110 protein-coding genes, 2 tRNA genes, 3 pseudogenes and 1 riboswitch (2 of these 116 only partly in view) are annotated in these 115,343 nt (G+C 38.0%); of the genes and pseudogenes, 65 read left to right on the top strand and 50 right to left on the bottom strand.

Features of this window, described 5'->3' with window-relative positions; all coding sequences use genetic code 11:
- Both adhP and NSQ71_RS14850 read right to left on the bottom strand, forming a co-directional pair.
- A protein-coding gene (adhP, locus tag NSQ71_RS14855; RefSeq protein WP_063387231.1) for an alcohol dehydrogenase AdhP crosses the window boundary here: on the bottom strand, positions 1-583 show its 5' portion. It extends 437 nt beyond the left edge of the window; the window shows 583 of its 1,020 coding nt (coding positions 1-583); the start codon lies at positions 581-583; the stop codon falls past the left edge of the window.
- Positions 584-879: 296 nt separating this feature from the next.
- The gene (locus tag NSQ71_RS14850; protein WP_339197223.1) at positions 880-2,529 is read right to left on the bottom strand and encodes a ribulokinase; all 1,650 of its coding nucleotides are present in this window, start codon (positions 2,527-2,529) and stop codon (positions 880-882) included.
- A 207-nt stretch (positions 2,530-2,736) separates the two neighbouring features.
- On the opposite strand from NSQ71_RS14850, the gene NSQ71_RS14845 reads away from it, so the two are divergent.
- The 3 genes from NSQ71_RS14845 to NSQ71_RS14835 all read left to right on the top strand — a co-directional run bounded on the left by NSQ71_RS14845 (position 2,737) and on the right by NSQ71_RS14835 (position 5,938).
- Entirely contained in the window at positions 2,737-3,825 is a 1,089-nt protein-coding gene (locus NSQ71_RS14845; protein ID WP_339197220.1) for an alcohol dehydrogenase catalytic domain-containing protein, read from the top strand.
- Positions 3,826-3,844: 19 nt separating this feature from the next.
- The gene (locus NSQ71_RS14840) at positions 3,845-5,083 is read left to right on the top strand and encodes an MFS transporter (RefSeq protein WP_339197217.1); all 1,239 of its coding nucleotides are present in this window, start codon (positions 3,845-3,847) and stop codon (positions 5,081-5,083) included.
- Between the two features lie 90 nt (positions 5,084-5,173).
- A complete protein-coding gene (locus tag NSQ71_RS14835) occupies positions 5,174-5,938 on the top strand; it encodes a DeoR/GlpR family DNA-binding transcription regulator (protein ID WP_066250948.1) in 765 nt (254 codons plus the stop codon).
- A gap of 163 nt (positions 5,939-6,101) precedes the next feature.
- On the opposite strand, the gene ssuE (NSQ71_RS14830) is transcribed toward NSQ71_RS14835, so the two are convergent.
- The 3 genes from ssuE (NSQ71_RS14830) to NSQ71_RS14820 form a co-directional block, all read right to left on the bottom strand.
- Positions 6,102-6,641, bottom strand: a complete 540-nt coding sequence (gene ssuE / locus NSQ71_RS14830; RefSeq protein ID WP_066250945.1) for an NADPH-dependent FMN reductase — start codon at positions 6,639-6,641, stop codon at positions 6,102-6,104.
- A gap of 279 nt (positions 6,642-6,920) precedes the next feature.
- A complete protein-coding gene (locus tag NSQ71_RS14825) occupies positions 6,921-7,682 on the bottom strand; it encodes a class I SAM-dependent methyltransferase (RefSeq protein WP_066250941.1) in 762 nt (253 codons plus the stop codon).
- A gap of 76 nt (positions 7,683-7,758) precedes the next feature.
- Complete coding sequence (locus tag NSQ71_RS14820; RefSeq protein ID WP_066250938.1) at positions 7,759-8,067, bottom strand: hypothetical protein; 309 nt, start codon at positions 8,065-8,067, stop codon at positions 7,759-7,761.
- A gap of 509 nt (positions 8,068-8,576) precedes the next feature.
- Here NSQ71_RS14820 and NSQ71_RS14815 point away from each other — a divergent pair.
- The 7 genes and pseudogenes from NSQ71_RS14815 to NSQ71_RS14785 all read left to right on the top strand — a co-directional run bounded on the left by NSQ71_RS14815 (position 8,577) and on the right by NSQ71_RS14785 (position 14,873).
- Positions 8,577-9,208 (top strand): annotated as a pseudogene (locus NSQ71_RS14815) (LysE family translocator).
- A gap of 202 nt (positions 9,209-9,410) precedes the next feature.
- A complete protein-coding gene (locus tag NSQ71_RS14810; protein WP_340734161.1) occupies positions 9,411-9,821 on the top strand; it encodes a Na-translocating system protein MpsC family protein in 411 nt (136 codons plus the stop codon).
- Positions 9,822-9,964: 143 nt separating this feature from the next.
- On the top strand, positions 9,965-10,741 hold the full coding sequence (locus NSQ71_RS14805) for an ABC transporter ATP-binding protein (RefSeq protein WP_340734436.1): 777 nt from the start codon (positions 9,965-9,967) through the stop codon (positions 10,739-10,741).
- 12 nt (positions 10,742-10,753) lie between these two features.
- Positions 10,754-11,638 (top strand): ABC transporter permease, encoded by an 885-nt coding sequence (locus NSQ71_RS14800; RefSeq protein ID WP_445684695.1) that lies wholly within the window; start codon positions 10,754-10,756, stop codon positions 11,636-11,638.
- Positions 11,639-11,707: 69 nt separating this feature from the next.
- Positions 11,708-12,688 carry an ABC transporter substrate-binding protein gene (locus tag NSQ71_RS14795; RefSeq protein WP_327863916.1) on the top strand — a complete coding sequence of 327 codons (981 nt, stop codon included), beginning with the start codon at positions 11,708-11,710 and terminating at the stop codon, positions 12,686-12,688.
- Between the two features lie 55 nt (positions 12,689-12,743).
- On the top strand, positions 12,744-13,367 hold the full coding sequence (locus NSQ71_RS14790; protein ID WP_327863914.1) for a cysteine hydrolase family protein: 624 nt from the start codon (positions 12,744-12,746) through the stop codon (positions 13,365-13,367).
- Between the two features lie 3 nt (positions 13,368-13,370).
- Positions 13,371-14,873 (top strand): MFS transporter, encoded by a 1,503-nt coding sequence (locus tag NSQ71_RS14785; protein WP_340734160.1) that lies wholly within the window; start codon positions 13,371-13,373, stop codon positions 14,871-14,873.
- 466 nt (positions 14,874-15,339) lie between these two features.
- On the opposite strand, the pseudogene ssuE (NSQ71_RS14780) reads toward NSQ71_RS14785, so the two are convergent.
- Positions 15,340-15,872, bottom strand: a pseudogene (ssuE, locus tag NSQ71_RS14780) (NADPH-dependent FMN reductase).
- Between the two features lie 419 nt (positions 15,873-16,291).
- On the opposite strand from ssuE (NSQ71_RS14780), the gene NSQ71_RS14775 reads away from it, so the two are divergent.
- Positions 16,292-17,407: an IS4 family transposase gene (locus NSQ71_RS14775; protein WP_339196354.1), complete on the top strand. Its 1,116-nt coding sequence runs from the start codon at positions 16,292-16,294 to the stop codon at positions 17,405-17,407.
- 266 nt (positions 17,408-17,673) lie between these two features.
- Here the strand turns inward: NSQ71_RS14775 and NSQ71_RS14770 are convergent, their stop codons facing one another.
- Together NSQ71_RS14770 and NSQ71_RS14765 are read right to left on the bottom strand one after the other, a co-directional pair.
- Positions 17,674-18,225 (bottom strand): class I SAM-dependent methyltransferase, encoded by a 552-nt coding sequence (locus NSQ71_RS14770; RefSeq protein WP_340734159.1) that lies wholly within the window; start codon positions 18,223-18,225, stop codon positions 17,674-17,676.
- 76 nt (positions 18,226-18,301) lie between these two features.
- On the bottom strand, positions 18,302-18,610 hold the full coding sequence (locus NSQ71_RS14765; protein WP_063387238.1) for a hypothetical protein: 309 nt from the start codon (positions 18,608-18,610) through the stop codon (positions 18,302-18,304).
- Positions 18,611-18,972: 362 nt separating this feature from the next.
- Between NSQ71_RS14765 and NSQ71_RS14760 the strand changes: the two genes are divergently transcribed.
- From NSQ71_RS14760 to NSQ71_RS14750, 3 genes are all read left to right on the top strand, one after another.
- Positions 18,973-19,365, top strand: coding sequence for a VOC family protein (locus NSQ71_RS14760; RefSeq protein WP_063387239.1), 393 nt, complete (start codon positions 18,973-18,975; stop codon positions 19,363-19,365).
- Positions 19,366-19,449: 84 nt separating this feature from the next.
- Positions 19,450-20,613 carry a tryptophan synthase subunit beta gene (gene trpB / locus NSQ71_RS14755; RefSeq protein ID WP_340734158.1) on the top strand — a complete coding sequence of 388 codons (1,164 nt, stop codon included), beginning with the start codon at positions 19,450-19,452 and terminating at the stop codon, positions 20,611-20,613.
- A 1,899-nt stretch (positions 20,614-22,512) separates the two neighbouring features.
- Positions 22,513-22,586 (top strand) — tRNA-Gly (locus NSQ71_RS14750).
- 119 nt (positions 22,587-22,705) lie between these two features.
- Here the strand turns inward: NSQ71_RS14750 and NSQ71_RS14745 are convergent.
- Complete coding sequence (locus NSQ71_RS14745; protein WP_063387241.1) at positions 22,706-23,371, bottom strand: B3/B4 domain-containing protein; 666 nt, start codon at positions 23,369-23,371, stop codon at positions 22,706-22,708.
- Positions 23,372-23,453: 82 nt separating this feature from the next.
- On the opposite strand from NSQ71_RS14745, the gene queG reads away from it, so the two are divergent.
- From queG to trmL, 3 genes are read left to right on the top strand one after another with little or no spacing between them, the layout of a single operon-like run.
- On the top strand, positions 23,454-24,587 hold the full coding sequence (queG, locus tag NSQ71_RS14740) for a tRNA epoxyqueuosine(34) reductase QueG (protein WP_063387242.1): 1,134 nt from the start codon (positions 23,454-23,456) through the stop codon (positions 24,585-24,587).
- Positions 24,588-24,627: 40 nt separating this feature from the next.
- Positions 24,628-25,548 (top strand): amidase domain-containing protein, encoded by a 921-nt coding sequence (locus tag NSQ71_RS14735; protein ID WP_340734157.1) that lies wholly within the window; start codon positions 24,628-24,630, stop codon positions 25,546-25,548.
- Positions 25,549-25,580: 32 nt separating this feature from the next.
- On the top strand, positions 25,581-26,054 hold the full coding sequence (gene trmL / locus NSQ71_RS14730; protein ID WP_094244585.1) for a tRNA (uridine(34)/cytosine(34)/5-carboxymethylaminomethyluridine(34)-2'-O)-methyltransferase TrmL: 474 nt from the start codon (positions 25,581-25,583) through the stop codon (positions 26,052-26,054).
- A 200-nt stretch (positions 26,055-26,254) separates the two neighbouring features.
- Here the strand turns inward: trmL and NSQ71_RS14725 are convergent, their stop codons facing one another.
- Positions 26,255-27,367: a glycerol dehydrogenase gene (locus NSQ71_RS14725; RefSeq protein WP_327863191.1), complete on the bottom strand. Its 1,113-nt coding sequence runs from the start codon at positions 27,365-27,367 to the stop codon at positions 26,255-26,257.
- A 450-nt stretch (positions 27,368-27,817) separates the two neighbouring features.
- Here NSQ71_RS14725 and NSQ71_RS14720 point away from each other — a divergent pair, with 450 nt between their 5' ends.
- Together NSQ71_RS14720 and yhbH are read left to right on the top strand one after the other, a co-directional pair.
- Complete coding sequence (locus tag NSQ71_RS14720; RefSeq protein WP_063387245.1) at positions 27,818-29,713, top strand: PrkA family serine protein kinase; 1,896 nt, start codon at positions 27,818-27,820, stop codon at positions 29,711-29,713.
- 199 nt (positions 29,714-29,912) lie between these two features.
- On the top strand, positions 29,913-31,079 hold the full coding sequence (gene yhbH / locus NSQ71_RS14715) for a sporulation protein YhbH (RefSeq protein ID WP_130156502.1): 1,167 nt from the start codon (positions 29,913-29,915) through the stop codon (positions 31,077-31,079).
- 269 nt (positions 31,080-31,348) lie between these two features.
- Here yhbH and yidC read toward each other — a convergent pair whose 3' ends face one another.
- Complete coding sequence (gene yidC / locus NSQ71_RS14710) at positions 31,349-32,125, bottom strand: membrane protein insertase YidC (RefSeq protein WP_066250911.1); 777 nt, start codon at positions 32,123-32,125, stop codon at positions 31,349-31,351.
- A 480-nt stretch (positions 32,126-32,605) separates the two neighbouring features.
- Between yidC and NSQ71_RS14705 the strand changes: the two genes are divergently transcribed.
- Genes NSQ71_RS14705 through NSQ71_RS14695 form a run of 3 tightly spaced genes read left to right on the top strand, consistent with a single transcriptional unit; the run spans position 32,606 to position 35,804 of the window.
- Entirely contained in the window at positions 32,606-33,166 is a 561-nt protein-coding gene (locus NSQ71_RS14705) for a biotin transporter BioY (RefSeq protein WP_063387249.1), read from the top strand.
- Positions 33,167-33,177: 11 nt separating this feature from the next.
- Complete coding sequence (locus NSQ71_RS14700; protein ID WP_340734156.1) at positions 33,178-34,659, top strand: AMP-binding protein; 1,482 nt, start codon at positions 33,178-33,180, stop codon at positions 34,657-34,659.
- Positions 34,656-35,804 carry a thiolase family protein gene (locus tag NSQ71_RS14695; RefSeq protein ID WP_130156496.1) on the top strand — a complete coding sequence of 383 codons (1,149 nt, stop codon included), beginning with the start codon at positions 34,656-34,658 and terminating at the stop codon, positions 35,802-35,804. Before NSQ71_RS14700 ends, NSQ71_RS14695 begins: the two co-directional genes overlap by 4 nt.
- 201 nt (positions 35,805-36,005) lie before the next feature.
- Here NSQ71_RS14695 and NSQ71_RS14690 read toward each other — a convergent pair whose 3' ends face one another.
- Together NSQ71_RS14690 and NSQ71_RS14685 are read right to left on the bottom strand one after the other, a co-directional pair.
- The gene (locus tag NSQ71_RS14690; protein ID WP_117016936.1) at positions 36,006-36,623 is read right to left on the bottom strand and encodes a DedA family protein; all 618 of its coding nucleotides are present in this window, start codon (positions 36,621-36,623) and stop codon (positions 36,006-36,008) included.
- A gap of 101 nt (positions 36,624-36,724) precedes the next feature.
- A complete protein-coding gene (locus NSQ71_RS14685) occupies positions 36,725-36,964 on the bottom strand; it encodes a hypothetical protein (protein ID WP_339210283.1) in 240 nt (79 codons plus the stop codon).
- A 198-nt stretch (positions 36,965-37,162) separates the two neighbouring features.
- Here NSQ71_RS14685 and NSQ71_RS14680 point away from each other — a divergent pair, with 198 nt between their 5' ends.
- Together NSQ71_RS14680 and NSQ71_RS14675 are read left to right on the top strand one after the other, a co-directional pair.
- Positions 37,163-37,738: an NAD(P)H-dependent oxidoreductase gene (locus tag NSQ71_RS14680; protein ID WP_327848599.1), complete on the top strand. Its 576-nt coding sequence runs from the start codon at positions 37,163-37,165 to the stop codon at positions 37,736-37,738.
- An 81-nt stretch (positions 37,739-37,819) separates the two neighbouring features.
- Positions 37,820-38,644, top strand: a complete 825-nt coding sequence (locus NSQ71_RS14675) for an aldo/keto reductase (protein ID WP_094244595.1) — start codon at positions 37,820-37,822, stop codon at positions 38,642-38,644.
- Positions 38,645-39,085: 441 nt separating this feature from the next.
- On the opposite strand, the gene NSQ71_RS14670 is transcribed toward NSQ71_RS14675, so the two are convergent.
- Together NSQ71_RS14670 and NSQ71_RS14665 are read right to left on the bottom strand one after the other, a co-directional pair.
- Entirely contained in the window at positions 39,086-39,559 is a 474-nt protein-coding gene (locus tag NSQ71_RS14670; protein ID WP_339210281.1) for a thioredoxin family protein, read from the bottom strand.
- A 299-nt stretch (positions 39,560-39,858) separates the two neighbouring features.
- On the bottom strand, positions 39,859-40,278 hold the full coding sequence (locus tag NSQ71_RS14665; RefSeq protein WP_063387257.1) for a disulfide oxidoreductase: 420 nt from the start codon (positions 40,276-40,278) through the stop codon (positions 39,859-39,861).
- Between the two features lie 158 nt (positions 40,279-40,436).
- On the opposite strand from NSQ71_RS14665, the gene NSQ71_RS14660 reads away from it, so the two are divergent.
- Complete coding sequence (locus tag NSQ71_RS14660) at positions 40,437-40,859, top strand: CBS domain-containing protein (protein WP_063387258.1); 423 nt, start codon at positions 40,437-40,439, stop codon at positions 40,857-40,859.
- Between the two features lie 297 nt (positions 40,860-41,156).
- Positions 41,157-42,905: a phospho-sugar mutase gene (locus NSQ71_RS14655; protein ID WP_063387260.1), complete on the top strand. Its 1,749-nt coding sequence runs from the start codon at positions 41,157-41,159 to the stop codon at positions 42,903-42,905.
- A 342-nt stretch (positions 42,906-43,247) separates the two neighbouring features.
- Here NSQ71_RS14655 and NSQ71_RS14650 read toward each other — a convergent pair whose 3' ends face one another.
- Positions 43,248-43,493, bottom strand: coding sequence for a YhdB family protein (locus NSQ71_RS14650; protein ID WP_063387261.1), 246 nt, complete (start codon positions 43,491-43,493; stop codon positions 43,248-43,250).
- 155 nt (positions 43,494-43,648) lie between these two features.
- On the bottom strand, positions 43,649-44,086 hold the full coding sequence (locus NSQ71_RS14645; RefSeq protein WP_063387262.1) for an Rrf2 family transcriptional regulator: 438 nt from the start codon (positions 44,084-44,086) through the stop codon (positions 43,649-43,651).
- Positions 44,087-44,263: 177 nt separating this feature from the next.
- Here NSQ71_RS14645 and hmpA point away from each other — a divergent pair, with 177 nt between their 5' ends.
- Positions 44,264-45,484 carry an NO-inducible flavohemoprotein gene (gene hmpA / locus NSQ71_RS14640; protein WP_340734155.1) on the top strand — a complete coding sequence of 407 codons (1,221 nt, stop codon included), beginning with the start codon at positions 44,264-44,266 and terminating at the stop codon, positions 45,482-45,484.
- An 873-nt stretch (positions 45,485-46,357) separates the two neighbouring features.
- Entirely contained in the window at positions 46,358-47,773 is a 1,416-nt protein-coding gene (locus NSQ71_RS14635; protein ID WP_063387264.1) for a SpoVR family protein, read from the top strand.
- Between the two features lie 173 nt (positions 47,774-47,946).
- On the opposite strand, the gene NSQ71_RS14630 is transcribed toward NSQ71_RS14635, so the two are convergent.
- The 4 genes from NSQ71_RS14630 to NSQ71_RS14615 are packed head-to-tail and all read right to left on the bottom strand — an operon-like array spanning position 47,947 to position 49,372.
- Complete coding sequence (locus tag NSQ71_RS14630) at positions 47,947-48,636, bottom strand: TerC family protein (protein ID WP_340734154.1); 690 nt, start codon at positions 48,634-48,636, stop codon at positions 47,947-47,949.
- 52 nt (positions 48,637-48,688) lie between these two features.
- Entirely contained in the window at positions 48,689-48,964 is a 276-nt protein-coding gene (locus NSQ71_RS14625; RefSeq protein ID WP_066250884.1) for a YkvA family protein, read from the bottom strand.
- On the bottom strand, positions 48,927-49,211 hold the full coding sequence (locus NSQ71_RS14620) for a sporulation protein (protein ID WP_340734153.1): 285 nt from the start codon (positions 49,209-49,211) through the stop codon (positions 48,927-48,929). Before NSQ71_RS14620 ends, NSQ71_RS14625 begins: the two co-directional genes overlap by 38 nt.
- Before the next feature lie 32 nt (positions 49,212-49,243).
- A complete protein-coding gene (locus NSQ71_RS14615) occupies positions 49,244-49,372 on the bottom strand; it encodes a sporulation protein (RefSeq protein WP_340734152.1) in 129 nt (42 codons plus the stop codon).
- A 379-nt stretch (positions 49,373-49,751) separates the two neighbouring features.
- Between NSQ71_RS14615 and ytvI the strand changes: the two genes are divergently transcribed.
- Together ytvI and NSQ71_RS14605 are read left to right on the top strand one after the other, a co-directional pair.
- The gene (gene ytvI / locus NSQ71_RS14610) at positions 49,752-50,780 is read left to right on the top strand and encodes a sporulation integral membrane protein YtvI (RefSeq protein WP_063387477.1); all 1,029 of its coding nucleotides are present in this window, start codon (positions 49,752-49,754) and stop codon (positions 50,778-50,780) included.
- A 141-nt stretch (positions 50,781-50,921) separates the two neighbouring features.
- Entirely contained in the window at positions 50,922-52,013 is a 1,092-nt protein-coding gene (locus NSQ71_RS14605; RefSeq protein WP_066250881.1) for an AI-2E family transporter, read from the top strand.
- Positions 52,014-52,088: 75 nt separating this feature from the next.
- Here the strand turns inward: NSQ71_RS14605 and NSQ71_RS14600 are convergent.
- From NSQ71_RS14600 to NSQ71_RS14565, 8 genes and pseudogenes are all read right to left on the bottom strand, one after another.
- A tRNA-Pro gene (locus NSQ71_RS14600) sits at positions 52,089-52,162 on the bottom strand.
- A 60-nt stretch (positions 52,163-52,222) separates the two neighbouring features.
- Entirely contained in the window at positions 52,223-52,585 is a 363-nt protein-coding gene (crcB, locus tag NSQ71_RS14595) for a fluoride efflux transporter CrcB (RefSeq protein WP_063387269.1), read from the bottom strand.
- Positions 52,586-52,597: 12 nt separating this feature from the next.
- A complete protein-coding gene (gene crcB, locus NSQ71_RS14590; RefSeq protein ID WP_340734151.1) occupies positions 52,598-53,005 on the bottom strand; it encodes a fluoride efflux transporter CrcB in 408 nt (135 codons plus the stop codon).
- Positions 53,006-53,078: 73 nt separating this feature from the next.
- The gene (locus tag NSQ71_RS14585) at positions 53,079-53,369 is read right to left on the bottom strand and encodes a hypothetical protein (RefSeq protein ID WP_340734150.1); all 291 of its coding nucleotides are present in this window, start codon (positions 53,367-53,369) and stop codon (positions 53,079-53,081) included.
- 187 nt (positions 53,370-53,556) lie between these two features.
- Complete coding sequence (locus NSQ71_RS14580; RefSeq protein WP_063387272.1) at positions 53,557-54,600, bottom strand: ribonucleotide-diphosphate reductase subunit beta; 1,044 nt, start codon at positions 54,598-54,600, stop codon at positions 53,557-53,559.
- A gap of 12 nt (positions 54,601-54,612) precedes the next feature.
- Positions 54,613-56,877 (bottom strand): ribonucleoside-diphosphate reductase subunit alpha, encoded by a 2,265-nt coding sequence (locus tag NSQ71_RS14575; RefSeq protein WP_066250873.1) that lies wholly within the window; start codon positions 56,875-56,877, stop codon positions 54,613-54,615.
- Positions 56,878-57,013: 136 nt separating this feature from the next.
- Positions 57,014-57,192: riboswitch (cobalamin riboswitch) on the bottom strand.
- A 133-nt stretch (positions 57,193-57,325) separates the two neighbouring features.
- On the bottom strand, positions 57,326-57,766 hold the full coding sequence (locus NSQ71_RS14570; RefSeq protein ID WP_327848593.1) for an Hsp20/alpha crystallin family protein: 441 nt from the start codon (positions 57,764-57,766) through the stop codon (positions 57,326-57,328).
- A gap of 659 nt (positions 57,767-58,425) precedes the next feature.
- Positions 58,426-59,556: pseudogene (locus NSQ71_RS14565) on the bottom strand (IS256 family transposase).
- Between the two features lie 32 nt (positions 59,557-59,588).
- Here NSQ71_RS14565 and NSQ71_RS14560 point away from each other — a divergent pair.
- The 3 genes from NSQ71_RS14560 to NSQ71_RS14550 are packed head-to-tail and all read left to right on the top strand — an operon-like array spanning position 59,589 to position 61,265.
- Complete coding sequence (locus tag NSQ71_RS14560; RefSeq protein WP_082829493.1) at positions 59,589-60,302, top strand: TnpV protein; 714 nt, start codon at positions 59,589-59,591, stop codon at positions 60,300-60,302.
- 20 nt (positions 60,303-60,322) lie between these two features.
- Positions 60,323-60,925: an SAM-dependent methyltransferase gene (locus NSQ71_RS14555; protein ID WP_066248976.1), complete on the top strand. Its 603-nt coding sequence runs from the start codon at positions 60,323-60,325 to the stop codon at positions 60,923-60,925.
- Entirely contained in the window at positions 60,873-61,265 is a 393-nt protein-coding gene (locus tag NSQ71_RS14550) for an N-6 DNA methylase (RefSeq protein WP_340734149.1), read from the top strand. The genes NSQ71_RS14555 and NSQ71_RS14550 overlap by 53 nt, the downstream gene beginning before the upstream one ends.
- Positions 61,266-61,523: 258 nt before the next feature.
- On the opposite strand, the gene NSQ71_RS14545 is transcribed toward NSQ71_RS14550, so the two are convergent.
- Complete coding sequence (locus NSQ71_RS14545) at positions 61,524-62,813, bottom strand: globin-coupled sensor protein (protein ID WP_130158449.1); 1,290 nt, start codon at positions 62,811-62,813, stop codon at positions 61,524-61,526.
- Between the two features lie 257 nt (positions 62,814-63,070).
- Between NSQ71_RS14545 and NSQ71_RS14540 the strand changes: the two genes are divergently transcribed.
- Entirely contained in the window at positions 63,071-64,432 is a 1,362-nt protein-coding gene (locus NSQ71_RS14540; protein ID WP_094245809.1) for an IS4 family transposase, read from the top strand.
- Between the two features lie 628 nt (positions 64,433-65,060).
- Here NSQ71_RS14540 and NSQ71_RS14535 read toward each other — a convergent pair.
- Positions 65,061-65,267, bottom strand: a complete 207-nt coding sequence (locus tag NSQ71_RS14535) for a DUF1657 domain-containing protein (protein ID WP_063387284.1) — start codon at positions 65,265-65,267, stop codon at positions 65,061-65,063.
- A gap of 75 nt (positions 65,268-65,342) precedes the next feature.
- The gene (locus NSQ71_RS14530) at positions 65,343-65,558 is read right to left on the bottom strand and encodes an alpha/beta-type small acid-soluble spore protein (protein ID WP_063387285.1); all 216 of its coding nucleotides are present in this window, start codon (positions 65,556-65,558) and stop codon (positions 65,343-65,345) included.
- A gap of 249 nt (positions 65,559-65,807) precedes the next feature.
- Here NSQ71_RS14530 and NSQ71_RS14525 point away from each other — a divergent pair, with 249 nt between their 5' ends.
- The gene (locus NSQ71_RS14525; RefSeq protein WP_144597080.1) at positions 65,808-66,053 is read left to right on the top strand and encodes a hypothetical protein; all 246 of its coding nucleotides are present in this window, start codon (positions 65,808-65,810) and stop codon (positions 66,051-66,053) included.
- Positions 66,054-66,137: 84 nt separating this feature from the next.
- Here NSQ71_RS14525 and NSQ71_RS14520 read toward each other — a convergent pair whose 3' ends face one another.
- The 5 genes from NSQ71_RS14520 to NSQ71_RS14500 all read right to left on the bottom strand — a co-directional run bounded on the left by NSQ71_RS14520 (position 66,138) and on the right by NSQ71_RS14500 (position 71,352).
- Positions 66,138-66,335 (bottom strand): hypothetical protein, encoded by a 198-nt coding sequence (locus NSQ71_RS14520; protein ID WP_144597082.1) that lies wholly within the window; start codon positions 66,333-66,335, stop codon positions 66,138-66,140.
- Between the two features lie 126 nt (positions 66,336-66,461).
- Entirely contained in the window at positions 66,462-67,502 is a 1,041-nt protein-coding gene (locus NSQ71_RS14515; protein ID WP_311066427.1) for a YheC/YheD family endospore coat-associated protein, read from the bottom strand.
- A complete protein-coding gene (locus tag NSQ71_RS14510; RefSeq protein WP_339193250.1) occupies positions 67,492-68,844 on the bottom strand; it encodes a YheC/YheD family endospore coat-associated protein in 1,353 nt (450 codons plus the stop codon). Before NSQ71_RS14510 ends, NSQ71_RS14515 begins: the two co-directional genes overlap by 11 nt.
- The gene (locus NSQ71_RS14505; protein WP_094244613.1) at positions 68,828-69,937 is read right to left on the bottom strand and encodes a YheC/YheD family endospore coat-associated protein; all 1,110 of its coding nucleotides are present in this window, start codon (positions 69,935-69,937) and stop codon (positions 68,828-68,830) included. The genes NSQ71_RS14510 and NSQ71_RS14505 overlap by 17 nt, the downstream gene beginning before the upstream one ends.
- Before the next feature lie 53 nt (positions 69,938-69,990).
- Positions 69,991-71,352 carry a YheC/YheD family endospore coat-associated protein gene (locus NSQ71_RS14500; RefSeq protein ID WP_340734148.1) on the bottom strand — a complete coding sequence of 454 codons (1,362 nt, stop codon included), beginning with the start codon at positions 71,350-71,352 and terminating at the stop codon, positions 69,991-69,993.
- A gap of 120 nt (positions 71,353-71,472) precedes the next feature.
- Between NSQ71_RS14500 and NSQ71_RS14495 the strand changes: the two genes are divergently transcribed.
- The 10 genes from NSQ71_RS14495 to NSQ71_RS14450 all read left to right on the top strand — a co-directional run bounded on the left by NSQ71_RS14495 (position 71,473) and on the right by NSQ71_RS14450 (position 81,934).
- Positions 71,473-72,600, top strand: coding sequence for a DUF445 domain-containing protein (locus NSQ71_RS14495; RefSeq protein ID WP_340734147.1), 1,128 nt, complete (start codon positions 71,473-71,475; stop codon positions 72,598-72,600).
- 107 nt (positions 72,601-72,707) lie between these two features.
- Positions 72,708-74,333 carry a spore germination protein gene (locus NSQ71_RS14490; RefSeq protein WP_130158436.1) on the top strand — a complete coding sequence of 542 codons (1,626 nt, stop codon included), beginning with the start codon at positions 72,708-72,710 and terminating at the stop codon, positions 74,331-74,333.
- Positions 74,334-74,357: 24 nt separating this feature from the next.
- Entirely contained in the window at positions 74,358-74,591 is a 234-nt protein-coding gene (locus NSQ71_RS14485) for a hypothetical protein (RefSeq protein ID WP_066248956.1), read from the top strand.
- 15 nt (positions 74,592-74,606) lie between these two features.
- Positions 74,607-75,716, top strand: coding sequence for a GerAB/ArcD/ProY family transporter (locus NSQ71_RS14480; RefSeq protein ID WP_340734146.1), 1,110 nt, complete (start codon positions 74,607-74,609; stop codon positions 75,714-75,716).
- Positions 75,713-76,915: a Ger(x)C family spore germination protein gene (locus NSQ71_RS14475; protein ID WP_311066422.1), complete on the top strand. Its 1,203-nt coding sequence runs from the start codon at positions 75,713-75,715 to the stop codon at positions 76,913-76,915. The genes NSQ71_RS14480 and NSQ71_RS14475 overlap by 4 nt, the downstream gene beginning before the upstream one ends.
- 119 nt (positions 76,916-77,034) lie before the next feature.
- Complete coding sequence (locus NSQ71_RS14470) at positions 77,035-77,385, top strand: YlbF family regulator (protein ID WP_340734145.1); 351 nt, start codon at positions 77,035-77,037, stop codon at positions 77,383-77,385.
- 179 nt (positions 77,386-77,564) lie between these two features.
- Positions 77,565-77,981 (top strand): GreA/GreB family elongation factor, encoded by a 417-nt coding sequence (locus NSQ71_RS14465; RefSeq protein ID WP_063387297.1) that lies wholly within the window; start codon positions 77,565-77,567, stop codon positions 77,979-77,981.
- Between the two features lie 173 nt (positions 77,982-78,154).
- Positions 78,155-79,384, top strand: coding sequence for an ROK family transcriptional regulator (locus tag NSQ71_RS14460; protein WP_130158842.1), 1,230 nt, complete (start codon positions 78,155-78,157; stop codon positions 79,382-79,384).
- A gap of 95 nt (positions 79,385-79,479) precedes the next feature.
- A complete protein-coding gene (locus tag NSQ71_RS14455) occupies positions 79,480-80,343 on the top strand; it encodes a Cof-type HAD-IIB family hydrolase (RefSeq protein ID WP_094244621.1) in 864 nt (287 codons plus the stop codon).
- A gap of 97 nt (positions 80,344-80,440) precedes the next feature.
- The gene (locus tag NSQ71_RS14450) at positions 80,441-81,934 is read left to right on the top strand and encodes a coproporphyrinogen III oxidase (protein WP_130158840.1); all 1,494 of its coding nucleotides are present in this window, start codon (positions 80,441-80,443) and stop codon (positions 81,932-81,934) included.
- A gap of 767 nt (positions 81,935-82,701) precedes the next feature.
- On the opposite strand, the gene NSQ71_RS14445 is transcribed toward NSQ71_RS14450, so the two are convergent.
- Positions 82,702-82,887 carry a YhzD family protein gene (locus NSQ71_RS14445; RefSeq protein ID WP_066248936.1) on the bottom strand — a complete coding sequence of 62 codons (186 nt, stop codon included), beginning with the start codon at positions 82,885-82,887 and terminating at the stop codon, positions 82,702-82,704.
- A 526-nt stretch (positions 82,888-83,413) separates the two neighbouring features.
- Between NSQ71_RS14445 and NSQ71_RS14440 the strand changes: the two genes are divergently transcribed.
- The 4 genes from NSQ71_RS14440 (at position 83,414) to NSQ71_RS14425 (ending at position 88,933) form a co-directional block, all read left to right on the top strand.
- Positions 83,414-84,652 carry a metallophosphoesterase family protein gene (locus tag NSQ71_RS14440; protein WP_165381992.1) on the top strand — a complete coding sequence of 413 codons (1,239 nt, stop codon included), beginning with the start codon at positions 83,414-83,416 and terminating at the stop codon, positions 84,650-84,652.
- Between the two features lie 13 nt (positions 84,653-84,665).
- Positions 84,666-87,644, top strand: coding sequence for an ATP-binding protein (locus NSQ71_RS14435; protein ID WP_340734143.1), 2,979 nt, complete (start codon positions 84,666-84,668; stop codon positions 87,642-87,644).
- A gap of 80 nt (positions 87,645-87,724) precedes the next feature.
- Positions 87,725-88,669, top strand: a complete 945-nt coding sequence (yhaM, locus tag NSQ71_RS14430) for a 3'-5' exoribonuclease YhaM (protein ID WP_066248928.1) — start codon at positions 87,725-87,727, stop codon at positions 88,667-88,669.
- A 69-nt stretch (positions 88,670-88,738) separates the two neighbouring features.
- Positions 88,739-88,933, top strand: a complete 195-nt coding sequence (locus tag NSQ71_RS14425; protein WP_063387307.1) for a sporulation YhaL family protein — start codon at positions 88,739-88,741, stop codon at positions 88,931-88,933.
- 272 nt (positions 88,934-89,205) lie between these two features.
- Here NSQ71_RS14425 and NSQ71_RS14420 read toward each other — a convergent pair whose 3' ends face one another.
- Positions 89,206-90,042 carry a peptidylprolyl isomerase gene (locus NSQ71_RS14420; protein WP_066248925.1) on the bottom strand — a complete coding sequence of 279 codons (837 nt, stop codon included), beginning with the start codon at positions 90,040-90,042 and terminating at the stop codon, positions 89,206-89,208.
- 209 nt (positions 90,043-90,251) lie between these two features.
- On the opposite strand from NSQ71_RS14420, the gene NSQ71_RS14415 reads away from it, so the two are divergent.
- Entirely contained in the window at positions 90,252-90,338 is an 87-nt protein-coding gene (locus tag NSQ71_RS14415) for a YjcZ family sporulation protein (RefSeq protein WP_063387309.1), read from the top strand.
- 63 nt (positions 90,339-90,401) lie between these two features.
- Here NSQ71_RS14415 and NSQ71_RS14410 read toward each other — a convergent pair whose 3' ends face one another.
- Complete coding sequence (locus NSQ71_RS14410; RefSeq protein ID WP_066248923.1) at positions 90,402-90,581, bottom strand: hypothetical protein; 180 nt, start codon at positions 90,579-90,581, stop codon at positions 90,402-90,404.
- A 123-nt stretch (positions 90,582-90,704) separates the two neighbouring features.
- Here NSQ71_RS14410 and NSQ71_RS14405 point away from each other — a divergent pair, with 123 nt between their 5' ends.
- Positions 90,705-91,043 (top strand): DUF1878 family protein, encoded by a 339-nt coding sequence (locus tag NSQ71_RS14405; RefSeq protein ID WP_063387310.1) that lies wholly within the window; start codon positions 90,705-90,707, stop codon positions 91,041-91,043.
- Here NSQ71_RS14405 and NSQ71_RS14400 read toward each other — a convergent pair.
- The 9 genes from NSQ71_RS14400 to NSQ71_RS14360 form a co-directional block, all read right to left on the bottom strand.
- Complete coding sequence (locus tag NSQ71_RS14400) at positions 91,027-91,629, bottom strand: HTH-type transcriptional regulator Hpr (RefSeq protein ID WP_066248920.1); 603 nt, start codon at positions 91,627-91,629, stop codon at positions 91,027-91,029. The two genes, NSQ71_RS14405 and NSQ71_RS14400, sit on opposite strands and share 17 nt — an antisense overlap.
- Before the next feature lie 295 nt (positions 91,630-91,924).
- Positions 91,925-92,290, bottom strand: coding sequence for a hypothetical protein (locus NSQ71_RS14395; protein ID WP_063387312.1), 366 nt, complete (start codon positions 92,288-92,290; stop codon positions 91,925-91,927).
- A gap of 319 nt (positions 92,291-92,609) precedes the next feature.
- Positions 92,610-93,137 (bottom strand): tryptophan transporter, encoded by a 528-nt coding sequence (locus NSQ71_RS14390; protein WP_094244629.1) that lies wholly within the window; start codon positions 93,135-93,137, stop codon positions 92,610-92,612.
- An 82-nt stretch (positions 93,138-93,219) separates the two neighbouring features.
- Positions 93,220-94,299, bottom strand: coding sequence for a 3-phosphoserine/phosphohydroxythreonine transaminase (gene serC / locus NSQ71_RS14385; protein WP_340734142.1), 1,080 nt, complete (start codon positions 94,297-94,299; stop codon positions 93,220-93,222).
- A 130-nt stretch (positions 94,300-94,429) separates the two neighbouring features.
- Entirely contained in the window at positions 94,430-94,852 is a 423-nt protein-coding gene (locus tag NSQ71_RS14380; protein WP_063387316.1) for an HIT family protein, read from the bottom strand.
- Between the two features lie 452 nt (positions 94,853-95,304).
- The gene (locus NSQ71_RS14375; RefSeq protein WP_339194386.1) at positions 95,305-96,420 is read right to left on the bottom strand and encodes an IS4 family transposase; all 1,116 of its coding nucleotides are present in this window, start codon (positions 96,418-96,420) and stop codon (positions 95,305-95,307) included.
- A gap of 529 nt (positions 96,421-96,949) precedes the next feature.
- Positions 96,950-98,161: an ABC transporter permease gene (locus tag NSQ71_RS14370; protein WP_340734141.1), complete on the bottom strand. Its 1,212-nt coding sequence runs from the start codon at positions 98,159-98,161 to the stop codon at positions 96,950-96,952.
- A complete protein-coding gene (locus tag NSQ71_RS14365; RefSeq protein ID WP_063387318.1) occupies positions 98,145-98,894 on the bottom strand; it encodes an ABC transporter ATP-binding protein in 750 nt (249 codons plus the stop codon). Before NSQ71_RS14365 ends, NSQ71_RS14370 begins: the two co-directional genes overlap by 17 nt.
- A gap of 110 nt (positions 98,895-99,004) precedes the next feature.
- Positions 99,005-99,511 (bottom strand): antibiotic biosynthesis monooxygenase family protein, encoded by a 507-nt coding sequence (locus NSQ71_RS14360; RefSeq protein WP_339210265.1) that lies wholly within the window; start codon positions 99,509-99,511, stop codon positions 99,005-99,007.
- A 133-nt stretch (positions 99,512-99,644) separates the two neighbouring features.
- On the opposite strand from NSQ71_RS14360, the gene NSQ71_RS14355 reads away from it, so the two are divergent.
- The 5 genes from NSQ71_RS14355 (at position 99,645) to NSQ71_RS14335 (ending at position 106,626) form a co-directional block, all read left to right on the top strand.
- On the top strand, positions 99,645-101,756 hold the full coding sequence (locus tag NSQ71_RS14355; RefSeq protein WP_339211643.1) for a transglycosylase domain-containing protein: 2,112 nt from the start codon (positions 99,645-99,647) through the stop codon (positions 101,754-101,756).
- Positions 101,757-101,883: 127 nt separating this feature from the next.
- Entirely contained in the window at positions 101,884-102,924 is a 1,041-nt protein-coding gene (gene hemE / locus NSQ71_RS14350) for a uroporphyrinogen decarboxylase (protein ID WP_339210263.1), read from the top strand.
- 41 nt (positions 102,925-102,965) lie between these two features.
- The gene (hemH, locus tag NSQ71_RS14345) at positions 102,966-103,904 is read left to right on the top strand and encodes a ferrochelatase (protein WP_063387321.1); all 939 of its coding nucleotides are present in this window, start codon (positions 102,966-102,968) and stop codon (positions 103,902-103,904) included.
- Positions 103,905-103,916: 12 nt separating this feature from the next.
- The gene (gene hemY, locus NSQ71_RS14340; protein WP_094244633.1) at positions 103,917-105,335 is read left to right on the top strand and encodes a protoporphyrinogen oxidase; all 1,419 of its coding nucleotides are present in this window, start codon (positions 103,917-103,919) and stop codon (positions 105,333-105,335) included.
- Between the two features lie 277 nt (positions 105,336-105,612).
- On the top strand, positions 105,613-106,626 hold the full coding sequence (locus tag NSQ71_RS14335) for a LacI family DNA-binding transcriptional regulator (RefSeq protein ID WP_339197135.1): 1,014 nt from the start codon (positions 105,613-105,615) through the stop codon (positions 106,624-106,626).
- A gap of 61 nt (positions 106,627-106,687) precedes the next feature.
- On the opposite strand, the gene yhfH is transcribed toward NSQ71_RS14335, so the two are convergent.
- Positions 106,688-106,819: a protein YhfH gene (gene yhfH, locus NSQ71_RS14330; protein WP_065095529.1), complete on the bottom strand. Its 132-nt coding sequence runs from the start codon at positions 106,817-106,819 to the stop codon at positions 106,688-106,690.
- Positions 106,820-106,922: 103 nt separating this feature from the next.
- Between yhfH and NSQ71_RS14325 the strand changes: the two genes are divergently transcribed.
- The 9 genes from NSQ71_RS14325 to NSQ71_RS14285 all read left to right on the top strand — a co-directional run.
- Positions 106,923-107,660: an MBL fold metallo-hydrolase gene (locus NSQ71_RS14325; protein ID WP_066248904.1), complete on the top strand. Its 738-nt coding sequence runs from the start codon at positions 106,923-106,925 to the stop codon at positions 107,658-107,660.
- A 263-nt stretch (positions 107,661-107,923) separates the two neighbouring features.
- Positions 107,924-108,886, top strand: coding sequence for an ABC transporter substrate-binding protein (locus NSQ71_RS14320; RefSeq protein ID WP_063387481.1), 963 nt, complete (start codon positions 107,924-107,926; stop codon positions 108,884-108,886).
- A gap of 17 nt (positions 108,887-108,903) precedes the next feature.
- The gene (locus NSQ71_RS14315; RefSeq protein ID WP_339210262.1) at positions 108,904-109,872 is read left to right on the top strand and encodes an ABC transporter permease; all 969 of its coding nucleotides are present in this window, start codon (positions 108,904-108,906) and stop codon (positions 109,870-109,872) included.
- Positions 109,847-110,635, top strand: coding sequence for an ABC transporter ATP-binding protein (locus NSQ71_RS14310; RefSeq protein ID WP_063387326.1), 789 nt, complete (start codon positions 109,847-109,849; stop codon positions 110,633-110,635). The genes NSQ71_RS14315 and NSQ71_RS14310 overlap by 26 nt, the downstream gene beginning before the upstream one ends.
- A gap of 105 nt (positions 110,636-110,740) precedes the next feature.
- Positions 110,741-111,298 (top strand): helix-turn-helix domain-containing protein, encoded by a 558-nt coding sequence (locus tag NSQ71_RS14305; RefSeq protein ID WP_339193237.1) that lies wholly within the window; start codon positions 110,741-110,743, stop codon positions 111,296-111,298.
- Between the two features lie 18 nt (positions 111,299-111,316).
- Positions 111,317-112,036 carry an AzlC family ABC transporter permease gene (locus NSQ71_RS14300; protein ID WP_094244637.1) on the top strand — a complete coding sequence of 240 codons (720 nt, stop codon included), beginning with the start codon at positions 111,317-111,319 and terminating at the stop codon, positions 112,034-112,036.
- Positions 112,029-112,334, top strand: a complete 306-nt coding sequence (locus NSQ71_RS14295; RefSeq protein ID WP_094244638.1) for an AzlD domain-containing protein — start codon at positions 112,029-112,031, stop codon at positions 112,332-112,334. Before NSQ71_RS14300 ends, NSQ71_RS14295 begins: the two co-directional genes overlap by 8 nt.
- Positions 112,335-112,417: 83 nt before the next feature.
- Positions 112,418-113,677 carry a M48 family metallopeptidase gene (locus NSQ71_RS14290; protein WP_063387330.1) on the top strand — a complete coding sequence of 420 codons (1,260 nt, stop codon included), beginning with the start codon at positions 112,418-112,420 and terminating at the stop codon, positions 113,675-113,677.
- A gap of 153 nt (positions 113,678-113,830) precedes the next feature.
- Positions 113,831-115,343: the 5' portion of a DNA translocase FtsK gene (locus tag NSQ71_RS14285; RefSeq protein WP_340734140.1), read on the top strand. 1,067 nt of this gene lie beyond the right edge of the window; the window shows 1,513 of its 2,580 coding nt (coding positions 1-1,513); it begins with the start codon at positions 113,831-113,833; its stop codon lies beyond the right edge, outside the window.

Raw genomic sequence — 115,343 nt, 5'->3', positions numbered from 1 at the left:
CAACAGCTACCACATTAAGTCCCATCGCTTTGGCGTATTGTAATGCAATATGACCAAGTCCTCCAATACCGTAAATGGCCACCCATTCACCTGGCCGAGCACCTGATACTTTCAACGCTTTATATGTCGTTACGCCTGCACATAAAATTGGAGCTACTTCAACTGGATCTAAGTTATCAGGAATTTTCGCCACATAATCTGCGGGAGCTTTACAGTATTCCGCATATCCGCCATCAACGGAATATCCGCCATTCAATTGATGCGGGCAAAGTGTTTCTTGACCAGTTAAACAATATTCACATTCACCACATGCAGAATATAACCATGGGATGCCGACGCGATCTCCCACTTTTATTGATTTAACTCCCTTTGCGACTTCTACAACAATTCCGACTCCTTCATGCCCCGGAATTAACGGCAATTTCGGTTTAACCGGCCAGTCACCATGGGCTGCATGTAAATCCGTATGGCACACACCGCATGCTTCGATCTTAACTAAAACTTCACCTTCCTCTAGTTTGGGTCTTTCCACCTCTTTAATTTCAAGTGCTTTTTTAAATTCGTTAACTACTGCTGCTTTCACTCAAATCAACCCCTTTCATTTTTTTCGACTTTATATCATGCAAGAACCGTACCAAAATTGAAAGCGCTTAATTTGCGGAATATTAGAAAAATACAAAATAGATTTTTGCCGAATTTTTGGCAGACTTGAACAAAATATTGGCAGAATTGTTGCGTGAAAAGAAAAAGCAGGTTGTTCCAATGAGAAACCTGCTAAAAATATAGTGTTCAGTTTTTGCTCAAGCATGAATGATCATATTGCTTTCGGCACTGACGATATGCTTCCATGCAGATATTTTTTGGGGCGACATGTTCGGATTAAAGAGATTTTAAATCCTTCATCCAACTTTTTTTCGTAATTCCGAAATAATTGTGTAATTGCTGATATATTTGAAATAATTTTTTATATTTTTCTACATGGCTGAGAATTGGTTTGTAAGTTTTCAAAATTGGCTGTTTCATCTTTTCAACAGCCTCTTCTACGCTATCATATCCTCCATTTTCCTTGCCAGCTGCAACAGAGCCAAGAATGGCAGCGCCAACTGCAGGGGTATAATCGCTGGCTGAAACAATAATCTCTTTATTTAAAACGTCTGCATATATTTGCATGAGTAAATCATTTTTTTGGGGCAAACCACCGCAAGCAAATATTTCATTAATTTTTAATCCTGCTTGTTCATAATTTGAAATAATCATTTTTGCGCCAAATGCTGTAGCTTCCATATATGCTCTATAGATATCCTCAGGTTTGGAAGCTAGGGTCAGTCCTACAATCATTCCTGAAAGATCTGCATCTGAAAGTATAGATCGGTTTCCATTATGCCAATCTAATGCAATGAGACCAGATTGACCAGGCTCTAGGTGAGATGCCTTTTTTTCCAGTAAATCAAATACTGAAATTCCTTGTTCTTTCGCTTCTTTCATCAATGATTCCGGAACTTGTTTTGCAAACCAGCCAAATAAATCGCCTACAGCGGATTGTCCGGCTTCGTATGCATATAATCTTGGGATAATAGAATTTTTTACTACTCCCGAAATACCCGGTATATGAATTTCTTTTTTGCTCAGCATAATATGGCAAGTGGACGTCCCCATTACCATTGTCAATTGATGCGGTTTGGATGAACCGACTCCTAATACTGCGGAATGAGCATCGATAATGGCAACGGCGACAGGCAGATTTTTCGGCAATCCTAAAAGACTTGACATTTCATCAGTGAGGACCCCAGCTTTTTCACCAATATATCCAATTTTACCTTTTAACTTTGAAGAAACAATGTTTTTAAATTCAGGATGGAGCTTTTCGAAAAATTGCACGGGAAAACCGCTGTTTTCATTCCAAAAAGCTTTGAAGCCTAACGAGCAATTGCTTCTGACAACTTTCCCTGTTAACTGTGAAACAATCCAATCTCCTGCTTCCAAAAATAAGCTAGCTTTTTCATACACTTCACGATCTTTGCAAAAAACTTCATAGCATTTTGGGATAAACCATTCTGTTGAAATGTTGTAGCCGTAATTTTTTAGCCAGCTTTCTTTATGTGAAGAAGCTAATTTGAACATTTCTTCTGTTTCTTTTTTCGGCCCATGATGCTTCCATAATTTTACCCACGCATGGGGATTGTTTTGAAATTCCTTGTGAAAACATAATGGTTTTCCTTTTTCATCTACTGCGACCATAGTAGATGAGGTGAAATCAATGCCAATACCAATAATTTGTGAAGAGCTGATATTTGCATCTTTTATAGCATGAGGAATTCCTTTCATAATGACTTCTAAATAGTCGCCCGGATGCTGAAGAGCATAATCTCTGGGTAATCTCGTCCCATCGTTCGTCGGAAGCATCTCTGTAATCACTCCATGCGCATATGGAATGACACATTGTCCTTTAATAGATCCATCGTCAATGTTTACTATTAAAACTCTCCCAGATTCAGTACCGAAATCAATTCCAATAGTATATTTTTCCATACCAACCACTCCATGAAAATGCTTTCATTGTACTGATTATATTAAACTAATAAAATAAAATTTACAAGCATAAAATTAATATAATCGAGCAAAAATAAACATATTTTTGTTCATTTATATTGACAATTTAAACAGTATCGGATTATATTCATTATAAACAATCAAAAATAAGCAAGAAAGAACATAAATGAACATGGAGGATTAAGGATGACAGATGTGATTTATTCAAAGGCTTATAGGTTAATAGAGCCTGGAAAATTTAAAGAAACAGTTATTGAACATAAAGTAAAGGAAGGTGAAGTTGTCGTCCAGCCTATTTTAGCCAGTATTTGTCATGCAGACTTAAGATACTATACCGGCAAAAGAAGAAAAGAAGCTCTTAACCAAAAGCTTCCGATGGCATTATTTCATGAAGGGATTGGAGAAGTAGTCATTTCAAAAGATGAGTTTATACAAGTTGGACAAAAGGTTGCAATTGTGCCAAGCATCCCTGGTTACAGACTAGAGCAAAAGAAAAAAGAAGATTGTTGTGAATCCTGCAGGAGAAATGTCGCAGATAACTATTGTAAAACTGGAGTGTTTTTAGGAAGCGGATATGACGGCATTGGTCAGGAGTTTTTAGTATTGCCAAGCGAAAATGTTGTACCAATTCCAGAAAAGCTGAAAGATGAGATTGCTGTATTAGCAGAGTTATGCTCAGTTTCACTGCATGCACTGAATCATTTGAAAGAAGAAGATTTTCATAAAGGGAAAATTGCTGTGTTCGGCGATGGACCAGTAGGATATTTAACAGCCGCAATGCTATATCATTATTTTCATATTCCTAAAAGCCAGCTATTAGTGTTTGGAGCAGTGGAAGAAAAACTGAATCAGTTTGATTTTGCCACTGTACACTTAGTTAACGATTTTCCTTTTTTAGAAGCTAAAGGGGTGACAGTTGCAATTGAATGCACAGGTGGCAAGTTTAGCGAAAGCGCTATCAACCAAGCGATTGATTTATTGGAGCCTGAAGGCAAATTGATTTTAATGGGGGTGACAGAGCAGCGTGTACCAATTAATACAAGAGATGTATTAGAAAAAGGGTTGCAGCTTTACGGAAGTTCCAGAAGTTCAAGTGAAGATTTTAAAACTTTGATGCAAGCATTTCTAAATGAAGATTATCAGAAAACTCTCTCTAAGTTGATACCGGAAAAAAGCATAGCAATCCGAAACGCAGAAGATTTAAAAAAGGCAATGGATGAAGCTGCTGAACATAAAGGGTGGAAAAAAACATATTTATCTTTTTCATGGAACTAAAAAAAAGGGGTGTAAAATAATGACACAAGTAACTGGAGTGAAATGGACTGAAAAATTAGGTATACCTTCTTCGATTGCATGGGGTTATTTAGGGATTTTAATTTTCATGATGGGAGATGGACTGGAAATTGGCTGGCTAAGTCCTTGGTTAATTGATCAAGGATTTACAGTTCAGCAAACTAGCCTATTGTTTTCGGCTTATGGGGTGACAGTCGCTGTTTCTTCGTGGCTGTCCGGAGTATTAGTTGAAGCGCTTGGTACAAAAAGAACGATGTGGCTAGGGGTGTTATTTTATATACTGGGAACAATTGGATTTTTAAGTTTTGGGCTGCCGAATTTTAATATTTGGTGGATGGTTCCGTTTTATGCATTAAGGGGCTTGGGATACCCGCTGTTTGCATACTCTTTCCTAGTATGGATTGCTTACCGTGCCGATCAGGAGCGTCTCGGAACAGCAGTCGGCTGGTTTTGGTTTGTATTTACAGGAGGTTTAAATGTTTTAGGGGCTTATTATTCCGTAGTTGCAATCAAATTATTTGGGCACTATACTACGTTGTGGTCATCAATCTTTTGGGTCGTATTAGGGGCGATAATCGCATTAATAATTAATAAAGACAAATTAGAACCAAAACAAGGAAGTTCTGCAAAAGAAAAATTATATGAGCTAATAAAAGGTGTCACAATTGTCAAGGAAGAGCCGAAAGTATTATTAGGCGGCATTGTTCGTGTCATTAATACTACTGCGCAGTTTGCATTTCCTGTTTTTTTGCCTACTTATCTTGCTGGACACGGAATTCCAACATCTACATGGTTGGCTATTTGGGGGACAATTTTTACAAGCAATATTTTATTTAATCTATTTTTTGGATATATAGGGGATAAAATTGGCTGGCGCAATACCATCATGTATTTTGGCGGTATTGGCTGCGGAGTTACTACTTTAGCTATATATTATTTTCCAGAGTGGTTTAATGGTAATATTTGGATTGTTGGCTTAGTAGCCATTTTATGGGGCGGATTGTTAGCGGGATATGTTCCGTTGTCTGCTTTAGTACCTTCGTTGGTGAAAGAGGACAAAGGAGCTGCAATGTCTGTTCTAAATTTAGGCGCTGGCTTGCCTGTTTTTGTTGGTCCTGCTATCGTTGGCCTGTTAATTGGTTCAATAGGAAATGCAGGAGTTATTTGGGTGCTGGCAATACTTTATTTTGTAAGCGCTCTATTAACCAAATTTATTACATTGCCTGAAGAAACGAAATAACAAGAGCTGAAAAAACATAGTCGATTGAATTCCTAATGAAAAGAGAATAATATAAGAATAGGAAAATTTAAATTGTTAGGAAGTTCGACTATGTTAGCTCTTGAAAGGCAAAAAAAAATAGTAGAATACGTAAAGGAAAAGAAATTTGCTACTGTGGCTGAATTGGCTGTATATTTTCATGTCCATGAGGCAACGATTCGAAGAGATTTGTCGCTATTAGAATCAGAGGGAAAATTGAGAAGGACCCATGGCGGCGTTGTCATTGAGGAAGATAAAGTAAAATCGGAGCCGTCTTTTCAGGATCGGGAAACCGTTCAGTTCGAGGAAAAACGAAGAATTGGCATGCGTGCTGCACAGTTTATACAAGATGGCGAAAATATTATACTAGACTCAGGAACAACGACCGTTCATATTGCTGAAGCGATATTAGATAGAAAAAACATAACAGTGATTACAAACGATATAAATGTTGCGGCAAAGTTGCGTTTTTCAAATGGGATTAAAGTTATTGTAACAGGTGGTACGCTATATCCGGAAAGCTATATGTTAAATGGACTCATTGCTGATGAAGTGTTAGGCAATCTCCATGTGGACAAAGCATTCATCGGAACGCCAGCCCTTCATCACAAATTTGGCCTTACTCATTTTGATGAACAGATTGCTGCAACGAAGCGTTCTATGATAAAAGCTGCGAAGAGCGTCTATGTTGTAACGGATCATACGAAAGTAGGAAGGATTGCTTTGCATACTGTTGCCAGTCCAAATCAAATTGATGCGGTAATTATAGGCTCTGAATTAAGTGAGATTGAAATCAAAAAATGGGAAAATAGTGGCGTTAATCTTCATCTTGTATAAAGGAAAATTCAATATTTTACCCAAAATGCTTTCATTTTTCATTAACAATAATAATGAAAAAAGCAGATTGCACCGTACGGGCAGTCTGCTTTTAATTTACTAGCGGCAATTTTGCGAAATCAAGAACGAACAAAAAAACCTCTGAGTTTTGATTAGGAGCTGATCATGCTTGTTGTCCATTTAAAGCATTCGCAAATTCCTCTACTGCTGCGTCCAATCTTTGCACTAGCTCTTCTGACAAGCTGTATTGTTCATTTTCTTCTCTGGTTACCCAGGCATCAACGGCATAAACGCCTCCTAGAATATATCTGCCTCCCATTGTGGATAACACTGGTTTTAGCGCATAATCTATAGATAGAAGGTGAGCCAATGTGCCACCAATAAACAACGGAAGTATTGTTTTACCCAAAAGCCCTTTTTGCGGAAGTAGGTCAAGGTATGTTTTCAATACGCCTGTATAAGCTGCTTTATACACTGGGCTTGCGATGATAATTCCGTCAGCTTGTTCTACTTTTTGGTTGGCGTTCAGAATCGCCTCGCTGTCGAATTTTGCTTTGATTAAATCTTCCGCAGGCAGCTGTGCTACTTGAATGTAATCAATCTCAATTCCTTTTTGCTGCAATTGCTGTTCAGCATATTGGATTAATCCATTTAATCTTGATGATGGAAACGGACTTCCATTGATAATTACAACTTTGCTCATTTACTACTATGCTCCTTTCTACGATTCTAAAAAAACATATAAATCTTATTGAAATAGTTCGCTTTATGCTATCATCATTTTTATATTCTGTCAATATATGGAGGCTCTTAGTTGTTATTCTAATAGCCTTTAATTTGAGCATAAATCAAGAGAAAATAAGAAGCAACTTTAAGCTCTTGGAGATTTAGCTTTTTCCAAAATTTTTTTGAGAAAGCTACATATTGTTCACATTCTTTTAGATTCAACAATTCGCGAAGATATGAGACGCCTCTTTACGTGCTATTCTTTAATCCCGATGACACGAATTCGCTTATAATCGGCAAACCAGATGCCATTTTTATATATGACATTTTTTAAGTTGTTTTCCACGTTTGTGAAGATAAGATTTTTTGTTTCGTTTGTCAAACTGTTAAACAGGCTGCCAGCGAACATCTCTATCCAATTTTTTACCCCATTCTCCCCATGTAATGGCGTTGGACGGTCAAAATGCTGGGCGAACACGACACGGAACCCCACTTCTTCCATCAACGATGAATATTCACCAATGCTCGGGAAATACCAAGGAAATTGGTCTGCTAATTCCTCCATGCCCAATTTATTGAATTCATTTCGGATGGCATCGGTAATCGTTTTGACATTGTCTTTACCGCCGAATTCCGCTACAAAACGGCCGTTCTCCTTTAAGGCCTGGTATATATTGATTAACGCCTGTTTTGGCGGCTTGATCCAGTGAAGAACTGCATTGGAGAAAACGGCATCAAACTCGTTGCGGTATCCAAGATTTAGAACATCCTTCACCTCAAAGGTTAAACCGGGGTATTTTGCTTTAGCCTGATTAATCATATTTTCTGATTTATCAATTCCGACGACGTCAACTCCTAATTCGTAAAGCTTCCAGGCTAAATCTCCCGTACCGCAGCCGAGGTCAAGAATACGTTCACCTTTTTTTGGCTCCAACAGATCAAGCAAATGCTCTCCAAATTTGGAAACAAATGAATGTTTTGCATCATACAAAGCTGCATTCCAACTGTCTTTTTTCATGTGATAGGATCCCTTCTTTCATTTGTAGTAAAAATATGGGGGAATTTTGCAAAATGCATTTCAATGGAACATTCGCTTATTTTTGGCCATTTCTAAACGGTTCCAGTACTTCATCCACCCATTGACGAAATTTTTCATACGCTTCCTCATTTGTTTGAACATTTTCTATAAATACACCTTTAAATTTATCATAATAATGCTCTTTATTTGCAAATAATTGTTGAAATTCTTCCTCTTTTAAATCGTCAAAAAATAAATCCATTGTGCCATCAGTTCTTTCCCAGGCAATTCCTTCGATAAAAGGGGAAAATTCATCTTTAAAGTTGTCTACATGTAAATGATTCCCGGTGTAATTTTTCGAATGAAAGTAGTCATTCTTCTTCATGAATGTGCCCTCCAAATTGATTTTTACATAATTTGAATTTTTTGCTAAGTATCTCGTTAAGAAAGATTACACAATATAACAAGATGTTTCTTGTTTACCAATTTGAAGAGCAATTTCGGAGCAGGTAACCTGCATCACGCTGTGCTTTTTAACTCCATTTTATATTTTAGAATATTTCAATTGTTTCTAGTAATGCTCTATTTCAAAAAAATGAAATTTTCACCTTGGAGCACCCGGTTAGGAGAAAAAGCATTAGGGGAACACGAGATTAGATAGCGATGTTGGAATGGCGGCACTAATAAAGTGGAATCATTCAATTTGATTGGTGCAAGACTTTCTTCGTTTAGCTGTTTTTTATTCTTGAACTTCTACGGGAGAACGAATGGCTTCCTTTATCTTCCGTAGACATTTGCTGTCTGCCGCTGGAAAAAAAGGCAGGGGTTTAGTTACTGACTCTAAAGATGTTATTATGTGGTTAATTAATGATAAATTGAAAAGAAGGTATGCAAATGTTTGGAATAACGGGTTACGGAGTTAATTTATGGCAATATTAATGAATGTAACGCCCGGCACCGATACAATGTATATCATTAGCAGAATTATGTCACAATGCAGAAAAGCAGGCATTTACTCTGTGCTTTGAATATCAAGGGGTTCTTTCATCCATACTTTATTTGCTGCCTTTGGTCTATCGATTATTTTGACAAAATCAATTGTGTTATTTACTGTGACTAAAATCATAGTTGCTGCTTACTTGATGTATCTTGGCATCAAAATAATGTTTCAAAAATCATCGCTAAAAGTTAAATCCTCCGGTATTGCAGAATGTGAAATTTAGAAAGATCTATATGCAGGCAGTCATAACAAATGTTACAAATCCAAAAGTAGCTTTATTCTTTATTTCTTTTCTTCCGCAATTTATTATGACAAACAATCCTTATGGCTCTGTTCCGTTTATTATTTTAGAATTTCGTTTATTATAACAGGCACTCTTTGGGTTTTAATCGTTGCCTATTTTGCTTCATTCGTTACGAAAAAACTAAGAGAAAATACAAAAGTCACAAACTTATTAAACAAATTCACTGGGATTATTTTTATAGGGCTAGGAATAAAATTATTTCAAACAAGAGCGCCTCAATAAACTTTAAACTAGTTTTAATAATCGACGGATTGCCTCTTGCTTAAAAAAATAAATTCACCTAGTCTGCCATGAAAAAACAAAATGAAGATGAACACAAAATGTTTATAAAAATTTGTTAACTTACCTTACAAAGGTTAAGACTCTATTAAAAACCTTGTGATACATTATTGACAAATAAATGAGGTTTAAGAAGGCAAATGGGGTGTTTTCCCAATACATATTGGAGGTGAAGGATATAATCGCTCAAAAACTGCCGCCTACGTTAGGCGATTTAAAACAAGCCATTATGAGAGAATATAATCAAGTGAACCAAATGATTTTTAAAGTAGGGGTTATTGAACAAAAGGTAAATATTTTCGATAATAATATTCTCATTTTGGCTAAACATCGGAGAATCTCAGTACTCAAAATTATCGATGAATCGGATGGTGCTCTATCCAATACAGTCGATCGAATTCTTATTGAAAAATCCAAAGCGCTGCTTCAAAAAAATTTTGGAGAGCGATTCGGATTTGAGATTCAACTAATTATAAAGGATTATATTGCGTCAAAAGAAATGAGCGTGACTTTGATACTATTAGATAAAAATGTCGAAGAATATTTGACTGGTTAAATGAGCTCATTGATGAAATGAGAGCAGGACAACCGTCAGTACAAGATTTGAGGGATGTATTATGCCTTCTTTCTTTGCTGGTGGTTGTCTTTTTATTTTCACAATAATTACATTCATTAAAAAGTATAAAGAGGTGAAAAGTGTTGTACAAGTTGGAAATAATCAATATCAGCAAAATATTTAAAAAGAATGGAGTAGAAACGATCGCTTTGTCAGAGACAAATATGAAAATCCCTAAAGGAAAATTTGTCAGCTTAATCGGACCAAGTGGTTGTGGAAAATCTACGTTGTTTAATATCATTGCTGGGCTGTTAAGGCCTTCCAGCGGAGAAGTGCTGCTGGACGGAGAAAATATTATCGGAAAAAAAGGGTGTGTCGGCTACATGCTGCAAAAGGATTTGCTATTGCCCTGGCGGACCATTTTAGACAATGTCATTTTAGGACTGGAAATTAAAGGAGTTACAAAAAAAGAGTCGGAAGAAAGGGCCATTCCTTTATTGCATCGCTACGGTTTAAAAGGATTTGAACATCATTATCCGAGAGAGCTTTCAGGAGGAATGAGGCAGCGGGCGGCACTTTTGAGAACTTTGCTTTATGACCAGGATGTTATTTTACTGGATGAGCCGTTCGGGGCTTTGGATGCACAAACTAGATTGATGATGCAAACCTGGCTTTTGCAAATATGGAGTGACTTTAAAAAGACGGTATTATTTGTCACCCATGATATTGATGAGGCCATTTATTTATCAGATGAAATTTATGTCCTTTCCCCTAGGCCAGGACGGTTGAAAGCAAAAGTAACCGTCAATCTGCCAAGGCCCAGAGAGGAGCAGACTATGTTGTTAGATGAGTATATCCGATTAAAACAAGAGATTTTAGAATTGTTGAAAGAAGAAGAGCCGCTTAAAAGAGTAGAATAAGGAGGGAACAAAATGCAAGGAAAACCAGAAAATTTTGCTATTCAGCATCCGATTATTGAGAGAATGGAAGCTCCTAATATGACGTTGAATAAGGACAAGCAGGTTGTAGTGGAGGATGAACAAATTCAATTAATAAGATTAAAACGTCTAACTACCATTGGGCAAGTTTTAGTTGGGATTCTTTTTGTTGCTTTATGGGAGATATTAACAAAATTTGGAATAATCGATTCTTATTATTGGAGCAGCCCGTCTACGATCGTTCAAACCACTTATGTTTCATTTACGGAAGGGACATTGCTACAGGATCTTATTTATACTTCCGGTGCAACGATCATCGGGTTTGCAGCCGGGACTTTTTTAGGATCGATTCTAGGATTATCGTTTTGGTGGTCATCTCTTTATTCAAACATTGCAGAACCGTACTTGATTGCATTTAATGCGATCCCAAAATTAGCTCTTGCACCGGTGCTTGTCATTATGTTTGGCATTGGATTTTTTTCAAAGGTGATTTTGGCCTTTTTAATGGTAGTGATCGTGACGGCCATAGCTGCATACAGCGGTGTCAAGGCTGTCGATAAAGACTTGGAAAAATTATTGTTTTCACTTGGAGCCAGAAGAATGCAAGTATTTAAAAAGGTGGTTGTTCCTTCAGCGATGCCGTGGATTGTAAGTAGCTTAAAAATCAATATTGCCTTGGCGCTGGCAGGTGCAATTGTAGGTGAGTTTATCAGTTCACGCCAAGGTGTAGGCCGAATGATATTATATGCGGGACAGGTCATGGATATCGATTTGGTATGGGTTGGAGTCGTTGTTTTGTCCGTATTGGCCATCATCATGTATGTTGCGACGGTTTGGCTGGAGAAATGGCTATTAAAAGGCCGTTCAGTTGAAGAATAAGAAAGGGAGTTGAGGTTTTTGAAAAATAGCAAATTTTTCACAAGTTTTTTCTTAATGGTTGTCCTAATAATGGCTGGTTGTTCTTCGGCAACTAATCAGACAGAAGGCCAGGCAGAAGAAAAAAGCGGGGAGTTAAAGAAGATTACAATCGCTGAACCTGTCCATTTGATTGGATACTTGCCTTTATATACAGCGATCCATGAAGGATATTTTGAAGAGGAAGGATTGGATGTTGAAGTGATTACGGCTACTGGAGGCGGGCATGTCACTTCAGTAGTTGGGGGAGATGCTTGGGGAAACATTGGCGGACCCGAGTCAAATGCTATGGCAAATGTAGGGAACCCTGATCCGATTGTATCAGTTGTAAATGTTGTAAATCGAGCGAATGTTTATTTGATGGCTTCCACTGATTACACGTTGAAGGATGACAGTAAAGAAGCATTAGCGGAATTTTTGAAAGGAAAAACCATTGCTGCCGGCCGTTATGGAGGAAGTCCCAATCTGCTTACCCGCTGGCTGTTAATGGAACTTGGGCTAGATCCGGAGAAAGATGTGAGATTAGAAGAGCCTGCGGATCCAACTACCGTTGTTTCTTTAGTGGAGAATGGGAATGCCGATATGGCCAATGGAGCTGAACCGCAAATCTATGAAGGGATTATAAAAGGTGTTTGGGATGAACCTTTTTATGGGTTTCCTAGTTTGGGAGATTATCCTTACTCTGTCCTCAGTGTAAAAAAATCTAGTATTGAAGAAGACCCTGAAACGGTACAAAGTTTTGTCAATGCTGTGCTTAAAGGATTGAAAGCAGTAAATGAAAATGAAGAATTAGCAATGAAAATTTTAAAAATAGAGTTTCCGACAACAGATGAAAAAAGTTTGCAAGCGGCTTTAGATCGTGCGTACGCTGATCATTTATGGAGTGTTGATGGTTATATTAGTAAAGAATCGATTGATAAGATGATGGATGTTGTCCAAAAAACTGGTGTATTCAAGGAAGAATACCAATATGATGATTGGATCGATATGAGTTTTGTAGAACAAGCAAAATAAAAGGGAGAAACATCGCCTCCCTTATTTTTTCTACAATATAGAAAGGATGTTGAAAATGGAATTATATAAAAAAGTTGATCCTGCGCATACCGCATTAATTATTGTCGATGTGCAAAATGATTTTTGTGATCCAGCCGGAAGCTTGGGAAAACAGGGATATGACGTTGCCATGGTTGATGAAATGATCAATGCACTAGAAGAATTGACTTTTCACGCCAGGGAGTGCAAAGTGCCGATAATATTTATTCAAACCATCCATGAAGCTTGCACTGATTCAGATACTTGGACAAAAAGATTAAAAAATACTAACCAAGAAAGGGTATGCAGGAAGAATACATGGGGAGCGGATTTCTATAAAGTAAAACCGCTGCCGGAAGATATAATCGTTGTCAAACATCGTTACAGCGCCTTTATTAATACGCGTCTTGATTCGGTGTTGCGAACGTTGAAAATAAAAACATTGATCATGGCGGGTGTAAGTACGAATGTTTGTGTAGAATCAACAGCCAGAGACGGATTTATGCTCGATTATGACATAGTATTCTTGTCTGACTGTACGGCTGCATATTCGAAAGAAGCGCACGAAATGACATTGAAAAACATTGATCAATATTTTGGAACGGTTTGTCAATCCCATCAAGTGATTAATAGTTGGCTGGCTTTAGAGAAGACATTCTAATTTTTGATCGGAAAAAAGCAGGTGAATGAAAGGATGAGAAAGACTGAAGCTAATATTCATTTAAGCAAAGACTTGTCAATCAAAACAAAAGCAGCGCCCTTTTTCATTTTATTATCCGTCTGCCCAGGAACATTTTTATCCCATTTCTCAGCAGGCTTAGTTAACATTGCCTTACCGGATTTGTCGCTTTATTTTCAAGCACCTTTAAGTATAACTCAGTGGATTGTCACCGGATATTTATTAGCAATTATGTTATGTTTGCCCGTTATGGGCAATTTATCAGACAAATACGGAAAGAAGATCATACATAATTCAGGTTACATTGTGTTTGGGATAGGAATTGTTTTATCGGGATTCTCTTTTTCACTAGCCTTGTTGCTGATGGCACGGATTTTACAAGGAGTTGGAGCTGCAATGCTGCAATCAGCAAATATAGCGATAATTTCAGAACATTATCCTGAAGGCAAAAGAGGAAAAGCTTTAGGAATTATCGGAACAGCAGTTGGTGTTGGAGCTTTGCTTGGTCCTTCTGTCGGCGGGCTGTTGATTAATTGGTTTTCTTGGCGGGTAATGTTTTGGATACAAATTCCAATTGTGATTGCAGCTTTTATTTTAGCTTCTAAATTCATCCCTAAAGATGCAACGAATCACGAAATCAAATCTTTTGACTATTTGGGAGCTATGTTGTTTGGTATATTTATTACTTTCATTATGTTTGTGCTCAATGAAATCGGAGAGGGAGAAATAAATAAGCAGCTGTTGATCGCTGGTTTGGCCGCGATGCTAAGTTTTCTTTTATTTGTATGGCGGTTACAAAAAAACAATAATCCATTCATTGATGTGAAAATATTGTCTCAACCCATGGTGTGCGCCGGAAGTTTGATTATTGTTGTCAGTTATATGGCAACCTTCTCTACTTTAGTTCTTCTTCCTTTTTATCTAAGAGGAGTTCTTGGGGTTTCTCCTTCTTTGTCAGGATTACTGATCATGAGCTATCCATTGTTACTGGCAGTAATCGGTCCGATCAGCGGAGCCTTTTCGGATCGCTTTGGCCATTGTTTCGCCATTATTATTGGTCTTATACTCATGATCGCATCATTTGCAGGATTAAGTATGTTGTCAACTGTAACCCCTGTAATATTTGTTGTTTTCCTTCTTTGTTTACTAGGATTTTCTATGGGAATCTTAAACTCTCCAAATTACAATTTAATCATTCATAACGTACCATTCCAATATTTAGGTATAATTACAAGTACAATTGCTTTGCTTCGAAATTTTGGAATGGCCTTAGGCACTGCATTAGGGGTAACATTTATGAATTATTTTGTTGAAGGAGCCTTGACAAAATTGATGAATGTTGATAACCCAAAGCAAGCTGGTAATGTAATGACAGGTTTTCACAGTTTTTTCTTGCTTATAGCAATGTTGACAGCTTGCGTCACAGTCTATTTTATTATCTTGAACAAAAAGGTCAAAACGAACTTAACTTATGTTGCAAAGAGATGAATTAGCCCTGAAGCCATGCTGCCTTCTTTGGAGTATATCAACCTATTAAATATGAAGGCAGAAGATAAGAATTGGTATTATCCCAACCGGTAGACTGCCTAAAAAGAAATGGTTCTTAACGGGTCTTCTTAGGAGGGGATTTTTCTATGGCTAAAAGCAATTTGTGGAAAGTTGGGGAAGGGACGGCCAAGTGGTGTTGAATGATCCTTCTCGCATTGCGGGCGGCAAAACCGCATGTGGACAAGAAGTTCATTCAATTCTATCATGCGGCCTTTCTCCGATGGAATACCGAAGAAAGCCGCAAGTTAATAAAAGATGTTGCTGTCGCCAAACTAAAAAATGGCGGTAAGTGAAATAAACCCAACCAGTATAACATTTAATATGGGGGTGCGAAATTTTGGATGGATATATCCAAATAATTTCTTGGCGGCGTTAAAGAAACCATGTATCTGATAAAACTTCCTCTTCAGCTTTTTGGCTTGATTGCTTTTACAAATTCGCTAATCGAATCGTCCAATCTTTGCAGCAGTTCATCTGATAACGTATATTGATCTTGATCTCGAGCCACCCAAGCATCGATTGCATAGACGCCTCCGAGGATATGTCTCGCTCCCATTGTTGATAAAACCGGTTTTAATGCATAGTCGATTGATAAAAGATGGGCAATCGTTCCGCCGATAAAAGGGGAAAAATCGTTTTTTCTGCAAATCCCTTTTGAGGAAGCAAATCGAGATATGTTTTTAAAATGCCTGTATACGCAGCCTTGTAAACAGGGCTTGCGATGATCACTCCATCTGCTTCCGCTACTTTTTTGTTGGCGTTTAAAATCGCCTCGCTGTCAAATCTCGCTTTAATTAAATCCTCTGCAGGCAATTCGGCAACTTGAATATGTTCAACATTTATCGCGTGTTCTTTTAGCTGGTGTTCTACATATTCCGTAAGTCCGTGCAGTCTTGAGACTGGTGAAGGGCTCCCGTTGATAATGACGACATTGCTCATCTAAAATTCTCCTTTCTGTCCCATGTTGTAAAACAAATAAAACCTATCAGTTTAGTTTGTTTTATGCTACCATTATTTTTGGCCATTGTCAATATCTAGAAGTGGCGAATGGGTTATTTTGATGATAAAAATAGCAAAATGAAAAATGTATGTATTATGCAGCTTGTGATTTGCTTTTTGCTATTCTTTCATCCCAATCACCCGAATCCGTTTATAATCTGCAAGCCACTTCCCGTTTTGAAATAAGGTGTTTTTCAATTTATTTTCTATATTCGTGATCACTAGCATTGCAGTAATTAAATCTGATGATTCAAAATACTAAGAATGTTCAATTTTTTATTGATTTCGAAACAAAAAAATCCTTTACAATGGAAGTACAGGTGGTTCCTGTCCAAATCCAATCGTAAAGGATAAGCGTTATGGACAAGAATACACTAATTTCATCATTTGGTAAATGGGTTTCACCCATAAATATTCAAAAACTTAGCGAACAAGTCAAAGAATTGAAACAGGACTATTACACAAAAAAGCTGACAACAGAAGCCTATATTAAACTTTTATTGGTAGCCCAGCTGCTCGAATTTAAGAGCTTAGAGGAAATGAGTGATGCACTTGTAGACGAAGATCTTCAAAAAGCACTCGGATTTGAATCGATAAGTGCCTCTCAGCTATCCCGAAAAAACAATCAGATCCACCCACTAATTCTTGCAAATTTGTTCTTGGATCTTGTTTGGAAAATTCAACGGTACCATTATAAAAACGGAAAGAATATGCCACTGAAAATCATTGATTCAAGTACACTCCCGTTGAACTTGACCAATTATAAATGGGCAAAATTCCGGAAAACAAAAGCTGGTGTAAAGCTACACTTACGGCTCGTTTTCATGGATAAAGACACCGTCTATCCTGAAAAAGCAGTGATTACGACAGCAAAAGAACATGACCGAAATCAACTCGAAGTCCTAGTGGATGATCAAGAAGCCATGTATGTGTTTGACCGCGGTTATGTGGACTATGAACGTTTTGACCGGATGACAGATGATGGCTATTTCTTCGTTTCAAGACTGAAGAAAAACGCAGTCATTCGTGAAGTCTATACATTTTCACTTCCTGATGATTGTCACGTTCTATCCGATAAAATGGTCTACATTGGTACCACACAAAATCGTACTGAAAATGTCTTTCGTCTACTAGAAGTTATGGACACAAAAGGGAACTTACTTCGTTTCATCACCAACCGATTTGATTTAAAACCAGAAGAGATAAGTGATATTTACCGATCTCGCTGGGCTATTGAACTCTTTTTCAAATGGCTCAAGCAACACGTAGAAATTAAGCACTTTTATGGAATGAGTGAAACAGCTATTCAAAATCAAATTTTCTTAGCCCTGATCACGTATTGCTTACATGTTCTCATTCAATTGGAGATGAAAAGTAAGAAATCCCTACTTCGAATTACTCGTTGGTTAAAGAGAGCTCTGTGGAAACCAGCTTATGTTTGGTTGCGAAAATTTGATGGGCGAGCCAGTCCATAATCTCCCTTTTGTCGTTGTCGCTCTGGTTTAACTGTATATATTTACCAAATGGGCAGTGCCACCTTTCTTTAGGTTTTGTCTTTTTGGCACAAATTCACAAAAGCTAATTAACAGAAAATTCTAACTATATTTATGCAATGCTAATGATTCGTGATGATAAAACTTTTGGTATCGTCCGCAACATCGTTGAACAGACTGCCAGCGAACATTTCTATCCAATTTTTTAAGCCATTCTTCCCGTGGAAGGGTGTTGGGCGGTCAAAATGCTAGGCGAACACAACCCGAAACCCGGCTTCCTCCATTAACGACGAATATTCGCCAATGCTTGGAAAATACCAAGGAAATTGGTTTGCTTTTTCGTTCATCCCCAACTGATTGAATTCATTTCGGATGGCATCGGTAATCGTTTTGACATTGCCTTTGCCGCCGAATTCCGCTACAAAACGGCCGTTCTCCTTTAAGGCCTGGTATATATTGATTAAGGCCTGTTTTGGCGGCTTGATCCAGTGAAGAACTGCATTGGAGAAAACAGCATCAAACTCGTTGCGGTATCCAAGATTTAGAACATCCTTCACCTCAAAGGTTAAACCGGGGTATTTTGCTTTAGCCTGATTAATCATATTTTCTGATTTATCAATTCCGACGACGTCAACTCCTAATTCGTAAAGCTTCCAGGCTAAATCTCCCGTACCGCAGCCGAGGTCAAGAATACGTTCACCTTTTTTTGGCTCCAACAGATCAAGCAAATGCTCTCCAAATTTGGAAACAAATGAATGTTTTGCATCATACAAAGCTGCATTCCAACTGTCTTTTTTCATGTGATAGGATCCCTTCTTTCATTTGTAGTAAAAATATGGGGGAATTTTGCAAAATGCATTTCAATGGAACATTCGCTTATTTTTGGCCATTTCTAAACGGTTCCAGTACTTCATCCACCCATTGACGAAATTTTTCATACGCTTCCTCATTTGTTTGAACATTTTCTATAAATCCACCTTTAAATTTATCATAATAATGCTCTTTATTTACAAATAATTGTTGAAATTCTTCCTCTTTTAAATCATCAAAAAATAAATCCATTGTGCCATCAGTTCTTTCCCAGGCAATTCCTTCGATGAAAGGGGAAAATTCATCTTTAAAGTTGTCTACATGTAAATGATTCCCGGTGTAATTTTTCGAATGAAAGTAGTCATTCTTCTTCATGAGTGTGTCCTCCAAATTGATTTTTACATAATTTGAATTTTTTGCTAAGTATCTCGTTAAGAAAGATTACACAATATAACAAGATGTTTCTTGTTTACCAATTTGAAGAGCAATTTCGGAGCAGGTAACCTGCATCACGCTGTGCTTTTTAACTCCATTTTATATTTTAGAATATTTCAATTGTTTCTAGTAATGCTCTATTTCAAAAAAGATTGTAGCTTGGCCCTAGGAAAATGCGATGTTGAATCATTACACAGAAACAGGAGGCACTCCTCTTCTTAAAAACAAGGTGTCATTCCCTTATGGTAAAATGGACGAGAAGAATGTTTATCCCTACAATCTGGCAAAGGCGGGTAAAAAAGATGAAAAAAATAATCCCTCATATTTATTTGCATAACTGTAAGGAAGCGTTGCAATATTATCAGCAAGTATTTGGAGGAGAACTTAAAAATGTAGAGACATCCGATGGAAAAGAAATGTTTAAAGGCCACGAAGGAAAATATATTCATGCCGAGCTGCATATTAACGAATCATGTGTACTTTATTTTGCCGATGTTTTCTCACCGGTGACGAAGGGGAACAATATATGGCTGACATTGGATTTAGAATCAGAAGATGAAATAAATTCAATTTTTACAACATTAGCGAAAGACGGACAGGTCAAAATGGAATTGCAAGATACTTTTTGGAATTCAAAATATGGTGTGGTAATCGATAAATTCGGTGTAGTTTGGGAGCTAAACTATGCAAAATAATAAGCGGCAGAAATTCTAAAAATAAGTGTTTGATTTGAACATGTTTTGCTATAATTGAATAAAAGCTTAGAGGAGATGAGTAAGATGAGTCAGCAAACAGTTGAGAAGGGTTATTTTGGCCAATTTGGAGGAAGCTTTGTTCCAAAGGATTTGCAAAGAGCATTGGACATACTGGAAGAGAATTTCGAAAAATTTAAAAACGATTCAACGTTTAATGAAGAATTGGCATATTATTTAAGAGAATATGTCGGTAGAGAAAATCCGCTGACATATGCGAAAAATTTCACAGAAGCGCTCGGGGGCGCGAAAGTTTATTTAAAACGTGAAGATTTAAATCATACCGGAGCACATAAAATCAATAATGCAATTGGACAGATCTTGCTTGCCAAACGGATGGGGGCTACTAGAATCATTGCAGAAACGGGTGCTGGACAGCACGGTGTTGCAACAGCAACCGCGTGTGCGATGTTTGGAATGGAATGCACCATCTATATGGGCAAGCTCGATACAGAGCGGCAGGCATTAAATGTGTTTCGGATGGAGCTGCTTGGTGCAAAGGTAGTACCGGTTGAAAAAGGACAAGGACGTTTGAAGGATGCGGTGGATGCAGCTTTAGCTGATTATGTGGAAAATTACCAAAACACGTTTTACTTGCTTGGATCTGCTGTCGGCCCGCATCCGTATCCAACAATTGTCAAGCATTTTCAATCGGTTATTAGTGAAGAGTCGAAAAAGCAGATTCTTGAAAAAGAAGGGAAGCTTCCAACAGCAGTGATTGCTTGTGCAGGAGGAGGAAGCAATGCAATCGGAGCTTTTGCGCATTATCTGGACGAACCAAACGTAAGATTAATAGGAGTGGAGCCGGAAGAGGCACCAACGCTTACGAAAGGTGTTCCAGCTGTTATTCACGGATTTAAATGCTTAACTTTGCTTGACGAAAATAATGATCCAATGCCGACTTACTCTATTGCAGCAGGGCTTGATTATCCTGGAATTGGTCCAGAGCACAGCTATTTGAAGGAAACCGGACGGGCAGAATATGTTACGGTGTCTGGAAAAGAGGCTTTGGAAGCTTTTCAGCAATTATCTAAGTTGGAAGGAATCATCCCTGCCCTTGAAAGTTCACATGCTGTAGCATATGCGATGAAACTTGCCCCGCAGCTAAGCAAGAAGGATATTGTGATCGTTAATCTCTCTGGCAGAGGAGATAAGGATGTCGAGCAAGTGTTTGAAATGTTGAAAAAATAAGGTGAAAATCGGCGTTTTTGAACGTCGATTTTTTACTTGTGCGCCCGGCATGGGTGTAATCTATAGGGTGAAAGTCCCGAGCTGCGAAGGCAGAAGTAGCAGTTAGCTTAACGCAAGGGTGTCCGTGGTGACGCGGAATCTGAAGGAAGCGAGCGGCAAACTTTAAGGTCTCTCGGAACACGAACTTCATATGAGGCTAGGTATCACTGGGTGAGTTTGCAAGACAAAACAAAGCCCTTTCTGCCGAAGGTGATACAGAGTAAATGAAGCAGATGGATGGAAGGAAAGATTACACTCTTACCCGGGGAGGTCTGGCTGGCACGCCAAGTAACCTTGGTAACCTATCTAGTGATAGATAGCTGAACCGTCAGAAGTCAGCAGAGGTCATAGTATTAGTTGGTCTAGAACAACTAAGAAGGACCGAACAATTAAGAGAGAATAGCCCTTGGCATTCAGTGAGTCATGATGAACACAGAAAACGTAGTACCTCACTTGAGGGAGGAAGCGGTGAATCCCGTGGGAGATCTCTTGGAGGGTGGAGTGACCACTGGCATAAAGAGAACAGCTATTCACGGAAGTTATAAAGACTTGCGTCAATTATCTTAATTGAACCGCCGTATACGGAACCGTACGTACGGTGGTGTGAGAGGACGGGAGTTAATCGCTCCCTCCTACTCGATTCTTTTAACGATTCATCAGCTGAATTTTTAGAAGAGCAAGTTGTTTATAGTAATATAAAAAAGGCAGATTTTTGATCCACCGGATAAGTGTATATTTATCTTTGAAAAAATTCTTGACAGCTCTGAAATGGGCAAGGTATGGGAGCTGTAGTCACGAAAGTGCTATAGAAAGTTAAAAGATATGGGATAAGTGCGCTCATCACATTTTTTCAATGAATCAAAATGGTGTAGTTTTTGAGGTATAGTTATCATTTGGTCTTAACTTTACTCTGATTTTATAGGAATCTTCTCAGCTCTTAGTATTTTATGTTGGTTGATAAATTTAGTTTGCGAAGGAATGACTGAGGGGTTCAATCTAACTGTTATCTAAGCTTGCCATGATTTCGGAGTTTACATTTAAACGCCGGACATTTACCACCAGCTTTGTAAATATATGAACAAAATAAGAAAAACTGTTGATTTAATGCTTTTTTCAGTGGTATAGGGTGTTAAATGGACAGCTTGGTATCTATTTTGTTCACAATTTCGACAAAAACATAAAAAAATGTCGTTTTTTTTACATTTTTCCGTTGCACCGTCATTTTCGCTTTGCTATAATAAAACCCGTCATTGCATTACGGCTACCACGAGCGATGCTTCGATGAATAAGCATCGAGTTGCCTCGACGCATCTCCTTCTTCGAATAAGCTGGAAGAGGAAGAGGCATGACAAATGCGTGTTTTTCGTCTTGATAGAAAAGAAATAATGTATGCGGGTGTAGTTTAGTGGTAAAACCTCAGCCACGAGCGATGCTTCAATGAATAAGCATCGAGTTGCCTCGACGCATCTCCTTCCTCGAATAAGCTGGAAGAGGAAGAGGCATGGCAAGTGCGTGTTTTTCGTCTTGATAGAAAAGAAATAATGTATGCGGGTGTAGTTTAGTGGTAAAACCTCAGCCACGAGCGATGCTTCGATGAATAAGCATCGAGTTGCCTCGACGCATCTACTTCCTCGAATAAGCTGGAAGAGGAAGAGGCATGGCAAGTGCGTGTTTTTCGTCTTGATAGAAAAGAAATAATGTATGCGGGTGTAGTTTAGTGGTAAAACCTCAGCCACGAGCGATGCTTCAATGAATAAGCATCGAGTTGCCTCGACGCATTTACTTCTTCGAATAAGCTGGAAGAGGAAGAGGCATGGCAAATGCGTGTTTTTCGTTTTAATAGAAAATCGAATAATATATGCGGGTGTAGTTTAGTGGTAAAACCTCAGCCTTCCAAGCTGATGTCGTGGGTTCGATTCCCATCACCCGCTCCATACATATCATTCATCAACGCAGTGTTTCGTTTTTATAAGCAAACGAAGCATTGCGTTTTTTCATTATAGAAATTTTGTATATGGCTGCCATGCCATTAAAAGAAAGAAAAGGGAGAGGCTTAAGCGAAAATTTGTTGGCGAGCATCTCCACCGTGAATTTGAACAAACATGTTTGCCATCGCTTCAAGTAATTTTTTTGCTTCTTCTGTCCGCATCGATGGCTTTAAATAAACGATATGTAAAGCGCTTGTTGTCGAAAGCTGTACTGCTGTTCGCTTGGAATCAACATAGGGGCTTCCGAAAGGTCCGTTTGCATCACAGGTTACTAGTTTATTTTCCAAATTTACTTGGCGGCCGTTGATGGCATCATATGAATCACCATTTTCACCGATTTTTAACGTAATAGATCCTTTTATTTTGTTTCGGTCGTAGATGCCTAACGGAATTTCATATTTCAAGGAGAAAAAATTATTTAAGTCAACGGCTGAATGGATAGACTGTAAGTATTGCTGTTTTTGAACGCGGCGAAAAAGAGCCTCATTGGATGGGCGGTATCGATTAGGATCAGTGCCAACACGCTTAAAGACTTCCCGCCATTCTCGAATGCCGTCTAATTCAGCTGCATTTTTATTTTCTAGATCGAAAAAAATAGATTCTTGAAAGAAACGAAGTCTCCCTTTTAACATTTGGGGGGATTCGGATACTTGAATATGATCATACTCAATTAAGCCTATTTTAAAGTGAGGAATTCGTTGTTTGACCTCTTCAGCAATAAAAAATTCCATTGATTTCCCTCCTATTTTCAGCCATTTTATCTTAACATAGTTTATATATTTTTTGAAATAAAAACAAAGGGGGTGGAGCGGTGTGGATTTCGCAGTTCTCAAACAAGAAATTATTGAATACAGCAAGCAAATTGGAATCGATAAAATCGGTTTTGCGAGTGCTGATGTTTTTGAAACATTGAAGGAGCGGTTAATTGTACAGCAGCAGTTAGGATATCAGTCAGGATTCGAGGAGCCTGATATCGAAAAGCGGACAAATCCTGAGCTGCTCCTTCCAAAAGCAAAATCGATTATCTCTATAGCGTTGGCATATCCTTCAAAAATGAAAAATGCTCCCAGAAGTACAAAAAAAGAGCGGCGCGGTTTATTTTGCAGGGCTTCATGGGGGACAGACTATCACGTGATTCTAAAAGATCGGTTGAAAAAGCTGGAAAGATTTATTTTAGAAAAAGTGGACGGAGCACAGGTTAAATCGATGGTCGATACGGGGGAGCTGTCGGATCGGGCCGTAGCAGAGCGAGCCGGTATCGGATGGAGCGGAAAAAACTGCATGATTATTACACCGGAATTCGGCTCTTATGTATATTTGGGCGAAATGATTACAAATATTCCTTTTCCTCCCGACAGCCCCATTGAAGACCGATGCGGATCCTGCAACATATGTGTCGATTCATGTCCGACTGGTGCGCTCGTACAAGGCGGGCAGCTCGATTCAAAGAAATGTATTGCTTTTTTAACGCAAACAAAAGGGTTTCTGCCTGATGAATATCGTGGGAAAATCGGAAACAGGCTTTACGGCTGTGACACTTGTCAGCTTGTTTGTCCGGAAAATAAAGGAAAGGATTTCCATATCCATTCTGAAATGGAACCGGATCCTGAAATTGCAAAGCCAAAATTAAAGCCGCTTCTTCATATTTCAAACCGCGAGTTTAAAGAAAAATTCGGCCATATAGCTGGTTCATGGAGAGGAAAAAAACCGATTCAGCGAAATGCGATCATCGCTTTAGCCCATTATAAAGATAGAACGGCTTTGCCTGACTTAATTAAACTGATGCACGAAGATTCAAGACCGATTATTCGGGGAACCGCCGCATGGGCGATTGGAAGGATAGGAGATCAATCAGTGCTTTTTGAATTGGAAAAAGCTCTGGAAAAAGAACAAGATGAAGAAGTAAAGAATGAAATTGTCAAAGGAATTGAAATGTTGAAAGCATGATTTTAATTGTCACCATCATACGTATATAGAAGAAACGAAAATGGTGGTGACAAATGTGGACGTACAGGCTGTTTATCGAAAAATAAATGAAAAGCTGCAATTTTTAGTGAACAAATCTGTCAATCACAATCGGCAGCAATCTTCAGAGCTTGAATGGTGTGAAAAGAAAAAAGAGCTGGCAGCAAAACGAAAAGCGGAAATAGTGAAAGCGACTTGTCTCATAAAATGGCCGAAACAGATCGAAGATGAGGCAACCGTTGTAGATTATTTATGTGATTACAGGCTTCTTTATAAGCAGGGTGATTTTTTATATATAGAAGAAATTGGGGAAGAGCGGGTAGCGAAGTTTTCCAATAAAGGTCATTTAATATCTGATGAAGTTAAACTAAAAGACTGTTTTCATAAAGATGAAGAGGATGATTGGTCAAACGAAGAGTGGCATGGAAAAGATGAACGGGTTTCTTTTCAATATGATCGGTTGAAAAGCGTCCAATATGCGGAACGGTGGTGGAACAGCAGAAATCCGAATTATCCTTATTTTGACGTAAATTGTACAAATTATGTTTCCCAATGTTTACGTGCCGGTGATGCGCCGATGAGAGGCTACCCGAACCGGTCATCAGGATGGTGGCTTGCGAATAATAATTGGAGCTACAGCTGGTCTGTAGCTCATGCGCTGATGCTGTATTTGTCCACATCAAAAACAGGACTTAGAGCGAAAGAAGTTTCGTCTCCTGAGCTGCTTAAGCCCGGGGATGTGATTTGTTATGATTTTCAAGGCGACGGCAGATTTGACCATTCAACATTTGTTGTTGCAAAAGATAAAAGCGATATGCCGCTTGTCAATGCCCAAACATCCAACAGCCGAATGAGATATTGGTCGTACGAAGACTCAACTGCCTATACAGAAAACATTCAATATAAATTTTTTCATATCATTGATGATAATGAGGATTCTTAAAAATGTTATAATAGTTTTCGAGGTGAATCATTGTGGCATTACACGTTGTTTTATATCAACCAGAAATCCCTGCAAATACTGGAAATATTGCTAGAACTTGTGCGGCGACTAATACAGCCCTTCATTTAATTCGTCCTTTAGGTTTTTCAACGGATGATAAAATGCTTCGACGCGCAGGGCTTGATTATTGGGAATTTGTAAACATTCATTATTATGATTCTCTTGACCATTTTTTTCAGCAAAACCAGAACGGGGATTTCTACTATATAACTAAATTTGGAAAACGATATTATACGAGCTATGATTTTAGTGATCCTTCCAAAGAGATTTTCTTCATTTTTGGACGTGAAACAACAGGACTTCCAAAAGAATTGCTTGCAGAAAATGAAGATCGGTGTTTGCGCATTCCAATGACGGAAAACGTTCGGGCATTAAATTTGTCGAACACTGCCGCTATTTTAGTGTATGAGGCGCTAAGACAGCAAAGCTTTCATGGATTATCTTAAACACTTTTAGTTTTGGGCTTCTTTCGGATTGTAAATATACATTATTTTTGGCGGTTATTCTGTTCAAATATAAAGGAAGTATGAGAAGGAGCGGACTACCATAAGGTTAAAAAAGCAAATACAAAGGCCAGAGCTGTCAAAGCGCCTGGCCTTTTTTGCAGTCAACAAGGTATCCCATGAAGAAATGCCAATTCAAAACGTTATTTGCGGTGTTTTTCTTTATATGCTTTCGCATATTGATCAGCAGCAAAAATCGCATCTGCTACATCATCAGCTGTCACATTGAATGCATTATGGATTGTTTCCCCTTCTGCGGTTGCTGCTTTAGCGACTTTTAGTATATCTTCGCGTGAAGCATCTTTTAATTTAATGTCCTCCAACGTGACTGGCAAATCAAGGCTCAAATAAAGCTCAATATAGCGTTCAATTTCTTGTTGTGAATGTTCTTCGAGAGCGAGCTGGACAAGAGTACCAAATGCCACTTTCTCTCCGTGTGTCAAATGATGTATTTCGCCTTCTAACGCGGTAAATCCGTTATGAATAGCATGAGCCGCTGCCAAACCGCCGCTTTCAAAACCTAGTCCGCTAAGGAGCGTGTTTGCTTCGACGACCGCTTCTAACGCAGGGGTGACGACTTTTGCTTTTACTGATTCATAGGCAAGCTTCCCGTACTTGAATAAAGTTTGTTCACATTTTTCTGCAATTGCTTCAGCTGCAATTGTAGGGATGCCGCCCGCCATCGTTTTTCCTCCTGATTTTATAACACTGCGTGCTTCCACCCAAGTTGCAAGTGCATCAGCGATTCCAGAGGCAAGTAAACGTGGCGGAGCATTAGCGATAATTTTCGTATCGACAAGTACAAGATCTGGATTCTTTTTATAAAAACGGTAGCTTTCAAATACGCCGTCATCAGAATATATAACAGAAAGAGCACTAGTTGGAGCATCAGTTGAAGCAGCTGTCGGCACAATCACTATATAAGCATCTAATTCATCCGCTACCGCTTTTGCGGTATCTAACGTTTTTCCTCCACCAACGCCGATTACAATAGTAGCTTCTGCTTTTCTTGCAATATTCGCGATTCTTTCTACCTCGTTTCTCGAAGCTTCTCCGCTAAAAACTACTTCTTCGGCTGCAATATTTCCTTTTTTTAATTCGTTTACAATTGTATGCCCAGCAATTTTCCAAACTATTTCATCAGCTATCACGACTGTCTTGTTTCCAATTCCTTCAAGATAATTCGCGATTTTTGTAATGACATTTTTACCTTGAACATATTTTGCAGGGCTGATAAATACTCTTTCTACCGCCATAATTAGCACCCCTTTTATGTTTTTGGAGTTATTTTCATGGAACTAAAACAAGCCGCAATTCCCTACCTGCTTTATCGCTTCACAAAATTATCGGGAGGACTACTTGTGAACAAATCATCAATATGCACAAAATTATTTTTTGTTGACACCAGGTTTATCGTTGTATCCTGCAGTGAAAATAGCAATTAAAAATGTGATGCAGACACCTAAAACTAAAGCAGTTTTCATGAAAAAGATCCCTCCTTCATATGTACAACGTAATCAAAAATTACTAGTTTTATTATACATTAACATTCCCAACGAGTGAAAGAATTTCCCTAAGGTTTGTCATTTTGTCAAAATTTTTTAACTCATTTTCAAACATTAAGCTAATCAAAAAGCATCTTTAAGGACATCCTCGCATAAATTGTATTAATCTGGTGCTCAAACCAACGATGGAGGAGGTCCCTGATGGATATTTTGAAAAAAATCGAAAAGCATAGAGAAATGGAAGAGCGCTTAAAATGGGAAGGCACCTTCGCTGAATATTTGGAAATATTAAAAGAAAAACCATGGATAGCCCAATCCGCCCACTCTCGCGTTTATAATATGATAAAAGATGCAGGGATTGAGGAGATTAATGGCCGAAAACGATATAAATTTTTCAACCAGGAAATTTTCGGACTGGACGAAGCATTGGAACGGCTTGTGGAAGAATATTTTCATCCCGCTGCTAAGCGGCTGGATGTAAGAAAAAGAATTCTGTTGTTAATGGGTCCTGTCAGCGGCGGAAAATCTACACTTGTCACTTTGTTAAAAAGGGGATTAGAAGAATATTCGAAAACGGATAGAGGTGCAGTTTATGCAATTAAAGGCTGCCCGATGCATGAAGATCCTTTGCACTTAATTCCGCACCATCTTCGCGATGACTTTTATAAAGAATACGGCATTCGAATTGAAGGCAATTTATCTCCACTTAATATGATGCGCCTTGAAGAAGAATACGGCGGAAGAATTGAGGATGTTTTAGTTGAACGAATTTTTTTCTCAGAAGACAAACGGGTAGGAATCGGCACATTCAGTCCGTCTGATCCAAAATCGCAGGATATTGCCGATTTAACGGGAAGTATAGATTTTTCTACAATTGCTGAATACGGCTCAGAATCCGATCCGAGGGCTTATCGATTTGATGGAGAGCTTAACAAGGCAAACAGAGGAATGATGGAGTTTCAAGAGATGTTGAAATGTGATGAAAAATTTTTATGGCATCTGCTATCTCTAACTCAGGAAGGAAATTTTAAAGCGGGCCGATTCGCGCTCATTTCAGCTGATGAGCTCATAGTCGCTCACACGAATGAAACAGAATATCGTTCATTTATTTCAAACAAAAAAAATGAGGCTCTCCATTCGCGAATTATCGTCATGCCGATCCCGTATAATTTAAAGGTCTCCGATGAAGAAAGAATTTACGAAAAAATGATTAAAGAAAGCGATGTATCCGATGTTCATATCGCTCCTCATACATTGAGAGTAGCGGCAATGTTTACTATTTTAACCCGTTTAAAGGAGCCGAAGAGATCGGATATCGATCTTGTGAAAAAGATGCGGCTTTACGACGGAGAATTGGTTGAAGGGTTTAATGCTGTAGATGTGGAAGAGCTAAAAAAAGAATATCCGGAAGAAGGAATGAGCGGCATCGATCCTCGTTACGTCATCAATCGGATTTCTTCTACCATTATTCGGAAAGAAGTGCCTTCTATCAATGCGTTAGATGTACTTCGTTCGTTAAAAGAAGGTTTATATCAGCATCCTTCGATTTCAGAAGAAGACCGTGAGCGTTATTTGAATTTCATTTCCATCGCGCGGAAAGAATACGATGAAATTGCGAAAAAAGAGGTTCAAAAGGCGTTTGTCTATTCATATGAAGAATCAGCAAAAACTTTAATGGACAACTATTTAGATAATGTTGAAGCGTATTGCAATAAAAGCAAAATCCGCGATCCGCTGACAGGCGAGGAAATGAATCCGGATGAAAAATTGATGCGTTCGATTGAGGAGCAAATCGGCATCTCAGAAAATGCAAAAAAGGCTTTCCGAGAAGAAATTTTGATTCGCATTTCAGCATATGCAAGAAAAGGGAAACGTTTTGACTACAATTCCCATGAGCGGTTGCGCGAAGCTATTCAAAAAAAATTGTTTGCAGATTTGAAGGACGTTGTGAAAATTACAACGTCAACTAAAACGCCTGACGAACAGCAATTAAAGAAAATTAACGAGGTTGTAGCGAGACTCATTGATGAATATGGATACAATTCAACATCTGCCAATGAACTTCTTCGCTATGTAGGCAGTTTACTAAATCGTTGACAATTGAAGCTGGTTTCGTTCATGATTCGCCCGAATGGGCGCTATTTTTTTCAAAATTTCTAATCAAAAAAGGTGTGCAACAGCATGTCAATTTTGGAAGATTCGAGCATATGATAGAATAATCTTTTATTTGTCCAAACGAACTCATTCGTTTGAATATAATAAAAGAATTGCCAAGTTTTTTAAGGGAGGGGAAAAAATGACATCCAAAGGGAACCATCACTTTGTTGTTTCTAGAGAGGATTGGTCCCTCCATCGTAAAGGCCATGATGACCAAGTTCGCCATCAAGAAAAAGTGCAAGAAGCGATTCGCAATAATCTCCCTGATCTTATTTCAGAAGAAAGCATCATCATGTCAAACGGAAAAAATGTAGTAAAAATTCCGATACGGTCGCTTGATGAATATAAAATTCGATATAACTATGACAAAAACAAACATGTCGGCCAAGGAAAGGGAGACAGTAAAATTGGCGATGTCGTTGCGAGGGATGGCACAAATGATGCACAAGCAGCTGGGAAAGGCGAAGGCGCTGGAGATTTGCCTGGAGAGGACTATTATGAAGCTGAAGTGTCGATTATGGACTTGGAAAAAGCGTTCTTTCAGGAACTTGAACTTCCAGATTTACAGCAAAAAGAAATGGATGAGAATATTGCTGAAAAAATAGAATTTAACGATGTTCGCCGTACAGGCCTTATGGGAAACATTGATAAAAAACGGACAATGCTTTCGGCATTTAAACGAAATGCGATGGCAGGAAAACGAAGTTTTTATCCGATATATCCGGAAGATTTGAAATTTAAAACTTGGAACGAAGTGGAAAAACCAGAGTCAAAAGCTGTTGTGCTTGCAATGATGGATACGAGCGGTTCTATGGGAATATGGGAAAAATACATGGCAAGAAGTTTCTTCTTTTGGATGATTAGATTTTTAAGATCGAAATACGAAACGGTAGATATTGAATTTATTGCCCATCATACGGAGGCAAAGGTTGTCACTGAGGATGAATTTTTTTCAAAAGGTGAAAGCGGAGGCACCATTTGTTCTTCTGCCTATCGAAAAGCATTAGCACTTATTGAAGAAAAATACTCGCCTTCCCGGTACAATATTTATCCGTTCCATTTTTCCGATGGAGATAATTTAACTTCAGATAACAGCCGATGCGTGAAGCTTGTCGAAGAACTAATGAAAATTTGCAACATCTTTTGTTACGGCGAGGTCAACCAGTACAACAGATACTCCACCTTAATGTCTGCTTATAAAAACATCAACAATCCGAAATTCCGTTATTTTGTGTTAAAGCAAAAAGCAGATGTGTTTCATGCGATGAAAACTTTTTTTAAAAAACAAGAAAGTAAAACCAGCTAAATGTGAAAAGGGGCCTGACATAGGTTCCTTCTTTTGTTTTGCAGTTTCTAGTAACAGCTGTTCAAAAAGATTTTTTGAAGGAAAAATTTCAGCAGATTCATTTGAATGTTGGAGAGAAGATAAGCACGAAGATTTTCACAGTCCCTTTCAACCAAAAAAATTTCCTCCTGCGCTAGACAGGTTATTTTACTGTCTAACGCAAGAGGAAAGATCAATTCGCTAATTTATTCATATTGTTCGCAAAAGGTATTTTTGTACGGCTACTGATTCTACTGTTCAGAGTTCTGGCCTTTTTCTTTTTCTATTGGTTTATAGTAGAGCTTTTGCGCAAGTAATGTTTGCAGAATAAGGAATGATCCGCTCACTGTCCAGTAAAGAGGCAAGGCAGCGGGTGAAGCAAAAGAAGCTGTTCCTATCATTAGCGGCGACAGCATTCCCATCATTTTCATCGGTCCTTGCAATTGATCTTCAGGTACCGTTCTAATGGAAACTTTAAATTGCACATAATAAATAGCTGCAGCACAAAGCGTCAAAATAAGGTCAGGTGTTCCGAGATTAAACCATAAAAATGAATGTGTTGCAATTTCTTTCGAACCGCGAATGGCATAATACAGCCCCATGATGATCGGCATTTGAATAATAATGGGAAGGCAGCCCATTTTCAATGGATTGATGTCGTGCTTTCGATAGAAATCCATCATTTCCTTTTGAATTTTTTGTTGTTCTGCTTGATCCTTCGCCTTTTTAAACCTTTCTTGCAGCTCCTTCATCTCCGGCATAACTTTCTCCATTTTCAATTTCATATTTTGCTGGTCTTTATATTGGCGAAGCATTAACGGCATAAGAATCAACCGAATCAAGACCGTAATTAAAATAATCGCGATTCCATAGCTGCCGTGAAACCAGTCCGCAAAAGTTTTAATAATAATTGAAAAAGGTTCAACGAATGTTTGCTGGAAAAAGCCTGATTGATTTGAGCTGCCAGCGCTGCATCCAGTTAGTGCAACAAAAGTGATCATGACTACGATATACAAAATATTCCGCATCTTTTTCCTCCTTATAAATAAACAAAATGTGTCTCCAACAGGGAAGGAAAAAGATGATCCTCCTTATCGTCCGGTCCCTCTTTCCGCTTTCTTTTCTTTATAAGAAATGAAAGAAAAAGGAAAGTGAAATACGGGATCTCTCTTGAAATGCTGTCAAAAAAGCTGTTTTTGAACTGTTCAAATTTCGCTTTGGCAGAAATTTGATAACCAGTACGGACATAACGATGAAAAAAGTTTAGCCCGATCTGTATGCAGATCTGCAGTGAAAGGGCGATGATTAATGTATCAAAAGTCAGCTCTAGTTCGGGCACAAGAGTCACCTCAATAGCAATTATAAAAATATTGTATCGTGAACAAGCCTAATTGTCATTTCTTTATGAAAAAACATTTTAATGTAAACTTAAATAAATTTCAGGTTTATAAAAATCGTTATTTCAACTATTATGTGATTATAAAATTTTTTCGAAAGGAGTTATTTGTATGAAGTTATATGATATGGTATTAGTATCAATGTTCGCGGCTGTTGTTGCTGTGCTCGGCCTCATACCGCCGATTGCGCTTCCGTTCACGCCAGTGCCAATCACCGCTCAAACATTGGGTGTGATGCTGGCAGGGGCAATGTTAGGATCCAAACGAGGATTTATCAGTTTATTGTTGTTTGTATTACTTGTAGGAGCCGGAGCACCGATTCTTGCTGGCGGAAGAGGCGGGCTGGCAGTATTATTTGGTCCGAGCGGTGGATATATTTTATCTTGGCCTTTTGCATCCTTTATAATAGGTTTTTTAGTTGAAAAGAATTTTGAAAAATTAGCATTTTGGAAAGTGTTAGTATTTAATATAATTGGTGGTATTTTATTTGTTTATTTATGCGGCATTTCTTATTTGTCTTGGATTGCCAATATGAATTGGATAAGTGCGAGCATATCGGCGTTGGCTTATATTCCAGGAGATTTAACAAAAGCGGTGATTTCAGCATTTTTGGCAGTAAGAATTCAAAAATCGTATCCATTGATTAAAGCTCGTAATAAACAGGCTGCTTAAGGGGTGAGCTGATGGGGATCGGGAGAAACATTAGCCAATTTGCATACGAACATCCTCAAAAACCGGCAATTCAACAAATAAATGGACGGACGGTTACATATTATGAACTGTACGAAAATATAAAAAAAATACAAACAGCTTTCATTCGATTGACAAACAAAAAAAATATAAAAGTTGGCATATTAATGGGAAACACTTCAGAATTTTTAGAAGTGTTTTTTGCCGTTATTACACTTGGCGGGATTGCTGTTCCTTTTGATCCAAAATGGAAAAAGCGCGATATCCGGCATGTATTGGAAAGCTGCCAGCTGGATATATGCATTGGAAGCCGCAATTTTTTGGAGAGGACCGGAATAAAGCATGAGAACGTCATGTTAATTGATGAAATAAAAAAAGATGTCCAAACGGATCATCACGAGAAGTGGGAAGAGTTTGATGAAGAATTGTTTTATCTCGGCTTTACTTCAGGTTCAACTGGAAAACCGAAAGGATATATGAGAAATCATAAATCCTGGCTGGAAAGCTTTAATGTAGGAGAACAAATTTTTGGATATGGAAAAAATGATGTCATCATTGCTCCCGGCCCTTTATGTCATTCGTTGTCCTTGTTTGCGGCTGTTCACGCCTTACATATCGGGGCGACTTTTTATTTGCTCCCGGCTTTTTCTCAAAAGGAAACATTCAATATTTTGTTAAAGAGAGAGGCAACTGTATTTTATGGCGTTCCAACGATGATTCAAGCTTTGCTTCAAATGATGAAAAATGAAGAGAAATGCATAATGAACAATGTAACAATCATTTCGTCTGGTGCAAAGCTTTCTTATGAAGCTAGAAAGCAGTTAAAAGAAAAGTTTCCGAACGGACAGTTGTTTGAGTTTTATGGCGCATCGGAATTAAGCTTTGTCAGTTATGTCGATGATGAAATTTTTAAAATAGCGCCAAAAAGTGTCGGCATTCTTTTTCCAGGTGTGGAAGTAGCAATCAGAAAAAAAGATGGGTCGGAAGCATCCTTTAATGAAGTTGGGGAAGTAGTCGTACGCAGCAATTTATTATTTTCAGGGTATTTCAACAACCCGATTGAAACAAAAAATGTATTGAAGGATGACGGCGCATCAATTGGTGATTTAGGGTACTTAGACGAGAACGGTTTTCTAACGATCGTTGGACGCGAGAAAAATATGTTCATCAGCGGCGGTTTAAATATTTATCCGGAAGAAATTGAAAAAGTTTTGAAGGAACGGGATGAGGTTGAGGAAGCGGTTGTTATCGGAGTAGAGGACGATTATTGGGGGCAGAAGCCGGTTGCATTTATTAAATGGAAAGAGAAAGCTCAGCATAGAAGCTTCAATGCATTAAAGCGCTATTGCCGATCTGAGCTCCCGTTATATAAATGCCCGCGAACGTTTTATGAAGTGGACGAGTTCCCTTATACATCCAGCGGAAAGATTGCGCGAAAAGAACTTGAATTCATTGTGAAAGGGGAAGAAAAATGACGATCCCTGTCATTGTTATGGCAAAAAGAACGCCTATTGGAAAAATGGGGGGAATGTTTAAAAACGTCCGCCCTGAACAACTGGCTGCTGCAGTCATCAAAGCGATTGTAGACGAGAGCGGAATCGATCCGCAGGAAATTGATGAAGTTATTTTAGGAAATGCGGTCGGTCCAGGAGGAAATATCGCTAGACTCTCACTCCTTTTAGCGGGGCTTCCCGATCAAGTTCCGGGTATTACTGTTGATCGCCAATGCGGATCAGGATTGGAAGCGGTGAATCTCGCTTGCCGGCTTGTCCAATCAGGAGCCGGCGACATTTATATTGCCGGAGGAGTCGAAAGTACGAGCCTTGCCCCTTGGAGAATTGAAAAACCTTTATCTTTATATGAAATGAAGCCACCTAAGATCTATACGAGAGCACGGTTTTCGCCGGAGTCGTTCGGTGATCCTGAAATGGGGGAAGCGGCGGAAAATGTTGCGGAAGCGTTTCAAATTTCAAGGGAAGAGCAGGACTTGTTTGCATACAGCAGCCATCAAAAAGCGGTTCAAGCGATGGAGAATGACAGATTCAGCAGTGAAATTGTCCCTGTAAATGGCATGGATCGTGATGAATGTCCAAGGAAAAGGTTGAGCTTGGAAAGGCTTCGTGCCATGAAGCCGATATTTAAAGAAAATGGCACAGTCACTGTTGGCAATTCTTGTCCATTGAATGACGGGGCTTGTGCCGTCCTTGTCATGTCTGAAAAAAAATGCCGAGAGCTTGGGCTTCTGCCCGTTCTGAAATTTGTCGATTGTACAAGTGCAGGTGTCGATCCGAACCTTTTAGGCATTGGTCCTGTTCCAGCAGTGCAACAGCTGCTGAAACGAACCGGCTTCCAAATGGAGGATATCGATTTAATCGAATTTAATGAAGCTTTTGCCTCTCAAGTATTGGCTTCTGTTAAGCAATTAAACATACCATTGGAAAAGCTGAATGTGGGAGGAGGGGCTATTGCCATCGGACATCCTTATGGTGCTTCAGGCGCTATTCTTGTTGCAAGGCTTTGCACAGAAATGAAAAGATTGAGAGGCAAACGGGCAATCGCAACATTAGGAATCGCAGGTGGTCTGGGCCTCGCTACATTGTTTGAATTGTATGACGCATAAAACAAATCATTGGAAAGCGCGTTTTCGAAGCAGCTTTCCAATATCCTTTCATTCGGCCAGGCAAGTGGAAATAATCGCTTATCAGCGATGAATGGAATAGCTAAGCCTCAATCATCATTGCGAGCGGTATTTGTTTGATTGAGGCGAGCTAAAAGTATAAAAAACGTGCATATATTATTTTTCAGCGCTTCAGGCAAAGCGTTATGATTTGGAGCGTCGGAATCGAAAAAAATACCAAATGATGATTGCAGCAAATACAAGAACGGCGATCACAGCATAAATGATTTTTGAATAAATGTCTATGTATTCGGTAATGAGAGGCCAAGCTTCTCCTAATCCCGCGCCAACCGATACGAGAAATATATTCCATACGAGAGAACCGATCGTAGTGAAAATCAAAAATAAAACGAAATTCATGTTGGACATTCCAGCAGGAATGGAAATTAAGCTTCGCAATAACGGAATAACTCGGCAAAATAACACAGTCCATATGCCGTAACGGTCAAACCAATTGTCTGCTTTATGTATATCCTCTTTTGAAATTTTCAATATGTATCCCCAACGGTCAACAATTTTTTCCAACCTCTCAACATCTAGCAACAGACCGACGCCGTATAAAATGATTGCACCGACAACGGAGCCGCAAGTTGCCGCCAAAATAACTCCTGGAACTGTCAAGTTCGAATAAGTGGTCATAAAACCGCCAAAAGGAAGGACAATTTCGGACGGAATCGGTGGAAAAATGTTTTCTAGCGCAATAATTAAAAAAATTCCGAGGTAGCCATATTGCTCCATAAATTCTGTAATCCAGTTTTCCATTCAAGTTCCTCCTAATAAAGAACAAATTCTCTATATATTATACTAAAGAAATTGTCCAAAAAATGATCAAAAATAAAATCTAGCCAATTGACTGGATGTCCCTAAAGAAGTATATAAAGCTCGTAAAGTGCAAATAAAACGGTGGACACAATGAAAATGTTTTTGGCTACTATTTGTTTTTTCTGTTTGTCGATGATTTTCAATTCTTTTTTATTTACTTTCGAGTGATTGGCTGCAATCCATTGTTTTACTTCCCATTTGTTTTGACAGGTCGCTAAATACGTTTCTCCATTTTTTCCAGTTGCATGAATAATAAAACGGCAAGTTTTTTTTGTACTCAAATAGTATTCCCAACCTTTTCAAAAAAAGATTTAGATTACTGTTATTTTATCAATTTCCAACTAACTTTCAACCTTATTTTATAATTATTTTCCATTTCAAAAATTATGAAAAATGAAAGGGGATTCATTATTTTCTGTCGTGCATGAAGTTTAACAAGAACTTTCATACTAAAAGTAACATCGTCTGGAGGTAGTTTTATGAATTCACTGATTATTTACGCCCATCCAAATCCAAACAGTTTTAATTACGCGATCTTGCAGACTACTGTACAAAAACTTCAGCAAAAGCAGCATGAAATTAGAATTCGGGATTTATATGAAATGAACTTTAATCCTGTCTTAAAAGAGGATTACTTTACAAAACACAATCCAGCCGTATCCAAAGCGATACAAGAAGAGCAAATGCATTTTTCGTGGGCAAAACAATTAATTTTTATTTATCCGACATGGTGGAACGGCATGCCCGCTATTTTAAAAGGATATATCGAAAAAATATTCACGAATGGCTTCGCTTTTACGTTTACGGATGAAGGGGCAAAAGGGCTTTTGCAAAATAAAAGAGCGATTATTTTTCAAACAACATCTCATCCGGAAAATTATTTAAAGCCGTATCAGTTAATTGCATCAATGGAGACAATCGTTGATGTCGGTATTTTAAATTTTTGCGGGATTGAAACAATCACTCATAAGTTTTTTTATTCAGTTCCTTATGTCGATGAAAATACGAAAAAGGCGATGCTAAAGGAAGTAGAAGATATAGTTGAAATGATTTAATTTTTTCGAAATATTCACTTTTTGACAGGGATCATGCATAATAGAAGTGATGCACCATAACTAGAAAGGGAGTGGAGTTGGTTGGTCAAAAGCTTGCAAGATACGGTGACTTTACATAATGGTGTTAAAATGCCGTGGTTTGGTTTAGGCGTATATAAAGTCAATGAAGGGGAAGAAGTAATTCAAGCTGTAAAATCAGCAATTAAAGCGGGCTACCGCAGCATAGATACGGCGGCATATTATAAAAATGAAGAGGGAGTCGGAATTGCGATAAAAGAATCGGGAATACCGAGAGAAGAACTATTTATCACAACAAAAGTTTGGAATGACGATCAAGGCTACGACTCTACATTAAAAGCGTTTGATGACAGCCTAAATCGATTAGGATTAGACTATTTGGATCTATATTTAATCCACTGGCCAGTTTCAGGAAAATATAAAGAAACATGGAAGGCATTAGAACGGTTGTATAAAGACGGAAGAGTTCGGGCGATTGGAGTCTGCAACTTCCATGTTCACCATTTAGAGGATTTATTGCAAAGTGCGGAGATTAAACCGATGGTTAATCAGGTGGAATTTCATCCAAGATTAACACAGGAGGAACTTAGAAAATATTGCAAAGAGCAAAACATTCAATTTGAAGCTTGGTCTCCGCTTATGAGAGGCGGGCTTCTCGATAATGAAACTTTAGCCGAGATTGCTGAAAAATACAATAAAACGATCGCACAGGTGATTCTCCGTTGGGATCTTCAACATGAGGTCGTGACAATTCCAAAATCGACAAAAGAGCATCGAATTATTGAAAATGCTTCTATTTTCGATTTTGAACTATCTCAAGAAGATATGGAAAAAATCGATTCCCTCAATAAAAATGAGCGGATAGGTCCTGATCCTGATACTTTTTAAAAGGTAAGAAATAAGAAATCGGTAATACTACAAGCCTTTCCTATATGCTGTTCAGCAGCTTTTGAAAGGTGAAAAAATGCTTCAGCTTCAATGGAAATACATTTGTGAGCTTGAAGAAGAAATATGTTTGGAAATCTTTCCGGATAAATTGATTATTTTGCGATAGTGATTTGCAAATCATTCATCATTTTGCTGGAGCCAAGCGTATGAAGACGATTTATTGCAGTGTGAACAAAATTTCTAAATATTGGAGATACGGATATTCTGTCCGCTTTTCCTGTTAAGATTGACAAAATTTGATTATTCAAAAAGCCGCTTTTGAAATAAAAGCGGCTTTAACTTTCTTGTGCAAGTTTTTGTTTTTCTCCGACAGACAATTGTTCCATATTGCCAAGCAGGCATTTACAGCTTCCATGTTTGTCATGAAAAGACAGGTTTTCCTTATTCTGATTTTGTCCAATTTTCCAGCGCTTCCCGAAAAACGCTTTTTTCCTGTGAACCGACGATACGATCGGTTTCTTTTCCGTTTACATAATGGACAAGCGTTGGAGTTGCATCAATTTTATACTCGTCCCAGCCCTCTTCAAACTCAAGAAGGTTGTATTGGTAGATATCCACATTTAATTCTTTTGCCAAAGGCATTAAGATCGGTGTTGTGTTTTTACAGTGCGGGCAGGTAGAACTGAAAAAATAGACAATGACATCTTCTTGATTATTTAATTTTGTTTCTAGCTCATCCGGAAGTATGATGTTTTGATAATTTGGATCATCCAGCAGCTTGACGGTTTCAGGATGCAGGCTCGACTTTTTGTACGGATTTCCTTCCGCCTTTTGCTTATTTTGCAAATTTGTTACAATTGCCAGTGCCGCGAACAGTACAATAATGATTCCGCCGAATATAAGCAGTTTTTTCATATAATTTGGCGAGAAGACCCCGTAATTTTAAAAATTTTGGGGAAAGTATCGCCGTTATTCACTCCTTTCGTTCCTTTGCACTAAAAAATGTAAACCGATTTTCATAAATGACGGGAATGACGGCAACCGCAAAAAATAAATGTTTATCTTTCTAAGACCTCATGAACTTGCCGGATTGCGATTAAGTCTTAATATGGGTAAAAAAACATAATTGAAAGCTATAAATCCAAAGGTTTTGTTTGCTGGTCTATAGAATTTGCATCATTCGCCTCTTGAAAAATCTGAAAATAACGGAAACGTTATCCTTTCTGCCGTAAAATGAAAAAGCTTGTGAGGAAAATAATTGAAAAGCCAATTAAAGCCAAGAAAGGAATTGTAACGAATCCAAACCAATTAATGTAGTCGCTTGTACAAGGAACTCTTCCGCATGCGAGGCTATGTTCCCCCAAAAAAGGAATTTTTTGTATAGAATAATGGTAAATGGAAATCATTCCTCCCATAATGGACAAAGTTAAGGAATAGCTTGCAATTTTGTAATCCTTTTTTACTACAGCTATTCCAAGTATAACAACGAGCGGGTACATAAATATCCTTTGAAACCAGCACAATTTACATGGTTCGAAATGCATGATCTCAGAAAAATACAGGCTTCCTAAGGTAGAAATTAAAGAAGCGATCCAGCCTATCAACAGCAAATTGTCTTTTCGCTTATCATCCATCCAACTAACCTCTCTGTTTTCTTTCTAAAGGCATTATAATACATTTCCCCTGAATTAAAAATGATTTTGCGATGAAATCAATAAAACATCAGCTAAGAATTATTATCATTCATAAATTTTTACATATTGTTCAAACTATCAACGAAAGGAGTGAGACTATGGATAAAATTCGCGATATCATGTCTTCTAATGTCATTTCCGTTTCATCAAATCAAACTGTTCAGGAAGCTGCTCAGTTAATGAGACAGCATAATGTTGGTGCGATCCCTGTTGCAGATAATGGACAATTAAAAGGAATTATTACAGACCGTGATATTACGCTTCGCTCAACAGCTCAGGGCAAAAACGAAAGCACAACCGTTGCAGAAGTTATGTCGACAAACCCTGTATGCTGTAGTCCAGACGCGAGTCTGCAAGAAGCTGCCCAAATCATGGCACAAAATCAAATTCGCCGGTTGCCTGTAGTGGAAAATAATCAAGTTGTCGGCATGGTCGCATTAGGAGATTTAGCAACAAATAAGACTTCTGATGAAGCGGCAGGAGAAGCATTAACAAACATTTCTGAAAAAGATCTTCAATAACCCCTCTTGCAATCCCGGGATGGGAGTGCCTTGCTGAAAAAAGAGCGTCCGTTTGGCGCTCTTTTTTCCGTTCAGTGGCAAAGAGCTTTGTCGCTCGGTTTGTTTTTTTTTCAAATGATACAAATAATACATAAATTTATAAATAACTCGAGAAATGGAAAGACGATCATTTGCGAAAAATATGTAAAAGCTGTTTCGAATAGTTCTAAAAATAGGGATGATCATCTCATTTCCATAAAATTTGTGATAAAATATTTCAGGAGAGAAAAAGAAGGGGAACTGGAGGGGTGTTAAGTTATGGCAAAGTGGAAAGAAAATTATCAACGATGGATATCGAAAGAAGATATAGATCAAGAGCTAAAACAGCAATTACTAGAAAAAGCAGACAATGAACTCGAATTAGAGGACTGCTTTTATAAAAGCTTAGAGTTTGGTACAGGAGGAATGCGGGGAGAAATTGGCCCAGGCACAAATCGGATGAACATTTATACAATCCGCAAGGCTTCTGAGGGATTGGCAAGATATATTGAATCTTTTGGAGAAGAAGCCAAAAGACGCGGCGTGGTAATTGCTTACGATTCCCGCCACAAATCGCCGCAATTTGCTATGGAAGCGGCAAAAACTATCGCAACGCATGGTATTCAAACTTATGTATTTGATGAATTAAGGCCAACTCCTGAATTATCTTTTGCTGTCCGTTATTTAAACGCATTTTCAGGTGTTGTAATAACGGCAAGCCATAACCCGCCGGAATATAATGGATTTAAAGTTTACGGAGAGGATGGAGGTCAGATTCCTCCAAAAATAGCTGATGAAATCATCAAAAAAGTGAATGAAGTTGAAAATGAATTAGAAGTTGCTGTTGAAAATGAAGATATTTTAAAACAAAAAGGCTTGATTAAAATCATTGGAGCGGAAATAGACGAAGCATATAATGAAAAGATCAAAACGATTTCACTGAATCCTAATTTGGCAAAAGAAGTAGATGTAAAGGTCGTTTTTACGCCGCTTCATGGTACAGCCAATAAACCGGTTCGACGAGCTCTTCAATCATTAGGCTATCAAAATGTAACCGTCGTCAAAGAGCAGGAGCTTCCAGATCCAAATTTTTCGACAGTGGCTTCGCCGAATCCTGAGGAGCATGCAGCGTTTGAGCTAGCGATAAGAGAAGGGAAACGCATTGATGCTGATATTTTAATCGGAACTGACCCTGATGCTGACCGTTTAGGAGTTGCTGTCAAAAATGACAAAGGCGAATACATTGTGTTAACAGGAAACCAAACGGGTGCGATTTTGCTCAACTATATCCTTTCTGAGAAAAAGAAAAAAGGATTGCTGCCTGAAAATGGCGTTGTTCTAAAAACGATTGTTACATCGGAAATAGGACGCGCAATAGCGGAGGAATATGGACTAAAAACAATTGATACGCTTACCGGGTTTAAATTTATCGGGGAAAAAATTAAAGAATTTGAACAAACGAAACAATACAAATTTCAATTCGGTTATGAGGAAAGCTACGGATATTTAATTGGCGATTTTGCCAGAGACAAAGATGCCGTTCAAGCGGCCGTTTTAGCTGTTGAAGTATGTGCATTTTATAAGAAAAAAGGGCTCACACTTTATGACGGATTAATGGAAATTTTTAATCGATACGGGTATTACAGAGAAGGGTTAAAATCGTTAACCTTAAAAGGTAAGGACGGAGCAGAACAGATTAAGCGAATTTTAGAATCTTTCCGCCAAAATCCGCTTGCTGAAATTGCAGGTAAAACGGTTACGATTATCGAGGATTATTTAACAAGTGAACGTACATTGCTTCAATCGAACAAAAAGGAAACAATTGATTTGCCAAAATCAAATGTATTGAAATATTTCCTTGAAGACGGATCTTGGTTCTGTTTGCGGCCTTCGGGAACCGAGCCGAAAGTGAAATTTTATTTTGCTGTTCAGGCCGATTCACTGAATAATAGTGAAAAGGCATTGGAAGAATTAATAAATGCCGTAATGGAAAAAGTAAATGATATTCTGACAGTTAAAAAAGCTTAACTCCATTTCGATTGAGATCCCTTCAGTCTGTCCAATAAGTCTTAAAAATAAGAGCGAGGGAGAAAAACAAGACGTTTTTCCACCCTCGCTTTTTCGTTTACGCTCTTAAAAAAGCGGGCTAAGTCCCGAGTTTTGGCAAAGTTGATAGCCGATTATAGCAGCGGATCAATAGCCATGAAAAAAGGCTCCTGAAAAAACGGGCTTTCGGCAAAAACGATCGCCGCTTTCAGCATTGAAGCAATAACTTAAACGACTAAAACAGAAAGAAAAAGCAACCCCATTTTTCAGAAATAACTTTTCTGAAAAAAGGTTGCTTAAACTATTGAGTCACCTTTCTGGAAACTATTTCAGCGCGATTTCCGGTTCAACCTCTGTTACGTTTTCTAATGCATGGTCAATATAACGAAGTAAAGCATATAGTTTATGCTCAATAATTTGATAATCGTGTTCAAAATTATAAGCGTGTAAAAAATGCTCAATTTTTTTGGAAAGAAAATCGTCGTTTGTGCGCACCATTAAAATAATCAAATTGTCCCATTGCGAACGGTGCGTGTAATATAATGCTTTGTCGTAATCCATTTTATTCATAATAAACATCCCTCCCTAAAAGGAGTTATGTTTATTGTATGAATAAATCGGTTTTTTGTACCGTTGCAAATGTTGGACATAACAACAGCCGTTTCTTTCAAAACAAATGTATAAATGCCTCATTCAAAAAACGAAAGACCATTTAAGGCTTTTTTCTACTTCACATTAAACAAATGCTTCAATTCGTTTTGATTTATGATTAAATCAGCGAGTGTGTACTGATCCAGCACTTGTAAATAAGCTTGCAAGGCTTGCTGGAAAACATGGCGCAGCCTGCAGGCGGATGTGATCACACATTCGCTGTTTTTTTCATTAAAACATTCGACAAGATGGAAATCTTCTTCAGTTTTTCTGACCACATCGCCAATATTTATTTCGGATGCAGGACGTGCTAAACGGAAACCGCCATTTCGTCCTCGAATCGTTTCAATATACCCGTTTTTCCCAAGCTGGTAAATGACCTTCATTAAATGGTTTTTTGAAATGCCGTACACATCCGCAATTTCTTTAATATTGGATAATTCCTCTCGGTTTTTCGTGCCAATGTAAATGAGCACACGGAGCGAATAGTCAGTATAGTTTGTAAGACGCATTGGCCTCCCTCTCTTTGTCCGTACTAGCTCCATTATACACTGATGGATAATTTAGGTTCAAAAATGTGACATCTTTTCAAAAGATGTATTTAAAATATTGCTTTTAAGACGAAGATCAACTATTTTAAAGATATATATAAAATACATCTTTTTTTAAAAACAAAGGAGTGCAAATTTATGTTATCCGAACGTACTATTGAAATTATAAAGTCCACCGTGCCAGTTTTAGCTAAGCAAGGAACAGAAATCACAAGTCATTTTTATAAACGAATGCTTTCCAATCATCCGGAGTTATTAAATATTTTTAATCATACAAACCAACAGAAAGGAAGACAGCAAACAGCGCTAGCAACCACACTTTATGCTGCTGCCGAGCGCATTGATCAATTGGAGACGATTTTACCAGTTGTGAAGCAAATTGCTCATAAACACAGAAGCTTAGGGGTTAAAAAAGAACACTATCCAATTGTCGGCGAAAATTTATTAGCAGCTATGAAAGAAGTGTTAGGCGATTTAGCAACAGATGAAATTATTTCTGCGTGGGAAGAAGCTTACAACGAAATTGCAAACGTATTTATCGAATTGGAGCAACGAATGTATGCTGACGCTGAAAATATGGAAGGTGGCTGGAAAGACTTTAAGCCGTTTGTTGTTGTCGATAAAGTAAAAGAAAGCTCTGTTATTACATCGTTTTACCTAAAACCGAAAGATAATGCTGTATTGCCATCATTCCTGCCCGGACAATATGTTACCGTAAAAGTAAAAATAGACGGCCATCAATATTTGCTGAATCGTCAATACAGCTTATCAGACGCTCCTGGCAAAGAATATTTTCGAATTTCTGTAAAACGTGAGGCAGAACCGGATCAACCAAAAGGGGTCGTATCGAATTACCTGCACGATGATGTTCAAATTGGCGATGAGCTTAATATTAGCGTGCCTGCTGGCGATTTTACATTGGATGTCACGCAAAACTCGCCGGTTGTTTTCATCAGCGGCGGTGTTGGAGTAACGCCAATTATGAGCATGCTGAATACGATAGCAAAAGAAAATCCTTCTAGACCGGTTCGTTTTGTTCACTCTGCTAAAAATGAAGATGTTCATGCTTTTCGCTTGGAAGTAAAAGAGTTAATGAATAGGTTGCCAAATGGAACATCCTTTATTTGTTATACGGAGCCGTCACGTCAAGAAAGCGCCAATCATACAGGTTATTTGACAAAAGACATTCTTAAGCAATTCATATCTGAAAATGCAGATTATTTTATTTGCGGCCCTGTGCCATTTATGAAAGCAGTCATTAATTATTTAAAAGAACTGGGGGTTGCTTCCGAAAATATTCATTACGAATTTTTTGGACCAGCTTTACAAATTGAGCAGCCTAAAGGTTCGACCATTTAATGTAGTTTTTCCAAAAAAGTTTTTAATATTTGGTGCCGTGAGAAGGCACCATTTTTGTGCGCCCGGCATGTATATGAACTATAGGGTGTAAGTCCCGAACCCCGAAGACAGAAGTAGAGGTTAGCCAAGAGCAAGGGTGTCCGTGGTGACGCGGAATCTGAAGGAAGCTGGAGGCAAAACACCGGTCCGAGGAACACGAACCTCATATAAGGCTAGGTATGATTGAGTGAGTTTGCAAAACAAAACAAAGCTCTTTCTGTCGAAGGTCATATCGAGTAAATGAGGCGGATAGATGGTGTGAAAGTGCATGTACTTACCCGGGGAGGTCTGGTGGATATGTGAAGTACGCTTCATAACCTACTTAGTGATAAGTAGCTGAACCGTCAGAAGTCAGCAGAGGTCATAGTATTAGTTGGTCTAGAACAACTAAGAAGGACCGAACAATTAAGAGAGAATAGCCCTTGGCATTCAGTGAGTCATGATGAACACAGAAAACGTAGTACCTCACTTGAGGGAGGAAGCGGTGAATCCCGTGGGAGACCTCTTGGAGGGTGGAGTGACCACTGGCATAAAGAGAACAGCTATTCACGGAAGTTATGAAAACTTGCGTCAATTATCTTAATTGAACCGCCGTATACGGAACCGTACGTACGGTGGTGTGAGAGGACGGGAGTTAATCGCTCCCTCCTACTCGATTTATAAGATTGTGTATTTTTGAACAGGAATGTCTCCCTTTTTAGCTTTTCGTTTGGTGACAGGCAGTTCAAGATGTGAAATGGAAATAGTGCAATCTGACACAACGTTCAAAATGTTTTTCATCATCTCCCGTTTGTTTTCATAAATTGTTGTAAGGAAAAAGAAGGGGGATGAACAATGAACAAGGAGGATCATAAAGTTCTTCAATATGCAATTGAAGAAATAACAGAAATCGCAAAGGGGTTTGGCCTTGATTTTTATCCGATGAGATATGAAATTTGTCCAGCTGATATTATTTATACATTTGGTGCATATGGGATGCCGACTCGTTTCTCCCATTGGAGCTTTGGAAAGCAATTTTATAAAATGAAGCTCCATTATGATTTAGGTCTTAGTAAAATTTATGAACTGGTGATTAACTCAAATCCTTGTTATGCCTTTTTGCTTGATACTAATTCTCTTATTCAAAATAAACTAATTGTTGCACATGTCCTCGCGCATTGTGATTTTTTTAAAAACAATATTCGCTTTAGTAATACGAAACGGGATATGGTCGAAAGCATGGCGGCAACAGCGGAAAGAATCAAGAAATATGAACTTTTATATGGAAAAAGAGAAGTGGAAAAATTTTTAGACGCGGTTTTATCCATCCAAGAACATATTGATCCGTCTTTAGTTCGGACAAAACTTTCTTGGAGCTTGGATGATGTTGATGAGGAAGAAGAGCTTAAGACATACAAAACACCGTATGATGATCTCTGGTCTTTAGGAGAAAAAAAAGAAAAAAGTGAACAGACAATCAAGAAAAAGAAAAAATTCCCTCCCAAACCGGAGAAAGACGTGCTTTTGTTTATCGAAGAGTATAGCCGGGAGCTTGAAGACTGGCAGCGTGATATTTTAACAATGATGAGAGAGGAAATGCTTTACTTTTGGCCTCAGCTTGAAACAAAAATAATGAATGAAGGCTGGGCGACGTATTGGCACCAGCGGATCATGAGAGAGCTGGATTTGACCTCTGATGAAGCAATTGAATATGCTAAATTAAATGCGGGTGTCGTACAGCCGTCAAGAACGAGCATTAACCCTTATTATTTAGGTTTAAAAATATTTGAGGATATCGAAGAAAGGTATAACAATCCGACCGAGGAAATGAAAAAGCGGGGAATTCAACCCGGTTCGGGCAGGGAAAAGCTGTTTGAGGTGCGGGAAATTGAATCGGATATTTCATTTCTTCGCAACTATTTAACAAAAGATCTTGTTATGCGGGAAGACATGTACTTATTTCAAAAACAAGGCAAAGACTATAAAATTGTTGATAAAGATTGGGAAAAAGTGCGGGATCAGCTCGTAAGCATGAGGGTGAATGGCGGTTTTCCGTACATTACGGTAATGGATGGGGATTATATGAAAAACGGCGAACTATATTTAAAACATTGGTATGAAGGGATTGAACTTGATATTAAGTACCTTGAAAAGGTGCTTCCATACATTTATCAGCTTTGGGGGAGAGGTGTCCATTTAGAAACGATTATTGAGGATAAACCTGTTTTATTTAATTTTGACGGCCGGAATGTCCATCGAAAATATTTGTAATGATGGGGCTGTCCAGAAAGTCAAAATCCATTGAAAACGAAACATCATAAACATTGATATATCAACATTGCTAAAACATTAAAGGGACGTCTATAAGCCGGAAAATCGACTTATTAGACAGCCCCACGGAATTTGTTTTTAGGCTTTAGGAAAAACGGTATCAGCATCATTTTTTAAGATGCTTCTTCTTTTGCTTCCACAGGGGAAGCTTTTTTCTTTTTTAAATATCCGGCAAAAATAACGCCTGCAACAAGAATAATGGTTAAGCCCCATTTTAGAAGCGGGTTTTCTTCAAAGAAGCCTTTTAGAAATTTTTCATCTACGATCATTTTGGCTGCTGTAAAGGCAATAACGGCAGCCCCAATTGTCACGATAACTGGGAACCGTTCAATCCATTTGATGATGAGCGTGCTGCCCCACACAACGATTGGAATGGAAATTAACAATCCGATTATGACTAAAAGGAACGATCCGTGCGCGGCACCGGCAACCGCTAAAACATTATCAAGCCCCATTAAAGCGTCTGCTACAATGATCGTTTTCATAGCGGACCAAAAGCTATTCCCGGTATCGACGTTATGCTCTTTTTTATCGATGAGAAGTTTATAGGCGATCCAAAGGAGAAGAACTCCGCCGACTAATAGCAGTCCAGGGATTTTTAAAAGCCAAACAACCGCAAGCGTCGCAATTGCCCGGATAAAAATCGCTCCAAATGTCCCCCATATAATGACCTTTGTTTGTTGGTGTTTCGGCACATTTCTAGCTGCTAAACCGATTAGAATGGCATTATCACCAGCTAAAACAAGGTCAATGATAACAATCGAAAGTAATGCTGAAAAAAACTCAGGTGAGAATAGTTCCAATATTTATCACTCCTCAAATATTTTATACTCATTTCGATGTTTTTATCCTTTGTTATGCAAGACAATATTTTTCCTGTAATTCCTTCGGAGCCATTTTGATCATTTGCTGCATGATAAAAGTAAATATAACGACATCATCCACAATTCCAATTAAGGACAGGAAATCTGGGATTGCATCGAACGGCAACAGGAAATATCCAATTATGAAAGCGATCGAGAATAGCTTTTTTTTCCTATTCACCTCCTTCGATAAGAAAAATTCAAATATAAAAGGGAAAAATGAACGAAAGTTATAAATGAACCGAATTCTTTTCCATATTTTTCTCATCGTTTTCCCCTCCACTAGGTTTATTTTTTAAAATTTGTATTGTGTCATGATCCAGACTATCGATTCCTTCTTCAAACACTAGTGTTGTTTTAAAACGGTATGTTAAACTGTCTGTTGTTGCGGGAAGATGCTTTGGTAAAACAAATTCAAAAGGAATTTTTGCGCAATCAGCTGGATCGATTATGTCAGGAGCGAATAACGTAATGGAGGCGATTGATTGCTGATCAGCCTGATTGTTTATTTTCATAAGATCACATTGCAGCTGCTTAATCTTTTGAGTTATAGTGCTCCTTTAATGTAGAGCGTGCCTGTTACTTTTTCTCCTGGCGAATACGTTTCTTTATCCAGTACGAGATCGACTGTTGCAGAGCCTATTCCGATTTTGGACATATATTTTCTAAGCAGCAACTCAAATCATCCTCCCAAAAATTGTTTTAAGATACAAAAAGACCTTTGCCATTTTTATGGCAAAGGTCTCGCTAACAACATCCAGTTGTTCAATAAAGCCGGTGGATAGCTCCACGAAATGACGACTTTATTGTTAAGCTACTCCCCTTTGGGAATTTTTACTTTATTCCGTTTTTCTAATTTGATTATATTGGTCAAATTGCGATTTGTCTAGTATTTTTTTTTGTCTGAAGTAAATGTGTTTTGCAAAATGTCGGAACAAATAACAATTTATAAAAAAAATAAGGAATTTCAATAGTTCAAATGGAAAATCCGCGATATAATAAGGATAACATGATGATTTTGAGTATAGAATAGATAGGAGAATGATGTATTGAAAATGAAAAAGTATCTGCCGCTTATCATCATTGGTATTGCCATTCTTATACTAATACCGTTCAGCATCCCGATATTGCTTGCGCTGCTTACAGCTCTTGTACTTGAAAAGCCTATCAGCATTCTCCAAAATCGATTTAAAATAAAAAGACCGTATGCAGTTTTGCTCATTTTTGTTGTTTTTTTACTCTTATTATGTATTCTAGGCTTTGGTTTGATAAACTTTATATATACAAACTTTGTGAGTTTTATAGAAAATATCCCTTTATATGTTAGAAAATTCAATCATGATTTTATTAATCCTCTTCTTGATACGTGGGAAAATTATTCCGCTTCCCTTCCAGAAGGTGTCATGACGTCTATTGAAATTTCCATTAATAATTCTGTCAATGCAGTTGACGGTCTTGTGAAGCAATTGATGGAATCGCTCATATTATTTGTTTCCGGCATTCCTGGCTTTTTCATTGAAGCGCTGATTTATTTGATTGCTCTTTATTTAATCAGTTTAGATCTGCCGAAAATATGGGCTTCGCTCGAGACCATGCTGACAGAAAAAACGAGAAATAAAATAAAATATGTTGTGAATGATCTTTACAAAGCAGGCTTCGGCTTTATTAAAGCGCAAGTTATCTTAAGTTTGCTGACATTTATACTAGCTTATATTGGGTTGGTGCTGCTTCGTGTAGATTATAGCTTGATTTTGGCAATCATTATCGTGGTTGTTGACATCCTTCCAATATTGGGAACAGGATCGGTGCTGGTTCCTTGGGCTATTTATGCATTTAGCCAAGGGCAAACCAATCTCGGAATAGGATTAGTTGTCTTATTTCTTGTGATCACTGTCGTCAGACGTGCTGTCGAACCGAAAATTATGTCAACCAACATGGGAATAAGCCCTCTTGCCGCCTTGATCAGCATGTTCATTGGACTAAAGATGCTCGGTATATTAGGTTTATTCTTAGGTCCAGTTGTTGTGATTTTGTTTGAAACATTGCGAAGAGCAAACATTATAAAGCTTAACATAAAAATTTAAAAAGGTTTTCCTTAAATTTGAGCGGAAAATTTGGATTAGAAGCAATAGGAGGATTGAAAAAAATTGCTTAGAATATGTAAATACATGATATTCTAAATATTGGAACGAATGTTGCAAAATTGGATGCGGGAGGCAAGCATTTTGTTTAAATCAAAACTTCATTTTTGGACGTTAGAAATACTTTTGATCATTTTGATCTTATATTTCAGCACAAAAATATCTTTTCTTTTTGAGCCCATTGTGATCTTTATAACTACTTTGTTTTTTCCTATAATTATTTCCGGTTTTCTTTACTTTTTGTTTGCTCCGATTATTGGTTTTCTTGAAAAGCGAAAAATTCCAAGAGTTCTGGCTATTTTGATTTTGTATATCGTGTTTATCGGCGGAATTTCGATCGCCATCGGATTGGTAGGGCCTACGATTGTTAAGCAGTTTAATGATTTAATTCGAAACATTCCTTTTTATATAACAAAAACGAGAGAAATCATTGAAAACCTCTATCAAACAAGCTGGTTCCAATGGGTATTGACGCAAGATTATTTTTCCATTGAAAAAATTGAGAGCACCATTACGCAATATGCATCGAGAATTACAAATAATATTACGAATGGCGTTCAGTCCGTTTTCAGCGTTATCACAAATATAACACTTATTATTGTCACGGTGCCGTTCATTTTATTTTATATGATCAAGGACGGACATAAGCTGCCGCACCAAGTCGTAAAGTTTTTTCCGAGTGATTTCCGCGATGAAGTTATGATTATCTTAAAGGAAACAGGCGAAACCTTATCTACCTATATTCAAGGACAAATGCTTGTTTCCATGTTTGTCGGGCTCTTTACGTTTATCGGATACTTAATTATTGATCTGCCATATGCTTTGCTGCTTGGAATAACTGTGGCAATCACCAATATTATTCCGTATTTAGGTCCGTTTATTGGAGCTGCTCCAGCCGTTATTGTCGGCTTGCTTGATTCGCCTTTTAAAGCACTTCTTGCGATTATTGTCGTGACAATTGTTCAGCAAATTGATGGGAATGTGATTTCTCCGTTTATTATCGGCAAGAGGCTTGATACACATCCGTTGACCATTATTATTTTGTTGCTTGTTGCAGGAAATATCGCGGGAATTTTGGGGATGATTTTGGCTGTTCCAACATATGCTGTAACCAAAACGGTTGTGATTAACTTATATAAATTAATTAAACTGAGGAAAGGGATTAAAAAGACGTAATTCAAAATATAAGCCGCTTGAAAAAGCTCAAGCGGCGTTTTTGGTTTTAAATGATGATTTAGGAGATTTACAGAGTCGGGATGACAGGATTCGAACCTGCGACCCCCAGCACCCCATGCTGGTGCTCTACCAAGCTGAGCTACATCCCGCTGGACAATCTGTATTATAAAGAAAAAATCAAACCATGACAATATGATTCAAATAAGTTTTTAAAATATAGCGCCTAGTTGGAAGCCGAGAAAGGCAAACAAAAGACCGAACGCATAGCTTGAAAGAAAATAGCAAATGGACACTGTTTTTTGTTTTTCTGTTAACAGCTGTTTATTTTCAAGCTGAAACGTAGAAAAGGTGGTAAAGGCTCCTAAACATCCCGTTCCAAATAACAGTAGATATGCTTCTGAAATATTCATGCCGATCAAAAGGCCGAGCAGGAAAGATCCGCTGACATTGATAATAAATGTCGCGACAGGGAACTTCATATTGCTTTTCTTTTTAATCCAATTGGTGACGATCAAGCGGGCATTAGCTCCTAAAAAACCTCCGATTCCTACAACGATAAAGTTGAAAAGCATTACTCTTCACTCCTATTCATGATCGGCCGTTCGTGCGTTGTGCTGGGAAAGCATTTTTCGGCCAAGATGATAACCAGACGAAACAAATAAATAACCGCCTATTAAGCTTGACAATGTATACATAATGGCTGTTTCCCATTTATCGGCAATCATCAATTGAATGTTCTCAAAACTAAAAGTTGAAAATGTAGTGAATGACCCGATTAAGCCAGTACCGATCGCTGCGGCAAAATGGGGAGGAAATCCTTTTATTTTAAATACATATTCAGTCAACCATCCTAAAAGAAAACTTCCAGCCAAATTGGCTAAAAGTGTCGCTGCTGGGAAAGATCCGGTCCAAAAACTGGAAGTCCATAGGCCGACACTGTATCGAAGGCAGGCACCTGCTATCCCGCCCAAACCGACTAATAAATAAATCATTATATTCACCTCGCAATGGTGGGAAACAACATATTTCTTTTTAGCCAATATCGTGAAAACTATATTTCTTTTTTTAGGGCATCGCCTTTGTAATTGCTTCTATAATGAACGCAATACAAGCTAAAAAGATGGTCAGTAAAGTTGAACATAACAATATGTTTCTGATGACGACAGCAGCTTTGTCACATCTGCTGAAAGTTTGAAAAGCAAAATATACAAAGATGCCTAATAGAATCGAGGCAAACCAACTTATAAAGCCTGTTTTTGTAGCTAATTTTTGCCAATCAAACATCCAAAAATATAGAATAGCGAAATGAATTGTTACTAACAAAATTGACATTATGATCAAGGTTGATTTTAACATAAGATCCCCTCCGCACATATTATACCATGGCATGGAAAAATGGGATGCTTAGGTTCCCAAAAAGATAAGCTCTTTTAAAAGAAAGTAGTTGCTTATCGAACAATTCTTTCATAGCATTCCTTTTGGTTTGGCAGCAGATAAAAAAACGGGCAGTCTCTGCTGCCCGTTATCATGAGAACGTAAATTTTTACAACTCATCAAAGCCGTTATCAATCGTGTTGACTTTTGTATATTGTCTCGATTTTTGTTCAAAGAAGTCTGATTTTCCTAAGTCCACTTCTTCGTAAGCCCGTATCCATTTCAAAGGATTTGTCCGATAGCCTTCAAAAGGACGTTCGAATCCCAGCTGATTGGCACGGAAATTCGCATAAAATTTAATATAGCTCTCCACATCTTTTAAATGCAGGCCTTCAATGTCATTGCCGATAATTACACCGGCCCATTCGATTTCCAGCTCGGCTGCTTTCATAAATGTTTTCGAAACGAATTGTTTCAGTTCATCTGTATCATATTCAGGATATTGCTTCAGCACCGCTTTGAAAATTTTTTCAAACAAACCTACGTGTATTTGTTCATCACGGTTAATGTAGTTAATCATCGTGCTAGTGGCTACCATCTTTTGGTTTCTGGCTAAATTATAAAAGAATGCGAAACCGGAATAGAAAAATAAACCTTCCAGTATGACATCAAAGACGATCGATTTTAACAAATTCTCCACATTCGGATTTTCTGCAAATGCTTTATACCCGTTGGTGACAAATTCATTTCGCTTCCTTAAAACCGGTTCGTTCCGCCAATATTCAAATACTTCATCCTGTACGTTTTTAGGCACGATGCTTGAAAGAATATACGAATATGAATGGTTATGAATCACTTCCTGCTGAGCGAGCAAAATCATTAAGGCGTTTATGCTCGAGTCTGTAATATAATCAGCAACTTTTCCGGCATAATCGGTTTGAATGCTGTCTAATAAAGCTAAGAGGCCGATAATTTTTAAAAATGCGTCCTGTTCTCTTTCTGAAAGCTCAGGAAATTGCTTCACATCTTGAGCCATATTAATTTCAAAAGGTGTCCAAAAGTTTGCGAGCATCCGTTTATATTTTGGATATGCCCACGGGTAGGCGACATCATCCCAATTGAGCACGTTGGAACATTTTCCGTTCACTATTGCTGTTGAACGGTTTGGTGCATCAGGATCCATAATAACTCGTTTTGTTAATGTTTGCTCCATATTACTTCCTCCTTAACTTGCACATGATTCACATTCATAAATGTCGCTTGATGTCGAACGGACATAATACGTTGTTTTTAATCCGGATTTCCAAGCTGTCAAATGAAGCTCCAGCAATTCTTTCGCTTTAATCGTGTTTAGGACGTAAAAGTTGAAGGAAATGGACTGGTCAATATGTTTCTGGCGCACTGCATTTTGTTTGATGCTCCATGTTTGGTCGATCAAATAAGCGGATTTATAATACCAAGTCGTTTTCGCATTTAAGTCGGGAACGGTAACTGGAATTTTGTAGTCTTTCTTTTCCTCTGAATAAACTTTTTGGAAAATTGGATCGATGCTTGCTGTGCTTCCGGCTATAATGGAGGTCGATGCGTTCGGTGCGACCGCCATTAAATAGCTGTTGCGAATCCCAAAAGTCTGCACTTTTTCCTTTAATTCCTGCCATTTTTTTGACGTATAACCGCGGATTTCAAAATATCGCCCTGTATCCCACTCCGAGCCTTTAAAGAGAGGGTATGCGCCTTTTTCTTTTGCGAGCTCCATACTCGACTGAATGGTTAAATACGCAATTTTTTCATATAGTTGGTCGACAAATTGGACTGCCTCGTCGCTTTCCCATGTAATTTCCTTTAGTGCAAATAAATGATGCATGCCAAACGTTCCAAGACCGATTGCACGGTATTTTTCATTTGTAAGCTTTGCCTGTAATACCGGAATGTTATTTAAATCGATAACGTTGTCCAGCATCCGCACTTGAATAGGGATTAAACGTTCCAGAACGTTGTCTGGAACAGCCCGTGCCAAGTTGATGGAAGAAAGGTTGCAGACGACGAAATCGCCGGGCTTTTTCACAATGACAATTTTTCCATCTTCGACATATTGTTCTTCAACAGTAGTAGCACTTTGATTTTGCGCAATCTCTGTGCATAAATTGCTGCAATAAATCATGCCGGCATGCTTGTTTGCGTTTTTTCGATTCACTTCATCCCGATAAAACATAAAAGGCGTTCCCGTTTCAAGCTGGCTGATCATAATCCGTTTCATTATTTCAATCGCAGGCACTTTTTCTTTAGATAAGGAAGGATGATTCACGCACTCAAAATATTTTTCCCGAAAGCTGCCGTTACCTTTTTCTTCATCATAATAATCTTCCAGACTGAATCCCATGACTTTGCGAACTTCGTGGGGATCGAACAAATACCAGTCCCCGCGCTTTTCAACTTGCTCCATAAATAGGTCAGGAATGCATACACCTGTAAATAAATCATGGGTGCGCAGCCGTTCGTCTCCGTTATTTAATTTTGCATCTAGGAAGGCGAAAATATCTTTATGCCAAACATCCAAATAAACGGCAATTGCTCCTTTTCTTTGGCCGAGCTGGTCGACGCTCACTGCCGTATTATTTAATTGCTTCATCCAAGGAATGACACCTGATGAAACTCCTTTGAACCCCCGGATATCGCTTCCGCGGCTTCTGATTTTCCCTAAATAAACTCCAATGCCTCCGCCGCTTTTAGAAACATTGGCAATATCAGTGTTCGAATCATAAATGCCTTGAAGGCTGTCGTCTACCGTATCAATAAAGCAGCTTGAAAGCTGACCGACTGATTTTCCTGCATTAGCCAATGTAGGTGTTGCAACCGTCATATATAAATGGCTCAATGCCCAATACGCTTCCTTTACAAGATGCAAACGTTTGGACGGATGCTCGTTGATCATTAACGTCATAGCGATGATCATAAAACGTTCCTGTGGAAGCTCAAATGTTCGTTTATGAAAATCTTTAGCTAAATACCGGTCGTAAAGGGTCCTTAATCCGATGTATGTAAACAGCTTGTCCTTCTCAGGATCAATGGCATTTCCCAGCTCCATAATTTCCTCTTTTGAATAATGCTCTAGCAAAAGAGGGCTGTAGATTCCAAGATCGGTTAATGTTTCGATTAACAAATAAAAATCGCCGTAGCCCGGTTGGTTGTAATTTCTGTTTTGGCTCGCTTCATAGTAAATTTTTTCAAGAAATACGTGTGCAGCTAAAAAAGTCCAATCCGGCTCACTTTCCGAAATGTTTGCTAAAGCTTCAATAATCAGCAGGTTTGTAAATTTTTCAAGATCATCAATCTGCTGGTATTGTAGGGTTGTCGACACTCTCTCGCTGTATTCATGAAAGGAAAGGGATGGAAACTTTTTTTCAAGCTGTCTTAGATAAAGCTCCCAATCGCTCCTGTTAAAATGATTTTGAAAAACCTCGTATAGATTTAATGCTTTCGTAATATTCATCAAACATCCTCCTTATCAAAATAAAAAACCGCTCAGGAAGCTGAGCGGATCAAACGATGATTAAAAGGGAGGCAGTTTACAAGGCGAAACTACTCCATTCAAACCATCGTTTCATCTTCCCAACCCCCGAAGAATTAGAAACGTTCGGACAAAGGCAGGTCTCCTGACTCGTGCTTCATCCTACTTTGAATCCTTCCCATACGAAACGTACAGTGGATTATTCATTTCGTAGCACTCACAGTTGCGGGGACAGTTCCGGATTCTCACCGGATTCCCTTTTAAGCTGAAAACAGCACCTTTGTCGTTAGGTTTTCAATATATAGTATTTAATTGTTTTTGATTACACAATATATAGATTTTTGATGTTATATATTCATCATAATCGTACTTGGCGAAAATTGCAATAAAAAAGTGAGGCTGATTGAAATTTTGCAACCTCACGAAACAATTAATGAAACTGAATATCAATTTTCTTTTTGTTGTTTTCGGTTTGTTTTGGAATACGGATTTCCAAAACGCCATTTTTATATGTCGCGCTCACTTCTTCTTCTTTTACATTTGCCGGCAATGCAACAGCGCGGTGAAACCGCCCGATAAACCGTTCGCGTCTATGCATTTCTTCTTCCTTTACTTCTTTGCTTCTTTGAATTGTGCCACTGATCGTAAGAACGTTGCGATCAAGATGAATGTCAACGTCTTCCTTTTTTTCAAGGCCGGGCAAATCACACGTAACAATTACTTCATTAGCAGTTTCATGAATATCAAGCCGGGGGGTATTCATAGTCTCAAAGTTTTCAAAAAAATGCGGGAAGCCTTCAGAAAAAACGCGATTCATGTTTCGTCTAAATTGGTTGATCTCAGAAAAAGGATCGTAAGGAATGAGAGCCATATGATTGTTCCTCCTTTGATTTTTTTACAGAAAATATTATTTGTGTTGGGAAGAGAAATATACATAAAGCAAAGTTTAAATTACTGTTTTTAATCATAAAAATATAAATAAGTCCGCTGCGTCCAAATCGTTTCGTGTTTGTTGCTTTTAAAAGCACAACCTAGCAAAACTTGGTGAACGAATGGATAGCATATTGTTGTTATTAAACAAGAGTTTACATACGAAGAAAATTAAGTAAGCTGCTTAATTGCAGCCATGCTGGGAATTAACAGATCAGCTGGATAAATTCACAATGATTGGAAATCGCTGTGGACAACTTTATAAATTTAAAAATTATTCTTTGTTGCATATGTTACTGATAGTGGTAAAAAACTTAAAACAAAAATAATTAGAGTAGATGATAATTATTTAGTTGTATTTGTGAAAAATATTCCGGAAGGATTCATTGTATTATCTACAACAATTTTTCCAAAATACATTCACCCAGAAATTGAAGTAAGTAATGATGGTACTGTCAAGAATTTTGTGTAATGTAAGATAGATAGGGCATCTCTGAAATGGATTTAGAATAGAGAGGGCCTGTTTCTTCCACACAGGAGACTGAATATTCAGTCTCCTGTGTGGAAAGGGAGATCCCATCATCAATTTACATTATTTGGTTAATCATAACGTTCTTCAAACATTCGCTGGAGGGCTTCATGAGTTTCGGAAAATCCTCGCAACTTTCGCCCTGCCCATTTCTCATTAAAGTCTTGGATGGTCAAATACATGACTTTTTCCGCGGCTTCTAAACTGCTCAAACTGTTCATCGGCTTTAGACGTTTCCGAATCTCCTTGATCGTTCGTTCGATGGCATTGGTCGGATACTGCTTGGATCATTCATAAAGGTAAGAAGGACATCCAACTCATTTCCCCACGATTGCACTCTCGGATACTTGCTCGACCATTTTGACTCAAACTGGTGAAACATCTCCAGTGCAATTTTTTTATTCGGAGATCGATAAATGAGTTTCAAATCTTCCACCATTTCGAATTGGTCTTTTTTCCGTACACGACTGAGTGTGTTACGGACTTTGTGAACGACACAACGCTGCACATCGGCTTTCGGATAAATAGCTTTAAAGGCTTCTTCCAGCCCCGTTAGTTCATCGAATACGCCCAGAAGCACTTCCTTTACGCCTCTGTTATATAGTTGTTGGAGAATCTCCTGCCATCCATAGGCGCTTTCCTTTCCTCCTACGAAAAAATCAAGAATTTCCCGATATCCTTCTTCGTTTACACCTAACAACACATACATGACCTCTTTTTCTACCGTATCTCGACGAAGTTTTACGTACAACCCATCCAAATATAAGACGGAATAACGCTTATGTAGAGGACGAGTGTGCCATTTCTCGATGTATTCCTTCACGACATCGGTCATACGACTGATCGTTGCAGGAGAATAAGCATTCCAAAAATTCGTTCAATAAACTTGCCAATCTCCCGCGTACTCATGCCACTTTGATACATCTTGATGACAGCTTCTCCGAGCCAGCCGGTATGACGTTGGTAAGGGGCAAACAGCTGCGTTTGAATTCCCCGTTTCAGTCTCTTGGGACCAAAAGACCTTCAATCCGGCCATATTGCGTATCTAGATTTCGTTGATAGTAACCGTTTCTCATATTCGACGTTCCAGCCTGTTCCATTTCGAGGAAATGTTTTATTTCTTCACGCATGATGAGTTCTAATTGGCGAATCGCACTTTCCAGTTGATTGACCCAGTCTACATTCGATATACTTTTAGACATAGGTAGGGTTCTCCTTTCTCTGGAATGTGTTGTTGGTCAAATCAGAGATACCCTACCTTTTTTCTTTTGGTCTAGCAAAATACTTTACACAAAATTTTATACATCATCTATTAGTTGCTGAAACCATGAGTAATTACACCAACATTTCAACTAAGATTCAAGAATTTGAAAAACAGTCCCTAGAAAGAACAAATAAAAACTTGCGGGAAAATGTTGCCGCAAGTTATAATACAAGCACAGAAAAAGAACGGCTTAGAAGCGAAAATGAAGCCTCTAAAAGGCATATTAAAGGGGTAATGAAGAAAATGAAAAAAGTGACTCTGGGAGAAAAGGAATATTACGTGGAGAACGGGATATACACTCCAGTAGTGAAGGAATCGAGTTTCGAGAAAGAGGGCGGGACTTATCGCTTAGAGGGAGAGGGGGAATATCTAATTCCCAACTTGGAGTTAACAATGAACGAAAAGCCGATAGGAAAGTATGGCAGCCTAAGGAGAAAACATCTGATGGAAAACAACATGATACTCTACGAGAGTCTATCGATTCAAGGTCAGCTTCATCAACATCTAGTCGACATCAACGAGCAAGCGAACAAGCGAATGGAAATAATGACGAAAAAGTTGATGGAACAATACGGAGTGACAGAGGAACTCAAAGCCGAAGATCAGATGAAATGGATCCAAGAAGTGAACAATATCCGGGCGATGGCAGAAGAAGTCATCTTACGGGAAATGATTTACGTATAGATGAAAAATAAGAAGAACAATTGAGTTTATTCCCAGTAGCAGTGGAGGAAAATCCCACTTCTTTTTCTATTTCGGAAAAAGAAATCAATAAAACAGCAGTGGAACAAAATGCCACTGCTGTTTCTATTTCTAAAAATTTTCACATTACCAATAATGAATTAGGTGCTGCAGGTCCTAAAACCAAATTTAATTGGAATATAGAAGCTATTAAGACTTTGAAGAAGATAGAAGCAGAAAATAGATTAGCCACTCCTGAAGAACAAGAAGTATTATCGCGTTATGTTGGATGGGGAGGGCTATCTTCGGCTTTTGATAAAGATAATGAAGCATGGGCAAATGAATATAATGATTTAAAGGAATTGTTAACTGATGCAGAATATGCAAGTGCTAGAGAATCTACTTTAAACTCGCATTATACTTCTCCGGTTATTATTAAAGCTATGTATCAGGCTCTTGAAAATATGGGATTTAAAAAAGGAAATATTTTGGAACCTTCTTGCGGGATTGGAAATTTCATGGGCCTTTTACCGGAAACTTTATCAGACAGTGTTTTTTATGGTGTTGAATTAGATGATTTATCCGGTCGGATCGCTAAACAGTTATATCAAAAAGCTTACTATTGACGGATTTGAAAATACTGATTTTCCTGATTACTTCTTTGATGTTGCCATAGGTAATGTACCTTTTGGTCAATATCAAGTAGCTGATTCTCGTTATGATAAATATGGTTTTCTTATTCATGATGATTTCTTTGCCAAAACATTAGATAAAGTACGTCCTGGTGGTATTATTGCTCTCATTACCTCGAAAGGTACAATGGATAAAGAGAATGAAGAAGTACGCAAATATATTGCACAAAGAGCTGATTTAATAGGTGCAATTCGACTTCCTAATAACGCATTTAAGAACGCAGGAACAGAAGTTACCGCAGATATTATTTTCTTACAAAAAAGAAATCACTGAATAATGCTGATATCCAGCATAAATATCTTGGGGTATAAAAAAATCAACACATACTATTTGTTGGGATACTATGTTCAATATATGAACATGTATCCTCATTTTTTAACCTTCAAGCGATCAATTGGATCTCCTTTTACGACTCAACTATTTTAGCGGATAAAGGTTGTTCAGCTTTTTGAAGATTCATCCAAATAAATAATCAACCCATTTTTCCTGAATGGGAAAAATGGGTTTTGTCGCCAACTTGAAAAAGGACCTTTATATATGATTGGCCAGCTTTTTTAAATGTTCTGAAGTCTCATTGATTTGCGCAATGAAATTTGTTATATCATCAATGATTTCAGCAAAGTTTTCGAGTTCATTTTTCGTCTTTTCAGTTTGTTCTTTATTTTTGTCGAAGGCATACAAAATATTGTCGAAGAATTGGTTCATCTCTTTCATTCTTTGCGAACCATTGCCTGTAAGCTCTGTTACTTCCACAATAGATGAAGCGATATCGTTAATTTTCGCTCTGATTTCCTCAATTAAATTGGAAACGCCAAGCACGGAATTTTTTGTTTCTTCCGCCAGCTTTCTCACTTCACTAGCAACAACAGCGAATCCTTTCCCGTATTCCCCTGCACGCGCTGATTCAATTGCGGCATTTAGAGCCAGCAAGTTAGTTTGTTCAGCAATAGAAGTAACAATCGAGACGACATGATTAATTTTTTCAGAAGTTTGTTCAAGCGACTTTATTTTTAAAGCAATATCATCTGTCCGTTCTTTTATATTGACCATTAAACCGGAGTGAAAATTCAAGTCTTCTCTCCTTGAACTGACTTCTGCTTCGGTTGATGCCGCTGTTTCAAAACGATCAACTGCAATTAAGGCAAATTGTTTGGATCGTTCGTTAATTTTTTGTATAGCTGAATTGGCTGATTCAATAAGATCAGCAAGACGAATGGAGGTTTGGGCGATGTTTTCATGAAGCTCCTGTTTTTCCTTTTCGATTTTTTGCCGTCTTTTTAAATACTCTTCATTATATGCTTCCAACACAATTTGCTGTTCAAAGTTTAACATTTTTGCAATGGTGACCACCGCTTTATGATAATCTTCCTTCGATGGACACGCTTTCGCAACAACGGAAAAAATTGATTTCTGTAATTGCTGGAATGAACTCATGTACCAGATCGTATCTAATCCAATGCGGACGTGGGCTACAGCAATCCGCTTCATTCTTGTTATATCTTCATCTGTTAAGGATCCGCTAAACATAAGCAGCACATGTTTTTTCAATCTTTCCTTCTGTTTTTCGATCGAGCTGTATTTATTAATTAAGTCAATCAAAAATTGTTCTTGATGGAGAGCATCATAAAATGCATCGATAATAAACTTTATGTTTTCTTCAATCGCATCTTTTAATATAAGAGTACAAATAAGATCATCCTTTGTTAGGCCAACCATCGCTAATTGTCTTTGATATTTTTCATCAGTCACTTCAAGTTTTACTTGTTGAAGATCTACTTGTTTTTCAAAAAGTGATGGAACTTGTTTTCTTTTTTTAAACATTGGTTGATTTCCCCTTCAAAATTCATTATTAGTGTCCACTGTATATATCGGCAGCTAAATAATAATTTTTTCGATTATTTTTTAATTTCTCAACTTTCTCACAGTAAATTGGATTTCTAAGCCTTACGGTTAATGGGTTTGTTGGTTGTTTCGAATACTTCTTGACATAAAAATTTGCAAAAAAAACACCTCAACTTTTGGTATAGTTTAATTGTCCAGAAAAAACATTACCAAAAGCAGGTGAGGTGTCTCTTATTATGATAACGAATAACAGACTGAACAATCAACTACCAAAAGAAGTAAAAGCTATATTTGATGAACTTGAAATCTTAAAATATTTAAGGAAAGTGGGAATTAACAAGGGTTTCGGTTATTCCTGCGCCTATTTATTCCAGCTAGTTTTTAGTTTAGTTTTTGAAGGCAAAAATTTGTTTCGACTTCTTCAAAGTAAAAAAGCTAAAGATTTGCCGGAAAAAAACGCTATTTATCGCTTCTTAAATAACCCTCAATACAATTGGCGCAGGTTTTTACTTGTTTTGAGTACTTTCACCATTATGAAGGTAAGTAGTTTAACGAGACACGACCGTCCGAAAGTGCTGATCGTGGACGACTCATCTTATGAACGAAATCGCAGTAAAAAGGTTGAACTGCTTGCTCGCTGTTTCGATCATTCTTCTCAAAAAATGCGTTATTACAAAGGATTTCGTATGCTTACACTCGGCTGGTCAGATGGTGCTACATTTTTGCCTATTGATTTTGCTTTATTAAGCTCTACGAATTCCCAAATCAATGGGATTGATAACCGAATCGATAAGCGTACATCCGGTTATAAGCGGCGTGTCGAAGCTTTACAAAAAGCGCCGGAAGTTATTCCCAATATGATTAAACGGGCACTTTCTCAAGGAATCGATGCCTCATACGTTTTAATGGATACATGGTTTACCCAACAGCCTTTGATCAAGTCCATTGTGGATCAAGGGTTGGATGTTATTGGAATGGTGAAGGATACAAAACAAAGATATCAAGTGAACGGTGAATGGGTGAGCCTAAAAAAACTATACCAAACAGCTAAACCATCACAACATCAAAAGGGTATTTTGCGCTCTATTCACACAACGATGGCAAATGGCGTACCTGTTAAAGTGGTATTTGTCCGTAATCGTAATAAAAAGAGACAGTGGCTAGCTATTTTGAGTACAGACTGTACTTTATCGGATCAAGAAATCATTCGTATTTATGGGATACGTTGGGATATTGAAGTATTCTTCAAAACAGTCAAATCCTTATTGAAACTCCAAAAAGAGTTCCAAGGAAGATCTTATGATTCCATGATCAGCCATACCACTATTGTGTTTACAAGGTACATTGTTTTGTCTTGGCAAAACCGAGTAAGTACAGATTATCGAACATTAGGCGGCATTTTTTATGAACTTTGTGATGAAATCGATGAACTAGATTGGGCCTTTGCACTTCAACTACTCATTGAAATTCTTGAAGATGCACTTCAAAATGTAAATCAAAAGATTAAAAAATTCATCGAAAGTCAATTACGTAAATGGATTGTAGTTTTGCCTAATTATATCAAGGCTTATTTACCAAAATTGAGCTGCGAAAGTTGAGTTAATTTTTATTCTAATTTGTTAAATTTTATATTCAAAAATGAATGATGTTTTATAAAGGCGAAGATTTTAGTATGGTGTAAAACTCATATTCGCCGAAAAGCACATTCCGAGCAAATAACCTGTAGATGATGTTGCAGCTGGCGGCATGAATCAAGAATTTTTTTATAATCGACAAAATGCGCGTGCAGTCAAGACTTCCATGATGACGCTTTCTTTAACAAAATGATCTTCAGTTTTTATTCCCTTCCCCCCAATATTTAGATATTTTAGCAAAAAGATGGAATATCTACCATAATTTTTTTGTTTTTTGAATATTAATTCGATTGTTTGGCAGTCTATCTCAATGTGATGATCTAACGGATATCTAAGGTTTTTATAGACGATTTATTACTGCAATTGTTTTTAGAAAGATCAGATTTTAAATGCTTATAACAACTGCTCGAACGAAAGGGGGAAACACGACACTTCGTGAGTGGATTTGAAAGTTGAAGAGAGGTGCGATTTTCCTGTAATGGAATGAAGCTTGGAAGGATTAGAATTAACAGAAATAGAAAGAGGAAGCTGAATTGGAAGGGTTCAAGCACAAAATGGGAAATATCAGGAGAGTGAATGGTCCCCTCCTGATTTATAGCTGTTTAAATTGCGGCTCTTCGTTTTGAATGTAATTTAGCCTCGCTTTTAAATGGTCAAGCACTTCCTGTTGTTGTTTTGCAAGGTTTTGGTATAACTGCTTAGCTTGTTGATCTTCTGTTTCCAGTGCGAAGCTATGTAAGTTCGCAACCGCACTTTCACAGCTTGAAATAGTTTCCATCAATTTTGTACCAACTGTCATTTGAAAAACCTCCTTATTCTCAAATAAAAGGAGACACGGGTAGTGCCTCCATAGCCATGAATATTAATTTTTTAGTTATTGTTGTTGGAAACCGCCAATTTGTTGTTGAGCAAGTGCAACTAAACGCTTTGTGATTTCTCCACCAACAGATCCATTGGCACGGGAAGTTGTGTCTGGTCCGAGATTTACACCGAATTCTGTTGCGATTTCGTATTTCATTTGTTCAAGCGCTTGTTGTGCACCAGGAACTAAAAGTTGGTTAGAGTTGTTGCTGCGGTTTTGTTGAGCCATAATTTTCAACTCCTTGTGAAATTTTTTTTGGCTGGGTTAGCTGGAGTTGCACCAGCGTGAATCAAAAGATTCACTGCCAAACTCGGCTTAACCCACCGGGATGTATGGTGTTCATTAAGTAGTATGAGTAGGATGTAAAAATCTATTCGAAATGAGAAATGGTAATTTCTGTTTTGTGTCGTTACTCTGTAAATCAGACTAGAAAGGGAACATTATACATAAATCAACAACAAATAAAGGAGTTTTCACATGCGAGCCTGTCCGTTATGCAATGGATTTCAGCAACTTCATAAGTATTGTTCCAAATGCGGAGGCATTTTATTAGATGCAGGGAAAATTACTGACTATTTAGATGACTACAGTGCTTATATGGAAATGGACTTGATGAAGCTTTTAGATGGAAAAAGAGATTCACTAAAAAATCATCAATGCATACATCTTTTATATTGCAGCCAATGCCATGAAGAAGAGCATGCAATCATTCAGGAAACATAACGAAAGGGGCTTTTTAAGCTTTAAGCTCTGAATTCTTTTACAGCTAAAATTTAAAAAACCTGATGTGTTTTTCAAACATCAGGCTTACTTTTCGTTAATTTTCTCTATGTCAAATGGCGGTTCTTCTTCCTCGAGGTCCCTTGCTTCTTCAATATTGGTCGCATTGTAACGGTAGTGAACAGATCCTCCTGAAAGACCCTCATTAATCATTCTGTCAATGTCCATAAACGATTGATCACGACCTTCATATAGCGAATCTTTTACTTCCTTATCTTTATCCATAACCGTATTACCCTCCTTATTCACTGGAATTATTCATTAGGTTGCTCAGGAAAAGGGAAAATTATAAAAAGAATGTATGATATCATGGATGATTACAAAAATTTGTGGCTTGTGCATCCGTTTTTATCAAGTTTTTTTGAAATCGATTCGATTTTTTGCTAAATGATGGAACAATTTGCTTAGCTGGACAATTCCGTTTTGGAATATGTCTTTTTCATCGAACACCATCGGTTTCGAATTAACCTCATAAATAAAAATATTTCCTTTTGTATCAATTCCTGCATCAATAGAAAATTCCCCAATGAATTGAAAACATTGAGAGAGTGTGCTGCCAATTTCATGGCAAATAGTTTCCATTTTTTTAGTATCGACACGGTTTTTGACAAAGGAGAAGGGAAGGATAGAGCCTCCATGTACTACATGTGTTGTGATGTTTTTAGATGCGCGCACGCCAATTCCCGAAATAACATATTTGTTTTGACTGTAATGAACGAGAATGCGCAAGTCGTATTTCTGACTGTTAATCTGATCGGAAACGATCTCCTGCTGCATCATATACGGCTCGTTTAGAATGTGTTTTATTTCTTTCCAAATATTTTCCAATGAAGATTCATTTTTTATAGAATTTACCGTTTTGATAATGTAGTTATGTTTGGATTCGGCTGTTATTTTAATGATTCCTTTCCCTTGGCTTTGTCCAACAGGCTTTAAATAAACGGAGGGGTATTTTTCAAAAAATGTATAAAAATCTTGTTTCGATGTTACTAATTGCGATTCAGGTATGACAGGAAGAAGGTGCTTATTTTTTTGCAAACAAGTAATGACATCCCATTTATTAAAAAAATGTCTGTTGAAATAAGGGATGTTTTTTTTGTTTAAAGAGCGGAAAACGAAATCTGTTTTTTGAACTGTATCGCGAAACGGATAGCGATTATAGACAACATCTGGATATAGAAACTTTTTTTTCAACCAGCGATTTTCGTTCGGTTCATATATATAGCCGACGATCGATTTTTCTTTCATGCCAGAAGGTGTAAAAACAAAGCTTGAACTGTTCTGCTCAGCCAAATGTCTTTGTATAGCTTTAAATAACGAAATGTTTCCATAAAAAGAACCGCTTCGATCGTTATCACCAGCTAAAATTCCGACGAGCATTTCATGGGGCATCATAGATCTCCTCAGTTGAAATTGTTTTTTTCATTAAATATTCGGCATATTGGAATGGAAAGCGCAATGTTAGCCGGTCTTCTTGCTGCAAATCTTTATGCATAAAAATGGAGCGGCCAGGCTTCGAGTTCGCTTCAAATAGCCATATGTTCCCGTTATTGTCGATGCCGAAATCAAAACCGATTTCTCCGATTTCACCGTCCATTTTGCGATCAATTGCCTTGCTAATAGAAAGAGCCGCGGTGGAAAGTGAACGGTAAATGTCCTCTTTATTCAGCGGCAATGATAATTCATGCAAAGATTTTATTGTTCCTCCGTTTTTTACGTGTGTTGTAGGATTTCCCTTTCCGGCCAATTTCGCAGCGATTGCACTGACAAGCCAGATTCCGTTTTCGTTCTTGTTTGTGTGCACGCGGAAATCGACAGGATTTCCACTCGATTGAAGAAGGGAAATGCCTTGTTGAGCAATATATTGATCTAATGATCGCTGTGCAAAAAAACGCTGCAAAAAGCCTTCAATAGAAGAGAACAGCTTCAACTGGCCTTTTCCGTTCTCATCATAATAGCAGCAAAGAATTGATCCATTTTTCCGATTTTTCACCAGCTTAAATATTCCTAGGCCAAGGCTTCCGTTTTCAGGTTTTAAATAAATCGTTTGAAAGCGGTTAATCAGCTGTTCAATTGTTTTTATAGACGGAGCATGATATGTCTCCGGCAAGTAATGCCTTACTGTCCCATCTTTGGATAAAATATGATGGACATCCCATTTGTTGAAAAAGCCTGAGTTGAAAAGCGGAATTGAGCGCATAAATAAGTTTTTTTTCGCAGACTGAAAGTAGTCTGAGTTTTCTACCTTCCGATTTGGAAGACGATCATAGATGACATTTGGAAATGGAACGGTTATTTTTACCCATCCGGATTCATTGAATGAATAGCCTTCAATCATCTCTAAATCCCAATGAATTTGATGTATCCCAAATACAAAACAAAAAGCGCCTGTTGAACAGCCGTTGACCACTAATTTTGAAAAAAATATCGATCTGTCGCCTAATGGGCGTAAAAGGGATTTATAAAAACCTGCTGTGAAAATGCCGACAACGGGGCCTAAAAATAGCGTTTCACTATGGACTAAAGCTTTGATCCTAATATTTTTAGGTAAAAGCAGAGATTCGGCAATATCTTTTGAAATATAAATGCTTTGGCTGTCTTCGTGATGGAGAATAGAACGGCACGCTATTTTCCGTTTGCCGAAAGAGATCGATTCGATCGTTACATGGGAAAAAGAGCTAGGAAGCAAAACGGTTTGGTTTAGGTGGTCTGCCTGTTTAATTTGATAAATCATTTATTTCCACCCCGGTTTGTAGAGAGTGTTGCAAGTAGCGGGCATAGCGGACAGGAGCTTCGTACAGAACTGTTTTTCTCGCAGGATCTGTTTTTAAAACGACATTTCTCCCTGGTTTAGAATTAATATCTAGAATCCATATCGTTTCATTTTGCAAATCAATGCCGATGTCCACACCAAGCTCAAATAAAGGAGCAAAATTTTTTTCAATTTTTTGCGGAAGATGGTGAGCAAGCTGTTCGATTTGGTTATAAATATGGTTCAATCGCTGCCTTGGAATATCTTTTTCCCATTGTTCAAGGGAAACGACAGAACCGCCTTTTGACAAGTTGGATACATACGTATGTTTTTGACCGATTCGAATTCCTTTTCCTTGCATAATCCATTGACCGAACTCGTTTTTTTGAAATAAAATGCGCAAGTCAAATGGACGCTGCTGTTTGTCCTTTAAAGGGAGCAATCGTTGAAGAATGTATGAGTCAACTTGTCTCTTCGCAAGAAATGGTTTTAATTGATTGAAATGTTTCAAACGGACGATCCTTTGATTCGCTCCAATGAAAAAGTATAGAAATAGCGTTTCCTTTTCTTTTTTAATTACAAGCACTCCTTTTCCTGAACTGCCGTGAATTGGTTTTAAGATACATTCCTCATATGATTGCAAAAATGTATAAACTTGATCGGGATGTTGGAAATATTCTGTTTCAGGAAGATATTGATAAATGAATGGATCAGTTTTTAATGTTTTATATTGTTTCCATTTATCTGGGAATCCGTAGCCTAGAAAAGAAACATTTTGTTGTATTTTTAATTTTTGAACGGCTTTTTTGTTTTGAATGGAAGCAGCATCTTTGCCATAAAAACAGCGGTCATAAATATAATGTGGAAGTTGAAAAGTACTTCGCTCCCATTTATTAGATGTTAAATTGAATGTAAATCCCGTTAACGTACCATTTGCGAATTGTACGTCCAACGGGCGAAACATAATACATTTCATATTCAATTTTTTTGCCGCTTTTGAAATATTTTTAAAATAGGCTGCTTCATGAAAATATTTATTGACTAAAAATCCGAAAGACAAAAGAGGTTCTGCCACAAATATCCGCCTGCCTCCGTTTATCTATATTTACCCAATTATTATATGAATCGTTATGAAACATCATAACCGCTTATCAAGAAACAATAACGGATGATTGCTTTGGCAGACGGACGAATGGAAGGATTGAGAGAGTATTCAATATTTTTGGATGGCTTTGTATTGACTTCTAAAATCCATGGTTTCTGATCCTCGCTTACAGCCATATCAATTCCAAATTCCCCGTATTCTCCCTCCACGTTCATTTCAACTGTTTTGGCGGCTTCCAGTGCTATTTCCGAAAGAATGCTGCAAAGATGTAAACAAGTGCTTTTGTCAAAAATGCCAGATAAGATTTTTTTTATTTTATACAGCTCTCCGCCTTTAGCTAAATTGCTAACAAATTGATCTTTAGCGGAAAGGCGGGCGACAGAAGAGGTTATTTTCCAGCCCTGATGATTGATTTTATGGCATAGAAACCTGAAATCAAGCGGTCGATTATCCAATTTGATTGTGTCGATTGTCTGCTGAATAATATGCGGTTCTCTTTTGAGATATGGAAAGAGATGTTTATACATTTCCTGAAAGGAATGAAAAATAATTGGCTGCTCGCTTTTACCGGGATGGGTAAAGTATATTTCGAAAAGATCGTTTTTATTTTTCAAGCGAATAATTCTTCTCCCTTGACTGCCGTTAATCGGTTTAATAAATACGTCTTGAAAATCATTTACAAACACTTGCAAATCTGATTTTTTTGTTAAAAGCATCGTTTTTGGAAGGTAGGGAAGAAGATGCTGGTTGGACGCAAAAATTTTATGAATTTCCCATTTGTTTAAGTAGCGGTGGTTAAACACCGGTATATCGTTTGCAGCTGCAAATTGCAAAAACTTCAAATATTTTTGAGAATACTCCAATTTTCTTGATCGAATCCGATTATAAATCACGTCAGGACAAGGAATGGTTTCCTTTTTCCAATTTTGATGAGATAAATGAAACCCTTTCTTCTGATTTTGCTGCAGATCAGTTAATGTTGAAATACAAAAAAATGCGCCAATTTCCGCACAGTAATTCGCCATCTCTTTACAAAAATCATCAATATTTCCAAACTGGATTTTTTCATCGTCCTGAATAGAATCAATCAATACACAAATGACCGGTCCGAGTTTGAAGGTTTTGGTGAATTTATCATACTGAAGACGAAGCGTTAAAGATTTTATAGGAAGATGAAGAGCGTTGTAAATCTCTTCACTGGCATAAAGAACGATTTTTTCGTTTCGGATGAAGGAGGCTTTTGTTCTAACTGTTTCTTTGCCGCAATGTAAGGAAAACGTTTGGATCAGTGGAAGGGTCAAAGCTTTTTGCAAAGAATCGCTTATTTCCATATAGAAACCGTTTTTTTCTTCGAGTGGAATCATTAAAATTTTTGTTTCTGCCATTTGAATTACCCCGTTTGCTTACAAATGTTAACCGATTTATAATATTAACTTAGGTAAATCATGCTATGATATCGTATGTCTGGCAGTTGATCTTGTGAATAAACAGTGAGGAAGATGCAAATGGAATTTATATTAACATCAGCTATGATGGTCGTAATTAGTGCATTTATTGGCGGTGTTACGAATTACATTGCCATTAAAATGCTTTTTCGCCCATATAGACCAATCTATTTGTTTGGAAAAAAGCTTCCCTTTACGCCAGGCCTTATTCCGAAACGCCGGGATGAGCTGGCTAGGCAGCTAGGAAAAATGGTGATCGAGCATTTAGTTACACCAGAAGGAATCAAAAAGAAAATGGAGGAGGTCTCCTTCCAGCAGAAAATACAATTATTCCTGCTTCAATCGATAGATGCTTGGCTTGCCAAACAAAAAACTTTAACGGAATTACTGGAAGAGTATGGAGTATCCAACAGCAAGGAAATGATTGCCACCCGACTTGAACGAGCGATTGAAAAAAGCATACTTCATTTTTTCAATACAGATCAAAAAGTCAGTCATTTTTTGCCGCAAGAATGGAAGAAGAACATCGAATTGCAAATTCCTAGTCTTGCAGAATGGATTGCAATGAAAGGCGTTCAATATGTTGAAAGTGATGAAGGGAAACAAGCGCTGCAAAGAATGATCGATGACTTTCTTCAACAAAAAGGAACGTTTGGCGGCATGATTCAAATGTTTTTAGGAAACTTGAATATCGCAGATAAAATTCAATTAGAAGCAGCAAAGTTTTTTCGTCATCAAGGGACGATTGATCTGATTTATTCCATTCTTTTTAAAGAATGGAGCCGATTGCTTGAAATGCCGGTTTCTGAGTTCACAAGCAGGATGGACAAAGAAAAGACAAGCTTGTCCATTGCAAAACTTATTTCGGAAAAAATACGTATCTACGAAACATTGGATAAACCAATTTCAGAGCTTATCCAGCCGTATAAACAAGCAGTTATGGAAAAAATGCTGCCAGCCGTCATTTCCAGCTCTGTTCTTTATTTGCAAAACAGTGTGGAACAGATTATGAAAGCTTTCGATATCGATGAAATTGTGACGGCACAGGTAGAATCCTTCTCGGTTGAACGTCTCGAAGAAGTTGTACTGACTATTTCCAAAAGGGAATTTAAAATGATTACCTACTTAGGCGCTCTCCTTGGTGGTATAATCGGGTTCGTACAATCGATTATCATTCTGTTTATTTAATCCCATGAAAACAGGCAAACCGCCTGCTTCATGGGATTTTTTACATATTAAAAGAACAATTGGGCACTTTACAAGTAAAAGGTTCAAAAACGTTAGGGGGATTCGGCATGAGTTTTTTAAAATTTTTTAAGAAATCGATCGATAAAAAGTCATTTGAACAGCTATTAGCAGACAAGGAAAAGCAAGATAGCAGCGAGCAACCGCAAAGCAAAGAAACGATCAAACGCAGCTTGCATGAAAACTTAAAAAAAATTAGAGAAGCATTTGGCAACAGCAGCGACATTGTTACAAGGGAAATAAGAATAGGAAGACAAGGGGAAATCCGCGTCGGGATTATTTATACGGACGGTTTGATTAACAGTGAAGCGAATCATAATTTTGTTATGGAATCGTTAATGTTTGAATTGAGAAGAAATGAAGTGGATCTGAAAGATCTGGCAGGTTTGACGCTGCTCAATTATATAAAAGAAATGGTCTTGACCGTCGGTTCGATTGAAGATGTGCATGATTTCAACGTTATCACGAATGCTGTTCTGTCTGGAAAAGTTGTTTTATTATTCGATGGATACGAACAAGGCTTTGCCGTTGAAATGAAAGGCGGAAAGGAGAGGGGAGTCCAAGAGACAACAACTGAAACAACTATTCGCGGTCCTCGGGAAGGATTTACGGAAAATTTGCGTGTCAATACTTCCCTTATTCGCAGAAAGATAAAAGACCATCGTTTATGGATTGAATCAAAAAAAGTCGGAAAAGTAACAAAAACGGAAGTCAGCATTATGTATATTAAAGGGATTGTGAGAGAAGAAGTGGTGCAGGAGGTCAGAAGCAGAATTGAACAAATTGATATTGATGGAATATTAGAGAGCGGTTATATCGAAGAGCTGATTCAAGATGACTCATACACGCCATTTCCAACTATTTATAATACGGAACGTCCTGATATCGTGGCAGGACATCTTCTCGAAGGCCGCGTAGCCATTTTAGTGGACGGCACTCCTTTCGTTTTAACTGTACCGTCAATTTTTGTGCAATTTCTGCAATCCCCTGAAGATTATTATCAACGCGCAGATATAAGTTCATTAATTCGTTTTCTCCGTTTTTTCGGTTTTTTCACTGCGCTCCTTGCACCGTCTCTTTATGTTGCTATTACAACTTTTCATCAGGAAATGCTGCCGACACAGCTTTTGATCAGTCTTGCCGCCCAAAGGGAAGGCGTTCCGTTTCCCGCATTTATTGAAGCATTTCTAATGGAAATTATGCTTGAAATTTTAAGGGAAGCAGGACTTCGAATGCCAAGAGCTATCGGACAAGCCGTTTCAATTGTTGGAACATTAGTTGTCGGGACGGCAGCAGTAGACGCGGGAATTGTTTCCGCCGCAATGGTAATTGTTGTAGCATTTACAGCTATCTCAAGTTTTATGGTCAGCTCGTATGACCTAGCGATCACCGTGCGGATGTTACGATTTGTTTTTATGGGGCTTGCCGCATCTTTCGGTTTGTTCGGAATTATCCTTGGATTGGTGGCGCTAGTTCTTCATTTGAGCAGTCTTCGTTCATTTGGCGTCCCTTATTTAAGTCCAATGGCTCCGTTTACGCTGGCAGATCAAAAGGACGTTTTTATTCGTCTGCCCCGCCGTCTGCTTATTTTTCGACCACGAGTTTTTAGTTCACAGCAAAATACGAAAAGAGAGAAATCACTTTTTCAAAACGAAAATCAACGAAAGAAGAAATAGATTACCTAAAGGGGTATTAAATGAATGTGGAACATAATCGGCATTCTTTTCGTTTCTGCATGTATTTTTATAATCGAAGCTCTGCTGCTATTAAAACATAAGCTCTGGAAGGATTTTATTGTGTTTATCATTTTTCTTTTTCTAGGAACAGGATTAAGTATTGCCAGATGCATTAATTTTCCTATTCCAAATCCGATTGAATTGCTCACATGGATCTACCAGCCGCTAAGCGAAGCAGTGAACAAAATATTTCAATAAGAGGTTGGTGAAGGTATGTTAGACAACGGGAAAATAACAGCAAATCAATATAAAATGTTAGTTTTATTATTTACGATTGGAAGTTCAATTCTCGTTGCTCCTACTGCATTAGTGAATGATGCGAAACAGGATGCTTGGATAGCAACCATTTTTACGGTCATCATCTCCATTCTTTTAGTGCTTATGTACATTAAAATATATTCAATTTTTCCAAATATGACTCTTGTAGAAATATGCGAGCTTTTGCTCGGAAAATGGATTGGAAAATTCGCGGTTGCATTATTTCTCATGTATGCTTTTATTTTATCGGGTGCATTGCTCAGGGAAATCGGCGACTTTACAACTACTCAAATGATGCCTGATACACCGATCGATGCTATCCATATTGTTTTTATGGGAGTCGTTGTTATGGCAACCCTTTTAGGATTAGAAGTGATTGGACGTTCTTCAGAAATCATTTCATTATGGCTATTCATCCTTTTAGCAATCTATTTCATCGCGATTTTGCCTCAAATCAAAATAGGAAACCTGCAACCGATATTGGGAGAAGGAATGAAACCGATTTTATTTGGGTTTTATCATTTTATTAGTCTGTCGAATTTAGAATTAATCGTTTTTTTAATGATTGCTCCCTTTGTCAATCATCAAAAAGGAGCAGAAAAAGGATTTTTAGTAGGCGTTATAATTGGAGGAATCCTGCTTACATTTGTTGTCATGTTTTCTATTCTTGTTTTAGGTGTCGAAAATACAGCCAGACAAATATATCCGAGCTACGCCCTGGCAAGAAAAATTGAAATAGGAAAATTTTTTCAACGCGTAGAGGTTATTATGGCGGGAATTTGGTTTTTATCTATTTTTTATAAGCTAACCATCAGTTTTTATGCTTTTGTTTTAGGTCTCTCTCAACTATTTAAAATAAAAGATTATCGTTCGATTACTCTTCCTATTTCTATGATGCTGATTGTGTATGCGATCGCCTTCCATCCGAACATCGTTCACTTTTTTGAGTTTGTACATAATATTTGGCCTTTGTACTCTTTAACGATCGGGTTTCTTTTTCCTCTCATCCTGTTGGGTACAGCTCTAATGAAAAAACGTCAGCGTCATGTGAGGGGAAATAGATGAATAAGCGGTTGACAAGTCTTTTATTCATATTGGCGTCCATCATGTTGCTGGCAGGCTGCTGGGATCGGAGGGAGTTAAATGACATCGCAATCGTTTCAGCATTAGGAATAGACAAAGTAGATGATGAATTACTTGTAACGATACAAGTGATCAACCCGGGACAGGTAGCAACTGTAAAACAAGGGGGAATAACAAAAGCTCCTGTTAGAACATTCCAGTCGAAAGCGCGTACATTGTCTGAGGCGATGAGAAAAGTGACAACTTTCTCGCCAAGAGCCGTTTATTCAAGTCATCTCCGCATGTTGATTATTGGAGAGGATTTAGCAAAAGAAGGAATGGGGGAAATTATTGATTATGTAGTAAGGGGGAAAGAATTTCGGACAGATTTTTATCTCTCTATCGCTAAAAACACTAGAGCTGAAAACATTTTAAAAGTACTTAGCCAGCTGGAGACAATTCCCGCACATAAATTAAGTTCTTCATTAAAGTTATCTGAAAAATCATGGGGGCCTATCGAAACAATAGAAATCAATCAATTTGTCAACGAGTTAGTTTATAAAGGCATTGAACCTCATGTGATAGGTGTAGAAATAATAGGCAATCCTGAAGCTGGAGAAAAAATAGAAAATGTTGAAAAAACAAAAGCTGATGCGTATCTCAAATTTGGTAGTGTAGCTATCATGAGGAAAGATAAGTTAGTTGACTGGTTAACGGAGAAGGAAAGCAATGGTCTCCATTATGCATTAGGAAAAGTGCAAAGAGCAGTCATTAATGTGCCATGCAAAGAGAAGAAGGTGGCAATTGAAACGATCCGAACAAACAGCAAGATTCAAACAAAAGTTGACGGTCATCAGTTTAAAGGCACCGTTCAGCTGCATATAGATGGGGCGGTAGCCGAGGTTCAATGCGAACGAATGGATTTGGAGAAAATAGAAACGATAAACCTTTTGCAGAAAAAAGCTGAGGAAAAGGTTAAAAAAGATATTCTGACAGCTATTCAAGCTTCCCAGAAAAAATATGAAGTAGATATTTTTGGATTTGGAGAAGCCCTTCATCGCAGCCATCCGTCGATTTGGCATAAAGTTAAAAAAGATTGGCACTCTCATTTTAAAGATATACCGGTTCATGTGGATGTTGACGTAAAGCTAAGGAGAATCGGCACAATTAATAACTCTCCTCTTCATGAAATGAAACCGTAGCTTCCCGAACTTCTAAAAAATTCCTCAGGGTGTAAGGGAATTTTAAAACTTTTTTGACAGGCGGCCTTGTCATCCTTTATATTAGCTAAAAGGGCTCGCGGAGCGAGGAGGGATTAGGAGTGTCTAATATTTTATATAATTCCGCGTACGATTTGAAAAAAGCATTAGAACAAAGCAAGGAATATATTCAATTAAAAAAATTGTATGATGATGTCCAACACGATGAATCAGCGAAAAACATTTTCCAGAACTTTCGCAGCACTCAATTAAACCTGCATGAAAAACAAGTAACCGGAAAAGAAATTACTGAAGAAGAAATTATTCATGCAGAAAAATGCGTTCAATTAGTACAGCAAAACGGCAAGATTGCTGCATTGTTGAAAGCAGAGGAAAGCATGAATATGCTTTTACAGAGGATAACCAGCATTATTTTGGAGCCGCTTGATGAGCTTTATAAAAAAAGTGAATAGTAAAAGAAAAGAATATCAAATCAAGGATTTTATTGAAAAAAGTAAAATATTTGGTAGTCTAGAGTGAGATGTACTTTTTGTGCATCTCTTTTTTCATTTTCAAAATTGGAGGGAACAGATCATGAATCAAAGACTCATTTTCCATTTTTTTATTAAAGAAAAAGGAGGTGGCATATTTTATGAGCCATAGTACGCTATCCAGCTTAAAAACGGCATTGCGAGAACAATTAACGCTTTTTCAGAAACAACAAAATGACAGAACTTCTCCAATCGGCCGATTTTATATGAATAATCAAAAAAAGTTTTTGCAATATGTAAGGGAATTGGAACAGCTTTTTAATCAAGAAGATGAAGATATTTTCACAAAAGTTTTTATTGGGGCGACAGTGAAAATTGTATATTTGGAAGAAGAGGATGAAGAAACATATACAATCTGTTTTCCTGAAGAAGCTGATCCTGACCAAGGGAAAATTTCATTTTTATCTCCCATCGGTAATCAGCTGCTGCTTGAAATGAGAGGAAATTCGATTGATTTAGACATACCTGGAGGAAAAACAGCTGTTAAAATTTCTGAAATCCATTATTTAGAAAAATAAATTATGAAACATGAAAGGGGAGAAATCCCCTTTCATACTCTATTCATTACCTCTTTCAGCGTCGAGCTGTAGGAATTTCTAATAAAATATTACTTGCGAAAACCTTGATTCATTGAGATACTAAAATGTAAGGGTTTACATTACGAGCCTCTGTATATTTCGGGGTGGTTGTCATGAAAGATGAAAAAATTGTCGGCAGTTTCCAATTAATGAAATCATTGAATAAATCTTTAATTCTTAATACAATTCGGACACACGGATCGATTTCAAGATCTGACATTGCGAAAGAAACAAAATTAACACCTCCAACAGTCACAAATATTGTAAATGAATTGTTGGAAGAAGGATTGGTAAAAGAGTGGCAGACCGGATCTTCCAGCGGGGGAAGAAAACCCATTTTGTTGAAAATCAACTCATCAAATTTTTATGTTTTCGGTATTGATATCAGCCCGAGGGAAATCCGATTTGCCATCACGGATTTAAACGCTCAAACACTTTTATATAAAACAATCACCATGAAAGAAGAGATGACGAGTTCACGTTTGTTCCAAATGATTGCCAAACAGCTTTACATTATGATGGATGAAGCTTGTATAGAATTAAAAAAATTTGTAGGAATTGGCATCGGTATTCATGGCAGGATTGACGCAGATGAAGGTTCAAGCGGTTTTGCTCCCCAATTGCAGCATCGAAATGTACCGTTAAAAAAAGAGCTTGAAAAAGAATTTCGTCTTCCTGTCAAAATTGAAAATGATGTTCGTGCCATGGCAATAGGCGAAAACTGGTTTGGCAGCGGGGTGGGAATTAGCAATCTTGTATGCATTAAGATCAGTCATGGAGTTGGGGCAGGTTTGATTTTAAATAAGAAGCTGTTTCATGGAACGAACGGACTAGCGGGTGAAATCGGCCATATGTTTATAGAAAGCAGCGGTTTGAAATGTTCGTGTGGGAAAGACGGATGTTTAGAGGCGCTTGTTGGGTCTGAAGGGATAAAACAGCGTACATTAAACAAAATATCCCTTGGGTATAAAACGAAATTAATAGAACGGACAAACGGAATGATAGAAAATGTGAACGGAGAACTGATTTATGAGGCTGCATTAGAAGGAGACCTGCTTGCTAAAGACATTTTAGAGGAGACTGGCAGGTATTTAGGAATTGCCATCATGAACATTATCCATTTATTCAATCCAGAGCGTATTATTATTGGGGGCGGATTAGCAAAGGCAAAGAATTTTATTTTAACTCCGATTCAAGAAGTGGTTGAACAAAGAGCTTTGACAGAGCAAGCGAAAAAAACAGAAATTGTGTTGTCAAAGCTGGGAGATCAAGCGACGGTCATTGGCGCTGTTGCCCTAGTACTAAATGAAATGTTTTCTGTTCAATATGAATCGGTGTCATAATGTTTCCCCTTCCTTTAGTACACAAAAGTTCTAATTTGTCTCACAAGGACATATTTTCATAATAGAATTTAACAACAAGAGAAGGGGGACAACACATGCTCTACCGCTTGCTTGCCTTAAATATCGACGGAACGCTCCTCCGTTCAAATGGACGCCTTCAGCATTCTACGAAGGATGCGATAGAATTTGTTCAAAAAAAGGATGTATATATTACTTTGGTGACGAACCGCCATTTTCAATCGGCAAAAAAAGTTGCAAAGGCGCTCAAAATAGACAGCCACTTAATTACTCATGGGGGAGCGTTCATCGGAAACCGTTTAGATGAACCTCTTTATGTGAAGCGAATTTCAGAAGAAAAAACATTTAATATTGTGCAAGTGCTCGAATATTTTAATTGTAATATTCGAATCATTCATGAGCGTTTTTCGATCGGCAACCGGAAAAAAATCTCTTCAAATCTTGTAAGCAAAATGCTATTGAATTCGTCAGATCCGCTTTTTTATCCAATTCAATTTGTAGAATCTCTTGCTGATGCGTTAATTGATGAGCCAGTAGCTGCCCCAAAAATTGATGTATATTTTGATACGAAGGAGGAATTGAAAGAGGCGGAAAAAACGATACTTGATTCTTTTTATGATGTAGATGTGATCGAGATTCATGACGGAAAAATTGAAATTGTTCCAAAGGGAATATCTAAACTGAATGGCTTGCAGGTACTTGGCAATCATTTAGGCATTAAGCTGGATGAAATGGTCGCAATCGGCGACGGCCTTGACGACTTGGATATGATCCAGCAGGCAGGTTTGGGGGTTGCGATGGGGAATGCTCCGTTTGAAGTAAAACGGGCAGCAGACTGGATCACGAGGTCGAATGATGAACAAGGTGTTTCATATATGGTAAAAGAGCATTTCCGAAAACAATACCCAATTAAATTTTTAAATAAAATTAAAAACAGATAAAAAACATCCGCTTCTTAGGATGTTTTTTTCGTATTGACTGAAAAAATCCCCTTTAGTACACTATAAGGAGTTTTATTCTATTCGACAAGGTGATCACATGCGCATTCAAATCAGCGGCATAAATGATGAACGTTTTATGCGGCCTCTTCAGTTAATATCTAATTTGTTTTTTGAAGAAGCCGAAATTTTTTTAAAACCTTCTGAACATGATATCGAAGCATTATTCAATTTCGAATTCAGACAAAGTGATTTTCGGTTGGCTTGCGAGCTAAAAGCAGAAGGAAAAACGTATGAAGCTTTTTTAGAAAAAAGCTTTACCGCAACAGATGAAAAAGAACAATTCAAACAAATGAAGCAGGCGGTATTGAATGTTTATGTAACAGCTCTTCAACAGTATACGGGAATTACGCAAAAATGGGGGATTTTAACAGGTGTCCGACCCACTAAGCTTTTTCATAAAAAGAAGCTTGAAGGAAGAAAAAATGAAGAAATTTATAAACAATTAAAAGAAGATTTGCTCGTATCAAATGAAAAAATTCGCATCATGGAACAAATTGTAGAAAAACAATTAACTGTTGTTCCTGATCTTTACAATTTGACAAAAGAAGTAAGCATTTATATCGGCATTCCTTTTTGCCCGACAAAATGTGCATATTGTACCTTTCCTGCCTATGCTATTGGCGGCAAGCAAGGAAAAGTTGATTCTTTTCTCGGCGGTCTGCATTATGAAATGAGAATGATCGGCGAATGGTTAAAAGAACGAGGCATCAATATTACGACCGTTTATTACGGCGGAGGGACACCGACAAGCATTACGGCAGAAGAAATGGATATGCTTTATGAAGAAATGTATACATCTTTTCCAAATGTTGATCGCATTCGGGAAATCACAGTAGAAGCCGGCAGGCCGGATACAATTACAAGAGAGAAGCTGAATGTTTTAAAAAAATGGAACATAGACAGAATCAGCATTAATCCTCAATCATATATACAGGAAACATTGAAAGCAATCGGAAGACATCATACAGTTGAGGAGACGATTGAAAAATTTCATTTAGCTAGGGAAATGGGCATCAACAACATCAACATGGATTTAATTATTGGACTGCCGGGGGAAGGGTTAAAAGAATTTGAGTTCACCCTTGAGGAGACAGCCAAATTGATGCCTGAATCATTGACTGTCCACACGCTTTCCTTTAAGCGGGCATCGGAAATGACAAAAAACAAAGAAAAATATAAAGTAGCTGAACGAAGCGAAGTAGAAAAAATGATGAATAAAGCGGTTGAATGGACAAAGGCAAATCATTATGAGCCTTATTATTTGTACCGGCAAAAAAATATTTTAGGAAATTTAGAAAATGTCGGATATTCCCGGAAGGGTTATGAGAGTATATACAATATAATCATCATGGAAGAAATGCAAACGATTATCGGATTAGGCTGCGGGGCATCAAGCAAATTGATCGACCCGGTTTCCCGGGAAATCACTCATTTCGCCAATCCGAAAGATCCGAAATCGTATAACGATGGCTTTAAACATTATACAAATGAAAAAATCAAATTGCTAAACGCTCTTTATGGCGAAAATTGATAATTTTACGCTCCACAACGTATCGGGTCGTGTTGAAAGGAGGGCCCGATAGAAAACAAGAGCTTGGGAACGTCGAAAATGGAGAACGATTTCCGTATTTCCCTAAAAACACTTTAGAACAAATTTTAATAGATGAGATCGCGAGACTTAATCATAAAAGCGATTGCGCCATTAGCCTGCAACAAACGTAGCCGGCAGACTTCAGACAAAACATACAAAAGCAAGTAGAGAAATACGAGCTATTCTCTACTTGCTTTTATTTTTAGGACTTCTTGGACAGCCTCTGATAAATCTGTTTCATCATGTTAGCTTTAAATTAATGGGATGATATTGAAGGGGGCTCTGTGAACAAAATGGGAGATAATAAGATGTTCATCATAATTGGAATAGTCGGTCTTTTAGCTATTACTTTTTCAAATTTAGTTCTTAAACATGATGTCGTCGCGACCATTATTAGCATTGTTGTGATCGGGATTTTAGTGAGCTCCAGAACCAAAATCATCCTAATTTTTGAGAGGCAGTTTTGGAAAGAAAAATGCCCCCCACAAAATGCAGGGGACTAGGAAAAAACTGATTTTAGATGCCCACTACAATTTTTCCACACGGGTAAATGGCTAAAAAGCGTCATATCCATTTAGATATTTTAAATTAGCCTCATAAAATTTTGGGAGCAGGATGAATATAGCGGGCGGCTTATGCCGCGCAGTATTTTTGTTGTGAAAGACTTCCCCTGTCATTGTTTTGTGGACTGTCAATCCTGTTAAGTTTTAGCGATGAAATAAAACAAGCCGGCCAGAAGAAGTAACTAAGCGATGCGCGGTATTTAAACATTGATGCTCCTTCAATATTTCTGAACCGATTTCTTTTGCCTCTTGTTCTGAATTTGCTTCAAACTTTTCATTTAAAAGCAGTTCTCCTTTGTTTGTAAACGCAGTTAAAAAATATGTCGGCATTTCAAACATCCTCCCTCTATAAATGTTGATATATCAACGGTTGTAGCCGTTTCAGGGGTGTCAAAAAAATATTTTTCGACAAAGTTTCTAACATTATTTCTTAAATATGTGTATATCTTACATTGACTGGGTACGCTTCGCGGCCACTACTGGTTAAATTTGGTTGTAGTGGGGGGAAGCGTATGGGATGCACCGTAGATCTCTGCATCGCTGATGATGACGAACCCTCCCATGTCTCTTGGCATCCTTGTGCCTACATTCCTTCGTTCGGTCTAGTCATCAGGCAGAGGCCGGCTAAGCTCCTTTAGGGACTCAAGGTCGAATGGATGATATCGCGCCAGCTTCTCCGTGTCATCCTCCTTTTTTAAAAAATATATTTCTTTTTCCTGAAAAAAAATCCTTTCAGCTTTTTTTAAAAAATTTTTTGGCAGGGGGCCCGGGTACCGGGATGTATTTTTTCACATTAAAATGATATAATATGGAAAAGCAAACGTACGTTCCGGAAACGAGTGAAAAGAGGGAGACTATGACTCGCCGCATAACATTTATACATACGGCAGATTTGCATTTAGATAGTCCGTTCACAGGGCTTGAGCATTTGCCGGAAAGCATCTTTAAAAGAATTCAAGAAAGTACTTTTACGGCATTTGAACGTGTAATTGAACTGGCGGCAAAAGAAAAAGTCGATTTTATACTGATCGCAGGAGATTTGTATGATGACGAAGACCGCAGTTTGAAAGCCCAGTTGAGATTAAAGAAACAGTTTGAACGGCTCAATGAAGAAGGCATCCAAGTTTTTATTATTTTTGGAAATCATGATCATACAGGAGGTAATTGGGTTCATATTCAATGGCCTGAAAACGTTCATATTTTTTCCGATCGTGATGTAGAATGTATACCGTTTGTCCGCGACGGAAAGGTTTTAGCCAACATTTACGGCTACAGCTATCCGACTCGTTCGGTTACAGAAAATATTGTCTATAAATTTCAAAAAAGAAGCGAAGCGCCGCTTCATATCGGTCTTCTTCACGGCACCGCGTCAGGGACGGAAGGACATGAGCCGTATTGTCCTTTTACGATTCAAAATTTATTGGAAAAAGATTTTGATTATTGGGCTTTAGGACATATACATAAACGGCAAATTTTACATCGTTCCGACCCTCCGATTATTTATCCGGGAAATATTCAAGGCCGCCATAAAAAAGAAACGGGAGAAAAGGGAGTGTATCTTGTAGAATTAGCAGAAGGCGGGAAAAGCGCGTACCGATTTGTGCCGGTATTTGACATACTTTGGAATGAAATCAAGCTCTCTGTAAATGAAATAGCTGCTGTTAGCGAGCTATATGATCATATTCGAGCGGTAAAGGAACAGCAGAGACGAAATGGCTCGGCTCTTTTGACAATTATGCTAGATGGAGCTTCATCATTGTTTTGGGATCTTATGGATCAGGATCATTTGGATGAGCTTGCGCAAATATTGAATGAAGAGGAAGAAGGAAAGAACGAATTCGTTTGGATTGTTTCCATTCAACATCAAATCGTGCCGAGCGACGACTTTTTCTCCTCCTCTTACATTTCGAAAGATTTTGAACAAATTTTGGATCATTTTCATCAATTTGACGAAGCGATGGAGCCTTTATATAAAAATCGTTTATTTCGGCGTTTCTTTCAATCTTTCACAGAAAATGAAAAAGAAGAATTGATAAAAGAAGCGAAAACAATGATTTATTATGAGCTGTTTAAGCAAGAATGGAAGCGGTCGTAAAAAAGGTGATAAGATGAAAATAAAAGAACTGCATATTTATGGCTACGGAAAATTTGCAGATAAAAAAATTTCATTTTCGGATCATGGCATACAAGTCATTTACGGTTTAAATGAAGCCGGAAAATCGACGCTGATGTCTTTTATCCATAGCATGCTGTTCGGATTTCCCGTTAAACAGCATCCGGATAAACGGTTCGAACCGAAAGCGGGCGGAAAATACGGCGGGGCATTAATCATCGAATGTGAAATTTACGGAACAGTAAAAGTGGAACGCGTAAAAGGGAGAGCCGCAGCGGGGGATGTAACTCTTTATTTCCAGGATGGACGGACAGGAGGGGATAAAGAGCTGGCTGAAATTTTAAAAGGAACCGACAGACCAACATATCAAGCGATTTTTTCCTTTGATTTATTCGGGCTGCAAAAAGTGTATGAGCTGAATCGTGAGAAGCTGGGAAAATATTTATTTTTAACAAGTGTATTCGGGTCTGATCAGTTATATCGTTTAGAGGAGAAACTGCAGAGAGAGCAGGAGGATTTGTTTAAACCGAACGGCCGAAAACCGTTGCTGAACAGATCGTTAAATAAACTGATGGAGGACTTTGCAGAACTGCAACATGCAAAAGAACAGCAGCGCGCTTACAATTTTTTGATCAAAGAAAGGGACAGCTTAGAGAAGCAGCTGAAGGACTGCCAGAACGAGAAGGTGACGCTGAAAACAGAACGGAAAAAAGTGGAAAAACAAATAGCAGTTCTTCCCCTTTTGGAAAGACGGAAAGAATGCTTGCAGCTGTTAAAAGATTTTCCTGACGGCATTCAATTCCCGGAGGACGGGTTTGTTCGGCTGGAAAAGCTTTCGGCAAGAAGAGACGAAGTTTTAGAACAGCTGGGAAGGGTGCAGGAAAAAGAAAAGGGGATCGAGGATTCCTTATCAGCCTTGAAGATCGACGGCCGTCCAGCTGACGAGACAATATTTGAGGAATTAAAAAGTCAATTTCCCCTCATCCAAAAACAATTAGAAGAACAAAAACTTTTCATTGTTCAACAACAAATGCTGGAAGGACAGATTCATGAGGAGCTCATCTATATTTTCGGCCATCAAGATGAAAATGCTATAAAAAAAATCGACACATCTGTTCGCATGAAGGAAAAAATAAAGGATGCTGCGAAGAAATATGAACAATTATTTCAAAGAAAAAAGCTTCTCGATGAACAATATGAGCGTGCCCAATATTCGCTGGAAGAATGTGAGCGCCGCATAAAAGAATACGAATCTTTTCTGCTTGATCCATCTGAAAGGGAAAGATTAATAGAGGAGCAGTCAGCCATAGAACAAGAAATGGCGCAAACGGCCGACAAACATTATTTAAAAGAGCAGATTGCCCAGTTAAAAGCAAAAATCAATGAAAGAGAAAAAAAGAATCGGGAAAAATTAAAAAAATGGAAAATTCTCACTGTATCTTTGCTATCTGTTTTTGCGTTTGCCATTGTTCTTTCGTTTGTTTATAAGAATTGGCTGTTTTTAACAGCGTTTCTTCCTTTCATCATTGTTTTCTTTTTCTTCCGTCCACAGGATGATGAGCTGTTAAAGCATTTACAAAATGAGCATGGACAGCTTGTGAAAAAACTTGATAAACAAAATGATTCCCGAATCTTGGAAAGAACGTTGCGTTTGAAGCATATTAAGGAAATATTATGGAAGGATCAGCAAGTCCGCCAAAAAATTGAGATCGAAAAGATGAATTATAAAGGTAAAGAACAAGCTTATGAACGGATTCTTTCGTTATATGATGAATGGGAACATGAAAAGTATCAATTGCAACATTTAATTTTCCCGTTTTATGAACATTTTCATCTTCCGAAAGAAGCCGAAGGATCACAATTGCTTGAGCAGTTTGAACGCATCGCAAGCTGTCAAAAGCTGATAAGAGAAAAAAGAATGTTAGAGGAAAAAGTTCGTTTGTATGAAGAAAACTTAAATCAGTTTAGAAAAAAGTTTGAGCCTTTGTGTGAATATTATAACATTCGTGCCGACTCAATTGAGAAACGCTATTCAGAACTGAGAAGAATAATGGAAGAAAATATAAAGAAACGATCGCAAAAAGAGGCATTGATGAAGCAGCTAAAAGAGGTTCAAGAGGAAAAAACAAAATTTCGTTTGACCTTTCAAAGCATTGAAAGAGAATTAGAGAAGCTGTTTCAGTCAGCCGGAGCAGCAAGCGAGGAAGAATATAGAAAAATAGGAATGCTCAAAAAAGAGAAAGAAAAAATCGAAACCGAATTAAACTGGATTGAAGGGCAGCTGCGAACGAAAGGATTATTGACATCAAGTGATATGAACGATTATCAAAATGAGAGGGCTTTGAAAGAGCGAGAAACATTTCTTGAGGAAAAAGAAGAAGAACTCGAAAAAATGGAGGATTCTATCCGGAAGAAATTAGCGGAAACAGAAATAGAGATTAGAAAAATAGAACTATCAGGTCTATATTCTGAGTTGAAATATTCGTTTGAAATGAAGCGTTCTGCAGCAAAAAAGCTTGCGAAAAAATGGGCGGCAATGGCAGTGGCAAGAGAGATGCTGAAACATACGACGAATTATGTTCGAAATGAAAAAATGCCGAAGTTGTTGCATAAAATGGAATATTTTTTCCGAATAGCAACGTCTGGGGAATACGAAAACATTTATCTGGCGGAGGGTTCGCCTTCTTTCTCAGTGAAAAGGAAAGACGGGCTTATTTTTACGGCTGAAGAACTGAGTCAAGGAACAGCTGAACAACTGTACACGGCGATCCGGTTTGCGCTGGCAGAAAGCATGCAAAAGAGAATTCATCTTCCATTAATGATCGATGACAGCTTTGTGAATTTTGACCATTTGCGCATAAAAAATATTGTGAGTATTATGAGACAGCTGTCGGATCATCATCAAATGCTGCTGTTTACTTGCCATCAGCATATATTATCTTACTTTCAAGACGAAGAAATCATTTACTTATAAAATATATTTGTTAGACCGTCGCACATTTGGTTCGTATGCTATACTATAAGTTACGAGGCGGAAAGTGGAAGGAGAATACGATGGCTAAAGGAATTATTCATTACAATGTTGGGGAGCAGGTAGATCTTTTTTTGCTGATAAAATCAGTAACAAAAGGTATTGCAAGCAATGGAAAACCTTTTTTAACGTTAATTTTGCAAGACCGTTCCGGGGAAATTGAAGCAAAACTATGGGATGTGAGCAAAGAAGATGAAGAAAATTATCTGCCTCAACAGATTGTTAAAATATTTGGCGATATCCATCATTACAGGGGAAGAAATCAACTGAAAATCCGCAACATCCGATTGGCAGAGCCGCATGAAAATTTAAATGTACAGGATTTTGTAGAAAGAGCGCCATTATCTCAAGAAGAAATGGTTGAAAAAATTACGAAATACATATTTGAAATGAAAAATCCAAACATTCAACGGATAACAAGATTCTTGATGAACAAGCATCAAAGCGCTTTTCTCTTATATCCGGCGGCGACGAAAAACCATCATGAATATGTATCAGGCCTTGCCTATCATGTTGTTTCCATGCTTGATCTTGCCAAAGCGATTGCTGACTTTTATCCGAGTTTAGACAAGGATTTATTATATGCCGGGGTCATACTTCATGATCTTGGCAAAGTAATTGAGCTGTCGGGCCCCATTTCCACTTCTTATACAGTTGAAGGGAATTTGCTTGGGCATATTTCCATCATGGTAAACGAAATTGGAGAAGCAGCGAAGGAACTTGGGATTTCCGGCGAAGAGGTCGTCATTTTGCAGCATATGGTATTGAGCCATCACGGGAAACCGGAATGGGGAAGTCCGAAAATGCCGATGGTTAAGGAAGCGGAAATTCTCCATCATATTGATAATATCGATGCAAAAATGAACATGCTGGACCGGGCGCTTGAACGAGTCAAGCCGGGAGAATTTACGGAACGGATTTTCGCTCTGGACAATCGCTCATTCTATAAACCGTCATTTCATCGATAGAGAATCATAATATAGAGCCCCTTGCATAAAATGAAATAAAAAAGCTTGTCTATGCAAGGAGGAGATGGAATGACGTTTCTGCCGTGGTGGGTATATTTATGTATTGTTGGAATTATTTTTAGTGCATATATGGCATATAAAACAGCTAAAAAAGACAAAGAAATAGAAGAAATTTTTATTGAGCGGGAAGGAAATGTATATATCGAAAGAATGAAAAAAGAAAAAGAAAAGCGAGCGAAAGAAAAGATGACATCTGCAAATTAGAAACAAAATTGTGTCGGCTTTTCTACTATGCTTTCAATTTCCTCTATCCGACCAGCGGGAGCGCGACGATTTTCGGAAAAACATCATCAAACAGTCAAAAGACATCAGACAAAACGTGAGCTGCTTTAATCCGGATAAAAAGATCCATTGTCAACCCGGCAAAGCTGGTGCAGGTTGATAAAAAAACATTTATATACGCTGTCATGTTTTGAATGCTAAAAAGAGGGGACGAAGCTTTGCTTTTAGTCCCCCTTTCTTCTATATGTCATATGTTAATTTTGGGTTTCAAACAAATCTTTTAGATCTTTGTCGTTTACTTTTACATCTGCGTTTTTAATTGCTTTGTCAATAGCTTCCTGCATCAATGACGGATCAGATATTTTCTGTTTTTTGACATCTTCTTTCAGGCTGTCTTTCATTTCTTCGAATGGTTTTACCGTCTGAGTGATTTTAATAATGTGGTAACCGTATTCTGTTTTAACAGGATCGCTGATTTCTCCTTCTTTTAATTTAAATGCCACATTTTCAAATTCTTTCACCATCTGGCCTTTGCCAAACCATCCAAGATCTCCGCCGTTGGAGGCAGATCCGTCGATCGAATATTCTTTTGCCAAATCCTCAAATTTTTCGCCTTTATTAAGTTTTTCTTTTACTTCTTTCGCTGTTTTTTCATCTTCCACTAAAATGTGGCTGGCGCGTACTTTTCCTTTCAATGAATCATAATATTCTTTTAAATCTTTATCTGTAATTTTAATATTCGCTTCTGTTGCCTTCTTACGTAGCAAGTCGACCTTCACGATTTGTCTCAAAACCTTGTCTCCGTATTGCTGAGCAATTAAATCGTACTGGGAGCCGTACTGCTGTTTCATTTTTTCGAGCTCTTCATCAATTTCTTTGTCGGAGACTTTAAATTTTTCGCTTAATACTTTTTCATGCACAAGTTCTTGTAAAACATCTTTACCAAAACGGTTTTTCAATGCTTCATAAAATTCGTCCTTCGTAATATCTCCGGCTTTTGTTTCAACGACCGCATCATTTGCACCGTTTGAACATGCATTCAAAGCGAATAAGCTGGCCGTTGCGATAACCGCTAATGCAAATTTTTTCATACTTTACAACTCCTACCTTTTTTTGTCTATCTAAAACAAATATACTCACATTTTGACATGAAACTATATGATTTGCAACTGTTTGTCCAAGTAATGGAAAAATCGTTTCGAATTTGGGTTAAGAAAATTCCAGTAAGAAGGACAAATGCCTATGCGAAAAAAAGAACAGTGCATACGATAACGTAAAGACACAAAAAGGGGGTGTCGTGATGAGCGGAGGATATGGTGGAGGCTTTGCGTTAATCGTTGTATTGTTCATCTTACTAATTATTGTTGGTGCTGCTTGGATCTATTAATGGTTTCAAAAAAGTCGGCAGAAGAGGTTTTCTGCCGGCTTTTTTAATGAAGTAAAAAAACTTTTAAGTAAAGGAAATTTCTATGTATGATGAAATTAGTAAAATGGTAATTAAGACATTAATGGTGCGGAATACGTTTGACTGTTTTTCTTCAGGGAGTTCACGAATGGAACAAAGAGCAGTTGTCAGTTTGTTTATATAAAATAGAATGAAGACGGCAAAAATGATAAAATATAATAGCATTTGAAATCCCCCCTTCCATTCATACCTATTACAATATCAAAATAATGACAAAAAAGATAGGGTTATGGGAAATTTTTGGGGAGTTTTCAGCCCCCATTATGAACCGAAGAAAGATGTGATGGAATGAAAGATTTAGAAAGAAGACTGGAAACTCTAGAATATTATATGTCTTTGTTTATGAAAATGATGAATATTGAAATGTATCCTTTCTACAAGCTCGTGATGGAAAAAGGGCTTATGAAGGAGGAAATAGAAGAGGTTTTTCGCATATGCGATGAATTAGCAAAGGAGCATAAGGAGCAAAAAGCGCAAGGATTTGTATATTTTGAAAATCTTCTTACGCTTTTTGCCGGACAGCTGACGCCAAAGCTGGATGTCAATGAAACGATCGATGCCCTTTATTTACAAGGGCTGTATACTGAATTAATGAAAGACTTAAAACGAACTATTGATTCACTGTAGTTTTTAAATAAGAATGTTCCTCCACATCTTTCTTTTTCTTGATTTTTCCGTCTTCAATGACAAAGTCATTTTCGATATTATTGAATGAGCGTTCAAAAATTGTCATGAAATCGTCTCCGTAAATGTTTCGGATAATTGCTGTAATTTCGATCATTTCAGGAAATTTTCCGTATAGATTTTGCAGCGGAAGTGCGCCTTTCAGAACGGTGTTTTTGGATGGATCATAATCTTCAAGAAGCTTAAGCAGCACTTCCTCTCCTTTTTCTGTTAATTGTATGTAAGTATTTCTTTTATCATTTTCTTTTTTGGAAAATTTTAAATAACCGCGTTCTTCTAATTTTTTCGAAAAGTTGAATGCCGTCGATACGTGCATGACCCCAAATTTTGCGATTTCTGAGATCGAGGCTCCTTTTAAATGATAGGCGATCCATAATATATGATGTTCATTGATGTTTAAATCATATGGTTTAATCCAGCGCTGCCAATCCTTTTCAATGGATTTCCAAAGCGCTTTGCTTAGCTGAGCGACACGCTGGCTGAACAGAAGTGCATCTTTTATCGTATAGCTGTCGAGCGATCTCTTCAATTTTTCCACCTACTTTGTATAATACTAACATTTTTAATATCTTCTATTATGCCAATAAAATAAAGATTTATAAAGATGTAATTTACGAAATTTTTAAATAAATAGTGAAACACTAAAAATAGTACACATAGAAGCGGTAATAAATTTTGCGAAGAATGATGAGAACGATCAAGATTTTCTATACTGTAACAATTTTTCATGATTATAAATTATAGCAAAAAAGAATTGACACCCTGCCAATTCTTTGACATGTTTAATATTTTTAATTGTAAAAGGCTTCCGCAAACTTGAAGCGTCAGTTTCTTTCTTTTTTGATTTGATCTTCTAGCTCTGTTAATTTATCTTTAATCTCTTTTACATGCAGCTCCAAATTTTTTTTATTCGGATCAATTTCCATCTGCCATGCTTGAATGGACCGATTGACATCTGCAGCGACTTCTTTAGCAATTTGCAAGCCTTCTTTCGCTGATTGTGCGATTTGCTTTTTTAACGATTTCCCATCAGATTTCAAGTCTCCAAATATGTTTTCAAGCTTATGCAAATTGCATCTTGTCTTTTTTAAAACATTGCCGTTCCTCGCTTGAGCCGTAATCAGTGCAGCTGCTCCGGCAACAACACCGCCGACGAAAAATCCATATAGAAAAGATTTGCCTTTTGACATTTTTACCACTCCTATAGTTCCTTGTTTTCAAAATCCGTCAATAAAAACATAGCCTTAGTTGAAGATGCATAAACTAAAAGTAAGGGAGGGAAATTATGGCGGGTGTTATTTTTTTATTTTTTATCATTAGCATGTTGTTTCTTGTAGGAGCTTTTTATAATTTGAAGTTAGCCAATTCTGCGAGTTCATATCCTCCAAAACATCTTCTGAAAAAGAGGGCGTCAGTTTTAGCGATTGGCGGATTAACGTCACTTTTAATAGCTTTTCTTCTTTATTATATACAATAATAAAACCCGATCATAGATCGGGTCAATCTGTTTTATTTATTTTCTGATAGAACGTTAGAACGTTTAAGAATGCTTTCAACAATGGGATAAATAATCACCATTGCAATTGTATTGATAACTGTTGCCGGCAATACAACCGCAAGGAACAATGCAGTAAATCCGGCGCCTCCTGGGAGACCTACAAGTAAGAGCGCTGCTAAAAGAAACACTGTGCCGGAAATTAATGTTCCTATGACTGTTAAAATTCCCGCCCTTGCTATTGCTTGTTTGAGTGGTTTTAAGGCTAGAAATAGAAAATATATTAAAAATGCCGTCAAAATTTTATCAATAATATTCGGAACGAGTCCGCCGGGAAAACTGGTTGTCAATCCGGATAATATGCCAGTTGCAATGCCCAGCAGACCGGCGTTTGTTACCCCAGGAAACAGGAAAATTCCTAAAAACATCATCAACAGCATCATATCCGGCTTCATCCCGTTAAATATGGGCGGCACAATCGCATGAAGAGCAACGCCGATGGCGACAAATAAAGATAAAATGACTAATTCTTTCGTTCTCATCTCTAAACTCTCCTCTTCTGTTCTCATCTTTAATAAACTTTCCACTATTATAGCGTATGATCGTTAAAGTTAGGATAGGCTTTTAATGTTTTTTTCTGAATTCTTTCATAAACTGGGCGAGCTTTTCACATGCTTCAATCGTTACCGCATTATAAATGGATGCACGGCAGCCACCGACAGAACGATGACCGGATAGACCTATTAATCGATTTTCTTTTGCCTCTTGAACAAACGCTTTTGTCAATTCATCAGACGGCAGCGTAAATGTTACGTTCATGAATGAACGGCTTTCTTTTTCTGCATGTCCTTTGTAAAAGCCATCGCTTTCGTCTATAGCGTTATATAATATTTGAGCTTTTTGTTTGTTTCTGCGTTCAATTTCAGCTACTCCGCCTTGTTCTTTTACCCATTCCAACACTAGAGAAAGCATGTAAATGGCAAAGGTCGGTGGAGTGTTATATAAAGAGTTTTTGCTTGCATGTGTTTGATAGCTCAAAATAGTTGGTACATTTTTATTTGCTTTTTCAATTAGATCTTTTTTAATGATGACAACAGTGACTCCGGAAGGTCCTAGATTTTTTTGCGCCCCTGCGTAAATGAGATCGAACTGTTCGATATTCAGCTCTCTGCTCAAAATATCGCTGGACATATCCGCAATCAGCGGTGCATTCGTGCTGGGGAACTCATGCCATTGCGTCCCAAAAATTGTGTTGTTTGACGTAATATGCAAATACGCAGCATTTTGGAGCGAATTTGCCTCGAATTGTTTTGGGATGTGTGTGTAATTTGACTCTTTGCTTGATGCCAACACATTTGTTTCACCAAATTTTTTTGCTTCGTTTAACGCTTTTTCAGACCATGCTCCGCTTAAAATATAATAGGCGATATTTTCATTATTCAAAAAATTCATCGGGATCATGGCAAATTGCAGACTTGCCCCGCCTTGTAAAAATAACACATCATACGAATCAGGGATATTAAGCAATTCTTTCAATAAGCTTTTGGCATTATTGTGAACCTCATCATACGCCTGGCTCCGATGGCTCAGCTCCATGACGGACATGCCTGTATGATTGAAATTCAACAGCTCGCCTTGAGCTTTTTGTAATACTTCGACTGGTATAGCTGCTGGTCCTGCATTAAAATTGTATACTCGATCCACGATTCGTCCTCCTTTTAACACATTTATAAAAACATCCTATCATGAAAAAAGGAGAGGGGAAATAAAAAATTTTGTGTCGGTTAGAAAACAGTAAGGATCCTGTTGTTAGGATCCTTTAGCCGTTTATTTTTTATTGCAATCCGCCTTTTATTGTTTCAGCAAGCTGTGCAAGATCTTCTGGAGTATAATCATTTTGATGGGATTTCCATACTATGCCTAAACCATCTTCTTTTCCGTGTCGAGGAATTATGTGCATATGGTAATGAAACACTGTTTGACCGGCTTCTTCGCCATTGTTATTGATTAAATTTAATCCTTTTGGATTCAATTGTTTTTTTACTGCCTTTGCGACCTTCGTAACAGCTTCAAAAAAGTTTCTTGAGATGTCAGGTGTGAGCTCGAAAACGTTTTCTTTATGTACTTTTGGGATGACGAGTGTATGTCCTTTCGTTACCTGCATAATATCCATAAAAGCTAAAACGTGTTCATCCTCGTATACTTTTGCACAAGGAATTTCTCCGTTAATAATTTTACAAAAAATGCAATCGCTCATAATGACACTCCCCGCAATTTTTTTCTTTATTTTACCACGTGTTGAAAATGAAAGAAAACATAAAAAGGAACGAACATAAGTCCGTTCCTTTGAAGAGGGGTTTCAATGCACATGTTAAAAAAGCGATTTAAAAGTGTCTTTCGTCAACACCCCATTTTCAAATAATGAATGGTATTCCTTTTTGACACTTTAAACTTTTGTTAGAACACGACATGAAAAAATTTTAATGACAAACATCTGTTTAAGTGTGTTGTCACCCTCTTCAGTCAATAGCATACCCACTAATTTATTTTTTATGTTGTGTAACATTAGCATTGCATAAATATAGTTAGAATTTTCTGTTAATTAATTTTTGTGAATTTGTGCCAAAAAGACAAAACCTAAAGAAAGGTGGCACTGCCCATTTGGTAAATATATACAGTTAAACCAGAGCGACAACGACAAAAGGGAGATTATGGACTGGCTCGCCCATCAAATTTTCGCAACCAAACATAAGCTGGTTTCCACAGAGCTCTCTTTAACCAACGAGTAATTCGAAGTAGGGATTTCTTACTTTTCATCTCCAATTGAATGAGAACATGTAAGCAATACGTGATCAGGGCTAAGAAAATTTGATTTTGAATAGCTGTTTCACTCATTCCATAAAAGTGCTTAATTTCTACGTGTTGCTTGAGCCATTTGAAAAAGAGTTCAATAGCCCAGCGAGATCGGTAAATATCACTTATCTCTTCTGGTTTTAAATCAAATCGGTTGGTGATGAAACGAAGTAAGTTCCCTTTTGTGTCCATAACTTCTAGTAGACGAAAGACATTTTCAGTACGATTTTGTGTGGTACCAATGTAGACCATTTTATCGGATAGAACGTGACAATCATCAGGAAGTGAAAATGTATAGACTTCACGAATGACTGCGTTTTTCTTCAGTCTTGAAACGAAGAAATAGCCATCATCTGTCATCCGGTCAAAACGTTCATAGTCCACATAACCGCGGTCAAACACATACATGGCTTCTTGATCATCCACTAGGACTTCGAGTTGATTTCGGTCATGTTCTTTTGCTGTCGTAATCACTGCTTTTTCAGGATAGACGGTGTCTTTATCCATGAAAACGAGCCGTAAGTGTAGCTTTACACCAGCTTTTGTTTTACGGAATTTTGCCCATTTATAATGGGTCAAATTCAACGGGAGTGTACTTGAATCAATGATTTTCAGTGGCATATTCTTTCCGTTTTGATAATGGTGCCGTTGAATTTTCCAAACAAGATCCAAGAACAAATTTGCAAGAATTAGTGGGTGGATCTGATTGTTTTTTCGGGATAGCTGAGAGGCACTTATCGATTCAAATCCGAGTGCTTTTTGAAGATCTTCGTCTACAAGTGCATCACTCATTTCCTCTAAGCTCTTAAATTCGAGCAGCTGGGCTACCAATAAAAGTTTAATATAGGCTTCTGTTGTCAGCTTTTTTGTGTAATAGTCCTGTTTCAATTCTTTGACTTGTTCGCTAAGTTTTTGAATATTTATGGGTGAAACCCATTTACCAAATGATGAAATTAGTGTATTCTTGTCCATAATGGTTATCCTTTACGATTGGATTTGGACAGGAACCACCTGTACTTCCATTGTAAAGGATTTTTTTGTTTCGAAATCAATAAAAAATTGAACATTCTTAGTATTTTGAATCATCAGATTTAATTACTGCAATGCTAGTGGTTGTGTAAAATAAAAAAATTGAGCGTTTTTTGATGATAAATATGAAAAGGCGTTTAACGCCTCGGGAAGCTCTCAGCATTGTCATGAATTTTTTTTAAATTGGCGGCATAAGCAAAAAGCGTTAAGTCAAAAAAAACGCTCGCTCTTAAAAAAAACAATCCGGCTCCGTAAGGGAAATTTGGCTTTGTGAAATGTTTTTAGCATTCGCAGCCATCTGCCAAAACAGGTTGCTTGGAAAATGAACGCTTTTCCTCACGGTCCAAATGAAAAAGAGCTTCCTGTTGAAAATAAATTAGGACGCTTCCTTAAATGCCATAAAGTTTATTCAAACCGTCCATGAAAAACGATAAAAAACAGATGTCCAAGAAGATTCTTCCGTTCCATTCCTTTATCGTGCCAAAAACTTTCCCGAAAAGTACATATAAACAAAAATATATGCAAATAACGCATTGATTGCCAGCTGGACGCCGACAAATAAAATATTCGTTTGCGTTAATAAAACAATGGTAAGAACGGCTAGCTCAATGAAAAGAATGGTAAAAAGAAGGCGTAAAAAGCTTTTTTTCTTTATATTTTGTGGAACTGGATATAAGTCAGCGATAAAAAGAGCATCATAATGCTTGTATAAGCTCGTTAATTGAATTCCGGTTAGGAAGAGAACAGCTGCCGGCAAAATGATGCAAGATACAAGTGACAAAGGCAAAAAGATGCTGACAATAACGCCGATCATCAATAAGCGGATAAACAATCCGAAATAATCTCCTGAACGAATGAAGGATCTGGAAAACATATATAAAAATACATTTGATTGCTTGTAAGGGATGAAAGACAAAATCCAGTCCATCCATTTCCGTCTTTTTGCTTCAGCCTTCAGTTTCGGCACATCAGTAAACATATTGGCCAATCTATAAAATGATTGCAATTTGCGATTTTCCTGCAAAATTAAAAATTCCCACTGCAGCGTTTTGTTCCTCGTTATCTTGAAGAAATAAATGGTTACCAATGCCATCATGCCGTAAATAAACAGGGACAGCATGCTTTCCTTAACAGCCAAATAAATTACCGTGAAATTGACAGCATATCGGACAAACTTATCCATTATCTGGGATAACCGCTCCGGAAAATGCGTCATTTTCCATTGAATCCACAAATTCCAATATTTAATAACCGTAAGCTGGAAGATAAGGAATAAATAGTTGATGCCTTCACCTTCACCGCTTTGAAAATATAAAGGTGCAAGAATGGTTAGGCATACGATCATTTGGACAGTCTGAAGGATATAGCTGTATATAAAAGCACGCTGAAAATAATGGTTTAATCCTTTTTCCATAGGCAGTAAAAAGATGATGTCAGGTTCTTTTAACAACGTGCGTACTTGCGAAAAAGTTACCGTTAATGCTAACAAGAGTGCCATTAAGAATGCTGATGGAAAATGAGGTGGGAGTTGGTCAAGCCATTGCTGATACGCATAGGCTCCTCCGCCTAATAAAAACATAATCACTAAAAGCAGATGATCGTTCAGCATATAACGCAAGTATGTTTGTGTTTCTTTTATATGTGCTGCCAAACGGGCAGGCCAAATATCATTGATTGATCTCATCGTCTTGCTCCTTTGTCAGCCGAATATAAAGATCGTCCAATGTTGCACCAGGCATATTGAATTGCTCCTGCAGCTCAAGTTTAGTTCCTTGAGCCCGGACGGTTCCGTTGTGCAAAATCACAAAAGTGTCACAAAACCGTTCTGCATTTGCTAAAATGTGGGTTGACATTAAAATGCCAGCACCTTGTTTTTTCGCCTGATTCATGAGATCAAGCAGGGCGTGAATGGCTAACGGATCCAGCCCGACAAACGGTTCATCAATTATGTAAAGGGATGGCTGAACTAAAAAAGCGCACATAATCATGACCTTTTGTTTCATCCCTTTAGAAAAATGTGCCGGAAACCATTTCAACTGCTTTTCCATTCGAAATGTTTTTAAAAGAGGATCGAGCCGCTCGTTAAATGTCTCTTCGCTGATCCCGTGCGCCATAGCCATCAATTGCAAATGCTCAAATAGCGTCATTTCTTCGTATAAAATAGGGGTTTCAGGAACAAAACTAAATTGCTTTCGATATTGCACCGGATCTTCTTGAAATGTTTTGCCGTTGATTTTAATAGTCCCGTCACTTGGCTCCATCAGACCGATGATGTGCTTGATCGTTGTGCTTTTCCCCGCACCGTTTAATCCAATTAAACCGACCATTTCATTTTCGTTTACAGTGAATGAAACATTTTTTAAAACAGGCTTATTTGTGTACCCGCCGGTAATCTGATCTACTGATAATAAAGTCATATTTTCCGCCTCTCCCCTTTATTTTTTAAAATTAAATGAGGCTTGATGTATTTAGCCGTTTCAACGATTTTTGCATGTTTTGATCCATTCTTCTCTCTTTCCATTTTAAATCATTCCTTCTCATCTTTTACAATATAATATTTCTTTACTCGGGGTGGAGAAGGAAAAATGAGTTTATCGCTCATCCCTAAAGCTTTTTTAAAGTGGTTAGCAAAAGCTTCGTTTTGCTCCCATTTGTTAAAATCTTGTTCTGTCTCCCATAAAGTGAAAATGATATAAGTGTTTTTGAAAAGAGGGCGGAGAACTCTTAAGGCAACAAAGCCCGAATGGCTTTCAATGAATCGAGATAGCTCTTTAAATTGCTGTTCAAATAGAGGTTTTCCTTCATCTGTAACAGATATATAGGTAAACACGGCAAACCCTCCATCGCTGCAGATACTTCCTCTTTTATCAATAATTTTATATTTTTTGGGTTCTTTAAAAATTGTTGTTCCTTTTGTTTCATGCATAAGGACGGCGCTTTCACCGTCATGCATGAATAACATGCATTCTGCTAGATTATTTTTTTTGATTTTGCTTAAATATTCAATAGTGCCGAAAGCTATATAAACATTCATAACAGTCACCTCGCACGAAAATCACTTGACAATTTGAAAAAAAAGTTAAACATGTTACATACTGTATCCAAAATTATACAATACTAATTATGGGAGTTAAACAGAGGTGAAAACATTGTTGAAAAAAATAAAGATGATCTCGGGAATCGTTTTAGCTGCTGCTGTGTTAAGTATTATCGCATACTTTGCCATGATTTGGATAGGCGCTATCGTTGTGGATGAAAAAAAGCTTGTTTTGCATTCTGCGACCTCTTTGATCGATCAAGAAGGACGGCCCATTACGAAATTATATTTAGAAAACAGAGAGATCATCGATATTGATAAAGTTCCGAAGCATGTACAAAATGCTTTCATCGCTGTTGAAGATAAAAGGTTTTATGAGCATCACGGCATTGATTTTCGGGCAGTTTCAAGGGCGCTGTTCAAGGACATTGCTGCTTTCAAAAAAGTAGAGGGCGGCAGTACAATCACCCAACAGCTCGCCAAAAATGTTTTTTTAACAAACGATAAAACGGTTTTGAGAAAAATGACAGAAGCTATCATTGCCATTTATCTTGAACAGAAATATAGCAAAAGAAAAATTTTAGAGATGTATTTGAATCAAATCTATTTTGGACATGGCGTATACGGCATCCAGTCTGCATCAAAATTTTTTTTCAATAAAGATGCCTCTGAACTGACTATTGAAGAAGGGGCGCTGCTAGCCGGCCTGCCGAAGGCTCCAGCAGCCTATTCTCCGATTTTGCACCCAGAAAAAAGCTTAGAAAGAAGAAATGCGATATTAACCTTAATGGAGCGCGAAAACTATATTTCTCCGGAGCAAGCTGTCAGAAGCCAGGGGAAAACATTAGGTCTGAATATTCATAAAACGGAAGATAAGCCTTGGCTGTCCGCCTATATTGACATGGTATTTGAGGAAGCGGAAAATAAGTATCATCTTTCAAATGAAGAACTCCTAAAAGGCGGATATAAAATTACCGTTCCGATCAATATCGATGTTCAGGAAAAAGCATTCAAAGTTTTTAAAGAAAAGGCTTATTTTCAAGGTACGAAAGATGATGCTCAAGGCGCTTTTATTTTATTAGATAATAAAACAGGCGGTGTGCTTGCTGCGATCGGCGGACGAAATTATGTTTCCAAAGGATTTAATCGATTGACAGCGAAGCGCCAGCCGGGGTCAACGTTTAAGCCGATAGCTGTGTATGCTCCGGCAATGGAGGAAGGACTTTTTCAGCCTTATTCTCTTCTAAAAGATGAGAAATTGGATTATAAAGGATACTCTCCAAGCAATTACGATGGACGTTATGACGGACATGTAACCATGTATGATGCGCTAATCCATTCAAAAAATGCTCCTTCTGTATGGGTGCTCGATAAGCTTGGAATCGATAAAAGCAAAGAGTATTTAGAGAAAAACGGGATTTATATTGAGGATAAAGGACTGGCGATTGCTTTAGGAGGACTAAAGTACGGCGTGTCGCCGTTTGATTTGGCAAATGCATACAGAACTTTTGCCAATAATGGCCAATACAGCAAGCCGTATTTCATACAAAAAATTGTGAATGCCAACGGCGATGTAGTGGCAGAAGTAAAAAAACAAAAATATCAAGTTTTTTCTCCGCAAACCTCGTGGAATATGACGAGGATGCTGGAGCAGGTTGTTAAAGAAGGAACTGCCAAAGCGGGACAATATGAAGGAGCTTTAGCTGGAAAAACGGGTACGACATCATTTCCTGGAAAAAAGGGCGCCGTGATGGATGCATGGTTTGTCGGATATACTCCTGACGTGACGGGGGCAGTGTGGATCGGATATGACCGGACAGATGAAGAACATTTTTTAAAGGGTGGGAGCGATTATCCAACGAAAATGTTTAAAAATATTTTAAGCGGTTTGAAATTTGAGGAAAAAACATCCTTTACGATTCCGAAAAAAGCGAAAGATTTAGAAAAACCAATCAGGCTTTCACGAATCCCTTCGCTTTCCGCCACATATCAATTTCACGCACTTCAATTATTTAAAGTGACATTAAAATGGCCTGCCCAAGATGATGACCGGGTCGTATACCGAATTTATGAACGAAGCGGAGAAAGCAAGAAATTGGTCGGATCTGTAAAGGGAAAAGGAGAATATGAAATACCGTATATTAACATTTTTTCAGAGCATTTTTATCAAGTTGTCCCTTATAATCCGCAAACCCATCAGGAAGGGGAAGGTACTGATTTTGTCAGCCCGCGCTGGGAATAACAAAATGCTGGAAAGATCTTTCGTCGATTTTATGACATTTCCCTTATATTCCTATACAATCGGGCACGGGAAGAGGTATAGTTTAAAAAGAGTATTAGAAAGGAATCGTTTTTAAAGGGGGATTTACATGGATAGGAAGAAAAGCTTTAATGATACTTTTTTAAAAGCGTGCAGAGGCGAAGCGGCGGACTATGTTCCTGTTTGGTATATGAGGCAAGCCGGGAGATCCCAGCCTGAATACCGGGCGTTAAAAGAAAAATACAGCTTATTTGAAATTACTCATCAACCAGAGCTTTGTGCATATGTCACTAGACTTCCTGTCGAGCAGTACGGGGTTGATGCCGCAATTTTATATAAAGATATTATGACGCCGCTGCCTGCCCTTGGAGTTCAAGTTGAAATTAAAGCGGGAACAGGGCCTGTTATTGAAAATCCGATCAGGTCGCTGGAGGATGTAAAAAAACTTGGTGAAATTCATCCTGAGGAAGATGTTCCATATGTTTTAGATACGATTAAGCTTTTAGTCAATGAGCAACTGAACGTTCCGTTGATTGGATTTGCCGGAGCACCATTCACACTTGCCAGCTACATGATTGAGGGAGGCCCTTCCAAAAATTATAACAAAACAAAGGCATTCATGTATGCTGAACCAGAAGCTTGGTTTCTTTTAATGGAAAAGCTTGCCGATATGACCATTGCTTACGTGAAAGCGCAAATTGACGCAGGGGTTAAAGCGGTGCAAATTTTTGATTCATGGGTCGGAGCATTAAATGCTTCTGATTATCGATATTATATTAAGCCGGTGATGAACCGCATCTTTTCGGAATTAAAGGAAAAAGAGGCGCCGCTTATTATGTTTGGAGTGGGTGCAGGACATTTAGTAGAAGAATGGAATGATTTGCCTTTAGACGTGATCGGTTTAGATTGGCGTCTGTCGATTTCTGCTGCCAGAGAAATGGGGATTTCCAAAACATTGCAGGGAAATCTTGATCCGGCAGTTTTGCTTGCGCCGTGGGATTTTGTAAAAGAACGGGTAGAGGCTATTTTAGATGAAGGAATGAAACAGCCAGGTTTTATTTTTAATCTTGGACATGGCGTCTTTCCACAAGTAAAACCGGAAACATTAAAAAAATTAACGGAATTTATTCATGATTATACGCAAAAATAGATCGAAATAAATGATCAACTTGAATTTTGGAGGTGCACGTAATGTCGAAGAAAAAAATGGGTTTGTTAGTGATGGCATATGGTACACCATATAAAGAAGAGGATATTGAACGCTATTACACCCACATTCGCCATGGAAGAAAGCCTGATCCAGAAAGTCTGGAAGATTTAAAAGAACGATATAAGGCGATTGGAGGCATTTCTCCTCTTGCTAAAATAACAGAAGAACAAGCGAAAGGCTTAGAAAAGCATTTAAATCACATTCAAAATGAAATAGAATTCCATATGTATTTAGGATTAAAACATATTGAGCCGTTTATTGAAGATGCAGTTGAACAAATGAATAAAGATGGAATCACTGAGGCGGTCAGCATCGTTTTAGCTCCGCACTATTCGACCTTCAGCATTAAGTCGTACAACGGCAGGGCAAAGGAAATTGCAAAAAAACTCGGAGGGCCTTCCATCACGTCTATCGAAAGCTGGTATAAAGAACCGAAATTTATTGAATATTGGGCTAAACAAATAAAAGAAACGTACGCGAAAATGACTGAAGAAGAACGGGAAAAAGCTGTATTAATTGTTTCAGCACACAGTCTGCCGGAAAAAATTGTTCAATTAGGGGATCCTTACCCAGATCAATTACAAGAAACAGCTGAATTAATTGCAAAAGAAGCCGGAGTGCAGCATTTTGCTGTTGGCTGGCAAAGTGAAGGCAATACTCCGGAGCCGTGGCTCGGACCAGATGTTCAAGATTTAACAAGAGATCTGTTTGAACAAAAAGGATACCGGACGTTTGTTTATGCTCCAGTAGGTTTTGTGGCTGATCACTTGGAAGTTCTATACGATAACGATGTCGAGTGCAAGGCAGTAACAGACGAGCTTGGAGCAGCTTATTATCGTCCAGAAATGCCGAATGCAAAACCTGAATTCATCGATTGTTTAGCTACAGTCGTGTTAAAACACTTAGGAATGTCAAAATAAGAAGGAGATTTTATGGGAAGAAAAAAGGTAGCAATTGTTGGCGGGGGAATAACTGGGCTTTCAGTTGCGTTCTACTTGCAGTCAGAAATTAAAAAAAATCATCTTCCAATAGATGTTGTGCTGATTGAAGCGAAGCCGCGATTAGGAGGAAAAATAGAAACGATAAAAAGGGACGGATTTATCATTGAAAGAGGTCCGGATTCCTTTTTGGAGCGAAAAAAAAGCGCTACGCAGCTTGCAAAGGACGTAGGGCTCGGAGATTATTTGGTGAACAATGACGTGGGGCAATCTTTTGTCCTTGTCGGCGACAAGCTCCATCCGATCCCGAAAGGAGCGGTTATGGGCGTGCCAACAAATATTGCTTCTTTCGCCACCTCCGGTTTGTTTTCGTTAACTGGCAAGCTGCGGGCTTCGTTTGACCTTTTCCTGCCGAAGAAAAAAGTGGACGGAGATCAGTCATTAGGCGGATTTTTTGGACGCAGGCTCGGCAGCGAAGTGGTTGAAAATTTGATTGAACCGCTTCTTTCCGGGATTTATGCAGGAGATATTTATAATTTAAGTTTATTAGCAATCTTTCCGCACTTTTATGAAATTGAACAAAAGCATCGCAGTTTAATTTTAGGAATGGCCAAGCAGGCGCAAAAGTCTAAACAAAAACAACAACAGGAGCAACATAAAGGGATTTTTCAAACCGTTTCAACTGGTTTGCAATCGATTGTTGAAGCTATAGAACGCCAATTGGATCATACGGTAGTGAAAAAAGGAATAAAAGTTTCGGAGATTAAAAAGGAAGATGATCTCTACCATTTGGAATTATCTGACGGAACTGTTGACAAGGCGGATGCGATAGTCATTACCGCTCAGCATGATGCTATTCCCTCTATGTTTCCGAATGAGCAGCAAACACTCGCTTATTTCAAAAAAATGCCTTCAACATCTGTTGCAACCGTTGCAATGGCTTTTCCGGAAGAAGCTGTTCAGCTGCCCGCAGATGGAACGGGGTTTGTTGTTTCGAGAAACAGCGGCTATACGATTACTGCTTGTACATGGACCAACAAAAAATGGCCGCATACTGCTCCGAAGGGCAAAACGCTGCTAAGAGCGTATGTTGGAAAAGCAGGAGATGAAGCGGTTGTTGACCAGCCGGATGATGTGATCATTCAAACCGTTTTGGATGACTTAAATCGATTGATGCCGGTAAAAGGAGAACCGATTTTTTCTATTGTTACAAGATTGAGGGAAGCAATGCCACAATACATTGTCGGACACCTTGACAACATAAGAAATATAAAAAGTATTATGGGGCAAAAATACCCCGGAATATATTTAACGGGTGCTTCTTTTGAAGGATTGGGGATCCCGGACTGCATTGATCAAGGTAAAAAAGCGGTGAAAGATGTTCTTCAATTTTTACATTTGGGACAAGCTTAAAAGGCAGGCTTGTCTCTTATTTTTCAGAGGAGGCATCCATTTTAGCAAGTTTTGACGCTTCCGACTTCTGATCTTTAAAACGCCTTGGTTGGTTCCCATTGTTTAAAGTCCGACAATTCAAATTGAAGAAAATATATATTTGTTGAACAAGTTAGCATTTCTGTTTTTTTAGAAAAAGCGATCTGGAAAGATATAAAAAATTCATTGCACATCTGTTGACCATTGATCTATAATCAAAAGAAAATCAAGGGATCCCAAAGTTTTTGGAGGAATGAAAGTGGCTACAATTGAAGATGTGGCAAAACTGGCTGGTTTATCGAAAACGACAGTCTCAAGGGTGATAAATAATCAGCCTTACGTATCGGAGGAAAAAAAACAGTTAGTGCTAGAAGCAATGAAGCAATTAGGGTATGTACCTAATTCTTCAGCTAGAAGTTTAAGAAATCAAAAAACTGAAATTATTGCTGTCATTATTCCTAGGGTTATGAACCCGTTTTTTGGACAATTTGTTGAATCGCTGGAAATCGTTGCGTCTCAATACCATTATCAATTGATTGTTTGTCAAACGTTATATTCAGCAAAAAAAGAATTAGACTATTTAAACTTGTTAAAAACGAAACAAGTAGATGGAGTGATTATGACGACATTGCTAAATGGCTGGGAGGCTGTTGAGCCGTTTTTAGAATACGGTCCGATTATTTTATGCAACGAATTCGATGAACAGGCAAATGTCCCGATGATTCATATGGATCAAAACTACGGAGGGTATGTTGCAACTAAGCATTTAATCGATCAAGGATACAATAAAATTGCTTTTTGCTGCGGAAATGTAAACAGTAATGTTTCGAGAGCTAGGGAAGAAGGTTTTCGAAAAGCACTTCGTGAAGCCGGATTGTACCTTCCTGAGCAATATATTTTCCGAAATGTATTTACATTTGAAGACGGAAAAGATGTCTTGAGGAAAATGATGGAGATGGTTGAAGCTCCAACGGCAGTCTTCACAGGTTCTGATGAAGTGGCAGCCGGGATGATTTCTGAGTCAAAGAGACTTGGCGTCCGTGTCCCGGAAGAATTAGCGGTCGTCGGGTTTGACAATCAGGCTATAACTGAACTGATGGAGCCTATGATTACGACGGTTAATCAGCCGGTGAAAGAAATGGGTCATTTAGCAATGGAAGTGATGATGGAAAAAATAAAAACGAGACGGTATAAAGAGAGAGAGGTGCATCTTTTGCCTCTTACATTAATTGTAAGGGATTCTTCAAAGCTAGCCAATTACAATGTGTATTAGTACAGGTTAAGAGAAGAGAAAAAATATTCAGGCAATTCTTTTTAGAATTGCCTGAATAAATTTATTTTACATGTAAGCAATGATTGCATTTGTTCCCGTAGCATTCGTGCTGTTCTTCAATTTCTTTTCCGCATTCAATACATTTTTTTCTTGGCAAGTTTCTAAAAAATTCAGTGATTTTTTGTCCTAACATTTTTTATCCCCCCGTGCTGTTGTTATTAACATTGTATTATAACAGAATGAAAAATGTCAATACTGTTTTAAAACATTTTTTCTTATTGAGGAGGATTAGGGTGATGAAAGTAACAGTTGTAGGGTTCTGGGGAGGCTATCCAGAAGCGAATGAGGCTACATCAGGCTATTTATTTCAGGAAAAGGGGTTTAACCTGTTAGTTGATTGCGGAAGTGCTGTATTATCACAACTGCAAAATTTTGTATCACTTTCAGATTTAGATGCTGTGATCCTTTCTCATTATCATCATGATCATATTGCAGATATTGGACCGCTGCAATATGCAAGACAAATTACCGGCATGCTGCAAAAATCAAACAAAATTTTGCCCATTTACGGACATAGCCTTGATACAAAAGAATTTGACAGACTCACACATTTGAGTGTGACAAAAGGAATTTCATACGATCCTGATCAATCGATTTCGATCGGTCCGTTTACGATTACATTTTTAAAAACAGATCATCCTGTTGACTGTTTTGCCATGAGATTTACTTCAGGACATAAAACGGTTGTATACACGGCAGATTCAAGCTTTAAAAATGAATTCATTCCATTCAGCCAAAATGCGGACTTGCTTATATGCGAATGCAATATGTATGCGAATGAAGACGGCAAAAAGTTTGGGCATATGAATTCCCACGAAGCTGCGACAATTGCTAAGGAAGCAAATGTAAAAGAGCTTTTGCTGACTCATTTGCCTCATAAAGGCAATCATGAAGAATTGATAGAAGAAGCTAAAACGATTTTTAATGGATCGATCAAGCTGGCTAAAACAGGGTTGTCGTTACATATTGATTAAAGAGAAATTATATTAGCAAAATTATGGGACAGCCTTTTGCCGAACATTTCATAAACTTAAAGCTACTTCCAAACTTCATTTTGATAGAATAGTGTTCCATTTTCTGTAAGGATGCAGTATGTTGGCATCCTTATTTTTTTGGAAAATTCGTCAGAAAATAATTGAAAATCAAAAATATATTGTTATAATTTAAAGCATAAAAGTAAAAAAGGGGGAAGAAAATTTTGAAAACTAGGATAGGAGCAATCGGAGGAATTTTTTTGATGGCGCTCCTCGTGCTGTCAGGTTGTGGAAGCAGCAAAGGGTCCAGCAGCGAAAGCAATAGTGAAGAAGGAAAGAAAGAAACATTTAAAATTGGTATCACTCAATTTGTAGCGCACCCGTCGCTGGATGAGGCATTGAAGGGATTTCAACAAGCAATTAAAGATAAAGGGTTAAATGTAGATTATGATATTCAAAACGCTCAAGGGGATCAATCGAATACCCAAACGATTGCGAATAACTTCGTCGGAGATAACGTCGATTTAATTTTTGCGAATGCAACGCCTAGTGCACTTGCTGCAGCAAATGCTACAAAGGATATTCCAATTGTATTTACATCCGTAACAGATCCTGTCGGCGCCGGGCTTGTGAAAGAGATGGAAAATCCAGGAGGGAATGTAACAGGAACAACTGATACCCATCCTGATGCCATACCGAAAACGGTGAAATTTATTGATCAATATTTAGATGGCAAAAGAATAGGAATGATCTATAATTCAGGCGAACAAAACTCTGTTGCACAAATTGACCTTGTTAAAAAAGCGACAGAAGGAACGGATTTGAAAATTGTCGAAGCTTCTGTTTCTACTTCAGCTGAAGTGAAACAAGCTGCTGAATCTCTTGTCGGCAAAGTCGATTGTTTTTACATTATCACTGACAATACCGTTGTTTCTGCGCTTGATTCGGTCATTTCCGTTGCAAATGAAAACGATATCCCGCTGTTTGTCGGTGAATTAGATTCAGTCAAAAAAGGCGGTTTTGCTGCGTACGGATTTGAATATTATGACATTGGCTATGAAGCAGGAGAAATGGCTGCAAAAATTTTAACAGAAGGGAAAAAGCCGTCTGAACTGCCTGTTCAATATCCGCAAAACTTAAAGCTTCTTATTAATAAAAAAGCAGCAGCTGAGATGAACGTTAAGATTTTAGACGAGTGGAGCAAAGAAGCAGAGTTTATTGAGTAATTTGGAAGGGTGTTTACATGCTGACAGCAGTATATGGCTCACTTGAGGCGGGACTTATTTACGCAATAATGGCTCTCGGAGTCTATTTATCTTTTAGAATATTAGATTTTCCAGATTTAACGGTTGACGGTAGCTTCGTTACTGGAGCTGCCGTCGCAGCCGTCATGATCATAGACGGAGCTCATCCTGTTATGGCGACGATTGCCGGAATGATTGTCGGCTTTCTAGCTGGGATCTTAACGGGAATTTTGCATTCGTATGGGAAAATTAATCCGTTGTTATCCGGTATATTAATGATGATCGCTCTTTATTCCATTAATTTGCGAATTATGGGAAAATCGAATGTTTCGCTTTTACAGGAGGAAACGCTTTTCTCAAAGCTGGCCGATGCGCTGGCACCGATCGATCAAGCCGTTAAGAGCGTCATTTCTTTTTCCCCGACCACATGGTCAGTCATCATTTCAATGGTGTTATTGGTCGCTTTTTTAAAGCTCATCCTTGATTACTTCTTAAAAACGGAAATCGGACTTGCTATAAGAGCTGTCGGAGATAACGAAGAAATGATTAAAAGTTTTTCGGCGAATACAAACTTTCTTAAAGTATTAGGATTAGGATTGTCAAATGGTTTGGTTGCTCTGTCAGGTGCGCTTGTCGCCCAATATAATGGCTTCAGCGATGCCAATATGGGAATTGGAATGATTGTGATCGGGCTTGCTTCCGTTATTATTGGAGAGGCAATTGTCGGCAGCAAGACGATTGTTCGGGCTACCTTAGCTGTTATAATCGGTGCTGTCATTTATCGTTTCATAGTCGCCTTTGCATTTAGATTTAACTTTTTTGAAACAGGCGATATAAAATTAATTACAGCTTGTATCGTCATTTTGGCGTTAATCATCCCGCGATATTTAGAAAAACGGCGTGAGAAAAAAAGAAAATTGGCTAGAAAGCGGGGTGAACAAGTTGCTTCAGCTAAAACACATTCATAAAGTGTTTAACGAAGGGTCATTGGATGAAAAAATCGCCTTAGATGGAATTCATTTAGAGGTCGAAAAAGGCGATTTTATTACGATTATTGGAAGCAACGGCGCAGGGAAATCGACTTTGCTGAACATCATAGCTGGAAAGCTGTTTCCCGATGAGGGGGAAGTCTGGCTTGACGGCGTAAATATAACAACACTTCCTGAGCATAAACGATCAAAATATATCGGCAGAGTGTTTCAAAATCCGTTGTCAGGCACATCGCCGACGTTGACTATTGAAGAAAATTTGGCGATCGCTTACGGCCGTGTTCATAAACGAACTTTGGCCAGAGGTGTAACGAATAAGCGGAAAAATTATTTTAAGGAGCAGCTGTCGCTTTTAGGGCTTGGATTAGAAAACCGTTTAAATGCGAAAGTAGGATTGCTGTCAGGCGGGGAAAGACAGGCGTTGTCGCTTTTGATGGCAACATTTACGAAACCGAAAATATTATTGCTTGATGAGCATACAGCCGCATTAGATCCCGCACGCGCAGAGGTCGTCCTGTCGCTTACGAAAAAATTTATTGAAGAATATAATTTAACAACGATTATGATTACACATAATATGCAGCAGGCGATTGATCTAGGAAACAGATTGCTGATGATGAATCGCGGAAAAATCATTTTTGAGGCATCTGCTGAAGAAAAAGTAAAACTGACCATTCCGAAATTAATGGACGAATTTGCCAAAATTCAAGATGCAGTATCTGACCGGGTGCTCTTAAGCTGATATTCACCTCTTTCCATTCAGGGGAGAGGTTTTTAAATGCAATTTTGTTCAATATATAAAACAAATGTATGATATAATAAACAAAACATAAAAAAGGAGGAAAACATGAAGCCGATTCAGCAAATTATTGGGGAAAATTTTTGTAAAATCCGAAAAAGGATGGCGCTAAGCCTTGACAAGGTGTCTGAAAAGACAGGTGTTTCCAAAGCGATTCTGGCACAAATTGAAAGAGGGGAAGCGAATCCGACTGTTACCACGCTGTGGAAAATAGCGAACGGACTTCATGTATCATTTTCCGCTTTGATGAAGGAGGAGGCGCCAAGCGTTCAAAAAATATCTTTATCAAACATACCGGCTATATCTGATGATGATGAAAGGTATAAAGTATACCCGATGTTTACGTTTGAAATCGGCAAGCCGTTTGAGGTGTTTGAAGCACATTTAGAGCCTGGACATGTCCATCAATCGGATGAACATGCGCGCGGGGTGCAAGAAATTTTGATCATTCAAAAGGGAGCTTTAGAAATTGTAATTGATGGATGTTCTTATGTTGTTCGCGAAGGGGAAGCGATCCGATTTGCAGCGGACAAAAAGCATGATTATAAAAATATAACGGATCAAAAAGTTAAATATTATGTGATCATTTATTATCCGGAAAACTAGAAATGGAGGTGATTCCGATTGCATTCGACAGCATTGGCAAAATATAAATCGGAATTAATCCAAGGCATTCAAGCAGGAATCAGCATTGCCATCGGCTATTTCCCCGTTGCCATCGCTTTCGGCCTTCTTGCTGAAAGAACGGGACTTTCGATTGCGGAAACGGTGATGATGAGCGCAATCGTTTTTGCAGGAGCGGCTCAATATATGTCATTAAGCCTAATTGCTGCGCATGTTGGTGCTTGGGAAATTATTATGACAACTTTCATTGTAAACATCCGCCATTTCCTTATGTCAGCATCATTAAATGAGAAAGTGGAGAAAGACTCCATTTGGATAAAAGCTCTGTACGGCTTTGGTGTAACAGATGAAACATATGCAGTTGCGGCTGTCAGACAGGAAATGGTCACAGCACCATATATGTTTGGACTATGCTTGATGGCATATAGCAGCTGGGTGATCAATTCTGGAATCGGTTATATAGTTGGAGAAAATTTGCCCGCTTTCTTACAGGAAAGCATGGGAATTGCTCTATATGCCCTATTCATCGGCTTATTGGTTCCTTCATTAAAAAAACATCGGAAAATTATCGTACTAGCTTTATTATCTGCAGTGATAAATTCCGTTTTATTGACGACCGGACGGCTGTCTATAGGCTGGTCTATTGCATTGTCGTCCTTATTTTCCTCCGTTGTTGTGGAATGTATCTTTAGAAAATTAGAGGTGCAGCAAGATGAATAGCCAAATATTTTGGTTGATTATCGGAATGGGCATTGTGACATACATACCGCGAATGCTTCCTTTTGTTATTTTCAGTCAATTACATCTCCCTCCGTTTTGGCAAAATGTATTAAAAAATGTACCATATGCAACATTAGGTGCATTGATCGTGCCCTCGGTCTTTTTTATTCACGAGGATTTCCTGTTTGGAGCAGTCGGTGCATTTACAGCGTTCATTGCTGCTTATTTCGGAGCCAACGTCTTTTTTGTAGTTATTTGTTCAATTGCCGTTTTATCTTTTTACAGCTTCTTTTTCTAAATATTTTGGAAAAGCAGTTCTATTACGATGTTTTTTTATCTAAACTACTAAAGGAGGGAGTTAAGCTCAAGGGGGTATTCGGCTTGAAAAAGAGTCTTCTAACGATCATTTTATTATATGCAGTTTACGGTTTGGTTTTATACTTCTATTTATTCTTCTGGACGGGTTATGAGCTGCCGAAGGGAATTGAAGGTACTGCTGCTGATCCGAAAACGTTTTTAACGGCAGAGGAGCTGCAGCTGTCAGAAAATTATTCGCAATTGAAAAATTTGGTATTTTTCATATCCATTCCGTTAGAGTGGATCATCTTTTTTATTGTGCTAAGCTTTGGGATTTCAAAAACATTTCAGCAATGGGCGGAAACAGCATCCCGTTTTTTTATAGTCCAAACAGCTTTATACTATTTTTGGCTGTCATTGCTTGTCACTTTACTAACATTACCTGTCAGCTGGCTGAACTACAAACTGTCAAAGGATTTTCAAATCTCGACCCAGACGTTGAACTCGTGGCTGAAGGATGAAGTGACCGATTTTCTTGTGAATTATGTTTTAATGGCGGTTGTCGTCACGTTTCTATACATCATTATTCGAAAATTTGAAAAGCGCTGGTGGCTTTGGGCATGGTTTGCATCGATACCATTCACATTGTTTATAATGTTTATTCAGCCGGTAATCATTGATCCGCTGTACAACGATTTTTACCCGTTGAAAAATAAAAAGCTGGAGGAAGAAATTTTACAGCTAGCTTCCAAAGCAGATATTCCCGCGGAGCATGTGTATGAAGTGGATATGTCCACCAAAACAAATGCGTTGAACGCCTATGTGACAGGAATAGGATCAAATTCGAGAATCGTTTTGTGGGATACGACGTTAAATAAATTAAGCGAAGATGAAATATTATTCATTATGGCTCATGAGATGGGACATTATGTGATGAAGCACATCTATATCGGAATAGCCGGGTATTTGCTTCTTTCCTTGGCAGGTTTATATATCATTCATCGGTTAATGATTTTTTGTACAAATCGATGGGGAAAAAGGCTGAACATTCAATCTATACGTGAATTGTCGTCGCTTCCTCTATTTCTTTTGCTGCTGGGGATGTTATCGTTCGCTTCAAGCCCTATATCCGGCATAGTATCAAGGTATCAAGAGAAACAGGCGGATTTATATGCAATTGAAATGACAAAAAACGAGGAAGCGGCTGTAAAAACATTTCAACATTTGGCGAAATTTAGCCGCAGCGAAATAAATCCGCCGAAAATAGTGAAATTTTTACGTTACGATCATCCGCCTCTGATTGAACGAATTATGTATATCGAAAATATAAAAAATAAAGAATAAACTCCTTGTTTATACTGGGAGTCTTATTTATTTTTAAATCTGTGATTTTAGCAATATAATATTAATGTTTGTCATTGCTTTTTAAACTTCCAAAAAGTATTTTTATTGATAAAATATAGGATGAGATTAGTATGAATGAAAGAGTGATCATAGATGAGCTGGTTGTCAAAACTGTTGCGGTTGTTTTTCGATAATCAGGAAGAAGAATATGAAAGAAAGATAGATAAAAACAATTCTACTGAAAAAATAAAAGATCAATCATTAACTGACGATAGATTAGAGATGCAAGCTAGAGTTACATATCAATATCCGAAAGGAAACTTTCGGTTTCCGCTAATATCCGATGATGAAACATTGCGAGAAACGAGACGCCCAGCGGATGCGGCAAAATCAAAAGCAAAAACATCTTCTGAACGCAAGCAGTCTCGACTGAATAGTGCACAAGGCGCACAAAAGGAAAGAAAATCTTTTCAGCCAACGGAAATCCCTTCACCGATTTTTGGATTTGGACCAAGGAATAGAGATGATTTATTTTTCAAAAAAATTGAAGAGCGATATCAGCAACAGACGGACATAGACGTACATGATATTTTCATCAATGATCTGGAAAAACAAAAAGAAGTGCAAAGGGAGTTTGCTGCAGCAGAAGAAATAGAAATAAATGAAATGATAGAATATGAAAACGATTATGAAAAAGAAATATCAAAAACACAAGATCACGAAGCTGAGGATTCATATTTTGAAATAACAGCACCGCCTTCGGAGGATAAACAGCGGGAAGCTGAGAAAGCTCAATCGGTCGAGGCTTCAAAGCTGGAGATGGAATCAAAGCAAGAGACGAATTTAAAACAGTGGACAGGTCTAAACCAGGAGACGGAATCAAAGCAAGAGACGAATCTAAAACAGCGGACGGATCTAAACCAGGAGATGGAATCAAAGCAAGAAACGAATCTAAAACAGTGGACGGATCTAAACCAGGAGACGGGATCAAAGCAAGAGACGAATCTAAAACAGTGGACAGGTCTAAATCAGGAGACGGATCTAAAACAAGAGACAGTTCTAAAGCAGGGGACGAATCTAAAACAGGAGACAGATCTAAAACAAGGAACAGATCTAAATCAGGAGGAAGGTCCAAAACAGGAGACGAGCCTAAAACAGGAAGCGGATCCAAAGCATTTAGAGAAAAAGTCCGATGACAGACGAAAGCCTGTTTCCAGAGGAAAGCTTTCAAATCAAAACGAAAAGACAATTATTCCATATAATGTCATTATGTTTGGACAAGATAAACGAAAGCTTGAATTAAAGGAAAAACAGCAAAATTATTTGTTTCCGCCGCTCACCCTCCTGAACGTTCAGCCGTTTGAGGAAGAAGCGGATGATCAGTGGATAGAAAAGCAAAAGAATTTGCTCGATCTTACGCTGCAAAATTTTCATGTCAATGCAAAAGTGGTCAATGTGTCACAAGGACCTTCCGTCACGAGGTTTGAGGTTCACCCTGAACCCGGCGTAAAAGTGAGCAAGATAACTAACTTGATAGACGATATTAAATTAAGCTTGTCTGCAAAAGACATCCGGATTGAGGCTCCGATACCGGGGAAAAACACAATAGGGATTGAGGTGCCAAACCGGAAAAGCAAAACGGTTTTTTTAAGAGAGATTTTACGGT

Source organism: Aeribacillus sp. FSL M8-0235, from assembly GCF_038000355.1.
Lineage (GTDB): Bacteria > Bacillota > Bacilli > Bacillales > Aeribacillaceae > Aeribacillus > Aeribacillus composti.
The sequence above is the reverse complement of the archived record's forward strand: the minus strand, read 5'-3'. Positions and strand labels throughout refer to the sequence as shown.

Excerpts from the sequence above, each read along its gene's own strand:
- NSQ71_RS14850 (WP_339197223.1), bottom strand. The coding sequence starts at position 2,529 with ATGGAAAAATATACTATTGGAATTGATTTCGGTACTGAATCTGGGAGA.
- NSQ71_RS14845 (WP_339197220.1), top strand. The coding sequence starts at position 2,737 with ATGACAGATGTGATTTATTCAAAGGCTTATAGGTTAATAGAGCCTGGA.
- NSQ71_RS14840 (WP_339197217.1), top strand. The coding sequence starts at position 3,845 with ATGACACAAGTAACTGGAGTGAAATGGACTGAAAAATTAGGTATACCT.
- NSQ71_RS14835 (WP_066250948.1), top strand. The coding sequence starts at position 5,174 with ATGTTAGCTCTTGAAAGGCAAAAAAAAATAGTAGAATACGTAAAGGAA.
- ssuE (WP_066250945.1), bottom strand. The coding sequence starts at position 6,641 with ATGAGCAAAGTTGTAATTATCAATGGAAGTCCGTTTCCATCATCAAGA.
- NSQ71_RS14825 (WP_066250941.1), bottom strand. The coding sequence starts at position 7,682 with ATGAAAAAAGACAGTTGGAATGCAGCTTTGTATGATGCAAAACATTCA.
- NSQ71_RS14820 (WP_066250938.1), bottom strand. The coding sequence starts at position 8,067 with ATGAAGAAGAATGACTACTTTCATTCGAAAAATTACACCGGGAATCAT.
- NSQ71_RS14800 (WP_445684695.1), top strand. The coding sequence starts at position 10,754 with ATGCAAGGAAAACCAGAAAATTTTGCTATTCAGCATCCGATTATTGAG.
- NSQ71_RS14795 (WP_327863916.1), top strand. The coding sequence starts at position 11,708 with ATGGCTGGTTGTTCTTCGGCAACTAATCAGACAGAAGGCCAGGCAGAA.
- NSQ71_RS14790 (WP_327863914.1), top strand. The coding sequence starts at position 12,744 with ATGGAATTATATAAAAAAGTTGATCCTGCGCATACCGCATTAATTATT.
- NSQ71_RS14775 (WP_339196354.1), top strand. The coding sequence starts at position 16,292 with ATGGACAAGAATACACTAATTTCATCATTTGGTAAATGGGTTTCACCC.
- NSQ71_RS14770 (WP_340734159.1), bottom strand. The coding sequence starts at position 18,225 with ATGAAAAAAGACAGTTGGAATGCAGCTTTGTATGATGCAAAACATTCA.
- NSQ71_RS14765 (WP_063387238.1), bottom strand. The coding sequence starts at position 18,610 with ATGAAGAAGAATGACTACTTTCATTCGAAAAATTACACCGGGAATCAT.
- NSQ71_RS14760 (WP_063387239.1), top strand. The coding sequence starts at position 18,973 with ATGAAAAAAATAATCCCTCATATTTATTTGCATAACTGTAAGGAAGCG.
- trpB (WP_340734158.1), top strand. The coding sequence starts at position 19,450 with ATGAGTCAGCAAACAGTTGAGAAGGGTTATTTTGGCCAATTTGGAGGA.
- NSQ71_RS14745 (WP_063387241.1), bottom strand. The coding sequence starts at position 23,371 with ATGGAATTTTTTATTGCTGAAGAGGTCAAACAACGAATTCCTCACTTT.
- NSQ71_RS14735 (WP_340734157.1), top strand. The coding sequence starts at position 24,628 with ATGGTGGTGACAAATGTGGACGTACAGGCTGTTTATCGAAAAATAAAT.
- NSQ71_RS14725 (WP_327863191.1), bottom strand. The coding sequence starts at position 27,367 with ATGGCGGTAGAAAGAGTATTTATCAGCCCTGCAAAATATGTTCAAGGT.
- NSQ71_RS14720 (WP_063387245.1), top strand. The coding sequence starts at position 27,818 with ATGGATATTTTGAAAAAAATCGAAAAGCATAGAGAAATGGAAGAGCGC.
- yhbH (WP_130156502.1), top strand. The coding sequence starts at position 29,913 with ATGACATCCAAAGGGAACCATCACTTTGTTGTTTCTAGAGAGGATTGG.
- yidC (WP_066250911.1), bottom strand. The coding sequence starts at position 32,125 with ATGCGGAATATTTTGTATATCGTAGTCATGATCACTTTTGTTGCACTA.
- NSQ71_RS14705 (WP_063387249.1), top strand. The coding sequence starts at position 32,606 with ATGAAGTTATATGATATGGTATTAGTATCAATGTTCGCGGCTGTTGTT.
- NSQ71_RS14700 (WP_340734156.1), top strand. The coding sequence starts at position 33,178 with ATGGGGATCGGGAGAAACATTAGCCAATTTGCATACGAACATCCTCAA.
- NSQ71_RS14695 (WP_130156496.1), top strand. The coding sequence starts at position 34,656 with ATGACGATCCCTGTCATTGTTATGGCAAAAAGAACGCCTATTGGAAAA.
- NSQ71_RS14690 (WP_117016936.1), bottom strand. The coding sequence starts at position 36,623 with ATGGAAAACTGGATTACAGAATTTATGGAGCAATATGGCTACCTCGGA.
- NSQ71_RS14680 (WP_327848599.1), top strand. The coding sequence starts at position 37,163 with ATGAATTCACTGATTATTTACGCCCATCCAAATCCAAACAGTTTTAAT.
- NSQ71_RS14670 (WP_339210281.1), bottom strand. The coding sequence starts at position 39,559 with ATGAAAAAACTGCTTATATTCGGCGGAATCATTATTGTACTGTTCGCG.
- NSQ71_RS14665 (WP_063387257.1), bottom strand. The coding sequence starts at position 40,278 with ATGGATGATAAGCGAAAAGACAATTTGCTGTTGATAGGCTGGATCGCT.
- NSQ71_RS14660 (WP_063387258.1), top strand. The coding sequence starts at position 40,437 with ATGGATAAAATTCGCGATATCATGTCTTCTAATGTCATTTCCGTTTCA.
- NSQ71_RS14655 (WP_063387260.1), top strand. The coding sequence starts at position 41,157 with ATGGCAAAGTGGAAAGAAAATTATCAACGATGGATATCGAAAGAAGAT.
- NSQ71_RS14650 (WP_063387261.1), bottom strand. The coding sequence starts at position 43,493 with ATGAATAAAATGGATTACGACAAAGCATTATATTACACGCACCGTTCG.
- NSQ71_RS14645 (WP_063387262.1), bottom strand. The coding sequence starts at position 44,086 with ATGCGTCTTACAAACTATACTGACTATTCGCTCCGTGTGCTCATTTAC.
- hmpA (WP_340734155.1), top strand. The coding sequence starts at position 44,264 with ATGTTATCCGAACGTACTATTGAAATTATAAAGTCCACCGTGCCAGTT.
- NSQ71_RS14635 (WP_063387264.1), top strand. The coding sequence starts at position 46,358 with ATGAACAAGGAGGATCATAAAGTTCTTCAATATGCAATTGAAGAAATA.
- NSQ71_RS14625 (WP_066250884.1), bottom strand. The coding sequence starts at position 48,964 with ATGAGAAAAATATGGAAAAGAATTCGGTTCATTTATAACTTTCGTTCA.
- NSQ71_RS14620 (WP_340734153.1), bottom strand. The coding sequence starts at position 49,211 with ATGAAAATAAACAATCAGGCTGATCAGCAATCAATCGCCTCCATTACG.
- ytvI (WP_063387477.1), top strand. The coding sequence starts at position 49,752 with ATGAAAAAGTATCTGCCGCTTATCATCATTGGTATTGCCATTCTTATA.
- crcB (WP_063387269.1), bottom strand. The coding sequence starts at position 52,585 with ATGCTTTTCAACTTTATCGTTGTAGGAATCGGAGGTTTTTTAGGAGCT.
- crcB (WP_340734151.1), bottom strand. The coding sequence starts at position 53,005 with ATGATTTATTTATTAGTCGGTTTGGGCGGGATAGCAGGTGCCTGCCTT.
- NSQ71_RS14585 (WP_340734150.1), bottom strand. The coding sequence starts at position 53,369 with ATGTTAAAATCAACCTTGATCATAATGTCAATTTTGTTAGTAACAATT.
- NSQ71_RS14580 (WP_063387272.1), bottom strand. The coding sequence starts at position 54,600 with ATGGAGCAAACATTAACAAAACGAGTTATTATGGATCCTGATGCACCA.
- NSQ71_RS14575 (WP_066250873.1), bottom strand. The coding sequence starts at position 56,877 with ATGAATATTACGAAAGCATTAAATCTATACGAGGTTTTTCAAAATCAT.
- NSQ71_RS14570 (WP_327848593.1), bottom strand. The coding sequence starts at position 57,766 with ATGGCTCTCATTCCTTACGATCCTTTTTCTGAGATCAACCAATTTAGA.
- NSQ71_RS14550 (WP_340734149.1), top strand. The coding sequence starts at position 60,873 with ATGATTTATCCGGTCGGATCGCTAAACAGTTATATCAAAAAGCTTACT.
- NSQ71_RS14545 (WP_130158449.1), bottom strand. The coding sequence starts at position 62,813 with ATGTTTAAAAAAAGAAAACAAGTTCCATCACTTTTTGAAAAACAAGTA.
- NSQ71_RS14540 (WP_094245809.1), top strand. The coding sequence starts at position 63,071 with ATGATAACGAATAACAGACTGAACAATCAACTACCAAAAGAAGTAAAA.
- NSQ71_RS14535 (WP_063387284.1), bottom strand. The coding sequence starts at position 65,267 with ATGACAGTTGGTACAAAATTGATGGAAACTATTTCAAGCTGTGAAAGT.
- NSQ71_RS14530 (WP_063387285.1), bottom strand. The coding sequence starts at position 65,558 with ATGGCTCAACAAAACCGCAGCAACAACTCTAACCAACTTTTAGTTCCT.
- NSQ71_RS14525 (WP_144597080.1), top strand. The coding sequence starts at position 65,808 with ATGCGAGCCTGTCCGTTATGCAATGGATTTCAGCAACTTCATAAGTAT.
- NSQ71_RS14520 (WP_144597082.1), bottom strand. The coding sequence starts at position 66,335 with ATGGATAAAGATAAGGAAGTAAAAGATTCGCTATATGAAGGTCGTGAT.
- NSQ71_RS14515 (WP_311066427.1), bottom strand. The coding sequence starts at position 67,502 with ATGCCCCATGAAATGCTCGTCGGAATTTTAGCTGGTGATAACGATCGA.
- NSQ71_RS14510 (WP_339193250.1), bottom strand. The coding sequence starts at position 68,844 with ATGATTTATCAAATTAAACAGGCAGACCACCTAAACCAAACCGTTTTG.
- NSQ71_RS14500 (WP_340734148.1), bottom strand. The coding sequence starts at position 71,352 with ATGGCAGAAACAAAAATTTTAATGATTCCACTCGAAGAAAAAAACGGT.
- NSQ71_RS14495 (WP_340734147.1), top strand. The coding sequence starts at position 71,473 with ATGGAATTTATATTAACATCAGCTATGATGGTCGTAATTAGTGCATTT.
- NSQ71_RS14490 (WP_130158436.1), top strand. The coding sequence starts at position 72,708 with ATGAGTTTTTTAAAATTTTTTAAGAAATCGATCGATAAAAAGTCATTT.
- NSQ71_RS14485 (WP_066248956.1), top strand. The coding sequence starts at position 74,358 with ATGTGGAACATAATCGGCATTCTTTTCGTTTCTGCATGTATTTTTATA.
- NSQ71_RS14480 (WP_340734146.1), top strand. The coding sequence starts at position 74,607 with ATGTTAGACAACGGGAAAATAACAGCAAATCAATATAAAATGTTAGTT.
- NSQ71_RS14475 (WP_311066422.1), top strand. The coding sequence starts at position 75,713 with ATGAATAAGCGGTTGACAAGTCTTTTATTCATATTGGCGTCCATCATG.
- NSQ71_RS14465 (WP_063387297.1), top strand. The coding sequence starts at position 77,565 with ATGAGCCATAGTACGCTATCCAGCTTAAAAACGGCATTGCGAGAACAA.
- NSQ71_RS14460 (WP_130158842.1), top strand. The coding sequence starts at position 78,155 with ATGAAAGATGAAAAAATTGTCGGCAGTTTCCAATTAATGAAATCATTG.
- NSQ71_RS14455 (WP_094244621.1), top strand. The coding sequence starts at position 79,480 with ATGCTCTACCGCTTGCTTGCCTTAAATATCGACGGAACGCTCCTCCGT.
- NSQ71_RS14450 (WP_130158840.1), top strand. The coding sequence starts at position 80,441 with ATGCGCATTCAAATCAGCGGCATAAATGATGAACGTTTTATGCGGCCT.
- NSQ71_RS14445 (WP_066248936.1), bottom strand. The coding sequence starts at position 82,887 with ATGCCGACATATTTTTTAACTGCGTTTACAAACAAAGGAGAACTGCTT.
- NSQ71_RS14440 (WP_165381992.1), top strand. The coding sequence starts at position 83,414 with ATGACTCGCCGCATAACATTTATACATACGGCAGATTTGCATTTAGAT.
- NSQ71_RS14435 (WP_340734143.1), top strand. The coding sequence starts at position 84,666 with ATGAAAATAAAAGAACTGCATATTTATGGCTACGGAAAATTTGCAGAT.
- yhaM (WP_066248928.1), top strand. The coding sequence starts at position 87,725 with ATGGCTAAAGGAATTATTCATTACAATGTTGGGGAGCAGGTAGATCTT.
- NSQ71_RS14425 (WP_063387307.1), top strand. The coding sequence starts at position 88,739 with ATGACGTTTCTGCCGTGGTGGGTATATTTATGTATTGTTGGAATTATT.
- NSQ71_RS14420 (WP_066248925.1), bottom strand. The coding sequence starts at position 90,042 with ATGAAAAAATTTGCATTAGCGGTTATCGCAACGGCCAGCTTATTCGCT.
- NSQ71_RS14415 (WP_063387309.1), top strand. The coding sequence starts at position 90,252 with ATGAGCGGAGGATATGGTGGAGGCTTTGCGTTAATCGTTGTATTGTTC.
- NSQ71_RS14410 (WP_066248923.1), bottom strand. The coding sequence starts at position 90,581 with ATGCTATTATATTTTATCATTTTTGCCGTCTTCATTCTATTTTATATA.
- NSQ71_RS14405 (WP_063387310.1), top strand. The coding sequence starts at position 90,705 with ATGAAAGATTTAGAAAGAAGACTGGAAACTCTAGAATATTATATGTCT.
- NSQ71_RS14395 (WP_063387312.1), bottom strand. The coding sequence starts at position 92,290 with ATGTCAAAAGGCAAATCTTTTCTATATGGATTTTTCGTCGGCGGTGTT.
- NSQ71_RS14390 (WP_094244629.1), bottom strand. The coding sequence starts at position 93,137 with ATGAGAACGAAAGAATTAGTCATTTTATCTTTATTTGTCGCCATCGGC.
- NSQ71_RS14380 (WP_063387316.1), bottom strand. The coding sequence starts at position 94,852 with ATGAGCGATTGCATTTTTTGTAAAATTATTAACGGAGAAATTCCTTGT.
- NSQ71_RS14375 (WP_339194386.1), bottom strand. The coding sequence starts at position 96,420 with ATGGACAAGAATACACTAATTTCATCATTTGGTAAATGGGTTTCACCC.
- NSQ71_RS14370 (WP_340734141.1), bottom strand. The coding sequence starts at position 98,161 with ATGAGATCAATCAATGATATTTGGCCTGCCCGTTTGGCAGCACATATA.
- NSQ71_RS14365 (WP_063387318.1), bottom strand. The coding sequence starts at position 98,894 with ATGACTTTATTATCAGTAGATCAGATTACCGGCGGGTACACAAATAAG.
- NSQ71_RS14360 (WP_339210265.1), bottom strand. The coding sequence starts at position 99,511 with ATGAATGTTTATATAGCTTTCGGCACTATTGAATATTTAAGCAAAATC.
- NSQ71_RS14355 (WP_339211643.1), top strand. The coding sequence starts at position 99,645 with ATGATCTCGGGAATCGTTTTAGCTGCTGCTGTGTTAAGTATTATCGCA.
- hemE (WP_339210263.1), top strand. The coding sequence starts at position 101,884 with ATGGATAGGAAGAAAAGCTTTAATGATACTTTTTTAAAAGCGTGCAGA.
- hemH (WP_063387321.1), top strand. The coding sequence starts at position 102,966 with ATGTCGAAGAAAAAAATGGGTTTGTTAGTGATGGCATATGGTACACCA.
- hemY (WP_094244633.1), top strand. The coding sequence starts at position 103,917 with ATGGGAAGAAAAAAGGTAGCAATTGTTGGCGGGGGAATAACTGGGCTT.
- yhfH (WP_065095529.1), bottom strand. The coding sequence starts at position 106,819 with ATGTTAGGACAAAAAATCACTGAATTTTTTAGAAACTTGCCAAGAAAA.
- NSQ71_RS14325 (WP_066248904.1), top strand. The coding sequence starts at position 106,923 with ATGAAAGTAACAGTTGTAGGGTTCTGGGGAGGCTATCCAGAAGCGAAT.
- NSQ71_RS14320 (WP_063387481.1), top strand. The coding sequence starts at position 107,924 with ATGGCGCTCCTCGTGCTGTCAGGTTGTGGAAGCAGCAAAGGGTCCAGC.
- NSQ71_RS14315 (WP_339210262.1), top strand. The coding sequence starts at position 108,904 with ATGCTGACAGCAGTATATGGCTCACTTGAGGCGGGACTTATTTACGCA.
- NSQ71_RS14305 (WP_339193237.1), top strand. The coding sequence starts at position 110,741 with ATGAAGCCGATTCAGCAAATTATTGGGGAAAATTTTTGTAAAATCCGA.
- NSQ71_RS14295 (WP_094244638.1), top strand. The coding sequence starts at position 112,029 with ATGAATAGCCAAATATTTTGGTTGATTATCGGAATGGGCATTGTGACA.